The sequence below is a fragment of the Arthrobacter sp. GMC3 genome (assembly GCF_002929305.1).
In the GTDB taxonomy this organism is placed as follows: Bacteria; Actinomycetota; Actinomycetes; order Actinomycetales; family Micrococcaceae; genus Specibacter.
Map to the genome: position 1 here is coordinate 1 of NZ_PJIO01000007.1, position 115,343 is coordinate 115,343.

102 protein-coding genes and 3 tRNA genes (1 of these 105 running past the window's edge) are annotated in these 115,343 nt (G+C 59.8%); 55 read left to right on the plus strand and 50 right to left on the minus strand.

The genetic code is table 11. From position 1 onward, the window contains the following. Window positions 1-359: 359 nt before the first annotated feature. Together CXQ94_RS12410 and CXQ94_RS12415 are read right to left on the minus strand one after the other, a co-directional pair. Window positions 360-734, minus strand: coding sequence for a phage holin family protein (locus tag CXQ94_RS12410; protein WP_104090636.1), 375 nt, complete (start codon window positions 732-734; stop codon window positions 360-362). A gap of 540 nt (window positions 735-1,274) precedes the next feature. Next, a tRNA-Leu gene (locus CXQ94_RS12415) sits at window positions 1,275-1,357 on the minus strand. A 436-nt stretch (window positions 1,358-1,793) separates the two neighbouring features. On the opposite strand from CXQ94_RS12415, the gene CXQ94_RS12420 reads away from it, so the two are divergent. The 7 genes from CXQ94_RS12420 (at window position 1,794) to pknB (ending at window position 11,377) form a co-directional block, all read left to right on the plus strand. Beyond that, on the plus strand, window positions 1,794-2,612 hold the full coding sequence (locus CXQ94_RS12420) for a DUF3662 and FHA domain-containing protein (protein WP_104090638.1): 819 nt from the start codon (window positions 1,794-1,796) through the stop codon (window positions 2,610-2,612). Then, a complete protein-coding gene (locus tag CXQ94_RS12425; RefSeq protein WP_104090641.1) occupies window positions 2,609-3,094 on the plus strand; it encodes an FHA domain-containing protein in 486 nt (161 codons plus the stop codon). Before CXQ94_RS12420 ends, CXQ94_RS12425 begins: the two co-directional genes overlap by 4 nt. Before the next feature lie 2 nt (window positions 3,095-3,096). Continuing rightward, entirely contained in the window at window positions 3,097-4,815 is a 1,719-nt protein-coding gene (locus CXQ94_RS12430; protein WP_104090643.1) for a PP2C family serine/threonine-protein phosphatase, read from the plus strand. After that, window positions 4,812-6,176: an FtsW/RodA/SpoVE family cell cycle protein gene (locus tag CXQ94_RS12435; protein ID WP_104090647.1), complete on the plus strand. Its 1,365-nt coding sequence runs from the start codon at window positions 4,812-4,814 to the stop codon at window positions 6,174-6,176. Before CXQ94_RS12430 ends, CXQ94_RS12435 begins: the two co-directional genes overlap by 4 nt. Further along, the gene (locus tag CXQ94_RS12440) at window positions 6,173-7,627 is read left to right on the plus strand and encodes a penicillin-binding protein 2 (protein WP_104090650.1); all 1,455 of its coding nucleotides are present in this window, start codon (window positions 6,173-6,175) and stop codon (window positions 7,625-7,627) included. The genes CXQ94_RS12435 and CXQ94_RS12440 overlap by 4 nt, the downstream gene beginning before the upstream one ends. Further along, complete coding sequence (locus CXQ94_RS12445; protein ID WP_104090653.1) at window positions 7,624-9,402, plus strand: protein kinase; 1,779 nt, start codon at window positions 7,624-7,626, stop codon at window positions 9,400-9,402. Before CXQ94_RS12440 ends, CXQ94_RS12445 begins: the two co-directional genes overlap by 4 nt. Before the next feature lie 70 nt (window positions 9,403-9,472). Continuing rightward, window positions 9,473-11,377: a Stk1 family PASTA domain-containing Ser/Thr kinase gene (gene pknB / locus CXQ94_RS12450; RefSeq protein ID WP_104090655.1), complete on the plus strand. Its 1,905-nt coding sequence runs from the start codon at window positions 9,473-9,475 to the stop codon at window positions 11,375-11,377. A gap of 55 nt (window positions 11,378-11,432) precedes the next feature. Here the strand turns inward: pknB and CXQ94_RS12455 are convergent, their stop codons facing one another. Together CXQ94_RS12455 and CXQ94_RS12460 are read right to left on the minus strand one after the other, a co-directional pair. Beyond that, window positions 11,433-12,071: an aminodeoxychorismate/anthranilate synthase component II gene (locus CXQ94_RS12455; RefSeq protein WP_104090658.1), complete on the minus strand. Its 639-nt coding sequence runs from the start codon at window positions 12,069-12,071 to the stop codon at window positions 11,433-11,435. Between the two features lie 169 nt (window positions 12,072-12,240). Beyond that, entirely contained in the window at window positions 12,241-13,089 is an 849-nt protein-coding gene (locus CXQ94_RS12460; RefSeq protein WP_258067057.1) for a class E sortase, read from the minus strand. Window positions 13,090-13,284: 195 nt separating this feature from the next. Between CXQ94_RS12460 and CXQ94_RS12465 the strand changes: the two genes are divergently transcribed. Further along, window positions 13,285-13,539: a cell division protein CrgA gene (locus tag CXQ94_RS12465; protein ID WP_104090661.1), complete on the plus strand. Its 255-nt coding sequence runs from the start codon at window positions 13,285-13,287 to the stop codon at window positions 13,537-13,539. A gap of 7 nt (window positions 13,540-13,546) precedes the next feature. On the opposite strand, the gene CXQ94_RS12470 is transcribed toward CXQ94_RS12465, so the two are convergent. The 3 genes from CXQ94_RS12470 to CXQ94_RS12480 form a co-directional block, all read right to left on the minus strand. Further along, window positions 13,547-13,894 carry a hypothetical protein gene (locus tag CXQ94_RS12470; RefSeq protein ID WP_104090664.1) on the minus strand — a complete coding sequence of 116 codons (348 nt, stop codon included), beginning with the start codon at window positions 13,892-13,894 and terminating at the stop codon, window positions 13,547-13,549. Window positions 13,895-14,045: 151 nt separating this feature from the next. Further along, window positions 14,046-14,618: a GrpB family protein gene (locus CXQ94_RS12475; protein ID WP_104090666.1), complete on the minus strand. Its 573-nt coding sequence runs from the start codon at window positions 14,616-14,618 to the stop codon at window positions 14,046-14,048. Window positions 14,619-14,766: 148 nt separating this feature from the next. Then, complete coding sequence (locus CXQ94_RS12480; RefSeq protein ID WP_104090669.1) at window positions 14,767-15,465, minus strand: GNAT family N-acetyltransferase; 699 nt, start codon at window positions 15,463-15,465, stop codon at window positions 14,767-14,769. 336 nt (window positions 15,466-15,801) lie between these two features. On the opposite strand from CXQ94_RS12480, the gene CXQ94_RS12485 reads away from it, so the two are divergent. The 3 genes from CXQ94_RS12485 (at window position 15,802) to CXQ94_RS12495 (ending at window position 18,630) form a co-directional block, all read left to right on the plus strand. After that, the gene (locus CXQ94_RS12485; RefSeq protein ID WP_104090672.1) at window positions 15,802-16,758 is read left to right on the plus strand and encodes an abortive infection family protein; all 957 of its coding nucleotides are present in this window, start codon (window positions 15,802-15,804) and stop codon (window positions 16,756-16,758) included. Window positions 16,759-17,057: 299 nt separating this feature from the next. Beyond that, a complete protein-coding gene (locus tag CXQ94_RS23340; RefSeq protein WP_104090675.1) occupies window positions 17,058-17,399 on the plus strand; it encodes a helix-turn-helix transcriptional regulator in 342 nt (113 codons plus the stop codon). Next, the gene (locus CXQ94_RS12495; protein WP_104090678.1) at window positions 17,386-18,630 is read left to right on the plus strand and encodes a type II toxin-antitoxin system HipA family toxin; all 1,245 of its coding nucleotides are present in this window, start codon (window positions 17,386-17,388) and stop codon (window positions 18,628-18,630) included. The genes CXQ94_RS23340 and CXQ94_RS12495 overlap by 14 nt, the downstream gene beginning before the upstream one ends. A 348-nt stretch (window positions 18,631-18,978) precedes the next feature. Here the strand turns inward: CXQ94_RS12495 and CXQ94_RS12500 are convergent, their stop codons facing one another. The 8 genes from CXQ94_RS12500 to CXQ94_RS12535 form a co-directional block, all read right to left on the minus strand. Further along, window positions 18,979-19,818, minus strand: coding sequence for a hypothetical protein (locus CXQ94_RS12500; protein ID WP_104090680.1), 840 nt, complete (start codon window positions 19,816-19,818; stop codon window positions 18,979-18,981). A 174-nt stretch (window positions 19,819-19,992) separates the two neighbouring features. Further along, on the minus strand, window positions 19,993-20,715 hold the full coding sequence (locus CXQ94_RS12505) for a hypothetical protein (RefSeq protein ID WP_181034217.1): 723 nt from the start codon (window positions 20,713-20,715) through the stop codon (window positions 19,993-19,995). 555 nt (window positions 20,716-21,270) lie between these two features. After that, the gene (locus CXQ94_RS12510) at window positions 21,271-22,419 is read right to left on the minus strand and encodes an XRE family transcriptional regulator (RefSeq protein ID WP_104090686.1); all 1,149 of its coding nucleotides are present in this window, start codon (window positions 22,417-22,419) and stop codon (window positions 21,271-21,273) included. 125 nt (window positions 22,420-22,544) lie between these two features. Further along, window positions 22,545-23,291 (minus strand): hypothetical protein, encoded by a 747-nt coding sequence (locus tag CXQ94_RS12515; protein ID WP_146070307.1) that lies wholly within the window; start codon window positions 23,289-23,291, stop codon window positions 22,545-22,547. Window positions 23,292-23,732: 441 nt separating this feature from the next. After that, window positions 23,733-25,454, minus strand: coding sequence for a TniQ family protein (locus CXQ94_RS12520; RefSeq protein ID WP_104090692.1), 1,722 nt, complete (start codon window positions 25,452-25,454; stop codon window positions 23,733-23,735). Next, window positions 25,435-26,505, minus strand: coding sequence for a TniB family NTP-binding protein (locus tag CXQ94_RS12525; RefSeq protein WP_104090694.1), 1,071 nt, complete (start codon window positions 26,503-26,505; stop codon window positions 25,435-25,437). The genes CXQ94_RS12520 and CXQ94_RS12525 overlap by 20 nt, the downstream gene beginning before the upstream one ends. After that, on the minus strand, window positions 26,502-28,526 hold the full coding sequence (locus CXQ94_RS12530; protein ID WP_104090698.1) for a DDE-type integrase/transposase/recombinase: 2,025 nt from the start codon (window positions 28,524-28,526) through the stop codon (window positions 26,502-26,504). Before CXQ94_RS12530 ends, CXQ94_RS12525 begins: the two co-directional genes overlap by 4 nt. Beyond that, window positions 28,510-29,268: a TnsA-like heteromeric transposase endonuclease subunit gene (locus CXQ94_RS12535; RefSeq protein ID WP_104090703.1), complete on the minus strand. Its 759-nt coding sequence runs from the start codon at window positions 29,266-29,268 to the stop codon at window positions 28,510-28,512. Before CXQ94_RS12535 ends, CXQ94_RS12530 begins: the two co-directional genes overlap by 17 nt. Before the next feature lie 496 nt (window positions 29,269-29,764). Here CXQ94_RS12535 and CXQ94_RS12540 point away from each other — a divergent pair, with 496 nt between their 5' ends. Further along, window positions 29,765-30,316 (plus strand): flavin reductase family protein, encoded by a 552-nt coding sequence (locus tag CXQ94_RS12540; protein ID WP_104091082.1) that lies wholly within the window; start codon window positions 29,765-29,767, stop codon window positions 30,314-30,316. Window positions 30,317-30,344: 28 nt separating this feature from the next. On the opposite strand, the gene CXQ94_RS12545 is transcribed toward CXQ94_RS12540, so the two are convergent. Together CXQ94_RS12545 and CXQ94_RS12550 are read right to left on the minus strand one after the other, a co-directional pair. Then, window positions 30,345-31,034 (minus strand): rhomboid family intramembrane serine protease, encoded by a 690-nt coding sequence (locus tag CXQ94_RS12545; protein ID WP_306418900.1) that lies wholly within the window; start codon window positions 31,032-31,034, stop codon window positions 30,345-30,347. Window positions 31,035-31,312: 278 nt separating this feature from the next. Further along, window positions 31,313-31,855 (minus strand): peptidylprolyl isomerase, encoded by a 543-nt coding sequence (locus CXQ94_RS12550; protein ID WP_104090709.1) that lies wholly within the window; start codon window positions 31,853-31,855, stop codon window positions 31,313-31,315. A 140-nt stretch (window positions 31,856-31,995) separates the two neighbouring features. Here CXQ94_RS12550 and CXQ94_RS12555 point away from each other — a divergent pair, with 140 nt between their 5' ends. After that, window positions 31,996-32,958 carry a hypothetical protein gene (locus CXQ94_RS12555; RefSeq protein WP_181034201.1) on the plus strand — a complete coding sequence of 321 codons (963 nt, stop codon included), beginning with the start codon at window positions 31,996-31,998 and terminating at the stop codon, window positions 32,956-32,958. Window positions 32,959-33,135: 177 nt separating this feature from the next. Here the strand turns inward: CXQ94_RS12555 and CXQ94_RS12560 are convergent, their stop codons facing one another. The 12 genes from CXQ94_RS12560 to dnaA all read right to left on the minus strand — a co-directional run bounded on the left by CXQ94_RS12560 (window position 33,136) and on the right by dnaA (window position 46,169). Beyond that, window positions 33,136-34,035 carry a DMT family transporter gene (locus CXQ94_RS12560; protein ID WP_104090711.1) on the minus strand — a complete coding sequence of 300 codons (900 nt, stop codon included), beginning with the start codon at window positions 34,033-34,035 and terminating at the stop codon, window positions 33,136-33,138. Window positions 34,036-34,133: 98 nt separating this feature from the next. Next, window positions 34,134-34,209: transfer RNA gene (locus CXQ94_RS12565), tRNA-Ala, on the minus strand. Window positions 34,210-34,234: 25 nt separating this feature from the next. Then, on the minus strand, window positions 34,235-34,354 hold the full coding sequence (locus tag CXQ94_RS22900) for a DLW-39 family protein (RefSeq protein ID WP_219817045.1): 120 nt from the start codon (window positions 34,352-34,354) through the stop codon (window positions 34,235-34,237). Window positions 34,355-34,391: 37 nt separating this feature from the next. Beyond that, window positions 34,392-34,465: transfer RNA gene (locus CXQ94_RS12570), tRNA-Ile, on the minus strand. A 112-nt stretch (window positions 34,466-34,577) separates the two neighbouring features. Beyond that, entirely contained in the window at window positions 34,578-35,144 is a 567-nt protein-coding gene (locus tag CXQ94_RS12575) for a DUF3566 domain-containing protein (protein ID WP_104090714.1), read from the minus strand. Next, window positions 35,141-37,807, minus strand: coding sequence for a DNA gyrase subunit A (gyrA, locus tag CXQ94_RS12580; RefSeq protein WP_104090717.1), 2,667 nt, complete (start codon window positions 37,805-37,807; stop codon window positions 35,141-35,143). Before gyrA ends, CXQ94_RS12575 begins: the two co-directional genes overlap by 4 nt. A 70-nt stretch (window positions 37,808-37,877) precedes the next feature. Beyond that, window positions 37,878-39,977 carry a DNA topoisomerase (ATP-hydrolyzing) subunit B gene (gyrB, locus tag CXQ94_RS12585; protein WP_306418901.1) on the minus strand — a complete coding sequence of 700 codons (2,100 nt, stop codon included), beginning with the start codon at window positions 39,975-39,977 and terminating at the stop codon, window positions 37,878-37,880. A gap of 329 nt (window positions 39,978-40,306) precedes the next feature. Beyond that, window positions 40,307-40,822 (minus strand): DUF721 domain-containing protein, encoded by a 516-nt coding sequence (locus tag CXQ94_RS12590; protein ID WP_258067072.1) that lies wholly within the window; start codon window positions 40,820-40,822, stop codon window positions 40,307-40,309. 67 nt (window positions 40,823-40,889) lie between these two features. Continuing rightward, a complete protein-coding gene (gene recF, locus CXQ94_RS12595; RefSeq protein WP_104090723.1) occupies window positions 40,890-42,128 on the minus strand; it encodes a DNA replication/repair protein RecF in 1,239 nt (412 codons plus the stop codon). A 39-nt stretch (window positions 42,129-42,167) separates the two neighbouring features. Beyond that, window positions 42,168-43,055, minus strand: a complete 888-nt coding sequence (gnd, locus tag CXQ94_RS12600) for a phosphogluconate dehydrogenase (NAD(+)-dependent, decarboxylating) (protein WP_104090726.1) — start codon at window positions 43,053-43,055, stop codon at window positions 42,168-42,170. Between the two features lie 51 nt (window positions 43,056-43,106). Beyond that, window positions 43,107-44,231, minus strand: coding sequence for a DNA polymerase III subunit beta (dnaN, locus tag CXQ94_RS12605; protein ID WP_104090728.1), 1,125 nt, complete (start codon window positions 44,229-44,231; stop codon window positions 43,107-43,109). 468 nt (window positions 44,232-44,699) lie between these two features. Further along, on the minus strand, window positions 44,700-46,169 hold the full coding sequence (gene dnaA, locus CXQ94_RS12610; protein ID WP_104090730.1) for a chromosomal replication initiator protein DnaA: 1,470 nt from the start codon (window positions 46,167-46,169) through the stop codon (window positions 44,700-44,702). 555 nt (window positions 46,170-46,724) lie between these two features. Here dnaA and rpmH point away from each other — a divergent pair. From rpmH to CXQ94_RS12670, 11 genes are all read left to right on the plus strand, one after another. Beyond that, window positions 46,725-46,862, plus strand: a complete 138-nt coding sequence (gene rpmH, locus CXQ94_RS12615) for a 50S ribosomal protein L34 (RefSeq protein WP_011776797.1) — start codon at window positions 46,725-46,727, stop codon at window positions 46,860-46,862. Window positions 46,863-46,918: 56 nt separating this feature from the next. After that, window positions 46,919-47,374 carry a ribonuclease P protein component gene (rnpA, locus tag CXQ94_RS12620; protein WP_104090732.1) on the plus strand — a complete coding sequence of 152 codons (456 nt, stop codon included), beginning with the start codon at window positions 46,919-46,921 and terminating at the stop codon, window positions 47,372-47,374. Further along, a complete protein-coding gene (gene yidD, locus CXQ94_RS12625; protein ID WP_104090734.1) occupies window positions 47,349-47,750 on the plus strand; it encodes a membrane protein insertion efficiency factor YidD in 402 nt (133 codons plus the stop codon). Before rnpA ends, yidD begins: the two co-directional genes overlap by 26 nt. Before the next feature lie 18 nt (window positions 47,751-47,768). Then, complete coding sequence (gene yidC, locus CXQ94_RS12630) at window positions 47,769-48,731, plus strand: membrane protein insertase YidC (protein ID WP_104090736.1); 963 nt, start codon at window positions 47,769-47,771, stop codon at window positions 48,729-48,731. Continuing rightward, a complete protein-coding gene (locus tag CXQ94_RS12635) occupies window positions 48,731-49,303 on the plus strand; it encodes a R3H domain-containing nucleic acid-binding protein (protein ID WP_104090738.1) in 573 nt (190 codons plus the stop codon). The genes yidC and CXQ94_RS12635 overlap by 1 nt, the downstream gene beginning before the upstream one ends. Window positions 49,304-49,388: 85 nt before the next feature. Continuing rightward, entirely contained in the window at window positions 49,389-50,027 is a 639-nt protein-coding gene (rsmG, locus tag CXQ94_RS12640; protein WP_104090740.1) for a 16S rRNA (guanine(527)-N(7))-methyltransferase RsmG, read from the plus strand. Between the two features lie 74 nt (window positions 50,028-50,101). Next, complete coding sequence (locus CXQ94_RS12645; protein ID WP_258067058.1) at window positions 50,102-51,178, plus strand: ParA family protein; 1,077 nt, start codon at window positions 50,102-50,104, stop codon at window positions 51,176-51,178. A gap of 97 nt (window positions 51,179-51,275) precedes the next feature. Continuing rightward, window positions 51,276-52,289 carry a ParB/RepB/Spo0J family partition protein gene (locus CXQ94_RS12650; protein ID WP_104090743.1) on the plus strand — a complete coding sequence of 338 codons (1,014 nt, stop codon included), beginning with the start codon at window positions 51,276-51,278 and terminating at the stop codon, window positions 52,287-52,289. 3,000 nt (window positions 52,290-55,289) lie between these two features. Then, window positions 55,290-56,675: a 3' terminal RNA ribose 2'-O-methyltransferase Hen1 gene (locus tag CXQ94_RS12660; RefSeq protein ID WP_104090747.1), complete on the plus strand. Its 1,386-nt coding sequence runs from the start codon at window positions 55,290-55,292 to the stop codon at window positions 56,673-56,675. Window positions 56,676-56,677: 2 nt separating this feature from the next. Further along, window positions 56,678-59,215, plus strand: coding sequence for a polynucleotide kinase-phosphatase (locus tag CXQ94_RS12665; protein ID WP_104090750.1), 2,538 nt, complete (start codon window positions 56,678-56,680; stop codon window positions 59,213-59,215). Window positions 59,216-59,251: 36 nt separating this feature from the next. Continuing rightward, window positions 59,252-59,719: a GNAT family N-acetyltransferase gene (locus CXQ94_RS12670; protein ID WP_104091085.1), complete on the plus strand. Its 468-nt coding sequence runs from the start codon at window positions 59,252-59,254 to the stop codon at window positions 59,717-59,719. 190 nt (window positions 59,720-59,909) lie between these two features. Here the strand turns inward: CXQ94_RS12670 and trxA are convergent, their stop codons facing one another. The 5 genes from trxA to CXQ94_RS12695 all read right to left on the minus strand — a co-directional run bounded on the left by trxA (window position 59,910) and on the right by CXQ94_RS12695 (window position 65,259). Next, window positions 59,910-60,236, minus strand: coding sequence for a thioredoxin (trxA, locus tag CXQ94_RS12675; protein ID WP_104090754.1), 327 nt, complete (start codon window positions 60,234-60,236; stop codon window positions 59,910-59,912). A 16-nt stretch (window positions 60,237-60,252) separates the two neighbouring features. Beyond that, window positions 60,253-61,209 carry a thioredoxin-disulfide reductase gene (gene trxB, locus CXQ94_RS12680; RefSeq protein ID WP_258067059.1) on the minus strand — a complete coding sequence of 319 codons (957 nt, stop codon included), beginning with the start codon at window positions 61,207-61,209 and terminating at the stop codon, window positions 60,253-60,255. A 148-nt stretch (window positions 61,210-61,357) separates the two neighbouring features. Further along, window positions 61,358-62,731 carry a hypothetical protein gene (locus CXQ94_RS12685; RefSeq protein WP_104090757.1) on the minus strand — a complete coding sequence of 458 codons (1,374 nt, stop codon included), beginning with the start codon at window positions 62,729-62,731 and terminating at the stop codon, window positions 61,358-61,360. A gap of 129 nt (window positions 62,732-62,860) precedes the next feature. After that, a complete protein-coding gene (gene murJ / locus CXQ94_RS12690; RefSeq protein WP_258067060.1) occupies window positions 62,861-64,663 on the minus strand; it encodes a murein biosynthesis integral membrane protein MurJ in 1,803 nt (600 codons plus the stop codon). A gap of 56 nt (window positions 64,664-64,719) precedes the next feature. Then, entirely contained in the window at window positions 64,720-65,259 is a 540-nt protein-coding gene (locus tag CXQ94_RS12695) for an NUDIX hydrolase (RefSeq protein WP_181034202.1), read from the minus strand. Between the two features lie 128 nt (window positions 65,260-65,387). On the opposite strand from CXQ94_RS12695, the gene CXQ94_RS12700 reads away from it, so the two are divergent. The 5 genes from CXQ94_RS12700 (at window position 65,388) to CXQ94_RS12715 (ending at window position 71,351) form a co-directional block, all read left to right on the plus strand. Further along, window positions 65,388-66,896: a CCA tRNA nucleotidyltransferase gene (locus CXQ94_RS12700; RefSeq protein WP_104090760.1), complete on the plus strand. Its 1,509-nt coding sequence runs from the start codon at window positions 65,388-65,390 to the stop codon at window positions 66,894-66,896. 10 nt (window positions 66,897-66,906) lie between these two features. Further along, the gene (locus CXQ94_RS12705; protein ID WP_104090763.1) at window positions 66,907-67,536 is read left to right on the plus strand and encodes a histidine phosphatase family protein; all 630 of its coding nucleotides are present in this window, start codon (window positions 66,907-66,909) and stop codon (window positions 67,534-67,536) included. Window positions 67,537-68,064: 528 nt separating this feature from the next. After that, window positions 68,065-68,208: a hypothetical protein gene (locus CXQ94_RS22630; RefSeq protein WP_181034203.1), complete on the plus strand. Its 144-nt coding sequence runs from the start codon at window positions 68,065-68,067 to the stop codon at window positions 68,206-68,208. Between the two features lie 34 nt (window positions 68,209-68,242). Continuing rightward, window positions 68,243-69,895, plus strand: coding sequence for a glycosyltransferase 87 family protein (locus CXQ94_RS12710; RefSeq protein ID WP_104090766.1), 1,653 nt, complete (start codon window positions 68,243-68,245; stop codon window positions 69,893-69,895). Next, window positions 69,888-71,351 (plus strand): NAD(P)/FAD-dependent oxidoreductase, encoded by a 1,464-nt coding sequence (locus tag CXQ94_RS12715; RefSeq protein WP_104090768.1) that lies wholly within the window; start codon window positions 69,888-69,890, stop codon window positions 71,349-71,351. The genes CXQ94_RS12710 and CXQ94_RS12715 overlap by 8 nt, the downstream gene beginning before the upstream one ends. Here the strand turns inward: CXQ94_RS12715 and CXQ94_RS12720 are convergent. Further along, complete coding sequence (locus CXQ94_RS12720; protein WP_104090770.1) at window positions 71,348-71,953, minus strand: NAD(P)-dependent oxidoreductase; 606 nt, start codon at window positions 71,951-71,953, stop codon at window positions 71,348-71,350. The genes CXQ94_RS12715 and CXQ94_RS12720 overlap by 4 nt on opposite strands. A gap of 88 nt (window positions 71,954-72,041) precedes the next feature. Between CXQ94_RS12720 and CXQ94_RS12725 the strand changes: the two genes are divergently transcribed. Continuing rightward, entirely contained in the window at window positions 72,042-72,434 is a 393-nt protein-coding gene (locus CXQ94_RS12725) for a helix-turn-helix domain-containing protein (RefSeq protein WP_104090772.1), read from the plus strand. Window positions 72,435-72,490: 56 nt separating this feature from the next. Here CXQ94_RS12725 and CXQ94_RS12730 read toward each other — a convergent pair whose 3' ends face one another. The 3 genes from CXQ94_RS12730 to CXQ94_RS12740 are packed head-to-tail and all read right to left on the minus strand — an operon-like array spanning window position 72,491 to window position 74,803. Beyond that, window positions 72,491-72,874, minus strand: coding sequence for an META domain-containing protein (locus CXQ94_RS12730; RefSeq protein ID WP_104090776.1), 384 nt, complete (start codon window positions 72,872-72,874; stop codon window positions 72,491-72,493). A gap of 49 nt (window positions 72,875-72,923) precedes the next feature. Beyond that, the gene (locus tag CXQ94_RS12735; protein WP_104090778.1) at window positions 72,924-73,631 is read right to left on the minus strand and encodes an ABC transporter ATP-binding protein; all 708 of its coding nucleotides are present in this window, start codon (window positions 73,629-73,631) and stop codon (window positions 72,924-72,926) included. 56 nt (window positions 73,632-73,687) lie between these two features. Next, on the minus strand, window positions 73,688-74,803 hold the full coding sequence (locus tag CXQ94_RS12740) for an ABC transporter permease (protein ID WP_104090780.1): 1,116 nt from the start codon (window positions 74,801-74,803) through the stop codon (window positions 73,688-73,690). A gap of 178 nt (window positions 74,804-74,981) precedes the next feature. Here CXQ94_RS12740 and CXQ94_RS12745 point away from each other — a divergent pair, with 178 nt between their 5' ends. From CXQ94_RS12745 to CXQ94_RS22635, 3 genes are all read left to right on the plus strand, one after another. Further along, window positions 74,982-76,271, plus strand: coding sequence for a sensor histidine kinase (locus CXQ94_RS12745; protein ID WP_104090782.1), 1,290 nt, complete (start codon window positions 74,982-74,984; stop codon window positions 76,269-76,271). Further along, window positions 76,268-76,918, plus strand: a complete 651-nt coding sequence (locus CXQ94_RS12750; RefSeq protein WP_104090784.1) for a response regulator transcription factor — start codon at window positions 76,268-76,270, stop codon at window positions 76,916-76,918. The genes CXQ94_RS12745 and CXQ94_RS12750 overlap by 4 nt, the downstream gene beginning before the upstream one ends. 89 nt (window positions 76,919-77,007) lie before the next feature. Next, window positions 77,008-78,093 carry a C40 family peptidase gene (locus CXQ94_RS22635; protein WP_181034204.1) on the plus strand — a complete coding sequence of 362 codons (1,086 nt, stop codon included), beginning with the start codon at window positions 77,008-77,010 and terminating at the stop codon, window positions 78,091-78,093. A gap of 65 nt (window positions 78,094-78,158) precedes the next feature. Here CXQ94_RS22635 and CXQ94_RS12760 read toward each other — a convergent pair whose 3' ends face one another. Then, a complete protein-coding gene (locus CXQ94_RS12760; protein WP_104090787.1) occupies window positions 78,159-78,818 on the minus strand; it encodes a response regulator transcription factor in 660 nt (219 codons plus the stop codon). Between the two features lie 38 nt (window positions 78,819-78,856). After that, complete coding sequence (locus tag CXQ94_RS12765) at window positions 78,857-80,203, minus strand: sensor histidine kinase (protein WP_181034205.1); 1,347 nt, start codon at window positions 80,201-80,203, stop codon at window positions 78,857-78,859. A 212-nt stretch (window positions 80,204-80,415) separates the two neighbouring features. Between CXQ94_RS12765 and CXQ94_RS12770 the strand changes: the two genes are divergently transcribed. Beyond that, window positions 80,416-82,098 (plus strand): ABC-F family ATP-binding cassette domain-containing protein, encoded by a 1,683-nt coding sequence (locus CXQ94_RS12770; protein WP_104090792.1) that lies wholly within the window; start codon window positions 80,416-80,418, stop codon window positions 82,096-82,098. A 128-nt stretch (window positions 82,099-82,226) separates the two neighbouring features. On the opposite strand, the gene CXQ94_RS12775 is transcribed toward CXQ94_RS12770, so the two are convergent. The 5 genes from CXQ94_RS12775 to CXQ94_RS12795 are packed head-to-tail and all read right to left on the minus strand — an operon-like array spanning window position 82,227 to window position 87,352. Further along, complete coding sequence (locus CXQ94_RS12775; protein ID WP_104090795.1) at window positions 82,227-83,030, minus strand: iron ABC transporter permease; 804 nt, start codon at window positions 83,028-83,030, stop codon at window positions 82,227-82,229. Continuing rightward, complete coding sequence (locus tag CXQ94_RS12780; protein WP_219817046.1) at window positions 83,014-83,916, minus strand: 2-aminoethylphosphonate ABC transporter permease subunit; 903 nt, start codon at window positions 83,914-83,916, stop codon at window positions 83,014-83,016. The genes CXQ94_RS12775 and CXQ94_RS12780 overlap by 17 nt, the downstream gene beginning before the upstream one ends. After that, complete coding sequence (locus CXQ94_RS12785) at window positions 83,913-85,064, minus strand: ABC transporter ATP-binding protein (protein ID WP_104091090.1); 1,152 nt, start codon at window positions 85,062-85,064, stop codon at window positions 83,913-83,915. The genes CXQ94_RS12780 and CXQ94_RS12785 overlap by 4 nt, the downstream gene beginning before the upstream one ends. 43 nt (window positions 85,065-85,107) lie before the next feature. Next, window positions 85,108-86,163, minus strand: coding sequence for a 2-aminoethylphosphonate ABC transporter substrate-binding protein (locus CXQ94_RS12790; protein ID WP_104090797.1), 1,056 nt, complete (start codon window positions 86,161-86,163; stop codon window positions 85,108-85,110). A gap of 10 nt (window positions 86,164-86,173) precedes the next feature. After that, complete coding sequence (locus CXQ94_RS12795; protein ID WP_104090801.1) at window positions 86,174-87,352, minus strand: TIGR03364 family FAD-dependent oxidoreductase; 1,179 nt, start codon at window positions 87,350-87,352, stop codon at window positions 86,174-86,176. A gap of 164 nt (window positions 87,353-87,516) precedes the next feature. On the opposite strand from CXQ94_RS12795, the gene CXQ94_RS12800 reads away from it, so the two are divergent. The 3 genes from CXQ94_RS12800 to CXQ94_RS12810 all read left to right on the plus strand — a co-directional run bounded on the left by CXQ94_RS12800 (window position 87,517) and on the right by CXQ94_RS12810 (window position 90,262). Then, window positions 87,517-88,269 (plus strand): GntR family transcriptional regulator, encoded by a 753-nt coding sequence (locus tag CXQ94_RS12800; protein WP_104090804.1) that lies wholly within the window; start codon window positions 87,517-87,519, stop codon window positions 88,267-88,269. A 14-nt stretch (window positions 88,270-88,283) separates the two neighbouring features. Beyond that, entirely contained in the window at window positions 88,284-88,982 is a 699-nt protein-coding gene (locus tag CXQ94_RS12805; protein WP_104090807.1) for a phosphonatase-like hydrolase, read from the plus strand. A 77-nt stretch (window positions 88,983-89,059) separates the two neighbouring features. Further along, window positions 89,060-90,262 carry an MFS transporter gene (locus CXQ94_RS12810; protein WP_104090810.1) on the plus strand — a complete coding sequence of 401 codons (1,203 nt, stop codon included), beginning with the start codon at window positions 89,060-89,062 and terminating at the stop codon, window positions 90,260-90,262. On the opposite strand, the gene CXQ94_RS12815 is transcribed toward CXQ94_RS12810, so the two are convergent. Then, entirely contained in the window at window positions 90,259-90,900 is a 642-nt protein-coding gene (locus tag CXQ94_RS12815; RefSeq protein WP_104090812.1) for a phosphatase PAP2 family protein, read from the minus strand. The genes CXQ94_RS12810 and CXQ94_RS12815 overlap by 4 nt on opposite strands. Window positions 90,901-91,091: 191 nt before the next feature. Between CXQ94_RS12815 and CXQ94_RS12820 the strand changes: the two genes are divergently transcribed. From CXQ94_RS12820 to CXQ94_RS12840, 5 genes are read left to right on the plus strand one after another with little or no spacing between them, the layout of a single operon-like run. Continuing rightward, window positions 91,092-92,048 (plus strand): ABC transporter ATP-binding protein, encoded by a 957-nt coding sequence (locus CXQ94_RS12820; protein ID WP_104090815.1) that lies wholly within the window; start codon window positions 91,092-91,094, stop codon window positions 92,046-92,048. Window positions 92,049-92,050: 2 nt separating this feature from the next. Next, entirely contained in the window at window positions 92,051-92,965 is a 915-nt protein-coding gene (locus CXQ94_RS12825; protein ID WP_104090818.1) for an ABC transporter permease, read from the plus strand. A gap of 47 nt (window positions 92,966-93,012) precedes the next feature. Continuing rightward, window positions 93,013-94,296, plus strand: a complete 1,284-nt coding sequence (locus tag CXQ94_RS12830) for a sensor histidine kinase (protein WP_258067061.1) — start codon at window positions 93,013-93,015, stop codon at window positions 94,294-94,296. After that, window positions 94,293-95,009 (plus strand): response regulator transcription factor, encoded by a 717-nt coding sequence (locus tag CXQ94_RS12835; RefSeq protein WP_104090821.1) that lies wholly within the window; start codon window positions 94,293-94,295, stop codon window positions 95,007-95,009. Before CXQ94_RS12830 ends, CXQ94_RS12835 begins: the two co-directional genes overlap by 4 nt. A 45-nt stretch (window positions 95,010-95,054) precedes the next feature. Then, window positions 95,055-96,332 (plus strand): M18 family aminopeptidase, encoded by a 1,278-nt coding sequence (locus CXQ94_RS12840; RefSeq protein ID WP_104090824.1) that lies wholly within the window; start codon window positions 95,055-95,057, stop codon window positions 96,330-96,332. 7 nt (window positions 96,333-96,339) lie between these two features. Here the strand turns inward: CXQ94_RS12840 and CXQ94_RS12845 are convergent, their stop codons facing one another. Next, window positions 96,340-96,990 carry a DUF1345 domain-containing protein gene (locus CXQ94_RS12845; RefSeq protein WP_258067062.1) on the minus strand — a complete coding sequence of 217 codons (651 nt, stop codon included), beginning with the start codon at window positions 96,988-96,990 and terminating at the stop codon, window positions 96,340-96,342. Window positions 96,991-97,117: 127 nt separating this feature from the next. On the opposite strand from CXQ94_RS12845, the gene CXQ94_RS12850 reads away from it, so the two are divergent. The 6 genes from CXQ94_RS12850 (at window position 97,118) to rplI (ending at window position 101,197) form a co-directional block, all read left to right on the plus strand. Continuing rightward, on the plus strand, window positions 97,118-98,092 hold the full coding sequence (locus tag CXQ94_RS12850) for a proline dehydrogenase family protein (RefSeq protein ID WP_104090827.1): 975 nt from the start codon (window positions 97,118-97,120) through the stop codon (window positions 98,090-98,092). A gap of 117 nt (window positions 98,093-98,209) precedes the next feature. Continuing rightward, window positions 98,210-99,109, plus strand: coding sequence for a 3,4-dioxygenase subunit beta (locus CXQ94_RS12855; RefSeq protein WP_104090830.1), 900 nt, complete (start codon window positions 98,210-98,212; stop codon window positions 99,107-99,109). A gap of 260 nt (window positions 99,110-99,369) precedes the next feature. Continuing rightward, window positions 99,370-99,675: a 30S ribosomal protein S6 gene (gene rpsF, locus CXQ94_RS12860; RefSeq protein WP_104090833.1), complete on the plus strand. Its 306-nt coding sequence runs from the start codon at window positions 99,370-99,372 to the stop codon at window positions 99,673-99,675. Window positions 99,676-99,739: 64 nt separating this feature from the next. Continuing rightward, window positions 99,740-100,342 carry a single-stranded DNA-binding protein gene (locus CXQ94_RS12865; RefSeq protein ID WP_104090836.1) on the plus strand — a complete coding sequence of 201 codons (603 nt, stop codon included), beginning with the start codon at window positions 99,740-99,742 and terminating at the stop codon, window positions 100,340-100,342. A 147-nt stretch (window positions 100,343-100,489) separates the two neighbouring features. Next, window positions 100,490-100,729 carry a 30S ribosomal protein S18 gene (gene rpsR, locus CXQ94_RS12870; RefSeq protein WP_003800144.1) on the plus strand — a complete coding sequence of 80 codons (240 nt, stop codon included), beginning with the start codon at window positions 100,490-100,492 and terminating at the stop codon, window positions 100,727-100,729. A 15-nt stretch (window positions 100,730-100,744) separates the two neighbouring features. Then, window positions 100,745-101,197, plus strand: a complete 453-nt coding sequence (gene rplI / locus CXQ94_RS12875) for a 50S ribosomal protein L9 (protein WP_104090839.1) — start codon at window positions 100,745-100,747, stop codon at window positions 101,195-101,197. Between the two features lie 66 nt (window positions 101,198-101,263). Here rplI and CXQ94_RS12880 read toward each other — a convergent pair whose 3' ends face one another. Further along, the gene (locus CXQ94_RS12880; RefSeq protein WP_104090842.1) at window positions 101,264-101,719 is read right to left on the minus strand and encodes a DUF1801 domain-containing protein; all 456 of its coding nucleotides are present in this window, start codon (window positions 101,717-101,719) and stop codon (window positions 101,264-101,266) included. Between the two features lie 514 nt (window positions 101,720-102,233). On the opposite strand from CXQ94_RS12880, the gene dnaB reads away from it, so the two are divergent. Further along, window positions 102,234-104,840, plus strand: a complete 2,607-nt coding sequence (gene dnaB, locus CXQ94_RS12885) for a replicative DNA helicase (RefSeq protein ID WP_104090845.1) — start codon at window positions 102,234-102,236, stop codon at window positions 104,838-104,840. An 11-nt stretch (window positions 104,841-104,851) separates the two neighbouring features. Here dnaB and CXQ94_RS12890 read toward each other — a convergent pair whose 3' ends face one another. Beyond that, entirely contained in the window at window positions 104,852-105,811 is a 960-nt protein-coding gene (locus CXQ94_RS12890) for a DMT family transporter (RefSeq protein ID WP_219817047.1), read from the minus strand. 72 nt (window positions 105,812-105,883) lie between these two features. On the opposite strand from CXQ94_RS12890, the gene CXQ94_RS12895 reads away from it, so the two are divergent. The 6 genes from CXQ94_RS12895 to CXQ94_RS12920 all read left to right on the plus strand — a co-directional run bounded on the left by CXQ94_RS12895 (window position 105,884) and on the right by CXQ94_RS12920 (window position 114,213). After that, entirely contained in the window at window positions 105,884-106,825 is a 942-nt protein-coding gene (locus CXQ94_RS12895) for a LysR family transcriptional regulator (RefSeq protein WP_104090848.1), read from the plus strand. Continuing rightward, the gene (locus tag CXQ94_RS12900; RefSeq protein ID WP_104090853.1) at window positions 106,818-108,194 is read left to right on the plus strand and encodes an MATE family efflux transporter; all 1,377 of its coding nucleotides are present in this window, start codon (window positions 106,818-106,820) and stop codon (window positions 108,192-108,194) included. Before CXQ94_RS12895 ends, CXQ94_RS12900 begins: the two co-directional genes overlap by 8 nt. Window positions 108,195-108,222: 28 nt before the next feature. Beyond that, window positions 108,223-108,831 carry a hypothetical protein gene (locus tag CXQ94_RS12905; protein ID WP_104090857.1) on the plus strand — a complete coding sequence of 203 codons (609 nt, stop codon included), beginning with the start codon at window positions 108,223-108,225 and terminating at the stop codon, window positions 108,829-108,831. Between the two features lie 73 nt (window positions 108,832-108,904). Continuing rightward, the gene (locus tag CXQ94_RS22640) at window positions 108,905-109,261 is read left to right on the plus strand and encodes a hypothetical protein (protein ID WP_181034206.1); all 357 of its coding nucleotides are present in this window, start codon (window positions 108,905-108,907) and stop codon (window positions 109,259-109,261) included. 355 nt (window positions 109,262-109,616) lie between these two features. Continuing rightward, window positions 109,617-112,982: a serine hydrolase gene (locus tag CXQ94_RS12915; RefSeq protein ID WP_104090864.1), complete on the plus strand. Its 3,366-nt coding sequence runs from the start codon at window positions 109,617-109,619 to the stop codon at window positions 112,980-112,982. 79 nt (window positions 112,983-113,061) lie between these two features. Beyond that, complete coding sequence (locus CXQ94_RS12920) at window positions 113,062-114,213, plus strand: M20 family metallopeptidase (protein WP_104090867.1); 1,152 nt, start codon at window positions 113,062-113,064, stop codon at window positions 114,211-114,213. Between the two features lie 215 nt (window positions 114,214-114,428). On the opposite strand, the gene CXQ94_RS12925 is transcribed toward CXQ94_RS12920, so the two are convergent. Then, window positions 114,429-115,343 carry the 3' portion of an amidohydrolase family protein gene (locus tag CXQ94_RS12925; RefSeq protein WP_219817048.1) on the minus strand. It continues 624 nt past the right edge of the window, so only the last 915 of its 1,539 coding nucleotides appear in the window; the start codon falls outside the window, past its right edge; the stop codon is at window positions 114,429-114,431.

Genomic DNA, 115,343 nt, shown 5'->3' on the forward strand with positions numbered 1-115,343 from the left:
CAATCAAATAACCAATTCAATATAAATAAATTGGTATCAATAAAACTTGGCACACTATTGAGTTCTCAAACAACAACCACACCCGACCAACACACCAAAAACCCCGCAAACAAACGGAACAATCCTTGACGATCAGTGCCGGAGCAACTTTTCAAGCTTACCCACAATGCCTCACAAAAGCAAATCCACTAACCAGTGAATCAACCCCACAAAACACCACAAAAATACCGGCAAAACCGGCACCAATAAACGGGGTATTCGTCACCCACAACAAGCGGGGCAACTCGAAAAACAATACACACCTTTCAACCAACAAGCAAACCGAGGGCCCTCACCCATGCTGCACCCTGCCTCGGGCTCTACTTCGCTGCACCCTTAAGAAGGAGTCGGGGGAGGAACACGGCTCCCGCTGCGGTTACCGCCCAGACAATGAGGGTCGCTAGTACCCACGACGTGAACGTCCGAATGGACGTCCCCCCACCGAAACCATTGGCAATCAACAGTGCAAGGAAGGTGGAGATCAAGGACGCCGCTCCACTGAGGACAGGCGCATGTTTGTTCGCAATCTTCTCCACGATGCCCGTTGCCAAAGATTGGACGATGGTAAAGATGATCACCGCCGTCAGGAAACCCGAGAACCGCAAGTGGAAGCCTGGCAAGATGAGCGCTGCGAGGATGATCGCCACCGCTGAGGTACCAAGCTGCAGCCCGACGCGTATCAAAAGTGTCTTCATGATTTCAGCCTAAGCCGCTCCCTGGCGGAATGGGCCAAATCTTTGCCAATCTCTTTGATAAAAGAAGACCGCCTTAGTTGTTCGCACTAGCAGCCTGCTCCGATTGAATGCCACACCGTTAGGGCCAAGCATTGCAACTCACCAAACGACGATGCCGCCAGGAATCAATCATCATCGGCCCGTTGCCGGGAGTTGTAACCAGCGCAGTAGTAATAGGGAGTAGATAATGCCAGGAAGTTCCCTCGTGGACCAGGACGTCTTTACAACTCACTCGTCAGACGCAGGCCAGGTAATACGTCTACTGGTCAGTCAGATGGGGCTTTGCGTCCACGCCCACGAACCGAACCGCCCGCTCCAGCACTTGGACAAATGACGTCGGGACTCCCGACGTCATGGTTGCGTCGGATAGCGGCACCTTAGTCAACGGCGGCGCCAAAGCAGCAACATGTCTGCCCAGACCATCGCCACGGGCAGTAAGGGTGGATGGGAACAAAAAATCCCCGGCAGAACCATTGGTTCCACCGGGGATTTTCAAAAACGTGCGCGAGGGGGGATTTGAACCCCCACGCCCTTTCGGACACTGGCACCTGAAGCCAGCGCGTCTGCCGTTCCGCCACTCGCGCGTTTTCGAATTCCACCTTGTCTCTTTCAAGATTCAGTGGAACAGCGAGATCAAGCATATAGGACACTTTGCCAAAATACCTAAACGGCACCTCATAGCCACGGCAGGAACACGCGTAAACGGTGGCTCAAACAGCCCGATAGGCCCGTAGATACGCGGATTTGAAACAATTTGTGACCTTCGAACCGGCCCCCTCCTACGGTATGAAATCACCCCCAATTTCCTGCGGCAGTAAGGTTATTCCAAGCCTTGCCCAGTAGTATCGAGTCTGTGGTTCGTTGCCCGGGATACGGGCGGCTATCCAATAGCGCTTGTTTTTAGGGGTCCGGTGGGGCATACGGCGACACAGGAAAATCTGCTGGTTCAAAGGGCAGGAGTGCAAACTCCAACAGTGCAAGACCAGCAGAAGAGACATTAACTAAGGGAGAGGAGAACTTATGGGATTGTTTGACAACGTCGAAAAAGGCATTGAAAAGGCAGTTCGTGGCGCCTTCTCCCGTGGGTCAAAGACTTTGCAGCCGGTGGAAATGGCCAGCGCACTGCGTCGCGAGCTGGACGACAAAGCCATGACCTTGGACGCGGGACGAACCCTGGCTCCGAACGTTTTCAATATCCAGCTGGGCGACTCCGACTTTGAACGCGCCCGTTCCTGGGGCGTAACTCTCGCCGAAGAACTCTGCGACGTGGTCATTAACCACGCACGCAGCCAAGGCTATGTATTGCAGGGCCCCGTCCGAGTGGCGTTCAACCATCAGCCCGAGCTCCGCGCCGGGCACTTTGAAGTTTCCTCGGTCACCGAGAAGGAAAACTCTTCCTCCCGGGCCGAAGCACAGCAGGCCTTCCAGAGTCCGGCCCGGCCCCCCGCAGCACCCACCCACGCACCCGGACAGTACGCCAGCCAGCCGCCAGCACCTGTTTACAAGCGCCAACCGCCCGCGGCGGCTCCCCTGGACGGCCAGCCGGTGCTAGATATTGATGGCCAGCGGTATTCGCTGAATGCCAGTTCCATCATCTTGGGCCGTTCCTCCGAGGCGGACATTCTCATCGATGACACGGGAGTCTCCCGCAAACATCTTGAGATCCGCACAGGTGAGGGCGTCTGCACCGCCGTCGATCTGGGCTCCACCAATGGCAGCTATGTCAACGGTCGCCGCCTCAACGGCAGTACCCCGCTCACGGATGGTTCAACCATCACCATGGGGCGCACTGAAATCACTTTCCGCATCTTGCCGGCAAGGAATGGTTCCCGCCCATGAACGATCTCAGCCTGACAGTGACCATTTTGCGTTTCGGCTTCCTGATCCTGATGTGGGTCATGGTCTTCAGCGTGGTGGCCGCCATGCGCCGCGACCTGGTCATTGGCCGCAAAGCCAAGGTAGGCGCCCCCACGGCGCGGCAGGCCCGCAAACATCCTGAACTAATCCAGGATGCTCCCGCCGCCAAAGCCCAGGCCCGCCTGTTGGTTGTTACGGAGGGGCCCCTTGCCGGCACCACCTTGGAACTGTCGAACACGCCCATTTTGCTGGGGCGGGCCCAAGAAGCAACTTTGGTGTTGGAGGACGATTACGCTTCAGGGCGTCATGCACGCTTGTTCCCGCAAGGCACCCGCTGGTTCATTGAGGACCTTGGCTCCACCAACGGCACCTACCTTGGCGGAACACAATTGACGCGTGCACTCCCCGTGGAACTTGGCGTTCCGGTTCGGATCGGTAAAACGGTTATCGAATTGAGGGCTTGAGCATGCCCGATCACCCCTTGATCCTGCGGTATGCCGCCCGATCAGATGTGGGCCTTGTCCGGGCAAAGAATGACGATTCCGCCTATGTCGGCAACTACCTCGCGGTGGTCGCCGACGGTATGGGCGGACACGCCGGCGGCGATGTGGCCAGCGCGTCAACAGTCCTTGACCTAATTCACCTTGACCATGGCAACTACACGGACGACGCCGGCATACATCTCGCCGATGAAATCCAAACCGCCAACTCGCTCCTTTCAGAGCTGGTCCATGTTGACCCCAAATTGGCCGGCATGGGCACCACAGTTACGGCTTTGCTGCTCTCCGGAAATCGGCTGGCCTACGCCCACATTGGCGACTCGCGCGCCTATCGGCTCAAGGACGGCGTATTCGAGCAGATGAGCATCGACCACACGTTCGTGCAGCGCATGATCGACGAAGGTCGCATGACCGAGGCGGAGGCAGAGGTACACCCTCACAAGAACGTACTGATGCGCGTTCTCGGCGATGTCGACGCCTCTCCTGAACTGGACTTGAAGTATTTTGATGCCGAGGCCGGCGAACGTTGGCTGCTCTGCTCAGACGGACTGAACTTTGTTCGCCACGAAATGATCGAAGAAGTCATTCGGAACACCAAGAACTTGGCCACGGCTGCGGATACGCTCATTGAGCTTACGCTGGCCGCCGGCTCACCTGACAATGTCACGGTGGTCGTCTTCGACGTCGTCGAGTCCACCCCGGATGACACACCCACCGCGGCACTGAAAACCATTTCAGCATCCGTACATACCGGTGATGGCATGGTTCCTGACGATCGTGATTTGCCCCTACTCTCTGCCCGCGATCAAGACCAACAGACGGGGACTGATGAGGCCGCATCTCCGGTAACCCTCCGGCCGGCCGGTCTCGATACCCCCGCGGAAACTTCAGCTGCAGAGCCGGCCAACGCCGATGGAGTTGGCGAAGAAGAGCCAGAGGCAGCAGCCAAACTTCCTAGCGAAGACGCTCCCGATGAGCTCGATGCCCATATTCGAGCCGCCGTCGTCCGTCACGAATTGTCATTGCGCCCCCACGAACTTGTTGGCGCAGCACTGACGGCCAATGCTGAAGGAAAGATTCCGCAGCTTGCCGACCACCCCAGTGTCCAGCGCGCTGCCCAGGTACTCACCCACAAACCGGTTGACGCTGCACCGGCGGTCGACGATACCGAAACGTCCCTTCCCCGGGCCCGCTTCCGCCCGCTGGTGCTGACAATTGTGGGAACAATTGTCCTGCTCGCCATCATCGCGGCAGGCTGGATCGCCTACGCCTGGACACAAACGCAGTATTTTGTTGGCGTTTCAAATGGCAACGTGGCCATCTACCAAGGAGTTTCTCAAAACCTTGGCCCCATCTCACTTTCGTCATTGGCGCGGGAAACCACCATTGCCGTTTCATCGCTGCCAAAGTATTCGCAGCAGTTGGTTGCACAGACCTTGCCGACGTCTTCCTTGAGTGGCGCCGAACAAATCATCAGCGATCTGCAGCTTGGCACTGGTTCCAGCACCCCTCCCTGCGAGGTCACTAGCAACACTTTGCCCCCAACTGGCACCGCGACAGCTTCGCCGGCTGCATCAACGGTTCCTGCAAGTGCGGCACCGTCGGCGAGCCCTTCCGGTGGAGCCTCAGCAACGGCACCAACGTCCACTGCCACACCGACATGCAATCCCGGAGGCGGACAATGAGCCAGCTTGCTACAGTCGCTAAACCGCGCCGGAACACAGAACTACTCTTGTTGTTGCTGGCCCTCTCCGTGGGGATCATGGCCAATGCGTTGGTCAATTTGAACCTCGGCCGGACTTTTGACAACGATTTTTATACACAAGCGGCGATACTGACCGGATTGTCACTGGCCGTTCACTTCACGCTTCGATTCCGCGCAAAATATGCCGATCCTGTTATATTGCCTACGGTGGTAGCACTGAACGGGATCGGGCTGGCCATGATCCACCGGCTGGACATCACCACTGGCGACTCGGCCGGCCCTCGTCAATGGCTATGGACATCGCTCGCCGTGGCTGCGGCCATCACCGTGATCTGGTTCCTCAAAGACCACCGGATCCTGCGCCGCTATACCTATATATCCCTCGTGGTGTCGGTTGTATTGCTGCTCATGCCGCTTGTTCCTGGAATCTCCGCAGGTGACGTCAATGGTGCCATGGTCTGGATCAAGCTGGGCCCCTTCACCTTCCAGCCCGGTGAGATCGCCAAGATTACTTTGGCCATATTCTTCGCCGGGTATCTTTCCTCCAACCGAGACCTGATTCTGCTCGCTGGCAAGAAGATCGGGCCATTGCAGCTTCCCCGTGCCCGCGACCTGGGTCCGATGATCGTCGCCTGGCTGGCAAGCGTGGGCGTTCTGGTCTTCCAGCACGACCTCGGCTCGTCCATTCTGTTCTTTGGCCTGTTTATGGTCATGATTTATGTGGCCACAAGTCGTATCAGCTGGATCCTTATCGGCCTGGCGCTGATGGCTGTTGGCGGCTTTGCCGCCTACCAGATCTTCCCGCATGTGAGTCGCCGCATCGATTCCTGGATCTACGCCTTTAACCCTGAATACATTGCCGACGCCAGTTTCCAAGTGGTTCAGGGACTCTTTGGCATGGCCAACGGGGGGCTGCTGGGCACCGGGTTTGGGCAAGGTTCCCCGGAAACAGTGCCCCTGGCCAACAGTGACATGATCATTGCCGCCCTGGGTGAAGAGTTGGGCTTGGTGGGCTTGTTCGCCGTGATCTGCCTCTACGCGCTACTGGTGGCCCGCGGTTTCCGCGCAGCACTGGGTACACGCGACGCTTTCGGAAAGCTCTTGGCGGTCGGCTTGGCTTTCTCCTTTGCACTCCAGTGCTTCGTGATCATCGGAGGCGTCACCCGCCTCATTCCACTAACGGGCCTCACCACACCATTTTTGGCCGCCGGCGGCTCGTCCTTGTTGGCCAACTGGATCATTGTGGCCCTGATTTTAAGGATCTCGGACGCGGCACGCAGGCCCCTGGATCTTTCGCCTAGTCCGAGCAACGAACAGCAAAAGGAGGTTCCGACACTATGAATCAGGCCATCCGTAATTCCTGGATTGTTGCCATAACGCTCTTTGCGCTCCTCTTCGGCTCAATTTCCTACGTGCAGTTCTTCGGCGCCGACGCACTTAACGCCAATCCCAGCAATACCCGGCAGTTGCTCAAGTCCTTTTGCAGCAACCGCGGTCCGATCCTCGTTGACGGGCAGCCTATTGCCGAATCCGTCGCCACGGACACGGATTGCAAGTACCAGCGCAAGTACAACGATCCATTGCTGTATGCCGGCCTGACTGGTTTCTTCAGCAAGTATGCGGGCCAGTACGGTCTTGAAGCCGCAATGAATCCCGATCTGGCCGGAACCTCGAATGACGCATTCTTTGAGCGGATTTCACAGGCGTTTACCGGATCCGTGCCCCAGGGTCTCTCTGTGGAACTGACCATTGATAAGAACATCCAGAAGATGGCCTATGACATGATCCCCGACGGCGTCGCCGGATCAATCGTTGTCATGAACCCAAAGACCGGCGCCATTATTGCCATGGTCTCCAAGCCCTCCTATGACACCAACTTGATGGCCAGTCACGACAAGGCAGCCGTAGGGTCGGCCGTGGCGGAGTTGACTAAGATCCCGGGCATCAACCTCTACGGCTCCTCTGCCTACAAGCAGGTGTATGCGCCGGGTTCGGTCTTCAAGCTCATAGACACTGCGGCGGCTCTGGAATCGGGCAAATACAACAAGGACAGCGTGCTTCCCAATCCGGCAAACATGTCTTTCCCGGGCATGACCTACACCCTGCCAAACTACGCCTACGGCAAGTGCTACACCCAGACCGAGGCCAGCTTCACGTTTGCACTGGAGAACTCCTGCAACACACCGTTTGCCAGTATTGCACTGGATCTGGGACAAGATGCCATTACTGCTCAAGCGAATAAGTTTGGCTTCAATGACAAATCCTTGGGCATCCCGGATCAGGTCGTAGCCAGCCGGTTCCCAGGCAGCCAGGGCGCCTTGGACGCCCCCGCCTTAGCCCAAAGCGCCATAGGCCAGCTGAACGTTCAGGCGACACCGTTGCAAATCGCCATGATGACTGCGGCCATTGCCAATGGCGGAAAGCAAATGAAACCCAATATGGTGCAGACCGTACGCACACCGGATCTCAAGACTGTTTCGAGCCTGGTCCCCGAAGAATTGCGGCAATCCACCACCCCGGAGATCGCCGCCCAAATCACTGATTGGATGGTCAGCGTGGTGGATAACGGCATTGCCTCACAGGCCGCCGTCCCCGGTGTAAAAGTGGCCGGTAAAACGGGAACCGCAGAACTTGGAGATGGTTTGAACAACGCATGGTTTACCGGGTTCGCCCCGGCCAATGACCCCCAGGTGGTGGTATCGATCGTTATGCCCAAGGTCGACGTAGCCACCGGAGCACAATTAACAAGTCCCAACGCAAGCAAACTCTTCAAGGCGGTGTTGAACAAGTGAGGCCTACTTCAGGAATCACCTTAGGCGGCAGATACCAACTCACCTCGCGCATCGCCATTGGCGGCATGGGTGAAGTATGGAAGGCACAGGACCTGGTCCTGGGCCGTATCGTGGCCATCAAGATTCTCAAGGACGAATACACGGGGGACCCCGGATTCCGGGCCCGCTTCCGTGCTGAGGCCAAGCACACGGCGCTGTTGAATCACGTGGGCATTGCCAACGTCTTTGACTACGGCGAGGAAGACGGCTCCGCCTATTTGGTCATGGAACTTGTCCCCGGCGAGCCGTTGTCCACCTTGATTGAGCGCGAGCATATCCTCTCCGCCGACTGGACCCTGTCCATGATTGCCCAGACGGCCCGTGCCCTCTCCGTGGCACATGCCCAGGGTTTGGTTCACCGCGACGTAAAACCCGGCAACCTGTTGATCACGCCCGAGGGCAGAGTCAAGATCACAGACTTTGGCATTGCACGCTTGGCTGACCAGGTGCCCCTGACCCAGACCGGTCAGGTAATGGGCACGGCCCAGTATCTGGCTCCGGAGCAGGCCACCGGTCAGCTCGCCACCGGCTCCTCGGATATATATGCCCTGGGTGTTATAGGTTACGAGTGCATCACCGGTCACCGGCCGTTCTCGGGTGAGTCACAGATCGCCATTGCCCTGGCACAGGTCAATGACGCCCCGCCACCGCTTCCGGACACCTTGCCCACACCCGTGAGGGCCTTGTTGATGTCGATGTTGGCCAAGGATCCGGCGAACCGCCCTGCGAATGCCATGAAGTTGGCCGAGGCTGCCGAAGCGATCCGTGCCGGTGATATCAAAGCCGCCCACGCCGCCGTTCCGGGCATGCTGCTCTTTGAGTCATCCACAGGACCCATTACGGCCCCCGTTGACATCAACGCCACGGCTCCGACGTCGGTAGTTGGGAACATTTCGGAGCCCAGCACTACGGCGCTGCCGACTGTCAGCGCCGCCACAATTGAGGATTACCCGGCCGAGTCACTCACACGGGCGGAGGCACTTAGCGCCGAGCGAGCCTGGGGCGAGGAGGACCCGCACTTTATGGACGGTGCCGACGATGGGGAGGAACCTCCTGCCGAGCCCGTCAAACGCGGCCGCAGTCCCTGGACATGGCCCCTGGTGGCCTTGATCGCCTTGCTCGTTTTCGCTTTGGGGGCATTGCTTCTGCAAAGCTTGGGCGTCTTCGAATCCAAACCGGCACCGTCGGTGACCAAGTCGACCTCGATTTCATCGAGTGCCACGCCACAGGAAACCACGCCGTCACAGACACCAACAAAGTCTGAGACTCCGACGACGTCCTCTGCCCCTTCCACCTTCACGATCAATCCCAATCAGGTCAATGGACAGACTTTTGACTTCGTCGACGGTTTGCTAACCGATGGTGGACTCTTGGTATCCCGGGTAGATGCTTACAGCGCCACAGTTGCTGAAGGGAGGGTCATTGAAGTAAGCCCCACTGGTGTGGTTGCCGTTAATACACCCGTAACGGTCACCGTTTCCAAGGGAGCGGAACCAACCACACCTCCGGCCACGGCACCAGTTCCTTCTTCCGTGGGACAGCAGGGCAATGCCTACGACGCTGCCCTGGTTTCTGCGGGTTTCATACCCGCTCGTGTGGAGGAATCCTCGTCGACGGTTCTGACCGGCATCGTGATCCGTACCAACCCAACGGCCGGAACGCAGGCTCCCAAGGGTTCCGTTGTTACCTACTACGTGTCCACCGGTCCAGCGACTCCTGCGCCCAAGGCACCGTAGTTTCACCCAAATCCCGGCCCGGCCCGGCAACGACTCAACTTCGCACTAATTTGAAAGGACACCGACTCACATGAGTGTTCCGCGCGTCCTGAATGGACGGTATGAGGTAGGTGGATTGTTGGGCCGTGGCGGCATGGCCGACGTCTACCAGGCGACTGACACGCTCTTGGGCCGCATAGTCGCCATCAAGGTTCTGCGCGGCGATGTGGCCCGTGATTCCCAGCTGCAAGCCCGTTTCAAACGCGAAGCCCAGGCCGTGGCCGGGTTGAACCATCCCTCGATCGTTGCCGTGTACGACACCGGTGAGCACGCAACGGGGGACCCTCTGCGCGACGGCACCACTTTGCCGTACATCGTGATGGAACTTGTGCAGGGCAAGACGCTGCGTGATCTCATCCGGGCCAATGCCATCAGCATTGACCAGGCGATCGATTTCACCTTGGGTGTCTTGTCCGCGCTTGAATACAGTCACCGCTCGGGCATTGTTCACCGTGATATCAAGCCCGCCAACGTCATGGTCACAGAAGACTCAGACGGCCATTTGGGTGCCGTGAAGGTCATGGACTTTGGCATTGCCCGCACCATTTCAGATTCCGCGGCAACCATGACCCAGACGCAAACGGTGATGGGCACCGCCCAGTATCTATCTCCGGAGCAGGCGCGCGGGGAGACCGTTGACGCCCGCAGTGACCTGTATTCGGCTGCCTGCTTGTTCTATGAAATGTTGGCTGGCCGGCCGCCCTTTACGGGGGATTCTCCCGTTTCGGTGGCTTACCAGCACGTGCGCGAGGTGCCTCCTGCCCCCAGTACGTTCAATCCGAAGATTTCACCCGCTTTGGACAGCGTCTTGCTGCGTGCCTTGCAGAAGACCCGTCAGGACCGGTTCCAGGACGCGGCGTCCTTCCGGCGTGCCTTGCGTGCGGCCCGGACTGGTGTGACTCTGGCTCCCACACCGGTTTCGGTGCCGACAGACGTTTTCGCGACGGTACCCGCCGCGGCACTGGCCGCTCCGGCTGTCCAGGTTCCTCCTGAGGATTCGCACGACGACGGCCCATCCACCCGTGCCATGGCGAAAGTTCTTGCTGGGGGAGCGCTGACTACCGACCACGACGATACAACCGGTCCGGAAGTTCCCAACGAATCCGAGCTTAAAGCCAAGCGCCGTCGACGGGCGTGGATCACTACCCTGTTTGTCTTTTTGGCGATCATCCTCGCTGGTGGTGGGGTCATCGCCTACAACTTGGCCAATGCCAAGCCGGCCGCTCCAATTCAGCTTGGTGTGCCGTCGTTGGCTGGATTGAGTGAGGCCGATGCCGTGGCGAGACTTTCTGCCTTGGGCCTTGAATCCCGCGTCAGCACAGAATTCTCAAACACAGTAGCCTCGGGCGATGTCATCCGCACAGACCCGTCCGCGTCGGTCCTTGTCAACGAACATTCCACCGTTGCGGTGATTGTCTCCAAAGGTTCCTCGGAAGTGAGGATTCCGCCGGATCTTTCAGGCCGTACCGAAGCGGAGGTCAGGTCCATGTTGGGCGCATTGAACTTGAAATTCAAACCGAATGTACGCGTTGACGATCCGGTGATTCAGGCCGGTCTTGTTGTCAGCACTGACCCTCTGCCGGGCAAGACTGTGGCTGTGGGGACCGAGGTCACCTTGAAGATCTCGACAGGGCAAGTCCTGATGCCCTCACTGTTTGACCTCACTAAGGATCCCGCACAGGTTAGGCAGGCGGTGGGTGATGCCCTCAAACAGCTCTCTTTGCAGGTTGTCTTTGTGGAGGCCGAGAACTCGGCCGTGACTCCCGGTCTGGTGACGGGGCAGTCCGAGCCCGCCGGGTCTTCAGTGGACCAGAGAAGCACCATCACGGTGACGTTGGCAAAGGCTCCTGAACCCGCGCCAACCACTGAGCCAACGTCCACGGCCACTCCCAAAGCACAGCCAAGCAAAACCTCTACGGCTGCTCCAAAGAACTGAGTAGGAACAAAAAAGAACCGCCCCTAGGGGCGGTTCTTTTTTCCGGTTCTAGGAATCAGCTGTTGATGAGTGGACTGAGCATTGCGCCTTGAGCCGACGCACCAGCCAACCCCACGGACTCTAGCCAATTGCCCACCATCTGGTAGCCGCCCTGGGTTAGTACCGATTCCGGGTGAAACTGGACCCCGGACAAGGGCGCCGTTTTGTGCGCCAAACCCATGATGACGCCGTCGGCCGTTTCTGCTGTGATTTCCAAAATTTCCGGAATGGTTTCCCGCACCGCTGCCAGGGAGTGGTATCGCGTAGCGGTAACTGGGCTGGCCAGACCGGCGAACACACTGGTTCCGTGGTGGAAGACCTCGCTGGTTTTGCCGTGCATCAGCTGTTCGGCGTGGGTCACCACGCCACCGTAGGCTTCGGCAAGGGCCTGGTGCCCAAGGCAGACACCAAACATTGCTTTGGCGTTCTCACCGCACCATTTGATCAGCTCAATGCAGACACCGGCTTCAGTCGGGGTCCCGGGACCTGGGGATACTAGAACCCCGTCCCGTGCGGCGGCGAGCTCTACAGCTTCAGCCAAGGTGACGTCGTCGTTCCTGACCACCGTGGTTTCTGCGCCTAGTTGCTGCAGATAGCCCACCAAGGTGTAGACAAAACTGTCATAGTTGTCGATAACCAAAATACGTGCGGTCATGGTTGGGAACTACCACCAATCGTGGAATCAGTGAGCGGATTGAACTGGGAGAGCCAGGGGAACACGAATTGCATGAGGAGCAGAACCGCCGCGGCGAGGAAAAGTAAGCTCGTGATAATGCGGAACCATAGTGGGCCCGGCAGGTGGCGGAAAATCCATCCGTACATGGTCAGCCTTTCGCGTTTGCGGCAACTTGGGCGGCAATGGCCGCTGGGGGACCGGCACTGGCAGGTTGCCAGGACTCCATCACCGAGTAGGCGATGATGCGTTCCTCGGCCCCAAACCTTGGGTTGCAGCTGGTCATGGTCATGAACCGGTCCACGGGTGTGGCATCTTTCTGGGTTGGCACCGGCAAGAGGACGTTGCCCTGGCTGGGCAGAACGATCTCATTGTTGCGGAAAACGTACGTGTAGTAGCCGTCCTTGGTTTGGACATAGATTTTGTCGCCCGGAACCAAGGTGTGAATGGCATCCAGGACGGCCCCGTGGGTTTGCCTGTGGCCAGCCACCGCAAAGTTGCCCACGGCCCCTGGCATGGAGGTGGTGCCGTAACGGCCAAGGCCAAGGGTATCCAGCTGCGCTTGCGTGGTGCCCTCAACGAGGGGGCGGCTATAGCTTGGCCCAAAGCGGGGAATGTACACAACGCCGAAAACCGTTCCGTCAACGGTTGGCGCGTCCATGACTACCGGGGGGCCGAAATCGGTCGGAGTGTCCGGGGATTGGGGCGTCAGCGGGCCTTGGAATTCCTGTGCAAATTGTGAGACTGCGTGCTGCTGGGCGTTGTTCGCGTCAATGTTGGTCCACCATAGTTCCCAGACAACAAACAGCAGCAAAATAACGCCACAGGTAATAAGCAATTCGCCAATAACCTGTATTAGTGTGCGCCAAAAACCCTGTTTGGGGCGTTGGGCCTTTTCACGACGCCGGTTTCCGGCCTTTCGCGTCCGGATGGCGCTGTTGCCGGAGATGAGAGTGTCCACACCCACTACGGAATCATTGTGCTCGTGCGATCGAACCACGCGAGGGATTCTCCTTCAATGCTCGGGTGAGGTCATGCAATCCGCGGCTGCACTATTTACAGCTAGAATTGCTCACAACAATACCGGCAGTTCAGCACCTAGGAACAATTTAGCCAGCAAGACTTACGGTAATGAACCACCGTCACCTGCAACGTTTGAAACCGTTGTCCCGTTCGAGAAGCCAAGGAGCTCTACGTGCCCGAGTCAAAATCGCGCCGCCGTCCCACCAAGGGTCCGGCCGTGACACCCTCTTCGAAGGCACAGAAGCCTAATGCCCCGTGGTTCCTGCCCGTCATGGTGACTTTGATGCTGGTGGGCCTGTTTTGGATCATCACGTACTACATTTCAGATGGCCGTTTCCCTATTCCTGACATCAACAACTGGAACATTGGCATTGGCTTCGGTATTGCCTTGGCTGGTTTCATGATGACCACACGGTGGCGCAGCTAAGGGTTCGTTACCCTTTTTTCTCTGGCTCCACCTTCTCTGCATCTCCGTAGTCCCCGGTGATGTAGTCGCCTTTCGGGTCCGTGCTGGCATGCCCAGGGACCTCACCTGCGGAACCATAGTCAGCCTCAACCATGCGCCCTGCGGCACTATCTGACTTCGCATCCTCAGTTCCGGCGTCTCCGTAGTCGCCTTCAACGTAGCTGCCCTCGTCGGTGCCTGTTAGGTGGCCATGTTCGACGCCGGCCTTTCCGTAGGCGCCTTCAACATAACGCCCGTGATCCTCGGCTGGTTCGGTGCCACCACTGGTGTTGCCTTCTTGGTCGGCGGGTTGGTCACTTGCATGTTGTCCGGACATCGCTGAGCCCTACTTTCCAAGGTGTGATTCCAGCTGCCAGCGTGGCGGCTGATTTGTCTGACGCGTGTCTTTCAGTCTAGCCCGGCTTGTCTGGCTAAGAACAGGGCACACTTCGTCTTTCACGCGGCTCACTCAACTTGCGAGGCACTTCTCAGTTTCGCGCCACTTTCGTACCCTGACGCCATTGCCGGGCGCGGGCGAGGATCTCTGTGATGACTTCCGTTTTGGCGTCCGCATAGTAGTTCATGTCAGTCCACCGTTGTTGGGCAAGACTCTTTTTCGTCGTGGCATAGAGCGCGCGATCCTCCTGGTCCAAGCGAAGCCAGTCGCGAAGGTCCAGATAGTTTGCAATGGCAGGATCACCGTCAGAAAAGACGTGTAAGTGAACGTCCTTGGCCGGAGTCCTCAACATGCGATGGCCGCTTTCCCGGACGCGAAGCACCAACCCGGCCTTTTCAAGCATGCCCAGGTAGGTATATTCACCTTCAATGTCCTTGACCGTCAGGAGGATGTCGATAATGGGTTTCGCTGCCAAGCCCGGGACCGCGGTAGAGCCAATGTGCTCGAGCAGGACCACTCCGTTGCCAACTGCTTCGACGATCACCTCAGCCAGGGCTTCATAGCGCGAGGGCCAGTCGTCGTCGTAGTCCACAATGACGATGGCTCGTTCCTCGCGACCGCCGATCAAAACGGCGTCAAGGAGTTCATCTGATTCAGCGCTCATGGGACCATCCTTTCATTGCCTAGGATTCTGCGGTGCTATCCGGAAGCCATTTCACGCCCGGAATCACCTTGGCGTTCGGCCCCCGCCAGCGGTAGGTCCGGACGTCCGGATAGATTTTCACATTGACTTCGCAGAATCCCGCTCCCTCCTAGAAGTGGTGTGTGTCTTGCCTGAGGGATCGTGGGCGGGGGGCACACTCCGGCTGTTGCAGTCCGAAAAGGGGAAGACTTGCGTCTAATCCATTGACCACCGTCTCAGGACGATTGATTCGCGCCCACTCTGTCCTGTCAAGGCGGAGACGGTCCGAAATGACGACGCTGCCGGCGAGGACATCACGTGAAATGCCATCATGACGATAGCCGAGCTTGCGAGAGACCCCTTGTGACCCCGGGTTGTCTTGGAACACCTCGGTGAGTGCACTGACGCCTCCCAACCCCTCAAACGCAAGGGACAGCACCGCGGCCCGGGCCTCCGTGCCCAGGCCCCGCCGATGATGTCCGCGCCCCAGCCACGATTCGGTCTTTACTTCACGTAAAACGGAAAAGTTGAGGGCCTTCAGTGTGACCATGCCGATGGGGTGGTCTCCCAGGAATACACCCAGCTCCAGAGCCCAGTTCTCAACAGTCCAGGATCCACGACGGCTCCAATGCTGCTGCATAACGTAGCGGGCCCGTTCCTCTGGTGGAAGAGAAGTCCACGGCGTCAAGAAAGGTTGTTCCCCGGGCTCATGTACGCCGTCAGCCGCAACTGCGGCCACCTCCAATAATTCATTATCACAGGGAACACGGAGTTCCAGTCGCTCTGTGGCAAGGCTCAAGTTCGCGAGAGGCCAATAGTCTTCAAACATCCGGTCAGTATGGCACAGAGGCTCGCCAATTCGTTGCTGGCCACGTGACTCGCCGGAGCTCATCTCCGCGGAGCGAAAACGACCATCCCCGTGCCCAGAAGTCTCATGAAATCGGAGCAGCCGGTAGCCAGCGTGAGAACCAAAAGGCTGTAGGATCCCAAGCTGTCTGTCATCAATGAATCGCTCTGATCTGCGACGATACTCGGCCGTTTAATGCTGAAATTCTCAGTTTCGTGTCACTTTCCTACGAACCAACCCAAGATTCGGAAGCGAAGACAATGGGGCTGACCACCTCGGGGGGGTCGGTGCACCTATCACCGCCGGTAGGCTTGGCTCGTGAACATTGACGAGGACTGGCTACGTGAAGAGCGAATCCAAAGACTGCGCGCGCTCGTTCGGTCGGGAGTAAAACACCTAGTCTTCCTCCATGAGGCCATACCGTTCTACCTCCGACAAGGACAGGCCGCCGAGGAGCGAGTCGGCGAGTTAGTCGCTGGAACCCAAGGCCAATCATTTCGTTCACGCTTGAGTCCAGAGTCGCTGCGTGACCATGAGATCGCCATTGGGATGTTCATCGACAATCGACAACACCGAGCCTTTGACAAAATCTACAAGTGGGTTTCTGACGTCAACGACGTGGCTCTGCGAACCTTTTTGGATGAGCGCTTCAAGAACTATCAAGTACTCGGCGACCCTCCACAACTACCAACAAACCACGACGAAACCGGCGCAGCTGAGCGCGGGCTAGCTGAACTCACTGCTGACATCCGATCGCGGGTGCTGGTGATTACAGAGGCGCTCAGTGATCTTGGAGAACATGAAGATGTCGCGCCGGCCATACGCGACGCGCCAGGCGGCTGGCCCCACCTACGCGGGCTAGTTGCGGACTCGGTCATCGACGGCCACCTACGACAAATGCGTGTTCGCCGGACCCGCGCTGAGATTTCGAGCGCAATCGGCGCATCCAAGGAAATCGTGGAGGCGACCTTCAAAGCTCTCTCGCTAAAATATAACGTGACACCATCGAAAATCGCCCCCGATCTAAGCGACTGGTGGAAAGTTCTACGCCCCCTCCTCGCTGACCAAAATATCGACAAAGCACTTGGATCGAAAGACGGAGCGCTCATCAAACTCGTGAGTAGCCAGGTGTCCCTGGTGCACAATTTGGGCGAACTTCGGAACAAAATCGGGTCTGGCCACGGCAAAGCCGAGCATCCCGCAGGTTTGGGGCCATCGCATGCGCTTCTCGCGGTAGATACTGCCCACACGTTGACACGTTTCCTCGCTCATTGACCAATAGGGCACCGCCTTTTGCTCAGTTGTGACCTGCATGAGGGTCAGAAAATCCAGCCACGGCCCCGTAGGGCGCAAATAGTCCCTCTTGACGTTGGTGGAGGAAACACGGATCGCAGCGAGTCGACCCACGAGTAAGTGTGCAATTTGCACTGGGGGTTCTACGAGGATGGTCATCGCACACACAGCCGCAAGGTATGCAGATCGGGCGTAGATCCAGGTGACTGAGGCAGAAAGCATCATTTGCTATGATAAAACATATCTAAATGTCGTTTAGACGTGTTTTAAGGGGATTGACGATGGCCAAACGAAATGTTCCTCTGCGCCCTCACGTTCAGGATGCGCTCACAGTATGGGGGCAACTCATCAGGCAGGGCCGAAGCGATCGAAAATGGACGGCCAAGGAGCTCGCTGCACGCGCGAACGTCTCGGAGCAGACAGTGCTCTCAGCTGAGGCTGGTAGCCGTGGCGCGGCTGTCGGCACGATGATGGAGCTCTCAGATCTCGTTGGGGTTCCCATATTCGGAGTGGAAGACCGCTCCGAAATCGCTATTCGACGTCAGCGCGGCGAAGAGATGCTTGCTCTTCTGCCAAGGCGTGTGCGTCGCCCAAAGAGCGGAAGTGTCGATGACGATTTCTGATGAGCTCTACGTCTGGACATGGCTACCAGGCCAGACAGACCCGGTGGTGGCTGGACGAGTGGAACAAATCGGGCCAATCGTTACCTTCATCTACGGGCTGAGATATCGAGCCCGGCCTGACGCCATCAGCCTGTTCACCCCGGAGCTACCGTTGCGGCCGGGCACTCAGGAGCCTGTAGACGGGCTAAGCATCGCTGGCGTCCTCAGGGACGGGAGCCCCGACAGGTGGGGTCGCGGTGTCGTCGAAAGGCGACGGGGTGCTGCACCCAACTCCCTCAAAGAAATCGACTACATGCTGAGCTCCAGCTCGAATCGATTCGGGGCGTTGGACTTCCAAGTTGATCGTGAAGAATACGTTCCACGGGATGAATCAGCGACGCTCGACGAGTTGCACAGGGCGGCCATAATCCTCGACGAAGGCGGGGAACTATCGGCAAGTCTGGACGCTGCCATGATGCATGGCACGAGCCTCGGAGGCGCACGACCGAAGGCAACACTTACTGATGAAGATGGGAGCGAGTGGCTTGCAAAGTTCTCATCTTCAGACGATCGTGTCTTCTCAGTAGTGAACGCCGAAGGCGCGATGCTTGAACTCGCACGCAGGGCAGGCATGAACGTGCCCGAGAGCAAGGTTATTTCATCTCTCGGCAAGGAAGTCCTCCTTGTCAGACGATTCGACCGAGATGGAGCCGGCGGACGGCTCCACGTAGTTTCTGGCCTGACGATGGCTCAGACCGACGAGATGTACGCACGATATGTGTCGTACCCGCAGATTCTTGATGTGCTTCGCGTGTACGCGGACGACCCGACTCGGCCGGGCCCTGAGCTGTTCCAGCGCATCGCAATGAACATCGCCATCAGCAACAATGACGACCACGCCCGGAACCACGCCGCGTTTTGGGATGGGAAGCATTTGGAGTTGACCCCTGCCTACGATCTTGCTCCGGGGCAAAGGTCTGGCGATACATTCGATCAGGCGATGTCATACGGGCGAGGTGACCGCGGCACTAAGGTCTCCAACTTCGCGGCATTGGTGAGTGAGTCCGAGACCTACGGACTCAACGCGGCAGAAGGCCGGGACATCATCGACCATCTAGTGTCGAGCATTCGCGACAACTGGGATGACGCTGCCGAAGTCGCGCGTCTGAGCGCCGCGGACAAGCAGAAACTTCAAGGAAAGCAGTTGCTGCCGAGAGCGGCGTTCTTCGATTACAAACCAGAACTGCTGTAGAGGGGTTCGGATTCAGAGGACCTCCCAACCATGTGGGCTTGCCAACAAACGCCTCAGCAGTTGCACTCAAACCACGATCCTATCCCTCGCCTCAAAAAGTCGAAGTGGTGCGAGGACTCCCTCAGCCGCACTCAGGAGCTTGACCCACATCAAGTGAATGAGCGCCGTCCGAGCAAGATTTCGATCAGACTGGGCTCTGGCCCGGGATCTAGTAGATCAGCGACAGTTTGGCCGTCTCTGGCGGCACCCAAGCTCAAAGTTGCCATGGCCAAATCGACTAGGTCCAGTAATGCAGGCTGAAGCCGAGACATGGTTGACCCAGGACTTTCCTGTGACTTCCTTCCAAATTCAGTTTGGAGACGGGATCACCAAGTACCTTGAGTCTCCGGGCTTCTTACTACTCAACCGGGGATTCACGGCGATTCCATGCATCAATGACCACAGTGCTTGCGTGGTCTGTTCATCAGGGCCGGGCCAGCAGAAAGTATGGAACGTTTTGGCCAGCTGGTTCGTATGACTTCTGAGAATTTGCAGGACTCTCCAAGTCTGAACTGGCGTGAAGTTCAACCGCGTGCCCATGTACGGCGTCCAATCGTCGTGGTAAAGGCCCAATTCGATTTCTTCCTCCGATGGCGAGATATCGAGTCCGAGATCTGACATGTGGGACTCAAGCTGTGCAATGCCAGCAGGCGTACGCATGTCTTCAAGGTGTGAGAGCTTGTCGCGGATCCACTTGATGTTGGAAATATTTCTAGGAAGTACTTCGATGCTCAAGTAGTCCTTGTAGAAGCGAGCGCAGTCATTGAAGTTCCATGAGTTGTCAGTATTGAAGTCAACAAGTCCAGAATGGTATCGCCGGAGGATGTGCTGCGCCGAAGCTTCAAGAAAGACTTCGAAGAGTTTGAAGGCTTCCTTGATCGTGACGGCCGCCATCTGTTGCCAATATTGATCCCAGAAGATTCCGACATCGTCCATAAAAGCCGAATATCCTTCATCACCATAGGCCTCTTCTGGGTTGATGCGATCAAGGACCTTTTCAGCCTCAATTTTTCGCTCCTCGAACCATGGAGCCATTCCCCTAGCCGTGGCCAGAAGAAATGCTCTTAGTTCCTGTTCAGCCATGTTCCAGTTGACGTATTCAACTTCGGCTGAATGGTGATGGACTTCGACTGTCTGTGGGATGGGCATTTCTATCCATTCGTCGCCATTGAGGCCAAATTGGGAGGGCTATCGTTACTGAGTCAGTTTTATACGCACCATGAAGGCGGGCCCCGTAGGTCGGGGGACTGTACTGGTAATGCTCGATAGTTTCAGTAAATTGCAATGGCGTCGAAGATGATTGCGGGTCCTTTGATCCATGATCTAGTCCTTATTGCCTTCGGAAACACGGCGCCGGAGAGTGGCGATGTAATCTGACTGGATCAAACTACGGCTTCGAGGTCGCTTGCCGGCGTTGATGTCGTTGACGTACTGGGCCAAGCGTTTGGGGTTTTCTCTCGACCAGCCATGAGCGATCGCCCATCCTTGCATTGCCTGCCCATTCATAGGGACGCCTGCATCGTGTAGCGCGAGCAGAACTCCTACCACTTGGTCCTTTTCAAAACCGCCAGCGATGGTGTTGTTGTGGTTGATCGTCAGGGTAAGACTTTGCAGTGCTTCGACCAGGACAGGGTCAAGGGTTACGGTATGACGCTCCCAAGTAGATCCGTCTCCGAGGATGTCTGGATTCATGGCCGTGACCCAGGGCCTGATTTGGTTTTCATTCCAAGTGATTACGCACATTGCACGAAGGTGCCGGTTTGAAGCCATCTTTGCGATATCGTCCATATCGGGCCACGCCATGAGAACAGGGCCCGGGTTGCTCACAAAACCACCTTGTCTGGAGGTCACGTGCTCGACATTGCTGTAGCGGTTAACTAGGCGTTCCAGTTTCTCGCAATTGCCAAGGTTCGATTTGAGACTTGTCCACACGGTCAACGTGTCACTATCCTGCATGTGCTCAAGGCACCATTCGATAGCCGCTTCAACTCCCGCGTCATCATAACTTGCGACCGCCGTCGGATAATCTACCTCACGATTGAACATGCTTCCCCACTCTCTAGCATCCACTTTTCAACTCTTACAGTTTCTTCAAAGAAGCTTCCTGCACCTGGGCCAATGGCGAGGGGACTCGTACCAGGTACTGAAGTCCAATCTCAGCCGGCAACTGCGGTGATAGAGCCGCTCTCAATCCAACGCTGCTAACGCATCCCCATTCATCCATCCGAATCATTAGTATTGCGAAATTTCATACGTCCTTTGGGTGTTGCGAGTTCGTATTCGTGGATCATCTGCCAGGCGCGGACAAGAACCTTAGCCCTGTCTACCTCCGTGATGGCAAACAAGATAAACGTTTGCCGTCGTCCCGTTCTCGGGATCGTCCAAATCATTTCTGCGTAGCTAGTTTTAGCCCGTGGTCTGGGGAGATGTACGCGCACCCTCGCCTTGCACCGAGTTCCATCTGATAGTTCGATATAACGCTGACGTTCGGAACCTGCCGCCCGATTCTGGGCTTCCTGGTGAATTCTCCGCTCGTTGGGATAAACCGCGCGCAAATTTTCAGGAGGGGTAGGCGTGGCACTCACTTCTTCAGGCAAGCTTCTAAACGACGGAGAGTCGTTGAGGCATCTTTAGTTCAGCAACCGGGTGGGTCGAGAACGGCCAGCGAGCCGCCTGTGTGAATTCGATCAACTCCGAGGTGTGAACATTTACAAACTGGGAAATCGCTTCTGGGTACCACTGATTGTCTCTCAACAAAGCGATAAGATCTCCTAGCGCACGGGGCTGGACCGGGAATGATGACGGCGCAGAAGAAACTAGTGACTTGAAGGATCCGTTGAGTGCTCGGAACCAGATAGTTGAAGTTTCGGCGGACAGATCGCCGTGAATTCTCGCGCTTGTAATAAATGCTTTGGGGTGCAGGCCCCAGCGTCGTTGCAGCGGTAGCAGTCCGCGTACGTCCCCTGCTCTAAGTGCGAGCACGTCATCGCGGATCAATCCGTAGGGCGCCAGCAGCTCACTAGCGAATTGGTCTGCTCTGGTTTCAAGTTCCTTGGGCGACAACTGGGGCGACTTTGCATCCATCACTAGATGTCCTAATTCATGGGCCAATGTAAAGCGTTGGGTGTCCGCGTGAAGCCTTGTATTCAGCAGTATGACAGGCGCTGTGTCCGGGCCTGAAGAAGCAGTGAGGCCTGATACCTTGTCCACGTCAATTGGACTGGGGGTAATGAAGATCCCAAGCGCTTCCATCCGTCCCGCCAGGTCAGTGACAGCCCCCTCGATAGACCAGAATTCCCGCAGCTTCCATGCTGCACCAGGTGCGCCGGAGTCAAGAACGCCAACATTGAATTCAGGAACGGAAGGAGCCTTTTCCTGCTGCGTCAAGGTGAGGAGCCTATCGATGACGTGTGCGCGAACGGTGGCTTCAGATTGAAGCCGTTCTTCAACCTTTCGAGGAATGTTATATTTGCGAAAGACCAGCCCCTCGGTAGAAACAGGAGCAAGAACCTCAGTTAAAAGGACCGCCGGAACGTTGAGCACCGCGGCACACTGCGACAGAAGCTCCCCACTGAGCGACAGCCGCCCAGACTCAATCTTGGAAGCCCACGGAGTTTGCTTTCCGACCTGCTCAGCCAAGTACCCAAGAGTGAATCCCCGCCTGGTGCGGAGCGTTCGGATGGTGTCGGGAACAGCACGAAGATACGGATCTCCGACGGTCGGGTACAGGGAATGAACAGTCGCAGGCATGTTCCAACTTTACATCGTTTGGGTGGTTCAGGAATCACCCATTGGAAACTTTTTGGTCCACTGACGAGGCCTTTATGCCGGCAAACTACAGGTCAGGGCGAGACACTTGGGCAGTTGCAGGGCAATCAGTCGTCGGTGCCTGTTTCTTCGATTTGAGTCGAGCGCTGGTCACCGAACTGACCCGATGCCGAGATTGGCGGTTGGCCGATACTGACTTCAGAGTTGAACCGTCGCCCAATCCCAACATCTGCCGGGAGTGACTTAACTGCGTTGGCTCCCAAGTCTTGAACAGTAGCGATGATTTCAACCCAAGCTTCCCTAGCTTCCAACCACTCATCGGCCCGCTTCTGGGCTTGGTCAGCATCAACGGTGAAACTGAAATGAGGGGTCTCTTTGCCATTGGGGGCAAAAACTTCAAGGCCCGAAATTTCGGCCTCATCGTTCATCACCGCTGTCATGCACACGTTTACTGATTCACTTTCAGGGGAAACCTCTGAACGAGGGAAGAGTTCGAGCTGCATGCAGGCCTGCATTTCAAAGCTCGCCCGTCTCGGTGAACGATTCGGTTCATGATGCCGCTCGATCTTTACATGAACATTGCCCTGTTTCAGTTCAGGCCAACCACCTTCGTAGTGTTCGCCGACAATCACGTCCAGATCGTCGCGAGTTTCAACCCAGTCACGCACGGCTTCCTGCCACAAAGCAGCGACAAAAGTTCCGCTGATCTTCATTGAGTGACGACGATATTGTTCGGCCGAAAGGGCTGGGAGTATGCCGCTACGGACGGCCTGATCCGCTGCTATGCCCAGGGCTGCTACACCCAGAGCGAGCTCTCTGAAAGCTGGATCATTTGAGACAGATATCAAGTTCATCGAGGTACTTTCTTGGTCGACATATGTTTCCCTAAATCTTTCCAAAGGGGGCATACAACTGTCTTTGCGTAGTCTGAAAATTCTTGTCTCTTTTCATAGCCCATCGCGATAGCTAAAAGTTCGTAGGTCAGTGCTGCCCTACGACAGCAAGAGAGCCGCGTTGCAAGCAGCAGCTGAAGCCGCGCTGAGCCTGTGCCGTAGTTGCCACAGTGGGCAGCCACAGCGCTAGTCTCACAACCTTCCATCTTGTGAAATTTGTGCGCCGGGAAACTGGCCCCACCCTCCCCGGTATTGGAGCCAATTTGACCATGGGAGAACCCGTCAAGTTACAAACAAGCCCAACCCGTCGCTTTATCTCGAATTCTTGATAATCATGGATAGAAAGTGATACATGGTGGCTGGTGGTCCACGGCCGAAGCTTCACACGTGGCCATCACGACCTTATTGATCGACGGTGGGAATGTGTGGGTGCCAGGTGACGGGTTCGGCGATGCCATGGGCCCGGAGTATGTCTTTGGCGAGGATATTGAAGTGGTGGTGGACGGTTCGTCGGTAGTCCTGGTCGGTCCGCCACATCTGGGTTTCTATGGTGCTTACGGTCAGTCGGCTGTAAAGTGCCGGGACGAACCTTATGTCGCCGCCGGTATACATAGCCCAGAAACGGTATGTCAGGGCGGGCAGGTCAGCGCTGGTGCCCAGGGCGTCGAGCCAGTACTGGGTGATGGTTTCCAACAGTTGTTCAGGGTTGGCTAGTTCTTTGCGGCGGCGGCCGTAGTCAATGACCTCGGGGTCGGTGGTGTCGAGGGATTCCAGGAAGGGTTTGAGTCGGTGGATCTGGCGGCTGATTTCACCGACGAGGTTGTTCTTCCTGGTGTGTCCACTGAGTAGGTGGTGGTCCTTGTACTGGATCCCGAGCCGGGCGGCTGCTTTGGCCCAATCGCAGCGGTGGATGGCCCTGACCAGGGCGACGGAGATGGCTATTTTGGCCGGGCTATCGTGCTTGCTGGCCGGGCCGGCCAACGCGCTGGTCCAGATCACGGCAGGGAGGTAGCGTTCGTGGAAGTCGATGCGCGGGAGCATTGCTTCCCGGTTCCACACCTCCCACGGACCACCCTGTGTGTCCTGGCCGCCGCCCTTGAAGATGGTGTGGCCGGAGACTGGGGCCCGGTCGTTATCGAGTTGGAGCCAACCTCCCAGAAGCGTGGGTACGGTCAGGCTGATGCGTGTCTTCCTGTTGGTGGCAGCCAGTTCTATTTGTGCCTCTCGTTGGGTGGCCGCCAGAAGAATCCTTGATGCCTCCATCACCGCTCGAGGTGTTTGTGGGGTCGCACGATAACCTGATTTGTGTGCGGTGAGGCCGTTTCCGTGGGTGATCAGCCCCAGGAAGAGGGCGCAGGCGTCGCGTGGTGTGACGACGGTGCCGCACACCGGGATCCCCTGGGCCCCGACCAGGGCAGCATCAAGAACCTCTTTCAGGTGAGCCTGAGCGAAGAGCCTCTCCTGGGTTGCGTCGGCAGTGGGTTCTGCCCGTCGTAGGTCGAAGCCGCAAAGCCTGGTCTTGGCAGCGTCGTCCTCGGGGGTGGGTGCGTTGGTTTTGCTGCATTGCCATCCTGGTCCGTTGGCCCAAAGCCAGTCTGTGCCGTGGAACGGGCGGCATTGGCAGCGCGGGCACAGCTTTTCCAGGCGAACGCCGTGCTCGGGGCAGTAGGTGTAGAGCGGGTTGAGCCAGTCGGTAAGCCACCGGCCATCGTACTTGCGCAAGCACAGTGGGCAGTAGGAACTGCCGGCAAGGCCGGTGATGATCGTTTTGGTCGTTTCCGCGCTGAATCGTTGCAGGGCCGGTAGTTGCCATGTAGCGGCCATCCGTTCCAAGTCCCCCACCCGGCACCCACTCAACAACGACACCTTGGCGGCGAAGTGATGGGCAGCATTGTGAATGGTCCGGTAGTTCTGGCGTCGGATCGGCAGCCCCAACAGGTGAACCATGGTCTTGGTATCGACCCGGTAGATTCGTCCCATCGCCCGCAACCAGCTCGGCAACGTTTCCCCTGGCACCGGCCTGGGTCGCATCGGCCACACGGATTCACCTGCCGAATCCGCCAGGGTCGCAGACTGATCCAGCAAGGTCAGTGATGGTCCGTCGTTAGAGGAGGGCGTAAGCATTGCTGGCGGCACTATCTGTCACGGCCATAGACAGGATCTTCGCCGAAATGGTTTCCTCACCCGTGGCGATGGCCAGATGCGCACACCGCTCCACCAGCGAGGCGAGGGAGGCGATATGGCCCTGGGTGCGTTCAAAGATCAGAGAAGCATGATCAACAAGCATCCCATCCCTGGGCGAGGCCAAAACCAGGCTTCCCTCCAATAACTGCAGCAGGGCCGTCCACGCCTGGGCACCCGCACTGGTCTTCAACGTGAAGGGTTGGATCGGGCACACCGTGGTGCGCCGTGCCGTCTGGGTCAAGGCAGCGGACTCGCCATAGAGTCCCTCGCTGAAGAAGCTCTTCTCCGCCAACCCCACCCCGGTGTAGATGAAAGTGACCGGCAGTTCGTTGGCCAACCACTTCAGGTGGTTGCTGATCTCCGTCCCGGAACGGTGATTGAAATCCACAAAATGCAGATCATCAACAATGATCACGGCCGTTTCACAACTCACCACCATCTCCACCGCCAACGACGCCAACTTCGAAGCCGTCACCCTGTTCAAGGCCGGATGGCCGTAAAACTCAACGATGCGAGAATTCAGCGCCTTCAACGTGGTGTTGGCCGTCAAGGACACAAAGACCACCGGGATCCGCTGATTCCCACCAGCCGTTCTCGCCCCGTACCGGCGGATCTGGGCCCGATGGAAGTCCTTCCCGTAGCTGGCAGCGATCGTTGTCTTGCCCAGCCCGGGCGGTGAATCAATCGCAACCCCACCCTTGAGCCGGTCCCCATCACGCCGGTTCGACGCCATCACCTGATCTATCAAGGAAAACGCGTGTTCGAGCTGCTGGGTCCTCACCGTGGGGATATTGGAATTCCACACCATCCGGCACTCGTTGTAGTCCTCCAACGCCTCAGCATCCAAAGCCTTCAGCGCCGGCATAGCCAACCTGGCAAGCGGGTCACGTTTCTGGGCCTCAACAAAAGCAAACCAACCAGCCTTGCTGCCCAACCGATACGGGTGGGACCCATTGCGCTGCAACCACTGAATCCACTGGTTCTCGCTCATTCGAAGACCTCCAGCTCCGCATCCGGATTGTTCTCGTAATACTCGGCAAACACGTCAAAGACCCGGCTGTTACGTTCCTCCACCCGCCGCTCCTTCGGGGTTCGCTTTGGCTGACTGTCGGCCTCCGCGGGCCCTTCACCGGGCACCGGCGCTGCAGGATCCGGGGCAGCCGCAGGTTTTGACTTGCTCTCCAGACCAGGATGTTTCTTCGCAGTGAGCCGCTTGGAAAGGTTCCGCTCACTGCGTGAGAGGATCTCCTTCGATCGCCACTTCTCCAACAGCTCATAGACAGCCTGTTCCGGGTTCACATGCCGGTTCTCCCTGCGGGCCACCTCCCGGGCATAGTCGGCAGCTTTCTGGGAAAACGGGGCGTCCAGCATCGGCGCATGTTCCCAATCCAGGCGGTGCCAGAGGTGTTCATCGGGATCCTTGAAATACACGTACCTCACATCATGGGTGTCATAGAAGAACGGCCATTTCCCGGCATTGGCCCCGCGTTCCTTCGACCTCACATTCCTATACTTGTTCAACACCACCCCGTCATAGCGCTGGCCCTTGATCTCGACCCCGTAGTGCTGGATCGTGCGCCAATGAACAGCCAGGAAATCAAAGACAAGATCCTCCGAGGCCGGCAACCTCAAATGCCCCGTCTTGGCCAACCCGGCCTCAAACATTTCCACCGGCGACAGCTCAATGCCCGGCACCTCCGGGATGCACAGACCGGAATGGGCACTGCGGTGATAGACCGTCGTGACCCACTCGCGGATCATGTCCTCCAGCTCGGTCACATAGTAGACGGCCTTGTTCTCCACATTGTCGCCCCGTGAATACACATCCGGGCCCTTGTAGCCGGGCAGATGCTCCAGGAACGACTGCCGCAACGTCCTAAAAAACCGCTCGACCTCTGGTTTGTCCGTTGGCTTGTGCGGTGTTGCCGGCTGAATATTGATCCCGATCCGGGCGCAAGCACCACGAACATGGTCCGAGAGGTAGACCTTGCCATGATCAACCACGATCGTCCCCGGAACAGCCCCCAACGGGGCCCGGTCATCCCCGGTACCGATGACCAGGTTGTGCGGGACCCCGTGATACGGGAACCCATCGGCGTCGTCCTCCGGTGGGGCCACCGCCTGATACAGCACATCGGCAATATCCCGGGCATCCGTTGAAATCGGCGCCAACCGCAACCCCACAATGCACCGGCTATACAAATCAATGGCCACCGTCAGCTCAACTGAAACCCACCGGCCAGTACCCTCCTCCAACGCGAAAACATCCAACGGCGTTGAATCCATCAACACATACTCACCCGGATACTGCGCCCTCAACCGCCCATACATCCCCTGCGGCCGCTCAGCAATCGACCGGCGCGCCTTCCCCTGCCCAAAAGCCTGCCTGCCCTTCGCCAACTCATCCACACGCGCATAGGCCACTGTTTTACCGGGTATTGGCACCGCTCCGGGCCCGAACTCTTCGTCCAACAGGCGCTGAACGCGGCCAAGGACAGCCCTCTTCGTGGGTGTTGACTCGTAGACCAGTTCCGCCAGGACAGTCAAGCAGGCTTTATCCCATCGCGGATCAACCCGGGATTCGTACTTGCGGCTGGCCGCACTATCAATCAGGCCAGGCAAGCCGGCGCTGCGGTAGTCTGCAATCTTGCGGCGCATGGTCCGCACACTGACGCCCTGCCGCTCTGCAGCCTGGCGGACGAGCTCACTCTGTGTGGTGCCCTCAGCCGGATCGACGTCCAAAATTCCCAAGAGTTCCCGCTCCAGGGAGTGCAATTGTTTTAGTTTCGTAGGGCTCAGCCGGGAGAGGGCCACGGAAATTGGATCACTTTCAGGTGTGCGACCAGTCTTGGCTTCACCAATGTGGGCTCGCGCGACAATGGCCGCACCGACTCTTCGCAGTGACTTTCCATTGGAAATCAGGATCGATGAGCCCGTAATCTCCTGAACAGTCCACATCTCGGCATCGAGCCAAACCGCCGAACCGACAATGACTTCAAACGTTGTTGACATCGAGTTCTCCATACCCGAGAAAAAGGATGGTGCCGTCAGTCAGTGGCGATTCCATGTCGAAAGCCAGCACTCCGCGCCACAGAAGGTGCAGCAAGGCAGTGCGAACGCGGTACTCGTTTCCACAGCGACCCTTGAAGGCAACGACAGTTTCTCCCACTGAACGACCATCGACGAAGTCAACCAGGAGCGTTGTTAGCTCACCAGTGTTGACCAAAGGGTGACGGCGAGCTGCACCCAGGAACTTCGTATTGCGAAGAAGAGCAGGTGAAGCACCGAACCACACGTCGTAGTTCCAGCCACGGGCCGCGCAAACATCGCTTGTCCACTGGAAGACTGCAGCCGTGTCAGGGTCCTCCAGGCGACGCACCGGTTTCACGTCCACGACCCGAATCAAGCCGGAAGTCGAGCGGAGCATGATGTCAGGAACGTGCCGCCGGTCGCGCCCAGCACACCTACCAGTCATTTCAAATGGCTGCGTAGCAATCCACTCAACAGCGGGATCGAAGTCCTTTAGCCACAGGCAATCCAGTTCAAGAAGACTTTCATAGATCAAGAACGACTTGGTTGTCGCTGCCCAAAACAAGCCGGGGTAGTTCCTCTGACCCTTATAAGTTGGTGGCTTCCGCACGGGCAACCCGTGGAGCACAGCATCCGCATCAGCCTCACTGAAGCGCGTACTTACCTCGCCCCTGTCGATGCAGAGGTAACGCAAAGAAACGTTCTGACCCTGGATTCCGGCCATGCCACCAGTATGCGACTGGTGACACGAAACCCGAAATGGTGACACGCCGGTGACACGAAACCCGGAAAAGTGACACGTAGCTCCGGAACCTACAAAGGCGCCTCGTTCAAAATCTTTGTTCACACGTTATCCCCAAAGTTGTCCACATTGTGGGTATCTTTCCACATGCTGTGTCGAACTTATCCACCCCTCTTGACAACTTGTTCGAACTATCCACAGGCAGTCTTCGAAGGTGGGCCTTCATGCAGTTGTTCACAAAGTTATCCACAGAAGTGGATAACTTTTGCCGCGATCAGGCTTAAACGACACAAATCTGCCGTCCTAAAGTAATCCACAGCTGTGGAATTACATGTGTGTAACTTATGCCCAATGTGCATATCGTTGTGGACAAAGCTGTGTACGACGAATTTAAAACTACTAGAACTACAGCCCTGTAAGTTATGCCCACATGTGGATAGTCCTGTGGACAACGGTGGATACGTGCGACGATGAGGGCATGGAAACCAACGATTCCCTTGAATCACACGTTCTTTCCCCACAGGCCCCCACCGAGAATGACATTGATGAATACCGTAGATTAAGCGCCGAACAGGCGGCTGGTGTAGGGATCATTAGCACGGTGTGGCAGGGCCGGGACTATGCCGCCACTGTGAGCGCATTTCTTTCAGTCTCCTACGACCCTCCGACACTCTTGGTGAGCCTCTACGCAGAGTCCAGGATCGCTCAGGCGGTAGCGAATGCTGGCAGGTGGGCGCTGACCCTGCTCGCGGCGGATCAACAGCGGCAGGCCAACTGGCTGGCAAGTCCGGGCACACCACTGGAGGGGCTGCTGAGTCAGATTCCTTTTAGGCGCGGGCCAGCAACGGCTAGTGCCGTAGTAGATGGTGGCTTGGCCTATTTTGAGGTGGAAACCACCAATGTCCACGAGGAAGCCACACACTTGATCGTCGTGGGCAAGGTTCTGAGTATGGGCGACGGGGCTCGTTGTCACCCGGAGCTATCTCCCTTGGTGCACTATGCCGGGGACTACCGGAAAATTAGGCCGTAACGTTCACGGCCACGTCAGCACTCAGCGTTCAGCCGAGTACAAAGGTGGGAAAAGTGGAGACCTTGTAGAGGGTCAGGCCAACGAGAAGCAGTACGACGGCGCCCATTCCGCCCCATTGGAAGAGGTTCCGCTTGTTCTTGAAAGAGGCTGGAACATAGGCGATGGCCAGCGCACACAGGGCACCGCCAATCAGTCCGCCGAGGTGCGCCTGCCAGGCAATGTTGGGAATGATGAAGCCAAGGGCCGCATTGATCACCAACAGAACCACAATCTGGCGAACGTCGCCGCCACGTTTCTTCTGGACGACGAACAACGCCCCAAAGAGGCCAAAGACCGCGCCCGAGGCGCCCACCACCGCTGTGTCTATGGGGGAGATGAGCAGGACACCCACAGAGCCGGCAAAGGCGCTAATGAGGTAGATGGCGGTAAACCTGAGGCGGCCAAAGGCGGGTTCGAGAGCGCTGCCAAGTATCCACAGCGCATACATGTTGAAGGCGATGTGCAAGATATCCGTGGAGTGCAGAAATGCTGAGGTGATCATGCGCCAGGGTTCCGACACGGTCAGGAACGGGGCATACGCAAACGTCTGGAAGATAAAGCCGTTGGGGATCGCCCAGTCCAGGGCAAACATGACAACGCAAATGGCCATCATCGTGATGGTGACTACGGGGCGGCCAGTCCGGACGGCTCCACCAAAGATGGTCCGCCGTGACGGCATGGCCCGTGCCGTTTCTTTGACACAATCCACACATTGAATTCCGACTGCCGCGCTGCGCTGGCACTCAGGGCACGTGGGCCGGCCGCAACGCTGACAACTCACGTAGGAGACTCTGTCAGGGTGGCGCGGGCAGACGGGCGCGCTGACAGGGGCGTTGGCGCTGGGGAAGTCAGAACTCATGGATTAAATCCTAGTAGTAAGTGAAAAGTCTCGGCAGTCCCGACCAAGAGTGGTGGGGACTGCCGAGACCCTATGTCCAAGCCAGAATAAGGCAGGGTTTAGAGCTGCTCCACCGTGACGGAGTTGATGGTGACGTCTTCGCGGGGCTTGTCGCCCGGGCCCGTTGAAACGGCCTGGATGGCTTCAACAACTGCCTGAGAGGCGGGATCAGTCACATCACCGAAGATGGTGTGCTTGCCCTGGAGCCAGCTGGTGTTCACGGTGGTGATGAAGAACTGTGAACCGTTGGTTCCACGGCCGCCCTGGAGGCCTGCATTGGCCATGGCGAACTTGTAGGGATCGTTGAAGTTCAGTTCCGGGTGGATTTCATCGTCGAACTGGAAGCCGGGGCCACCCGTTCCGCGACCCAAGGGATCGCCACCTTGGATCATGAAGTCTTTGATGATGCGGTGGAAGATGGTGCCGTTGTACAACGGTGCCGTGGTCTTCTCGCCGGTGGCCGGGTGGGTCCATTCGATCTCACCGGTGGCCAAGCCAACGAAGTTGGCTACGGTCTTGGGCGCGTGGTTACCAAAGAGGTTAACCTCGATGTCGCCAAGGCTTGTGCTGATAGTTGCTTTTGCGGTTGGGATAGCAGTCATGGCGACATTCTGCCACGCCCAACTGACAAATTTCTCGCAGTCCGCACAGATTCCGCGCCGGGCGAACTGGCAAGGATGGCCGTCTCCCAGACTAAGGACGTAGGCTGAGCAAGGAAGACGCCAACATGTGGAGGATGAACGTGAAGAAAGTAGACCGCTTTACCCATGGCCTGGAAGAGTCCCTGAGCACAGGAGTAGACAACGCTCTTGAGTGGGCCACTCCCCGTGTAGAAAGCGCCGTGGAGTGGACAACCCCACGCGTGGAAGCAGCTTGGGGCTGGGCAGCACCACGGATTGAAAAGGGCTTTGAAAGTGCCTCTCCGGTAGTCCAGGACAGCATTCGCAAGGCGGCCCAGTTCACCGCCGACGGCGTCGCAGCCGTTACCCCGAAGATTCAGGAAGGATTGGAAAAGTTGGCTCCAAGAATTTCCGACGCCGTTGACGAGGCCACCCCGCGCGTTCAGGAGGCCCTAGACAAGGCAGCCCCCGCCATCACGAACGCCAAGGACAAGATGGTAGAGGAATACATCCCGCGGTTCTCGGCAAAACTGGGCGACGCTGCCCAGGCCGTTGGCACTGCGCTGGAAAATTCACGGGCTGCCGATCAAGTTGACGTTGTGGTTGCCAAAATTACCGGCAACAAAAAGGCCCTGGCCAAGGCCCAGAAGGCCGCGTCTGCTGCCGCCAAAAAGGCAGCGGCGGATCTCAAGCGCAGCCAGAAGAAAGGCGGCAAGGGCTGGATCGTGGTTGGCGTCGTCGTTGCGGCGTCAGCTGCGGGCGTGGCCGTGTGGAAAGCTTCAAAGCCGGTCGCTGATCCGTGGAAAACACCCTCGCCTGTGGCCCCGGCCCCGCAAGCCTCTACTCAGGCTCCCACGCCCGACGCCGTTGCGCAGGATGCCGGCGATCTTGCGGACACTGTGAAAAGCACTGTGGAGGACATTGCGGCCCCTGTGAAGGAAGCCGCCAAGCATGTGCAAGAAAAGGCCGCTGAGGCCGTCGCTGAGGCCGAGGATGCTGTGAAGGATGCCGCAACCGAGGTCAAGGACGCCGTGGTCGACGCCGCTCATGATGCCAAGCCGAAGCCGAAGGACCCCAACAAGTAGATTGTTGGGTCGCAAGGCCAAGGAGACGACTGTGGGGCCCGGATCAAACGATCCGGGCCCCACAGTCGTTGGTGGCCATCTGGAACCCTCAGTGGCTCACCACGCTAGCAGTTGGGAGTCTTCACTCCCGGTAGCGAACCGGTGGGCCCACGCTTGCCAGGTTCCCAGGAAATCGGCCTAGCCATTACCTGGGCCGGCAACCGGGGACTTCGTTGCCTTGAATCCGCCCCGTCCCTGATGCATGATCACCACGGCCAGACCAGCCATGATCATGGCCAAACCAACATAAGTCCCCGAGGGAAGTTGTTCGCCCAGGAAAATCGCTGCGAGCACGGCGGCACCAGGAATTTCGAGCAGGATCATCATCGAGACCACAAGGGGGGAGATGGTGGCAAGCAAGTAATTGAAGATGGTGTGCCCAAAGATCTGGGCGGCCACGGTGACACCCACAATTCCCCACCAAGCCTGCGGAGGCAGGTTCAATAGCTCCTGTCCAAAGATCAAGCACATGGCGAGCAAGATGATCGAGGCGAAGCTGTAGCAAAGACTGGAGTACAGGGTCGTGGACATGCTTTTGCGGGCCTTGGAACCTGCCAGGGTATATATGGCGGCAAGAGCGCCGCCGGCAAGGGCCAGTGCATCACCAAGCAACGCCTCGGGGGAGACCCCCATGTCAAAGCCCGTAATGACCACGACGCCGAGCAGGGCCACGCTGAGCCCCAACATGATGGTCCTGTGTGGACGACGCCCGCGGAACCATTGAAACAAGGCTATCCATGCGGCCTGGAGGCAGACCAGGGCGGTGGCCGCAGCTACGCTCGTCAGCTTCACGGAGGTGACGAAACATGCGAAGTGCAGGGCAAGCGCTGTGGCAGCAATGGCGGAGTACTTCAGTTCCGTCCGGGTGAGGTTTTTCAGAGCCGCCCGGTTGGAGATCAGCACGGGCGTGCCCATCACTAGGGCACCCAGTGCGTTGCGCCAAAACGCGATAGTGAGTGCGGAAGCGGCCGTCGCGGCCATGATGGGCCCGGACGCCGAGACACCGAGGATGCCTACTACGGCCAGGAGAATTATCACTGTTCAACATTAAGTGATGCGCTCATGGGCAAAAGAATTTTGCGGGCCATCTCACTTAAAGAACTTCACCCCAGTCCGATGGACTGGGGTGATTCCTATGGTGGAGGCACGGGGACTCGAACCCCGAACCCCCTGCTTGCAAAGCAGGTGCGCTACCAATTGCGCCATGCCCCCATAGGGTGGTTCAGTATTTCCAAAGCTAGTTGACGGTATCCGTCGCCTTGCTCCAGCTTGCCTTCGCAAGTTTGGATTCGCGGAGTTTCTTATTCAAGAATACTGCGGCACCGAGAGCTGCGATCAAGATCAACAACTTCTTCACTACACACCTTACCTTCGATAAGAACCCTGCGGTTCCGTGGGCGCACCAGGACTTGAACCTGGGACCTCTTCGTTATCAGCGAAGCGCTCTAACCGCCTGAGCTATGCGCCCTCATCAACCCTCATCGGGCCGAGACAAAACTTTACCCCACACCATCCCCAAGAAACAAATCGGCGGGTCCATTAGCTGATTGAACCCGCCAATTCGCGGAATTTTCCTGGTTTTAGTCGTCGGTAAGTGTCACACCGATGCCGCCAACCAGGGTGGCGGAGATGTTGTAAAGCACTGCAGAGAGCATTGACAGTGTGGTCAAAAGCACAACATTGACGACGGCGATGATGGTTGCGTAAGACGCAACCTGTCCCAGCGAAGCGAAGCTCATGATGTCGAAGGCAGCCCCGCCTTCGGTACCTTGAATGTCCGTCATGAGCGAGTTGATCTTGTCGAACAAACCGATGACATCCAGCACGGACCACAGCACGATCGAGGCGACCACGGTGATGATGCCCAGTGCGACGGAGAGCAGGAAAGCCATTTTCAGGACGGACCACGGTTCGACCTTGCTCACCAGCAGGCGGGCACGGCGAGCCTTGGCCTTCGGAGCCGGCTTAACCAGCGGCGGACGGGCCGGAGCCGGCCGCTTTGCTGCCGCTGACGTGCTCGGGGCGGGTCGCTTCGCCGTGGGGGGCACCGAAGAGCTTGGTGAGGCTCCTGGACGCTGGGGTGGACGAGCCGGGGCACTTACCCTAGGGGCGGTACCAGGCCGCGGATTTGGGTTGTTCGTGCTCAATCGGTACCTCCATTTGTTGCGTCAGGGTCGCTTAACGGTACTTCATCAAGCTGAACGTTAGCTTCAAGCTCATTGGCCGCAGGCATTTTTTCACCTGTGGAGGCCTCCGTAATCTCGTCACTTTCGTCAAGTTCGTCGTCTTGCTCCAGGCCGCGTTCGCTGTTCCGCGCCACCTCGATAATGCGGTCATTCTTGTCCGGCTTGGCAAAGATGACACCCATAGTATCCCGGCCCTTGGCGGGAACTTCGGAGACGTTGGAGCGCACAATCTTGCCGCCACTCATGACAACCAGAACCTCGTCGTCTTCTTGCACGATCAAGGCTCCCACCAGGTCACCGCGGTCCTCGACGAGCTTGGCCACCTTGATGCCCAAACCGCCTCGGCCCTGCAGGCGGTACTCATCAACCGCCGTGCGCTTGGCATAGCCGCCCTCGGTCACGATGAACACGTAGGAGTTCTCGGTGACCACCGCGGCGGCCAGCAACTCGTCATAGTCGCGGAACTTCATACCGGTTACACCCGAGGTGGCACGGCCCATGGGACGCAACGCGTCATTGGTTGCCGTGAATCGGATGGACTGTCCCTTGCGGGAGACAAGCAGCAGGTCGTCGGTTTCGGACACGAGCTGCGCGGAGACCAGTTCGTCACCGTCACGGAGGTTGATGGCGATAACGCCGGCGGAGCGGTTGGTGTCGTAGTCCTCCAGGCGGGTCTTCTTCACCAAACCATTTTTAGTCGCCAGGACCAGGAACGGAGACTGCTGGTAGTCCTTGAGTTCCATGACCTGGGCAATTTTCTCGTCCGGCTGGAACGCCAGCAGGTTTGCCACGTGCTGGCCCTTGGCGTCGCGGCCGGCCTCGGCCAGCTCGTACGCCTTGGCCCGGTAGACCCGGCCCAGGTTCGTAAAGAACAGCAACCAGTGGTGTGTTGTGGTCACAAAGAAGTGCTCGACGACGTCGTCGCCGCGCAGCTGGGCGCCCTTGATACCCTTGCCACCGCGGCGTTGTGTTCGGTAGTTGTCGCTGCGGGTGCGCTTGACGTAGCCGCCGCGGGTGATGGTGACAACCATTTCCTCTTCAGGAATGAGGTCTTCCATGCTCATGTTGGGGTCATAGCCCATCATGATTTCGGTGCGTCGGTCATCACCAAAACGAGTCGTGATTTCAGCTAGTTCATCGCTGACAATTCCTCGCTGAACTTCAGGATCGGCCAAGATTCGGTTGAACTCGGTGATCATGCCCTCGAGCACGTTGTGGCGGTCAGTGATCTTTTGGTGTTCCAAGGCAGCCAAACGGCGCAGCTGCATGTCCAAAATGGCCTTGGCCTGGATTTCATCGATGTCCAGCAACTGGATCAAACCATCGCGGGCTTCCTCGGTGGTGGAGGAGCGTCGGATCAAGGCGATGACTTCATCAAGGGCATCCAGTGCCTTCAACAGGGCACGCTGGATGTGAGCTTCTTCTTCTGCCTTGCGCAGACGGAACCTTGTGCGGCGGACAATAACGTCCATCTGGTGGGTTACCCAGTGGCGAATAAACGCATCCAGTGGCAGCGTACGCGGCACACCATCGACGATGGCCAGCATGTTGGCGCTGAAGTTTTCCTGCAACTGTGTGTGCTTGTACAGGTTGTTCAGAACAACCTTTGCAACGGCGTCGCGCTTGAGTACGACGACGAGGCGCTGGCCTGTGCGCCCCGAGGTCTCATCACGAAGGTCGGCAATCCCGGAAATCTTGCCGTCCTTGACGAGTTCGGCAATCTTGATGGCCAGGTTGTCAGGATTCGCTTGGAACGGCAGTTCGGTCACAACCAGGCAGGTGCGTCCCTGGATTTCCTCGACATTGACCACGGCGCGCATGGTGATGGAGCCGCGGCCCGTGCGGTACGCGTCCTCGATGCCCTTGCGTCCCAGGATCTGCGCACCGGTGGGGAAGTCCGGTCCCTTGATGCGTTCTATCAGAGCTTCAAGAAGTTCTTCGCGCCCCACCGTGGGGTTCGCCAAATACCACTGCACACCCTCGGCAACTTCGCGCAGATTGTGCGGGGGAATGTTGGTGGCCATGCCCACGGCAATTCCGGAGGAACCATTGACCAAAAGGTTCGGGAACCGTGAGGGCAAAATGGTGGGCTCTTGGTTCTTGCCGTCATAGTTGTCCTGGAAATCGACAGTCTCCTCGTCGATATCCCGGACCATCTCCATGGCAAGCGGTGACATTTTAGTTTCGGTATAACGCGGTGCTGCCGCGCCGTCGTTGCCCGGTGAACCAAAGTTGCCCTGCCCTAGGGCCAGCGGGTAGCGCATGGTCCAGTCCTGGATCAAACGCACCAAGGCATCGTAGATGGAACTGTCGCCGTGAGGGTGGTACTGGCCCATGACTTCACCGACAACACGGGCGCACTTATTGAATGAGCGCTCGGGGCGGTATCCGCCATCAAACATGGCGTACAGCACACGGCGGTGCACTGGCTTGAGTCCATCACGAACGTCAGGCAAAGCGCGGCCCACAATGACAGCCATGGCGTAGTCAAGGTAGGAGCGCTTCATCTCCTCTTGGAGATCGATTTGCTCTACTTTGTCGTGCAGGAGATTTCCTTCAAGAACTTCTTCTCCCGTGGCTTCCACGGTGGGTTCTGAGGGATTTTGAGGTGTTTCGTCGCTCATAATCTTGTATATTCCATTCGCAATATATGTCCGGTTGGCTCTATAACTAGTCGGCTATGTCTAGCCTTGTCTAGATGTCGAGGAACCTGACATCCTTGGCGTTTTGCTGAATAAAGTTACGTCGTGATTCAACGTCTTCACCCATGAGAGTGGAGAAAACCTGGTCTACTTCGGCTGCATCATCCATGGTTACCTGAAGCAGGGTGCGGTGGGCCGGATCCATGGTGGTATCCCACAGTTCCGAGTAGTCCATCTCACCCAGACCCTTGTAGCGCTGAATGCCGTTGTCCTTCGGGATGCGCCTGCCCGCAGCCGCCCCTGAGGCCAGTGCGGCGTCACGTTCCCTGTCGCTGAACACGTAGTCGTGCGGAGCATTGGACCATTTGATGCGGTACAGCGGGGGCTGTGCCAGGTAGACGTAGCCACTTTCGATCAGCGGTCGCATGTAGCGGAAAAGCAACGTCAACAACAAGGTGGTGATGTGCTGTCCGTCAACGTCAGCATCGGCCATCAGTACGATCTTGTGGTACCGGGCCTTCTCCACGTCAAAGTCTTCACCAATGCCGGCGCCAAAGGCGGTGATCATGGCCTGAACTTCTGCGTTCCCCAACGCCCTGTCAAGACGCGCACGCTCAACATTGAGGATCTTGCCTCGCAGCGGCAAGATGGCCTGCGTGGTTGGGTTCCTGCCGCGGACGGCGGAGCCGCCGGCCGAGTCACCCTCCACGATGTAAATTTCGGACAGCGCAGGATCCTTGGACTGGCAGTCCTTGAGTTTTCCGGGCATTCCACCGGATTCCAAGAGGCCCTTGCGTCGGGTATTTTCGCGTGCCTTGCGGGCTGCCAAGCGTGCTTGGGAAGCCTGGATGGACTTGCGGATGACGTCGCGGGCAGGTCCGGGATTGCGTTCTAGCCAGTCGCCCAAACCGTCGGTTACTACGCGCTGAACAAAACCCTTGACCTCGGAGTTGCCCAATTTTGTCTTGGTCTGCCCCTCAAATTGGGGTTCAGTCAACTTCACGGAGATGACGGCTGTGAGGCCTTCACGGATGTCATCGCCTGTGAGGTTGTCATCTTTTTCCTTGATGATGTTTTTCTCACGCGCGTAGCGGTTGATCAAGGAGGTCATGGCAGCACGGAAGCCCTCTTCGTGGGTTCCGCCCTCATGAGTGTTAATGGTGTTTGCGTAGGTGTGGACGCTTTCAGAGAAGGACGTGGTCCACTGCAGAGCCAATTCCACAGCCATATGGCGTGAGGAATCCTCGGTTTCGAAGGCAATGACGTCTTCGTGGACGGGCTCGTACTTTTTGGACGAATTCAGGTACTTGACGTAGTCAAGCAGACCGTCCTTGTACTGGTAAATCACTTCACGCCTGCCGGTGACGACGTCTTTTCCTTCAGGAATCGCGTCGAGGTCCGGGTCCTCATCAGAAGACGGCGCAACAACACGATCATCGGTAAGTGTGATCTTCAGGCCCTTGTTCAGGAAGGCCATCTGCTGGAACCTGGCGCGGAGAGTCTCGAAGTCAAACTCGACCGTTTCAAAGATTTCCGGGTCCGGGTAGAACGTTTGGGTGGTACCGGTTTCGGAGCTGTCCTCGCCCTTGACCAAGGTGCCTTGTGGCTTGCCACCGTCGGCAAAACTCATCCGCCATACTGAGCCTTGGCGTCGGATCTCGGTATCGACCCGGCGGGACAGGGCGTTCACCACGGAAATACCCACACCGTGCAAACCACCGGAGACGGCGTAGCCACTTCCACCAAACTTACCGCCGGCGTGCAGGATGGTCATGACAACCTCGACGGTGGGCTTGCCCTCCGTGGGGTGAATATCAACGGGAATTCCGCGACCGTTGTCAACTACGCGGACACCGCCGTCGGCCGTGAGCGTGACCTCGATGTGGTCGCAGTAGCCGGCCAGGGCCTCGTCAACGGAGTTATCCACCACTTCGTAAACCAGGTGATGCAAACCGCGGGGGCCCGTGGAGCCGATGTACATGCCAGGACGTTTCCGGACAGCCTCCAAGCCCTCCAACACCGTGATGTCACCGGCGTCGTAGTGGCTTTCATTGGCCGGGACAACGAGGTCCGCACTGACAGCGCTGGAATCCGAGCTGTCTTGGTCCGGAATTATCGCGTTCCCCGGATTCTCTGGATTGTTCGTAGTCACAGGCGCGTTCGACCCCTTTATAGTTCGCTCGATTGCCACCGACAGGTATTGGCACGGATACCGCAATCCCGTGCATCTTACTCAACCCTTGGAAGCTGTTGATTACCGCTGTCCGAAGTGACGACAAAACGTGTCGTGACGCCGCGGAGAGACAGTCCTGTTCCTGATTCTACCTTGTGGAGGCCCTAAACCGCGTCTGAACGTGCCCTAGGACGCGAGAAAAGCGGCTCAGGATGCAGTGATTACTCGTCCGACGATGGGACATACGCCAAGAGGGGTTTCAATCGCCCTGTAGCGCCGGTGCCACTCGTGTGCAGCGAAGAACTTTCCTATCCGTAAGTGTCTCTGGGGCCCCGCCCCTTGACATTCCGGAAGCCCTTGCGCCAGCTTGGTGCGGTCGGTCCCAAAACCAGTATTTTAGTGACGACGCCGGCGCCTAGTTCCGCGTCAAACTTGGCCAGGAGCGAGGAGGAGAGCAATCTCAGCTGCGTGGCCCAACTCGTGGAATCGCAGCGAACATGCAAAGTGGTGACTTCAAAACTTTCCGGTTGGCAATGCGCCGATATGTCAGCGCCAACCAGAGTGTCCCACTGGGCCATGACCGAACCCACCGCCAGTGGCGAACTCCAGCCCCGATCTGAAACCAGGCGGCTGACCACATTGCCCAGGCCCAGTGGGTCTCTCCCACCGTCCTTGACATCCAAAAACGGAACGCGCTTGTTCTTCGGCGTGGATTTTTCCCCCAGCCTGCTGCGTGGAATCCGCAATTCTCCACGACTCTTGGCAATGGTTCGCATCCTGTTCAAGGCCGCCTGGGGTGCATCAACCTCGGTAACATGGTCCACTTCCTGGGCGGCACGGCGGCTTTTGCTTCCAGTGGCGTCGTGCCTTCCATCGGCCCCAGCTGATGGGTCATCCACCATTGGAAACCACACCGCCCGGAATGACCTGCACCTGTGCACCGGAAAGTTCCGGGGGAATGTCCTCACCCACCGCAGCCGTGACCAACACTTGTTCGGCATCGGCGACCATGAGTGCCAGTTTTCGCCGCCGTTGCGCGTCAAGCTCGGCAAACACGTCATCGAGAATAAGAATCGGCTGGTTGTTGGCAACGTGTTTGTCCTCGCTCAGGACATAGAACGATGCCAGCCGAAGGGCCAGCGCAACCGACCAGGATTCTCCATGTGAGGCGTAGCCGCGGGCCGGGGCCACCCCCAACAACAGTTCCAGCTCGTCCCTATGTGGACCAACCAATGACATACCGCGTTCCAGTTCACGGGTTCGAGACACCGCCAACGCCGCAACGAATTTCTCGGTCAGCTCCTCGATACTGCACAGCGAAAGGTCCGCCGGCTCTTGGCCCTGGGCTGCAAAAGGTGAGTCTTGGGTATCGGAAGGGCCGGCGTCGTGCGATTCCGGCGAAAACGCCAAATCAGCATCAATGCTGCTGCGGTAAATGGCTCGCAAAAGTTTGGATCCATCGGTCAACTGCGCATATGCCTCAGCCATGTGCGGGCGCAAAAGGTTCAGCAATTCCAAGCGTGCGGACAACAAGTGTGCTGCCGCGACGGCAAGGTGCGCATCCCAGACATCCAAGGTGGCAAGGTGCCCTTCGCTGACCCCGTTGCGGGAAAAATGCTGGGCGCGGGCGGACTTCAGCAACGCGTTGCGCTGTTTGAGTACCTTGTCGTAGTCCGAACGGGTAAGCGCGTGTTTGGGCAACATCACCACCAACAAGTCGTCCAAGAAGCGACGACGATTGGAGGGATCACCTTTGACTAGGGCTAAATCCTCGGGCGCAAAGAGGACACTGCGGCAAATGCCCAAGATATCCCTTGCCCGTACCGGATTCGCACGATTGATGCGGGCCCGGTTGGCGCGGGAGGCGTTGATTTCCACTTCCACCATGACTTTTTGGGCACCTCGCACCAACTGTGCACGCACCAAGGCGCGCTCCGCCCCAAAACGGAGCAGGGGTGCGTCCGAACTGACGCGATGCGAGGAAAGCGTAGACAGGTACCCGATGGCCTCCACCAGGTTGGTTTTCCCCAAGCCATTGGAACCAACCAAAACTGTTACCCCAGGTGAGAGAGCCAGATCCACCTGTTGGTAGCTGCGGAAGTCGGTGAGGGAAAGATGCTCAAGAAACACTTGTACTGCCGACTTTTCTTCTTCGTAGTGGGAACCCGATTAGGAACCGGAGGGTTTCGTAGCGTGTCCGCCGAATTGGTGGCGCAAGGCGGAAACCATTTTCATGGCCGGAGAGTTGTCTTCACGCGAGGAAAAACGCGCGAACAGCGCCGCCGTGATGGCTGGTGCCGGAACATCATTGGCGATGGCCTCCTCAACGGTCCAGCGTCCTTCACCGGAGTCTTCCACGTAGTCGTCAATGGATTCCAGACCGGGATCCTCATCCAACGCCTTGACCATCAGATCCAGCAGCCAGGAGCGCACCACTGTCCCCTTTTGCCAGGCGCGGAAAGTCCCCGGCAGATCCTCGATGATGTCCTTTTTGGCCAACAACTCATACCCTTCGGCATAAGCCTGCATCAGCCCGTATTCGATGCCGTTATGCACCATTTTTGCGTAGTGTCCGGCTCCAATGTCACCCACATGAACGAAACTGTCGGCACGCTCACCCTCCGGGCGCAGGACATCCAGGACAGGCATCGCCGTGGCAACATTTTTGGCTGATCCACCGGCCATCAAACCGTAGCCGTTCTTCAGCCCCCAGACCCCGCCTGAGACGCCCACATCCATGAACTCAATGTGCTTTTGGGCAAGCATGGCGCCGTGCTTTTGATCTTCGGTAAAACGTGAGTTGCCGCCGTCGATGAGTAGATCTCCGGCTTCCATATGCTCGGAAAGCTCGGTAATCACCGAGTCAGTGACCGCCCCTGAGGGAACCATGACCCAAATCAGTCGTGGGGCCTTCAGTGCGGACACTAAATCCTTCAGGGACGCAACGTCGGTTACCTCAGCGTTGCTGTCAAAACCCGTGACCTCAATGTTGGCAGCGCGTAGGCGTGCCCGCATGTTGAAGCCCATTTTTCCAAGTCCGACAAGTCCGATGTGCACGGCAATTCTCTTTTCTTGAGTTAAGTTTTGACGCTACTGGGGACGATAACGTTACTGGTTTGGCAGCCTTACCGGCATGACCAGGTAACGGTAGTCATCACGATTTTCGCCGTCAATGTCATCCTGAGCAGTGAGCATGGCCGGCTTCGGCGCGGATGTGAAAGAGAATCTCACATACTTGCTATCAAAAGCGCTGAGGCCCTCGCTGAGGTAGTGCGGGTTGAAGGCAACGGTAATTTCCTCGCCAACCAGGGTTGCTTCCAGGTTTTCTGAGGCCTGTGCGTCTTCACCCGTTCCTGCATCAAGGGTGAGCTGGCCATCGGTGAACATCAATCGAACCGGCGTGTTGCGCTCGGCGACCAAGGACACTCGTCGAACGGCTTCGGCGAGGGCGTGAGTTTCCACTGTCGCGTAAATCGGTGTGTTGTCCGGGAACAAGGAGCGGATCTTGGGGTAATCGCCATCGACCAACAACGAGGTGGTGCGGCGTCCGCCGCTCTCAAAACCGATGAGTTCGCTGTTCTCGGAAAGTGCAATGTTGATGTTGCCGGAACCGCCAAGAGTCTTAGCGACTTCGCTCAAGGTTTTGGCTTTCACCAGTGCACCGGTGGAGATGCCAGGGGAAGTGGGGTTCCAGCGAATTTCGCGAAGGGCCAGACGGTACCTGTCCGTGGCAAGAAGTGTGATCAAGTCACCTTCAATTTCCATTTTCACGCCGGTGAGAATGGGCAAGGTGTCGTCCTTGCTGGAGGCGATGATGACCTGGGCAACAGCCTGGGCGAAGGCTTCACCATCAACTGTGCCGCTCAGATCCGGCAGGGCCGGAAGTTCCGGGTAGTCATTTACCGGCATGGTTGCCAAATGGAAACGACTGCTGCGGCAGGTCAAAGTGACTTTGGAGCCGTCGGTCTCAATGTCCACGGGTGCAGATGGCAAGCTTCGGCAAATATCGGCGAGCAACCGGCCCGAAACCAAAATGGTGCCTTCTTCGGTGATGTCAGCGGGGATTTCCAAACGCGCTGAAATCTCGTAGTCGAAGCTTGCCAGGCTGAGTGTGCCGGCCTCGGCCTTGAGTAAAAGCCCTGAAAGAACAGGTACCGGTGGGCGGGGCGACAAGGAGCGTGCGGCCCAGCTGACTGCTTCGGTCAGAACATCCCGTTCGACTCGGAACTTCACGGAAGGGTGCCGCCTTTCATCTTGCGAAAAGTGTGTGGAGCGCTGGGATGAACTTTTAGGTTCAACCAGGCACTCCAGGATTCGTTGTGGAATTACATGCTTGGAGACAGCTTAGCCCTTTGCGAGCACGAGTCGAACATTGTCATTCCCCTGAACGGGTCTCGGAGTCGGTGGAGAAGAAAATGTTGTTTGAAATGCAGATTTCTTGGGATTCGTAGTGTTAATAAGTCCTGTGGATACTGTGGATAACTGTTCTCGTTGGCGTCATCACGGCGATCTGCCCTGTGCACAATTTGTGAGGCTGTCCCGCATTGTGCTGTGGGGAGCGGTGGAGAACTTTTCGCGCCATTTCGGGGATCCACAGCATGGTGTGTAGTTATCCGCAGGCAAAGGGGGTTTGTGCACTTAACTATCCACAGACTTATCCACACCTGTTAATTCACAAAAATTTTTCGCCCGCTGCGCGGCTTACCCTTCACGCTGCTGCTGTTTGATCTTGTTTGTCAGCTCCGTCACCTGGTTGTAGATGGCGCGCCTCTCAGCCATAAGTTCCCTGATTTTCCGGTCTGCATGGATGACAGTGGTGTGGTCTCGACCGCCAAATTCCTGCCCAATTTTCGGAAGCGACATGTCGGTCAATTCACGGCACAGGTACATGGCGATCTGGCGTGCGGTGACCAAAGTTCGGGTGCGTGACTTGCTGCACAGCTCCTCCAAGGAGATGTTGAAGTAGGCCGCTGTCTGCCCCAAGATTGCCGTGGAGGTAATTTCTTGAGCTCCGTCATCGGTGATGAGATCCTTCAGGACCATCTCCGCCAAACCCACGTCAACTGGCTGCCGGTTCAGGCTGGCAAACGCAGTCACTCGGATCAGAGCACCCTCAAGTTCACGAATATTGGTAGAAATCTTGGAGGCAATGTATTCCAGGGCGTCATCCGGGGCGGAAAGCCCCTCCCCGATGGCCTTCTTACGCAAAATGGCGATACGCGTTTCCAGTTCCGGAGGCTGAACATCGGTGAGCAAGCCCCACTCGAAGCGTGAACGCATCCGCTCTTCAAAGCCCTGCAGCCTCTTCGGCGGAAGGTCGGAGGTGATGACCACCTGCTTGTTGTGATTGTGGAGAGCATTGAACGTGTGGAAAAACTCTTCCTGGGTGGCGTCCTTGTTGGCCAGGAACTGGATGTCATCAATGAGCAAGATGTCCACGTTGCGGTAGAGCTGCTTGAAGCTGGCACCTTCGTCATCGCGAATGGAGTTGATGAAGTCGTTGGTGAACTCTTCGGAGTTGACGTAGCGAACACGGATGCCGGTGTAAAGGCGGCGGGCGTAGTGGCCGATCGCGTGCAAGAGGTGGGTTTTCCCCAAACCCGAATCACCGTAGATGAACAACGGGTTGTAAGCCTTGGCTGGAGCCTCGGCCACTGCGACGGCGGCGGCATGGGCAAAGCGGTTTGAAGAGCCGATCACAAAAGAGTCAAAAACATACTTCGGGTTGAGCCGGCCAAATTCTTGTGAGGTGCTGGGCAGCATCGGCGAGGGCTTCGAGGCGCTGTCGCTACGTTCTGAACGCTCAATTCGTTCAACACGATCATGGCGTTCCGCGCGCTGAGGGGCCTGCTCCGGAGCGGCTTCCTCTTCCTTGACGGGAGGGACAAGATCGGAGTTGACGCTGAATGCGCAGCTGATCTCTGCCGGAAATACCTGTCGTAGAGCATCAACCAGTGCCGTATTGAGCTGAGTTTGGAGAACCTCACGCGTCAATTCATTGGGTACGGCAACCAGGAGGGTGTTGCCGATGAGTCCCTGCGGCTGGGTGAGGACAACAAATCCCCGTTGACGCGGCGAGACCCGTTCGTCTTGTTCCAAAATCCGGATAACCCGACGCCAGGAACTACCAACGTCGTTGATCTCCTCGGTATTGATCCCCTCAGTGCCCATCGACTGTTCCCCTTTACTCCGTTCGATCGCTGCCGAATCGGAATCTCGTGTTTGCGCGCTCATTGCGCGTGACTTGCCTTACATTTTCAAGGCATTGCCCGAATGTGGGAAGGATGCATCAGCATCCGTCATCCACAGAGTTATTCACAACCCGTGGATAACTTGCTACCGGCCTAGCCTAAAGGATCAAAAGGCCAGAAGATAGCGAGGAAAATCGCTTGTGGATAAATGTCACACCTTGGGGTCATTTTGGGCCCTTCCCGCACAGTTTGTCCACGGTTTATCCACCGCTCTATGCACAGCCCTGACCTGGGACGAAGGTGGGAAATCGTTGACATTTGGCCTTGTGCAGCCATCGATCGGGACTGCCGCAGTTTGACTAGGGGGGTCCCGGTGACCTAACGTTGTGAAGTCCCATGTGTCTGCTTTGCGCTCTTGCGCATACTCCTTGTTACTGAGGAGGGAAATGCGGGCATCCATATACTTAGCGTCGACCCCTTTCTTCCCTGTTAGCTTCGGGCAAGGCGCATCTTTAATTGTCTTGGAGTAACTACCGTGAGCAAGCGGACTTTTCAGCCGAACAACCGCCGTCGTGCCAAGAAGCACGGCTTCCGTCTTCGCATGCGTACCCGCGCCGGCCGTGCCATTTTGGCCGCACGCCGTGGCAAGGGTCGCGTCGAGCTGTCGGCCTAAACCAATAACTGCTTGACGATCCGTCGAGCCTTACAGAAGTAGCGGTTGATCGCAGGGTGCTAGCCACCAGAAATAGAATGCGGACCTCCGCTGACTTCTCACATACTGTACGTTCCGGCGTCCGCAATGGACGCCGGAACGTAGTGTTATATGTGGTGTCAACTTCTCCCGACGCACCCAGCAAGGTTGGGTTCATCGTGGCGAAGACCGTTGGGAACGCTGTGACGCGCAATCTCGTTAAAAGGAGACTGCGCGAAATAGTTGTTGAGACGATTCGCAACCATCCGTATGGCGTCAATGTTGTTGTCAGGGCCCTGCCCGCTTCAGCAGATGCCACGTGGGGCGAACTTGTCAACGACTATCAGCGAGCGTTTTCCAAAGTTTCCCCCCGCTTGCGGGTGGAGGCAGCGGAACCGTTGGCGGAGAGCCTCCAACGGGACACCTCAACACTGGCAGTTGTAGAGGCCGCCGTGTCGAAAGGAGATGATGTCCGTGACCCAAGCAAAGCTTGAGAGTCGCGCAACGAGCCGCCCGACCGTCGTCGGACGGTTCTTGTGGCATCTCCCGCAAAACATTTTGATAGTTGTCTTGAAACTGTACCGGCGATTCATCTCACCCATTTATGGGCAGGTGTGCCGGTTTTTTCCGTCCTGTTCGGCATATGCCTTGGAGGCCGTCACCGTTCACGGTGCAGTTAAAGGCAGCTGGTACGCGGCACGTCGCATTGTGCGTTGCCATCCTTGGAATTCCGGTGGCATCGATCCGGTCCCCGCGCCGGCGCACGTCAACTGGGATGATCCCTCCAAGGTCCCCTTCATTGTCCAACTGAACCACCCAGACTTCTTTCTGGCAGCTCAGGCGGATACACAAAGTCGCCCTGCGGCTTGAGGAGATTAGAAAAGAAATATGGGCTTCTTCGATACAATTCTGTTCCCCTTCAAATGGCTCGTGTCATGGATCATGGTGCTCTTCCATGACGGGTTGACCTTCCTTGGAATGGATGCGGCTTCAGGTATTACCTGGACACTGTCCATCATCGGGCTGGTGTTGGTGATTCGTGCCGCCTTGATTCCGGTGTTCGTCAAGCAGATCAAGGCCCAGCGCGGAATGCAGGCGCTGCAGCCGGATATGAAGAAGCTGCAGGCCAAGTACAAGGGCAAGACAGACCAACTCTCCCGCCAGGCCATGGGCCAGGAACAGATGGCCTTGTACAAGGAACACGGCACCAACCCGTTCTCCGCATGCCTGCCCATGCTGATCCAGATGCCGTTCTTCTTCTCCCTGTTCCAGGTTCTCTCCGGTGTGGCGAAAGCCAACTCCACGAGCACTGGCATTGGTGCTATGAGCCACGACCAGGTTGCCCAGTTTGATCAGGCCACCATTTTTGGGGCCCCCCTCTCTGCTGCTTTCCTGCCGCAGCTCCAGGGTGGCGACCTCAACGTTTCGGTTGTGGTTCTCTCGATCATCATGATCCTGGCCATGATTGCCTCGCAGTTCATCACGCAGAAGCAGATCATGTCCAAGAACATGTCTGAAGAGGCCATGGCGGGCCCGTTCATGAAGCAGCAGAAGATGATGCTGTACGTACTGCCCCTGGTCTTCGGTATTGGTGGCGTGAACTTCCCCATCGGTGTCTTGATCTACTGGACCACCACCAACATTTGGACCATGGGACAGCAGTTCTTCGTGATCCGACGCATGCCTACTCCCGGCTCACCGGCCTACAAGGAATACCAGAAGCGTCGCGAGGCCAAGGGCCTGCCGCTGCTGGGTGCTTCGAAGAAGGCTACGGAAGCCGCGGTTGAAGTTGTTCCTGAGCCCAAGGCCCAGCGAGTCCAGCCACAACGTAAAAACAGGAAGAAGAAATAATGCCTGCTGAAACTGAGATTGTGCCCGAGGAATCCGTTGATCAGGACACTGGCGTCCAGGAAAACTCCGATCAGGACGCCCCTGAGCAGCACGGCGCAGCCGGCGCAAGCCGCCTCGAGGAAGAGGGCGACATTGCCGCCGACTACCTGGAGGAACTGCTGGATATTGCCGATATCGATGGCGACATCGACATTGAGGTGCGCAATGGCCGGACGTACATCTCGATCGTTACTGATGAGGAAACCGACTCGCTGAAGGCCCTGGTTGGCCAGGACGGTGAAGTCCTGGATGCACTCCAGGAGCTGACCCGCCTGAGCGTTCTCTCCGCAACAGAGAGCCGCTCCCGTCTGGTTCTGGACATCTCCGGCTATCGGGATCAACGCAACGTTGAACTGGCCCAGATCGCCAAGGACGCTGCCGAGGCCATCAAGGCTGGCAGTGCATCTGTGGCACTGACGCCAATGGGAGCCTACGAGCGCAAAATTGTGCATGACGCCATTGCCAATCTTGGCTTGGAATCAGAATCTGAGGGCGAGGGCGCCAGCCGCCACATCGTCGTCACCGCTTCATAGAGTAAAAAACAAGATTCAAAATTGACGGTCCCGCTCGCCTGCCAGGAGGCAAGCGGGCGGGACCGCTCGCGAGGGGACACCTGTTGTGGTAGAGCTAACTGCCGAAGAAACCATTGCCGCAGAGCGGATCTTTGGCGATCGTCTTGACCTGGCCAAGCGGTACGTGGAGCACTTGGCCACGTCCGGGATTGAACGCGGACTCATCGGTCCACGAGAGGTTCCGAGGTTGTGGAGCCGCCACGTACTCAACTGTGCCGTGGTCGCTGAGTTGATTGACGACGGCGCGAAGGTCGCCGACGTGGGCAGCGGTGCCGGCCTGCCAGGCCTGTGCCTGGCCATTGCTCGCCCCGATCTGTACCTGACACTCATCGAGCCCCTTGAACGCCGCGTTACCTGGCTTGAAGAGGTGGTCATGGACCTTGGCCTGAACAACGTGGAGATCGTACGCGCCCGCGCCGAAGCTGCCATTGGCAAGGTGGAATGTAGTGTCGTCACCGCTAGGGCCGTCTCCGCGTTGGATACCTTGGCTCAACTGACCATCCCCCTGCTTGGTGGCAAAGGTGAGCTCCTGGCGATCAAGGGTCGCAGTGCCGGGGAGGAAATCACCAAGGCGGCCAAGACCATTAAGAAGCTCGGCGGTGTGCAGACTGAAGTATTGATTGCCGGTGCTGACATCTTGGACGAGCCCACCACTGTAGTGCGCGTCAAGGTTGCGCGGCGCTGATTCCGCATGCCCCGCATGAGAACCGATAGGCTAGTGTCTGGCAAACACGGCCAAATGAAAGTGAGAGTGTCAGCGTGACCAACAGCGAAGCAGCTTCGCAACGGATCCCACCGTTTATGTCGTTGGGATCGGCACGATCTGATTCATCCTCAGTGGGTTCCGGGTCCCAAATTGGCGTCCGCCTCATGAATCAATCAAAATCGGTTGATTCATCGAATGACGTTCTTGTTTCACGTGAAACCAACAGTGACGGAGTGTCCGCGTTCGACAACGATTTCGATGACAGCAGTCCCATAGCGAGTCAGCTAGTCAGCGAAACTAAGCGCCGGGAGCGACTCCTGGGCAGAAAGTTGCCGCGACCTCAGCGAACCAGAATTCTGACGGTTGCCAACCAAAAAGGCGGCGTCGGAAAGACGACCACGACAGTCAACATTGCCGCAGCGCTAGCATCCGCAGGACTTCAGGTGCTGGTCATCGACATTGATCCTCAGGGCAATGCATCAACGGCCCTGGGTGTACCGCATCATGCCGAAATTGACAGTATTTATGATGTTTTGATCAATGACTTCGCCATGTCAGACGTTGTGGCCGCATGCCCAGATATTGATAACTTGTACTGCGCACCGGCAACCATTCACCTGGCTGGTGCCGAGATTGAACTGGTTTCACTAGTAGCGCGAGAGCAGCGCCTGCGCCGGGCTATCGACCAGTACGTGAAGTATCGCGAGGACAATGGGGAACAGCGCCTAGACTTCATCTTCATCGACTGCCCTCCCAGCCTCGGATTGCTGACGGTTAACGCCTTTGTTGCCGCCAATGAGGTCATGATTCCCATCCAGTGCGAGTACTACGCACTGGAGGGGCTTAGTCAGTTGTTGAAGAACATTGAAATGATCCAGAAGCACCTCAACTCGGATTTGGTTGTTTCGACCATTCTGCTAACGATGTATGACGGACGCACAAACTTGGCTGCTCACGTAGCGGCGGACGTGCGCGAGCACTTCCCTAAGCAGGTACTGAAGGCCCTGATTCCTCGTTCGGTACGCATTTCGGAAGCTCCCAGCTACCAGCAGACGGTCATGACTTACGATCCGTCGTCCACCGGCGCGTTGTCCTACCTGGAAGCAGCAGCGGAACTCGCTGAACGTTAGAATGCATGTAACGGAACGCGTTCATGGCTTTTTGTAATTCACTAAGATTTTAATCTGGCTCGCACCAAGAGGGGCTCATTCAATGGAGGACATATCAATGACCGAAAAGCGTAGGGGCCTTGGTCGCGGCTTGGGTGCTTTGATACCCAATTCATCCTCGGATGACTCAGGTGCTTCATCACAGCCGACCCGCCCGGTAGATCTCTTTTTCCCTGAACCCAAGGGTAGGAAGACGGCAAGCAGCACGCGTGAGCCCAAGAAAGTTGCCGCAGATGCTGTGACTGAGCTTGTGGAGGTTCCGGGTGCACGGTTCATGGAACTGCCTGTGGGGGAGATCCACCCCAATCGGAAGCAACCCAGGACTGTCTTTGACGAAGACGACATGGCTGAATTGGTCCATTCAGTCAAGGAAATCGGCATCCTCCAACCGATCGTTGTCCGCAAATCTACGGAGAAGGGTGACCAGCCCTACGAATTGGTCATGGGTGAACGCCGCTGGCGTGCCTCTCAGGCTGCTGGACTAGAGACTATTCCTGTCATCGTCCGCGAAACCACCGATGACAATCTTCTCCGCGACGCGTTACTTGAGAACCTCCATCGCAGCCAGCTAAATCCGTTGGAAGAAGCGGCTGCCTACCAGCAGCTCCTTGAAGATTTCGGAACAACGCACGAGCAGTTGGCCGACAAAATTGGCAGGTCTCGTCCGCAGGTATCCAACACCCTGCGACTACTCAAGCTACCGCCTGTGGTTCAGCGTAGGGTCGCGGCAGGGGTACTGTCAGCAGGACACGCGCGCGCATTGCTGGCTCTTCCAGGAGCGCAAGCCATGGAAGCCTTGGCCCAGAAGATTGTATCTGAAGGCATGTCGGTGCGTGCTACTGAAGAAGCGGTTCAGCTGTACCAGGCCCCGGTCGACGCAAACAAGGATCGGATTACCAAGCCGAGCCCGCGGCATGAACGCCTGGACTTCCTTGCCAGCTCCTTGTCAGACCGTCTCGACACGAATGTGAAGATCTCTTTGGGGGCACGCAAAGGTAAAGTCAGCATTGAGTTTGCCTCGGTTGAGGATTTGAACCGCATCATGGACGTCCTGGCTCCCGGGTCCAACTAGAAGTCTATTTCTAGATTAGGGCTGTGGTTGTTTCACATGAAACAACCGCAGCCCTTTTTGCTACCCAAAACGCTTCTGTGAGAGCAATCCTAAGCTCAAGAAACTGATCCCGCGGGGTCGATCTCAAGGGGCATTTTGGCGACCGTAGGCAATGCCGGACGGCTCTTGCTGAACGCACCGGCAAATGCGGCCGCCCCGTGAAATGGACGAAGTATCTCTTGTTTCACGTGAAACAGAACTTCGAAAGGAACTGGCGATGGAAAGCGGAATCTCAGCGCCCTATTCGATTCCCATAGAATTTGGACCAGGCAACGACCGTCGAGGGTGACATAGGATTCATTCAAGTACACACATAGGAGAGAGAGTACCGGCTTCATTGTCTCTATGTGACTCGAAAATCGCTGCAAATGCATTGAAATGGTCGGCGGTGGCCGACTGTTCTGTTTCACGTGAAACGTGGAGACGACATAAACAAGACTCCAGAAAGAGAATCGGAACGCTTCGAATGTCGGCGTTGCGCGGCAAGAAACTGCGCAGATTTGATTTCGTCACTGGCGTACTTGAGGAGGACAAACTGATTCATCTAACCAGAGCGAGGTGGTCATGAATCTACATTGGCGGTCAGCCAAGAGCTCAGTTCGACCCGCGCGCAGAGACCTTCTTGGTAGGCGTCTAGGTCGAAGTGACATCGGCGGCAGTATGGGACCTAGCAGTCTTGCAGGTGGCCGGCATGCCGGTAGTCGGGCGCAGATTTCATGCTTTGCGTATGCGCCATCGACACATCTCACGCACATAGTCTGTAGATCCGGGAGGTTCATGTCTGCAACTATGGGGGACAGTCGACTGCAGCTCAAGAGCGGTCGCTGCCGGTTTTAGCTGGACCAGAAGCCGGCGGTGGGGCCGATGAGAGAGGGCCCAGCCGTTGCCTAAAGTCATGCGCCCTTGTGGAGTTGGCCTGCTCTGTGCCTTGGGCGCGGGCGAATTTGGCCGAGGCGTTCCAGACACGCGCAGTTAGTTGTTTGATTTGGCCCGCCGGAAATGCCGCCGCTCAGACCAGAGGTTCAAACGTTAGACGCCAATTTGCCAGGGTTCCTTGGGAACGGATTGACGGCTCAAATGACACCGACTGCGGCCTCGGGACGGTTTAGGGCAGTTGTGTTTACCTTGGGAAACCATGCCCCGCGATGTCGATGCGTGGCCGAACAATAGGTTCTGAGGCGGCATATGTGCCGTAGTTCAATTGTTGGCGCCCGAAGATTCGGCCAAGCTTTGACGTGCGGGCGCAGCCAGCCGCACTGACTGGAAGGGTTACCAACGCCCTGAACTGGCGAGCCTTCGGTGAAAGGTTGGTGTACCAGTGGACACCAACGGGCGGCCTCGCCTCAAGTCAACGTGCGCTAGAAGGTGCATGCGTGCCTCAGGCCATTTGCTCGCCAAGTGGGGTGTCGCGGTACCTAGGTGTACATCTTGACCAGGTTGATGAGCCGTGTGTGGATGAACTCACCACCCATGCTGAAAGCGAGGGACAGCACGGGATAGGGCAGCGACCGGAGTGGCAGGTCGATCCCAGCCACCACATTTCGGTGTGGCGCGGATCTTCACGCACGTGTTCACCGCCCACCTGGTAATCGCGTCACTGAGGGTGATCGAATACTAGAACTCGCCCTTGTGGCTCAGTCCGCAGCGCGCACGACGGTGTCGATCTCGAATAACCCCGGTCACCGCTCCATAGGCGCGCTCAACCACCATACCGGCACCCAAGAGCGCGGCGTCGCCTTGGGGCCCTGGTGGTGGAGAATACCGAATGGCATCGGGTCTCCGGCAGTGGATTTGGGGTTTAGCTCAGTGCCCTCCACAGGTAGGGTCAGCATGTCTTGGTGGACCTCGCTGTAAGTATCGGGGACAGAGGGTGGGCTCGAATGTTCTCGGCCGATGCGTGTGTTCGAGGATTGGGAGGGCGCGCGTCCCGGCCTCCGGGTTTCTGAAACCAGGCGCCAGCGAACGTTGGCCCTCGTCCAGCCTGTTGTCGCGCACTGGTCGTAGGGCATCGTGCCCTTCTGTCCCCTGGTTCCCTTCGCGTACTCCGCAGTGAACCGCCAACGATCTGTTGCCCGGCTTCCATCGATGGCACGTGTTTCACCACCCCAGCACACCGTTCAACGCGCCCCCAGGGGCCAGAGCTTTCGAGAGTAGTAGGAGTGAATCCACGCTCGGTGCTAAGCGGGCAGTCGATGGGGACGTATTCATTTGGGCGAGGAAGACCAGTCGATTTCTCTTGGCCACGGCCCACCTTTAATCACTAGGTGGAATAGGAAAGAACGACCAACTTTAGAAGGCGACACCTGATACCAGCGGTGGCCACGACTTTGGATGATTGGATGACTACCCGCCAGCCAGATTGCAACGGGGAAGATCTCCAAGCGTGAGCTAGCGAAGTAGCTTGGCATGTGGTGGCCTTCGGATGACACGCCTGAAGCCGCAGAGATCTGGCCACCTTAGTCGCAGCCGGTGGTGGTGCGAGGCCCAGACAGGTGCCGGTCATGGGGCTGGTGCGTGCAAGCCCTCCACCGGCCAATTTGCAATGCCATACTCGTTCGACTGAATCGTTCAGGTGGGCTCGGATCTGGATACAGTGGACTTTGCCACGTCTCCAAGCGGCTGGTTGATGACGGAGTGGGTCATACCTTTTCCGATCAGGACTCCACTGGTCCATGGATTCGGGCTGCCTCTACTCACAAATAGGGTGTTTGCCCGTTTGGCCGCAAAGGGCAGGGACCAGCGTGCGCAGCTGCCTGACGCCGTGCATGGTCTCTTCTTTGGCGACTGAACTGCAGCGCCACTCCTACGGCAACACGGACGGGTGAACGCAACGGTCCTGCGGTCGGACGGCTGCACGCGGGGAAGAGTGAGTCGATTCGGTTTCACGTGAAACACCTCAGTCACGAGCTCCGGGGGTAGAGTTGCGGAAACGCCGATCAATATCATTTCCCGGGGGACTCATTGCTCGTCACCATCAGTTACGCTGGCCCAGAAGCCACCGACCTTGGCTATCTCCTGCATAAGCACCCGGGTAAAGTTCAGACCTTTGAAACAACCGTTGGCCAAGCCCACGTCTTCTACCCCGAGGCGAAGCCGGACCGTTGCACGGCGGCCATGCTGATGGAGGTAGACGCAATTGCTCTGGCAAGGAACCGACATCTACGTGGCGGAGGTGACGCGAGTTCCCTGGATGACTATGTGAACGATCGACCCTATGCGGCGTCGTCGCTGACAGCGGTAGCCCTTGGACAGCTTTTCCGTACCGCCATGACGGGGCGTTGCGATGCTCGGCCGGAGCTTGCAGCGTCTGCCATCAACCTGGAGATTTCCCTATCTGCTGTTCCAATCAAAGGTGGGGCCGGACTGGCAACCCGGCTCTTTGAACCGCTCGGCTTCAAAGTGGTGGAGCACGCAATCCCGCTGGATCCGCACTTTCCTCAGTGGGGCAATTCGAACTATGTCAACCTTCACCTGACTGGGACACTGCGACTCTCGGCCGCGCTGCGGCAGATCTATGTGTTGCTGCCAGTCTTGGACGATTCCAAACACTACTGGGTGGGCAGCGATGAGATTGGCAAACTCCTGCGCGCCGGAAACGGATGGTTGCCAGACCACCCGGAACGTGAGCTCATCACGAAGCGGTACCTCGCCCACCAGCGGGGGATGGTCGATGACGCCACGTCGCTCATGGCTCCGGAAGCCGAGCGGACCCCGTCGGAGAACTCAGACACGCAGGGCGGGCCGCTGCCGCTCTATCGTCTCCGCGCCGGAGCTGTCATGCAGGCACTCAGGGAAGTGGGTGCCCGCAGGGTTGCCGACGTCGGCTGTGGTGAGGGAGCTCTGCTCAAGTGCCTAATGGTGGATTCCTCATTCACTCAAATCATCGGCACCGATGTTTCGGCCAAGGCTTTGGCACGTGCACAAGAGCGGTTGAACCTGAACGAATCGACTACGGAACAACGTGATCGAGTCCGACTGCTTCATTCGTCTGTGACTTACATCGACGACAGGATACGGGGGCTGGACGCCGTGGTACTCATGGAAGTCATCGAGCATGTTGAGCCCGACCGGTTGCCGGCTGTGGTTGAGAGCATCTTTGGACATGCCACGCCGGGCACAGTCGTGGTGACTACACCCAACAAGGAATACAACCCGCTTTACCCGGGCCTCACCGGAGGCGGCAGCAGGCACCCCGACCATAGATTCGAATGGACCCGCATGGAGTTCCAGTCCTGGGCCGCTTCTGTTTGTGAGACTCACGGTTACGGCGTGGAGTTCCGGGGCGTGGGGGACACAGATCCTCTGGCGGGATCACCCACCCAACTGGCGCTCTTCAGGAAAGGCTGACCATGGCGGAGCTCGACATTCCCCAACTGTGCCTGGTGGTGTTGGTTGGCGCCAGCGGCTCGGGCAAGTCAACCTTCGCGCGCAGCCACTTTGAGCCCTTCGAGATCCTGTCCAGCGACTTCTTCCGCGGGCTGGTGTCCAACGATGAGAACGACCAGGGTGCCACCAAGGCCGCCTTTGAGTCGCTGCAGTTTGTGGCGGGGAAGAGACTCGACGCCGGGCTACTCACCGTGGTCGATGCAACCAGTGTGCAACCGGAGGCGCGGCACCAGCTGGTCCAATTGGCAAGGGACCATGACGTGCTTCCGGTTGCCGTGGTTTTCGATATGCCCGAGGCTCTGTGCCTGGCCCGTAATACCCAACGTACTGACCGCACCTTGGCTGCCAGAGTCATCAAGCGGCAACAGGACCAGTTGCGCAGGTCCCTGAAATCCTTGGGAAGGGAGGGGTTTCGAAACGTCCACATTCTACGCACCGAGGAGGAGGTCGCTACGGCTACGTTCAGGCGCCAGCGGCTGCTCAATGACTTCCGGGACGACACCGGGCCCTTTGACGTCATCGGTGATGTCCATGGCTGCCGGGCAGAGCTGGAGACCCTTCTGGCGAAGCTCGGCTATGTAGTAGAGCAGGACGGGCAAGGTCGAGCCGTTGATGCCATCCATCCGCACGGACGGAAGGCAGTATTTGTTGGTGACCTTGTGGACCGGGGGCCCGACAGCCCGGGAGTGCTTCGGCTGGTCATGGGCATGGTGCGCAATGGGCACGCCCTTGCCGTGCCCGGTAACCACGAGGACAAACTGGTCAGGGCCCTGCGTGGAAAGAATGTCCAGACAGGGCACGGACTCGCCGAAACACTGGCACAGCTGGCAGCCGAGCCGCCGGTATTCCGGGCGGAAGTTGAGAGCTTTTGTGACGGACTCGTTTCGCACTTGGTTCTGGACAAGGGCCGGCTGGTGGTGGCGCACGCGGGTCTGGTCGAGGCCTACCACGGCAGGGCATCGGCCCGCGTGCGCTCATTCGCCCTGTACGGCGATACGACGGGCGAGACCGATGATTATGGCCTTCCCGTCCGCCTGCCCTGGGCAGAGGGCTACAGGGGTGCTGCAACGGTCCTGTACGGCCATACGCCCACCGTCGACGCGGAATGGGTTAACGGAACCATGTGCCTGGATACCGGATGCGTCTTTGGCGGCAAGCTCACGGCACTTCGCTACCCCGAAAAAGAAGTGGTCCAGGTGGCAGCCCACAGGGTTTGGTCCGAACCAATAAGGCCCCTCGAAGCAGAGGCGCCTGCTATCCAAAAGCGCACGGCAGACATGCTGAAGATCGACGACGTGCTAGGGAAGCACGTGGTTCAAACACGGACCCACGGGCGGATCGGCGTTCGCGAGCAATACGCCGCCGGAGCACTGGAAGTCATGAGCCGGTGGGCCACAGACCCGCGCTGGATGCCCTACCTGCCGCCCACCATGAGTCCGACAAACGCATCCGCAATCGACGGCTATCTGGAACACCCTGTGGAGGCGTTCTCCGGATACCGCAAAGATGGGGTTTCCAGAGTCATCTGCGAGGAGAAACATATGGGGTCCCGGGCAGTGGTACTGCTCAGCAGAAGGCCAGAAAGGTTCAACGCGCCGCCTCATTGGCGCGGCACCGTCTACACGCGGACCGGGAGACCCTTCTTTGATGGCGCCCAATCCAACGAGTTCCTGACCATACTCGACGCGGCGTTTGAACGGACAGGAGTCTGGGCGGAGTTGGAAACAGACTGGGTACTCCTCGATGCAGAATTGCTCCCGTGGTCTCTCAAGGCCGGCGACATGATTCGCAACCAGTATGCGGCTGTGGGGGCCGCAGCCACCGCGTCCCTGGCCACTTCCGTCGCCGCACTTAAGCAGGCCGCGGGCAACGGCAGTGATGTGGCGAAATTGCTGCAGCGCACACAAACCCGGGAGAAGAACGCTCACGCCTATGTTGCGGCCTACAGAAACTACAGCGCACCAGCGGATGGCCTGGACGGTGTACAACTGGCGCCGTTCCAGATCCTTGCCAGTGAAGGAAAAACCTATCACCACCGGGATCATGGCTGGCACCTGAGCATCATGGACCGGCTGGCGGAGGCCAATCCGACGCTTATTCGGCCAACGCGTTCCATCGTAGTTGATGTCCACGACGAAGCCTCAGTGCTCGCTGGTACCCAGTGGTGGGAATCATTGACAGCGGACGGGGGAGAAGGCATGGTGGTGAAACCTCTCGACAACCTTACTCTCGGGTCCAAAGGCATGGTCCAGGCCGGCATCAAGGTTAGGGGAAAAGAGTACCTGCGAATTATCTATGGGCCTGACTATGCCGAGCCGGCAAATCTGTCCCGACTCCGGGACCGTAACTCTGCGCACAAGAAGTCGATGGCTCTGCGAGAGTATGCGCTCGGGATCGAGGCCCTCGAACGACTGGTGGCAGGTGAGCCGCTGTGGCGGGTGCATCAAGCAGTGTTCGCTGTCCTGGCGATGGAATCCGAAGCCGTGGACCCGAGACTGTGACCGCCAGCTGAGCCGGGCAATGAAAAGATGGGTGCCATGAAGATTGAACTGCGCACCATGAACCAAGAAGATCTATACCGCTGGATCCGCTGGTCCCGGGACGACTATGCCAAAGACAGGGTACTCTCCGGGGAGTCCGAAGAGCTCGCTAAGGCCAAGGCAGAATTGTCGTTCGCCACTTACTTTCCCGACGGCGCGCCTTTGGAAAGTCACTTTGTCTACGACGTCTTCGCTGGTGAAGAAGTGGTCGGCTACTTGTGGATCGGACCGGAGTCGCCCGCCCGCGGCGGCGCCTGGTGGGTGTGGGACGTCGGAGTCTATACGGGGCATCGAGGTAACGGGTATGGTCGGGCGGCGATGCTCTTGGCAGAGGATGAGGTGACACGGCAGGGTGGACTCGAGTTGGGATTGCACGTGTTTGGATTCAACACGGCCGCCCGAGCCCTTTATGATTCGCTGGGGTACACGCCCACGTCGATAAGAATGAGCAAGAAGCTAGGCTAGCCGGCAACTTGCACGTTTCACGTGAAACACTCGGTCGGACCTCAACAGAAGAGGGAATGGGCCCCGACGGGCCACGTTCAAGGAAAATGAGGTGCGAGCTTTTGACGCTTAGGATCAATCTGGGAGAAGCCACTTAAAGAGGTATGGACCGGACAAGGTCCGGTCCATACCTGACTATATTAGCGGCCGCTTACTTCAAGTACTCGGCAAACTCTTTTTCAATGTACTGCTTGGGGCGGGCTCCAATGACGGTGCTCTTGACTTCGCCACCCTCGAACAGGTAAACGGCCGGAATGGAAGTGATTCCATACTTGGCCGAGATGGCCGGGTTGGCGTCAACGTCCACCTTGATGACCTGAACCTTGTCGGCGTACTCGACAGAAATTTCATCGAGGATGGGGCCGAGCTTGCGGCACGGACCGCACCATTCTGCCCAGAAGTCGACGATGACCGGCTTATCGGCATTGAGTACGTCTTCGGCGAAGCTTGCGTCGGTGGCGTTTTTTGCATTGCTCATGTCAGGTTTCTTTCTCTTAGGAATCCAGCTCGGCCAGGTAGTGCTCCACATCCAGGGCGGCAACACAGCCCGACCCTGAAGCGGTGATGGCCTGGCGGTACGTGGGGTCAATGACGTCGCCAGCGGCGAATACGCCCGGGATTGAAGTCTTGGAAGAACGGCCGGCCACGGCGATAGTTCCAGCTTCGGTCAGATCCAAAACGTCCTTGACCAGGTCAACGCGAGGATCGTTGCCTATGGCAACAAATACACCCGTGACGGCAAGCTCGCTCTTTTCGCCCGTGACCAAGTTGTTCAAACGGAGGCCGGTAACCTTGGCATCGCCGTCGATTCCCACAACCTCGGAGTTCCAAACAAATTTGATCTTCGGGTGGTTCAGTGCACGTGCTGCCATGATCTTGGAGGCGCGCAGGGTGTCGCGGCGGTGCACTACCGTCACGGACTCGGCGAACTTTGTCAGGAAGATGGCCTCTTCCATGGCAGAGTCGCCACCACCGATGACCGCAATGTTCTGGCCCTTGAAGAAGAAGCCGTCGCAGGTTGCACACCAGCTGACGCCATGGCCGGAGAGACGCTTCTCGTCGGGCAGGCCTAGCTCGCGGTATGCCGAGCCAGTGGAGATGATGACAGTGCGCGCCTTGAATTCCTGGCCGTCGGCCAAGGTCACAGTCTTGACCGCGCCCTCAAGTGAAACTGAGGCAACGTCGTCGTACATGACCTCAGTGCCAAAGCGCTCGGCCTGTTTGCCGAAGTTCTCCATCAAGTCAGGACCCATAATGCCGTCCGGGAAGCCGGGGAAGTTCTCCACATCCGTGGTGTTCATCAGCTCGCCGCCGGCGGTGACGGAACCGGCGATCATCAGCGGTTTCAGATCGGCGCGTGCCGTGTAAATGGCGGCCGTGTAGCCTGCGGGTCCGGAGCCAACGATGATGACGTCGCGGACATCGCTGACGGGGGTAGCTTGCGTGGTCACGGGTAAGTGTTCCTCTTCCTTCATCGTTTCAACCAGGGCGGCCATGGCTGCGGGTCATACGTCAGTTCATAACCGGACTTGGCGTCAAGTTATTCCGTGCAGGAGCCCCAGAGGGCCTGCCTACATGGTGAATTCTGGGCCTCTATGGCTATTTGATGCTGATTTCAGCGATCTTCAAACCATAGGGGTACGTCACGAACGGTTGTAGCTTGGGCAGCTGGGTGAAGCTGATAATCACATACTTGGCCTTCACCCCGGGGGCTGCTTTCAAGGTGAAATCCGGGGCGCTGAAGGAGCCGCTACCGATCTTGGTTGCACCCTCAAGAGACGGCTTGCTGTTGGTGAGGATATTGAACTGCCCACCTGAACCGGCGATCTGGTTGATGGTCACCGAATCGATGGTGGATTCTTGTTGCAGCTCAATGGCCAGGTCGATGCTGTCCGTGGCACCGGCAAAGGAGTCATTGGAGAACTCAACCGTGGGCCAGTACGTGCCCTTATTGCCGTCGATGGCATCTTTGAGGCGCGGGATGAACTGGTCGCCGTAGTGCACTGCACCGGCCACGTACTGGGTGATGTCGGTGATTCCTGCGGCAACGGGGGCTACCACGGGGGCCACCGGCGCCGTGCTCGACGCTTGCGGGCCGGCGGAGGTCTCCGACTGCGACTGCGAGGTTGTCGGGTCTTGACCGCCCGCCACATTGCCACCGTTAAACAGCGATCCAATGTGTGAGAAAGCAAAGATCAACGCGCCCACCACCAACACGCCAACGATGACGCCGGTGAGCCAGCGGCCTCCTGTGCGGGGAGCGTTCTCGGTGTCCTCGTCCAGATCCTCCTCGACGTCATGACCGGCGCCTTCACTTGCCGCCAGAGCGCCAGAGGGGAACACCCCAGCAGCGCGTCCCGTACCGGCGTCGTGGTCGTCATTGATGAATCCGTAGTCATCATCGCTCCACAAAGTCACCTTGGGCGCGGCTGACGGTTCGACGGCGGCAGGCGGGGTAGCAGGGGCCGCAGCGGTAGGCGGGGCTACTTGTGGGGCTGCGGGGGTGGGGCGGACCACCGGCGACGGGTGGGCCGGTGTCAAGGGCGTGTTGTCCTCATAGACATAGGCGCTGCCGGAGGGCGCAACGTCACGGGCCGAGCCGAAGATTTCTGTTCCCAAAGTGTCAGTGAAAAACGGCTCATGGTAGACGTCGTCGTCCGAGTGTTCTGTGGGAACCACCAGGTCCAGAAGGTCTACGGGCGACGTCCTGGAAGCGATCAGGTACGTGGCGCCGTCTTGGGTCCCCAGATCCAGAATGGATACGGCGGAAACACGCTCACCCGTAGCAACTTCACGGGCGCTCTGCGCCAGGTTTCCTGAATTCGAGACGGCTGAGACGAGAATGCTGACGGGACGGTTCAAGACCTGGTCCAGTCCGTCCAAAATGACGTCGTCCTCGGCGGAGGCCAAGATTCGGCCGGTCACTTTATAGCGGCCGCCAAGAATGGAGCCCACGTCGATTGGTTGTGGCACCAAGTCCTCCTTGTAGCGTTTGGGATGGCGGGCTTCGAAACTTCTGCACAGCCTAATCTCAATGATTCTATAGGACTTAGCTGAAAATTCAGCGGTTTGCAAGGAACCTCACGGAACGAGGGACGCGAACTACTTCTTTGGCGAAAGTCGTGATCTCACTTTTGAAAGCAGTGGGCCGGCGATGTCGTCGAGCTCGTGAACGCGCAAAACCTTCAACATGATGACATAAACCACCGCCATGGTGGGGCCCACGATGGCGAGCGTTAGGAAGGCCGCCAGAATGGAATGCCACATGAATCCCTCCGGATTCGAGCCGCCAAAGAGGGCCAGGACCAATTCACCCACCAACCCGGATACTAGGGCGGCCGCAAGGAAGCGCATGTGCGCGCGCAAGATCTGGCCTCCGCCATAGTCTCCCAGCTTGGCCCGCAAGAACAAATGGCTAACCACCGGGCCCAACAAATTGCTGATGGTGTAGCTGGCGGCAATCCCGTAAATGATCAACGACGGCGGCAACAGTGCGGCCGACAGGGCGGTCCCCAGGCCGATAACCACCATGATGCACTGAATGACAAAGGGGGTCTTGGCGTTTTCTTGCGCATAAAAAACCCGGTTAAGTATGAAGTTGATGCTGTAAAAAGGGGCCCCGATGGCCAAAATGGCCAACACGATGGCGATTTGGCGGCCGGCGAATTCCTTGTTCCCGCCGAAGAGCATGCCGAATGGTCCGGAAAGGACGATCAAGGCGACACCGGCAAAGACTGTTGCCACACCCGTGGTGCGCAACGCACCTGAGAGTGAGCTGCGAAGCTTGGAAAAGTCATGCGAGGCAGCCGCCCGGGCCATGGCAGTGAACATCACTGTGGCAATGGAAAGCGCAATGATGGAGTGCGGCATGATGTACAGCTCAACGGCACGGTTGAGTGCGTAAACGCTGGGGATGATTGAATCGGCCGGGTCGACTCCTTCCGGCATGTCAGCTCCGGGGATCGTGGCGATGCGCAAGATGACCAGGAAGCTCAGATTGCCAACGACCATGGTGCCGATGGTCCAACTGGCGATCTTGGCCGTGGCACCCAGACCCGTGCCGCGCCAACCAAACTTGGGGCGCAGACCCAAACCGAGGCGGTGCACCGGAATCAGCAACACCACCGACTGGACCACGATGCCCAGCGTTGCTGTCCCCGCCAGCATCCAGCTTTGCCCGGCAGTCCAGTTGTCTACCGTGTGCTCGGTGGAGGCGGAACTTCCGGCCACCACAATGAACACGAGGAGCCCGGCAATGGCCACCACGTTGTTGAGCACCGGCGCCCAGGCGTAAGCCTTAAAGGAGTTATGGGCGTTGAGTACCTGGCCAAGCAGCGAGTACAGGCCATAAAAGAAAATCTGCGGGAGCAGAAACAGCCCAAACGTGATGGCAAGTTCCAGGCTCTTACCCGAGTAGGCGGTGGTCAGCGAGGTGATGGGAACCACCAGTACCACCACCAAGGCTGTCAGAACCAGCAAACCCGAAATGCCCAGCGTCAACAGCCTGGAGATGAAATCGGCGCCCTTGTCAGGCTGTTTGCTGGCCTTGACTATCTGCGGAATCAGCACGGCGTTGAAGACACCACCGGCAACCAGCATGAAGATCAGGTTGGGCAGGTAATTGGAGCTCTCAAAGATGCCACCAACAGTGGTCCCGGCTATCGCAATGCCGAGCACGATCGCTTTGACGAACCCCAGAATGCGCGACGCAAGTGTGCCTACAGCCATGGAGGCGCTGGAGCGCACCGCTTGGGCCTGGGTCTGAGTCTCGGTGGCGACCAGGACCGGCAGCGCGCCTGTGGGCGGCGAGGCGGTCAGTGGTTCGCCGGAGGATACAAGCGAAGACGCGTACGACGGCGGGAAGTCGGGTTTGGCGGGGATTCGCACCCTTGGTTCATTAGACATATCGTTCCCCATCATCTCACTGCAATCCTGATCGGAGGCTGAAGGCCCGGACCGTACTAGAAGTACTCCGGCAACAGATCCTTGGCCAGATCGGTGATGCGGCGCTCGTTCGGGAAGGACAACTTGCGTCCCAGCTCGGCGACGGGAACCCAGGCGACGTCGACGGCCTCGTGGTCTGGATCGTTTTCAATGGTCAGGAATCCGCCGGTGGCCCGGAGTAGGAAGTGGTGCACAGTTTTGTGGACTCGATGGCCGCTGACAGTGAACCAGTAGTCAATGCTGCCCAGCGGTGCCAAGATGTCTCCGGCAATTCCGGTTTCTTCCTCAATTTCACGCACAGCCGCCTCGGCGTACGTTTCCTGACCCTCGGGGTGGCCCTTGGGCAGGCACCACTCAAGGCGACCGCCGCGATTGATGCGGGCAATGATGGCAACTTTTAGTTCGTCGTCGCGCATTTCAACCACAACGCCGCCAGCGGAGATTTCCTCCACCGTGGGGAGCTGGCTGGGGGTCGACTGCCCTGCGGGCGCGGCGTGGCTACCCACTGACGGTGGCAGTGGGCTCCTCTTCGGCGCGCGCGGTACAGGGTGGACCATGGAGTCCACTCTAGCTATCTTTGGGCGCGGATGATGACAGGGCGTATGGGGTGTTTGTTGGCGGCGTCACACAGTTGCGCGACGGCGGAGGCAGGGTGCGCAAAAAAGTCTGGCATCCTTAAGGGACTATGGAAATGGTGCCAGATACCTCGAATTTAGACCCGGTAGTCCTTGAATTGGGGCAACTCTTTGCCGATGCCGGTTTTGAGCTGTCCCTGGTGGGCGGCCCGGTACGTGATCTTTACCTGGGGAGAGTTTCTCCGGACCTTGACTTCACCACCAACGCCACACCGGATGAGATTCTCAGTGTGGGCAAAAAATGGGCGGACTCGCATTGGGAGATGGGCCGCGCCTTCGGCACCATCGGCTTCCGCAAGCGCAACCACAACTTGGACGTGCTGCTCATTGAGGTGACCACGTACAGGGCCGAGGCTTACGACCCCGAGTCACGCAAGCCCGAAGTCGCTTTTGGCACCTCCCTGGAAGAGGACCTGCAGCGGCGCGATTTCAGTGTCAACGCCATGGCCCTGCGGCTGCCCGGCCTGGAGTTGGTTGACCCCTACGGTGGCGCCACCGACCTCGCAGCAGGCCTGCTGCGCACCCCTGGCACCCCGCAGCAGTCTTTTTCCGATGACCCGCTGCGCATGATGCGGGCGGCACGCTTTGCCTCGCAGCTCGGCTTTGACGTCCACCCTGACGTCCGTTCGGCCATGACCGAGATGGCCGAACGAATCAGCATCATCTCCGCCGAACGGGTGCGCGATGAGTTGGTCAAGCTCATTTGCGGGGCCCACCCCCGCGCCGGTGTCGACATTTTGGTGGAGACCGGGCTAGCTGCGCTGGTGCTGCCGGAGGTGCCGGCCCTGAAACTGGAAACCGACGAGCACCACCGCCACAAGGACGTCTACCAGCACTCCCTGCAGGTCCTTGAGCAGGCTGCTGCACTGGAGAGCGGCCCCGACGGGCCGGTTCCCGGGCCTGACTTTGTGCTGCGGTTTGCCGCGTTGATGCACGACGTCGGAAAGCCCAAGACCCGCCGATTTGAACCCGCCGGTGGCGTGAGCTTCCGCCATCACGACCTTGCCGGGGCAAAGCTGACAGCTAAGCGGATGAAGGCGCTGCGGTTCGACAACGAGTCCATCAAGGCCGTCTCACGCCTGGTGGAACTGCACATGCGCTTCTACGGCTACGGGGAGTCCGGGTGGACCGACTCCGCAGTGCGCCGTTACGTGACAGACGCTGGACCTCTCCTTGAGCGCCTACACCTACTGACCCGATCCGACGTCACCACTCGCAACCAGCGCAAGGCGGACAGGCTGTCCTTCGCCTACGACGACCTCGAGGCGCGCATCGCGGAATTGGCGCAACGTGAAGAGCTTGAATCAATCCGACCCGATCTTGACGGTCAAGCGATCATGGTCATGCTCGGGCTAAAGCCTGGCCCGGTGGTGGGGCGGGCCTATAAATACATGCTTGAACAACGCATGGAGCAAGGTCCGCTAGACGCGGAGGCGGCCGAGGCTGCCCTTCGTCTGTGGTGGTCACAGCAGCCCGAGTCGGCGCCTGTGCCGGTGGCCGGCGAGGACGTGGCCCGGGAAGAGAAGTCACTGAGCAAGCCAGAGAACGTCGACGAATAGGACTCAACTCATGAGCAACGCACCTGCAGGCTCGACCCCCCTGACCCATATTCCCGTTCCGGGGGGTCCTCAGCTGTGGCTGCTGCGTCACGGCGAAACTGAATGGTCCCGGAGTGGCCAATACACGGGGCTGACGGATCTGCCGCTGACACCATTGGGTGAGGAGCAGGCTCGATCTGCGCGCGCCGCCCTGTTTGGCACAGTCTTTGACCTAGTACTTACCTCCCCCCTGCAGCGCGCTCGACGCACAGCCGAGTTGGCCGGGTATCCCGATGCTCAGGTGGAGCCCAACGCGGTGGAATGGGACTACGGCGACTACGAAGGCATCAACAGCGCCGTGGTGCGTGCCGAAAACCCCGGCTACTTGATCTGGGATGACGGCGTTCCCCACGGGGAAACGCTGGAGCAAGTGGTTGCACGTGCCGACGCCATCGTACAGCGGGTTCGCGCACCCCAGCCTGACGGCAGCGTTGCCGCCAATGTGCTCTTGGTGGCGCACGGGCACTTCCTGCGCATCCTGACCGCCCGGTGGCTGGGCTTGGACGGCAGCCAGGGACGCCACTTCCTGCTGGGCACCGCCAAGGTTTGCATGTTGGGCTGGGACAAGAAAACGCCCGCCGTGGAGCAATGGGGCCTGTAGGCAACAATTGGCGAGTCGGGTTCCACGAGCCGCCCGTAAGGATCAAAGAAGGCCGCTTCCACGCCGTGGAAGCGGCCTTCTTTGATCCAGATCAAATTAATGTTGATTAATATTTGAGTTCAACTGGCCAACAGGGCAATTTATGCTGTACGTTATTAATTAGTCCCGATGAATTCCCTCGGGATGTTCGCGTGCAAGTCGAAGGGAGGCCATGATGTTTACAGCAATCAAGTCCGGAGCTAATCATTATCGTATGGCCTCTACTTGGCACGCCGGCAAGGCGTCATAACCGCTCAAGGTTTTCGCCCGCTGCCACACTCGTCAGCAAAGGTCATCTCGAAGTAAATACCAGCCCGGTGCGGATTATGCACCAGCTCTTCGGTAACCACTGGCATCAACGCACAAAATCACTCGCGCCTTTTTGTGCTCTTATAATGCTCTAAATCCGCAAGGGAATAATGGCTTTATTTGTCGCGCCAAAAATAGAAATTGTTTACTCGATATTAATGATTGAAAGGAGGTGAAAAGGTGAAACCAGAATCATCAAGGCCCGTCCGGTTGTCTTCGCTGCGAAGAGTGTTCTTCGCTCCCGTGGACCAGCAAAAGTTCGATGAGATGAGGGACCGGACGCAGGAACAAATCTTGCGGGTCGACCTGTTCAACATTCGCTAGATCCTTGCGCCTACTTTGAGAGGAGGCGGTGAGGATGACCATTACTCATTCGAACATCACAGCCCCCCAACATGGTGGCACCACTGCCGGTGCCGCCGCCAACGGTGAACAGCCCGCGCTGCACAGCGCGGGCTGTTTCATTTTCAAGAGCACCCCCAGCCGAGCGGGGCCACATCAATACTTCACGCCAATCCATGGTGTGCCAGGTTCAGCCGGTAGGCTCGTAGCCATGCAGGAGTCAGCTGCCTCGGGGCACCACCACAGGCACCAAATTGTTGTACCATCACGCAGCGATCCGTTGCTGCGGACCATGACCGAACCAATTGGTGGCCCCCTGGGTCGGCGAAGTGCCCCTGGCAGTACTGATCCCGGGTTCTTCTCCGTAGAGCGGGTGCTGATTTTGATGGCGGCCGTATCGGCAATCATCGCCGTGGTTGGCAAGTTCCATTGCCGGCAAACCGGTTGGACCACGCCTGACCAATACTCGACCGTTTGCTGGTCCGTGTTTCCCAATTCCTTTGTGGAGAATAAGCTCGGCTCACTTTTCCCCTACTTTAGCCCCGGCGCCACCTTCGACTACCCGCCCCTGGCGGGGATGATTGCCGGTTTCACAGCGTGGCTGACACGCTGGGCTGGCAACGGTGCCACGGGGCAGCTGGCCTTCTTTGACATCAACGCGGCTTTGATTGCCGTGGTGTGGATCTTCACCGTAGTAGTGCTGGCGAGAACGTCGGGCCGGCGTCCGTGGGATGCGGCGATCGTCGCAGCCAGTCCACTGCTCCTGCTGGCCGCATTTGTCAGCTGGGACTTCTGGGCCGTTGGATTGGTGAGTCTGGGACTTTACTTCTTCGCCCGCGGCAGCACCATACTGGCCGGAGCGGCCTTGGGGCTGGCAACCATGGTGGCCCCCTATGCGCTGCTGGTTCTGCTGGTCCTGCTAGTTCTTGGCATCCGGACCGGCAAGGTCCTGCCGGCCGTTGAAGCACTCGTCGCGGCGGGCATTGCCGCCCTGGTGGTTCTGGTCCCGGTCTTGATTAGCAACCCCTCGGCATGGGGCGTGTACCTGACACAGCTCATCGCCGATCCACCCTCTGACTCGTCCATCTATGGCGGCTACAACTTGGTGGCCGGTCGAATAGGCGCATCCCTGATGAGCGTGGAGACAGCAAATGTTGTGGCTGTGATCCTCCTAGCCCTGTTGGTATTGGCAGTGGTTTTGCTGGGGTTGTTCACAGCTCGCCGACCGCGGCTTGCGTCACTTGCCGTAGTGGCGGTGGCGGGCCTAATAGTGGTTGGGAAATTCTCGCAGCCGTGGCACGCAATCTGGCTGCTGCCACTACTCGCGTTGGCGCTGCCGCGCTGGCGGCCACTGCTGCTGTGGCAGGCAGCGGTCATCACACACTTCATCGCGTGGATGCTTTTTCAAAGTAAGCAGCTGGGCAACATCGCCGATACCCACGCCATCGACATGCCGTACTTCATCCTGGCCGCGCTATTGGGCGCGGTGGCCACGTGCGCCATTGTTGCCTTGACCATCAGGGACATGCTGCATCCGCAAAACGATGTGATCCGCCGGGCCGGGGTGGACGATCCACAGCTGGGGGCCCTCGGTGCAGACCACACGGACGTGGGCGCTGGTTCGTCCAAGGAGGGCGTCACCGCGCACGGCTTGCCCTCTCATGACTGATGTGGCGGTGGTCGGGGCAGGCCCGAACGGCTTAGCCGCGGCCCTCACCATGGCGCGGGCCGGATTGTCGGTGGTGGTTCACGAAGCCGCCGACGCGGTAGGTGGCGGAACTCGCACCAGCGAACTGACACTGCCCGGATTTCACCACGACGTATGTTCGGCGGTGCATCCCATGGCCCTAGCGTCGCCGTTCTTCCGGGCCTTCGGGCTCGCCGAACGTATTGAGCTGCTGGTGCCGGAAATTTCCTACGGCCACCCGCTTGACGGCGGCCGGGCCGGGATTGCCTACCGCGACCTCGATCAGACGGTTCAGTCACTGGGCGTGGACGGAAAAGCCTGGCGATCTCTCATGGAGCCGCTGCTGCGCAGGATGGACGGGGTCATCGACTTCACCCAAAACAACCTTGCCAGGTTCCCTGCGGACCCCCTGGCCGCCGTCAACTTTGGCCTGCGCACCCTGGAGCAGGGAACCCCGGCATGGGCGTTCCGCTTCCACGAGCAGGTGGCGCCAGCCATGCTGACCGGTGTGGCCGCCCATGCAATTGGGAGGCTGCCGAGCCTGGCCGCCGCGGGGGCTGGGCTTCTCCTGGGAGCCCTTGCCCATGCTGGTGGCTGGCCCGTTCCCCGCGGGGGTTCACAGGCCATCGCGGAGGCCATGGCAGCGGACCTGCTGGCACACGGGGGCACCATTTCGCTGGATTCACCCGTCACCAGCATTTCCGCGCTGCGCGCCGAGACCGGGGCACGCGCCGTCATTTGCGACCTCACCCCGCGGGCCCTGGCGCGGCTTGGTGCGGACGAATTGCCGGATCGCTACATCCGCAAGCTGGAGTCTTTCAAGTACGGGGCAGGCGTGTGCAAGGTGGACTTTGCCCTGTCCGGCCCGGTGCCGTGGGCCAACCCGGAGCTACACCGCGCACCTACCCTGCACCTGGGCGGTTCCCGAACGGCCATCGCCTTGGCCGAACGCCAGGTGCTCGCCGGAGGGCATCCCGAGGCACCCTACGTCCTTGCGGCACAACCGGGCGTTCTTGATCCCGGCCGGGCACCTGCTGGTCAGCACACGTTCTGGGCTTACACCCATGTACCGGCGGGCTCCACCCGGGACAGGACCGAAGCCGTGGTCGCCCAGGTGGAGCGCTATGCGCCTGGATTTAGGGACCTGATCCTGGCAACGCATACTGCCACCGCCGAGGACGTGGGCGTGTACAACCCCAACTACATTGGCGGAGACATCAGTTCCGGTGCTGTCACCCTGACGCAATTGCTCAAGCGTCCGGTGGTGGCCCGGGATCCATGGCGGACGCCGGCTCCGGGTCTCTATCTTGGCTCCGCGGCGACACCCCCAGGTCCCGCCGTACATGGCATGGGAGGCTGGTTCGCAGCGCAGTCGGCCCTGCGCCACACCTTTGGCCTGCCTACCCCAGACCTCGGGCCCGGGCCGGCAAAGCCTTAGTTGGCGACGGAGTAGCGTGCCCGGATGTGCCGCGGCGTTTCCAGCTCGTCGATGATGGCCACGGCAAAGTCCTGCGTGGAGATAGTATCGCCGGCAGGTGAGTTTGCGCCTACCTTGTAGGTGCCGGTGCGCGTGCCTGGGGCGATCTGGGGCGCCGGAGCCTGCACGGTCCAGTTGACGGACTCCGGGAGGGCCGTAATGGCGTCGTAGGCGGCGGCCAGGGTCAGGGCCTCGGGCTTGTACGCCTCAGGGAACCCTGGCAGGTCAACCAAACGCTGGCCATCAATCATCAAGGCACCGGCCCCGCCCACAACCAGCGTGCGGGTGGCGCCCACGTTTGCCAGGGCCGTGGCCATGGCGTCCAGCCACGGCTGGTGGTCCTCGCCGGTGCGGCTGGGACCCGTGGCGAGGACCACGGCGTCGTGCGAGTTTGCGGCGGAGGCTACGGCTGCGGCGTCGGCCAGTTCCGCGGCGAGGGCTGTGGCGCCGGGGACTGTCTTGCCCGAGCGGGAAATGGCTGTGACTTGGTGGCCGCGGCTCAGGGCCTCGGCAGCGATCTGTGAACCGATCATGCCTGTCGCTCCAAAAATTGCAATCTTCATGGGGAACTCCTCATTGGTATCGAAAGGAAACTAATGAGACGATAGTATCCATTAGATACTTGGGTGCACAAGGATACTGGGTTACCAAATGGATACTGAAGATTTTATTGGCAACGTGTTTGACGCGGATTGCCCATCGCGGGTGCTGTTTGCCCGCATTGGGGACAAATGGGCAACTCTTGTCATTGAGGTTCTTGCCGACGGGCCGCTGCGGTTCTCCGAGCTTCGGAAGCGCGTGAAGGTGGTGACGCCGAAGGTGCTGACCCATACGCTGCGGTCGCTGGAGCGCGACGGGCTGCTCAACCGCACCGTCTACCCGCAGGTGCCGTCCAGGGTGGATTATGAATTGACGCCGCTGGGCCAGACGCTGTTGCCGCCACTGACGGCACTTCGTCAATGGGCCGAGAACAACGTCTCAACCATGCTGCGTGCCCGTGACGAATACGACGAGGAACAAGACGCCGTGACGCTGGGCCTTTAACGCAAGAACGGGACCTGTACAGGTCCCGTTCTTGCGGAGAATTCTGGTGCCGGTGCTTAGCCGCGGCGCTCCAGTTTGCCGATGACTGCGCCGTTGGCGTCAGTGATGGTCATGGTGTCGCCACTCAAAGTGGCGCCCTTGGCCTTGGACAGCCAGGTGTCGACGCCTTCACAAGCCATCATGGTGGCACCAAACTGCGGGAACGTGAGCTCACCGGCGGCCATCATCCACTGCCCCTGGATCCGGTTGCAGCCATCGCTTCCGGTTACATAGCCGGCCTGGTCGTTGTTCTGCTCGGCCGCCAGGGCCAGCTCCAGGTACGGCTGCTTGTCAGTGTTGTAGCCGTCGCCCCAGGTGCCGACAGGACCTGATGCAGCACCACAGGAAGAGATGGTCAAAGCAAGGAGAAGGCTGCCGGCAAGGGCGAGGACGCGTTTCATGAGAGGGTGGCTCCGTTTCGAGTGACTCAAGTATGAGGTTTCCCCCATGTTATTGCATAGCGGGAACCGCTGCCGTCATGGCGCCGTCGCGCATGGTTGCCACGGCATCGGTGAGCGGGACGAATTCGGTGTCGTGAGTGACCATGACCGTGGCCACGGCGAACTCGTCGGTGACCTTGCGCAACAGCCGCACGATGGACTCGCTGCGCTCATGGTCCAGGGCCGCCGTCGGCTCATCTACCAGCAAAACCTTGGGGTCCCCCATCAGGGCCCGGGCAATGTTGACGCGCTGGCGCTGGCCACCGGAGAGCTGGTGCGGGCGCTTCTTGGCGCAGTCGGCGAGTCCGACGACGTCGAGCAGCTGCGCCGCCTTAGCCTCCGCCGCGCGCATGGACTTCCCGCGCAGGTGGTCGCTAATGATGAGCTGTTCGGCGGCCGTCAGGGACGCGAGCAGGTTTGGCTGCTGGAAAATGATGCCCACCTTATCGCGCCGAACGGCCGTCAGCGCCTTCTCACTCAGGACTTGAGTGTCGGTTCCATCGATAAGAACCAGTCCGCTGGTGGGCTTGATGAGTGTGGCGGCAACGGCCAGCAGGCTTGACTTGCCGGAACCCGAGGGCCCGATCAGGGAGAGAAATTCGCCGGCATGCACCTGCAGGTTCACGGAGTCCAGCGCCGTGATGGTTCCCTCTCCGTCGGGGTAGTCAAGGGTGACGTTGATCAGGCTGAGGGCTGGAGTTGAATTCTGTGCAGACATGGGGTTTTCCTTAGATTCAGAAGATTCAGAAGGGGGTGTTTGGCTCGCGCCCGGGTTCAGTTTCCGCCGAGGGCGATGAGGGCGTCGACGCGGGTGACCTTGCGGACGGCAAAGGCGGAACCGGCCAGGCCCAGGAGAACGATTCCCACGATCGGAACGATGGTGGTGGCCGGGGTAACCAGGAAGGGTGCGGCCTGTGCGGCGAAGAAGCCACCGATCACGCCCACCAGTCCACCCGCGGCGGCACCGGCCAGCAGCACGATCGCTGCCTGGGTCAACGCATCCTTGAGCAGGTAGGAGGAGGAAGCTCCCATTGCCTTCAGGACGGCAATATCGCGGGTGCGCTGTACTGTCCACACCGTCAAGAATGCGACGATCACCAGGGCCGAGATCCCATACAAGAAGGCCTGCATCATCATCAGCGAGCCATTCTCGCTCTTGTAAGAGCCAAGGCCGGCAAACGCTCCGGTACGGGTGGTGCTGACGGTTCCGGCGCTAGCGTTGGCGGCGTCCGTGTCAACGGTTGCACCGGCGTCGTAGGTTACGGCGATGACGGTGGCGATCTGCGTCGGGTCACTGAGGTGGGACATGGCGGTCCAGGTGGGCAGCGTGGTCCAGACGACCGAGGTGTGCGAGTACCACTGGTCGGGCACAACGGCGCCGATTTTGAGGGTGGTGCCGCTCATGGTCACGGAATCGCCCACCGCCAGCTTGAGGTCCTTTGCCACGGATTCGCCAATGACAACCGTTCCATCTGTGACCGGCGCCGGCGTGATTCCGGCTTTCTCGGCGCCGGTGCCAACACCGAACACGGCAACGTTGGTGGTGCCCTTGGTATCCCCAGCGCCCTGGAAACGGGTCTGGCTGATACCCAACGGCACGCTCGAGGCAACACCGGGCGTCTTAGCCCAGGCATCGGCCTGCTTCTGCGTTACCTGGCTCTCGGTGAAGGAAACTTTAGGATCATTGGACCCGGGTGCGCCGAACGCCAGCTGGCTGACCGGGGCCGATGCACTCTTGCCAAGGTCTGCGATGGAGGAAGTCGACTGGTTGCCCAACCCGGCAGTCAGCCCAGAGAGCATGACAAGCAACAAGCTGATCAGGGCCACAACGGCGCCCATCAGGGCAAAACGGCCCTTGGCAAAGCGGATGTCGCGGATTGCGAGAAACATGTGCGAACTTCTTTCATTTGGCCCTGGCGGGCACCTCTACTTCTCTTACTTCCACAATCCCTCTATTCGGGGCCGCATCCATCGCGGGGATGGATGATCCGGCCATGCTCTCTGGTTGATTGCCCTGTCAACCATTTGGTTGATACGCGCTTGCTGGCGGAGCGTCTAGGCTGGTGACATGTCTGCCGTGGATACCCCGCCAGTGACGAGTGACGCCATCTTGCGATTTTTGCGGGTGACGCTCCACGTTGGCTTTGCCATTTTGCTGGCCGTGGCCATCGTGCGACTGCTGACCAGCAACCAAGACAGGGGCGGGCGGTATCTGTTCTTGGCCCTTGCCCTGGTGCTAGCGGTGGTGTATTTGCTGGGAACCGTGGCGGAGAAACGATTCGCGAGCGGCGCCCTGGCCAGGGACCCGCTCCGCTTTGCGTACCTGTGGCTGGCCCTGGTCACGGTGCTGTGGGCGGTGCTCATGGTGGGGTCTGTCGAATTTTCCTGGCTGGTGTTCCCGCTGTTCTTTCTGCACCTGCACCTGCTCCCGCGTTGGGCAGGCGTCACAGCCGTTGTGGTCATGACGGCGGGGGTAATTTTGGCCCAGTGGCAAGCTACTGGAGCCGCGACGCCGCCCTTACCGGTGATCATTGGACCGGTCTTTGGGGCGGCCTTCTCCATCGTCACTTCCAAGGCATACAGGTTGCTGTACCAAGAAGGCGAAAACCAGCGCAGGGCCGCGGACGAACTTCGCCGCACCCGCACCGAACTGGCCGCCACCCAACACGAGGCCGGTGTTCTAGCCGAACGGGCCCGCCTGGCCCGCGAAATCCACGACACCCTGGCCCAGGGTTTTTCTTCCATCATTTTGGTGTCGCGGGCTGCCCGGCGGTCCCTGGAATCGGCGGACGTGGAGTCCACCCTGGAATCAATTGACATGGTTGAGGCCACGGCGTCGGAGAATCTGGCGGAGGCCCGCACCTTTGTGCGCGGCCTATCCTCCCCTGCCCTGGAGGGGACCTCTTTGGTGGAAAGCCTGCGGCGCTTGTGTGAGAAAACCCAGCTGGAGGCGGCGGCCCGCGGTGTGAACCTCTCCTGCACATTCCGCGTGGACGGTGAGCCGGTGGAATTGCCACAGCCCTACCGGGTTACCTTGCTGCGCGCCGCCCAGGCGAGTCTTGCAAACGTCTGGCTGCACGCCAAGGCCGGCACTGCCGTCGTTAGCCTGGCCTATTTGGGCACGGAGGTGACGCTTGACGTTTTTGACAACGGTCGCGGTTTCAGGCCCGAAGAAATGGCCGAAGCGGTGGCAAACAGGAGTGACGGAAGTGGTTTCGGGCTGAAATCCCTGGCCGAACGCGTCGCCGTCCAGAACGGCACCCTAGAGATTGAATCGGCCCCCGGGGAAGGCACCGTGGTGGCGGTTCGCCTTCCGCTGGGACTTCAAATGAGCGATGAAAATGAGGGCATGGCATGAAAGAAACACGGATCCTCCTTGTGGACGACCACCCCGTAGTGCGGGCTGGTCTGCGCGCCATGCTCAGCGAGTTTGAAGGATTCACCGTGGTAGCCGAGGCGCCCGAAGGTGGTGCCGCCATCAAGGAAATTGAACGATTGCAGGCGTTAGGGGAGCCGCTGGATGTGGTGCTGATGGACCTGCAAATGGGCGCTGGGATGGACGGGGTCACCGCCACGAAGGCCATCAAGGCGATGCCATCACCGCCTCCAGTGCTGATTCTGACCACCTACGACACCGACGCTGACATTTTGGCGGCGGTCGAAGCAGGCGCCAGCGGGTACATGCTCAAGGACGCCCCGCCGGAACAGATCCGTGCCGCTGTGCAGTCGGCCGCGGCCGGCCAAACCGCCTTGGCGCCCGAAGTTGCGGCCCGACTTCTGGGACGAATCCGCAACCCAGCACCCGTACTTTCCGCCCGGGAGGTGGAACTTTTGGAGTTGCTGGCCACCGGCATGAGCAACAAGGCCATATCCAAGCAGCTGTTCATTTCTGAGGCCACCGTCAAAACCCATCTGGTGCACATCTACGACAAATTGGGTGTCGACAACAGGACCGCCGCGATTTCCGTGGCCACACAGCGCAGGATCATACGCACCGCAGGTTAGAAATTGCCGTTGGTAGAAACCCTGTTCGATTTTCAGATCGCGGCGTAGGCTCGTCCATACCGAGTGCGAGGAAGCCGGAGGGTCTCTCAATGTCGAATGGGCAAGGCATGCCGCGAACGTACCAATTGGGCCTTGCCGTTGCCTGCACCTTGCTAGCCTCCGCGGGCTTTGTTGGCGCTGGCTATGCCGGAACTTCTGCTGCTGACACGGCCACCGCCGCGCAGAACACGGTGCCAGTATCCACTAGTTCACAGGCCCTTCCGGCAGGCTTTGATTCCCCGGCGTCTGCGGAGCAAGGCTTGCAGGTTTCCTTCGCCCAAATGCTGATCACGGCGTCGAAGCCCACACCCCCGCAAATCATCGACCTGACCGGTCCCAATGACAACGCCCCACCACTAGCGCGTGCAGTTCTTGCCATGCGGGGAGACGTTCCGGAATACTCTGCAGACACGATTTCCAAGGTGCGCAAAGCCATCATTGCAGCCGCCTACGAGGGTCTGGGACACAAGTACGTTTGGGGTGGGACGAGTTTTAGCACCGGGTGGGACTGCTCCGGTTTTGTCCAATGGGCCTACGCTCAGGCCGGTGTTGGACTGCCGAGAACCGAACAATGGCGTCCCATGGTTGAAACCAAGAACCCGCAGCCGGGGGATCTGGTGGCGCAAAACCCTGATGGGCCCAACCATTGGGCGCACGTTGGCATCTACATTGGCAACGGCCTGATGATCAGCGCGCTCAACCCATCCGTTGGCACCATCTTGCATGCCCCGTCCGACACCAGCAATTCGACAACCTACTTCACGATGCCAGGCTTTGCCGCTCTTGATCAGCAGGCCGCCAAGGACAAGGCAGCGGCCGACAAAGCGGCTGCAGACAAGGCCGCCGCCACCAAGGCCGCCAGCCCAACGCCGACTGCAACGCCGTCGCCTACCGCTACGCCCACTCCGAAGCCGACTTCGACACCCACTCCAACGCCTACAGCAACGCCTACACCGACGCCGACCGCGACGCCGTCGCCCACACCGACAGCAACGGAAACGGCGACAAGACCACCCAGTGACCCGACGCCGTCGCCCACTGCTGAGCCATCGACGTCAACTGCTACGCCGGATCCAGGCAAGGCGGAAACGGCGACCGCACCTCCCACAGCCAGCGACTCGCCCACCCGCCGCTGAGGTCCCGGAGCGCCAACGAAAAAGACACTATGAGGTACCCGCTGAGAAGGCGGTATTCCGTCTACTCAACGGGCGGGACGCTGCAAGTAGCTGAGCACGGCAAGGACACGGCGGTGGTCGGTGGGGGATTGCTGCAGACCCAGCTTGGAAAAAATGGCGCTGATGTGCTTTTCCACGGCGCCGCCGCTGACAACGAGTGCCTTGGCGATGCCGGTATTGGTCAGGCCCTGGGCCATCAATTCAAGCACCTGCGACTCGCGAGGGCTGAGGGTGTGGAGGGGGTCGGCTGCGCCGCGGTTGGCCAGCAAGGCGGTGATGACCTCTGGATCGATCACGGTGGCGCCGGCCGCCACGCGTTCGATCGCATCGGCAAAGTCTTCAAATCTGGCCACCCTGTCCTTGAGTAGGTACCCCACGCCGCCCCCGGAGGAAGCACCCGCGAGTAACTCGGTGGCATAGGTCAGTTCCACATATTGGGACAACACCAGCACGGCCATCGACGGGTAGTTTGCCCGAACTTCCAGGGCAGCCTTGAGCCCCTCATCCCGATGCGACGGCGGCATGCGCACATCGGTGATCAGCAGATCGGGGAGATGCTCGGCCACGGCGGCCAAAAGTTCGGCCCCATCACCCACCGCAGCGCAAACCTCCGCACCGGTCTCTTCAAGCAAACGGACCAGGCCCTCACGGAGCAGGACGGAATCTTCAGCCAAAACAACACGCATGGCCCCAGCGTATCCCGGGAGGGGCCCTAGTGCCCGGCTCAGAGGTCGGTAGCCGTGGTGGTCCGGCCGTGGCCTGCCGCGTTCAGAGGGATCGACGCGCGGACAGTAGTGGGGCCGCCTTCCGGGCTGACGATCTCCAGTGACCCGTCAACCCCGGCCAGCCTGTCCATCAATCCGGCCAAGCCGTGGCCCTTCCCCACATGGGCGCCGCCGCGGCCGTCGTCCACCACGTCCAGAAGCAACTCGGTGGGCGAGACCACCATGGTGACCTGCGCCTTGGCGGCCCCGGAATGCTTGGCAACGTTGGCCAGGGCCTCGGAGACAACAAAGTATGCGGCATTCTCGGCACTTTCTGCCAACCGCTCGCCACCGGTCAAGTTGCCGGCCAACTCGACGGGGACGGTTGAGCGGCTGCCCAACGACTGGACGGCTGCGTGCAGGCCGCGGTCGGTCAACAAGGGAGGGGCAATGCCGCGGGAGAGCGAGCGCAGTTCCGCCAGGGCCTCCCTGCTTTGTTCAAGGGCCCCGTCCATGAGTTTGCGGGCCGCCACCGGGTCGGATTCCATCCGCCGCTGCGCCGCCTCGACATCCATTTGCAGGCGGATGAGACGTTGTTGCGGGCCGTCATGGAGGTCCCGCTCAATTTTGCGCAGGGTCTGGGCCTCCTCGGACACCACCTGGGCTCGGCTGCTGGCCAATTCGGCACTGCGGGCGCGCAAGCTGGCCGTTTCGTTGGTGAGCAGGCCCCGCGAAATGGCGGCATCAGTGGTTGCCAGCAGATGGGTGACAAACGGCAAGGTCAAAAGAAAGCCGACGCCGTATGCCAGTCCCAGCCAGCCCTCGGCCGCCGCCGGGCTCAGGCCAAGAAGGCGGTCCAGGCCGATCAATTCCGCCAGCGGCATATTGTCTGCCGGCAGGAACCGCCCCCAAAACCATTGAGTCAAACCGCCAAGTGCCACGGCCAGCCAAGTGACGGCAACACTGAAGGAGGCTGTGCGAAAGGCGAACGACACCACCGTCCCATGAACCATGTCCTTCCACAGCTGCGGATCGGCCAGGTTCCTAAACATGCCGCCAATGGAATTCGTGTGCCGGGGCTTGTAGTGCACGGGCGGAATCTCCCCACCCCAGCGCGCCATCATGGACCGATTGAGGGAGGCAAAACCGCGCGCAAGGGTCAGGCACAGCATCAGTATCGGCAGACCAACCCAAATGATGAGCGTGGAGACACCCACGGAAAACAACGTCACCAGCACAATGAATGACGCCAGCGAAACAAAGAAACCGGGCAGGATGTAAGCCAGGTCGGAGCCGATCTGACGCCACGTGGCAGGCCGGACGATGAGCCACGATTTGCGGGCAAGGGGACTAGCGGAGTTGTTCATGGTTCCATCCTTCCCGGGGCGTTGTCCGTAAACCATCATGCCAGCAGGCCAATGCAGGGTGGGGATATCCCCACCTGCTCCCCAGGTTCGTTCCTCACCCGGGGCCCCTCGCAGGCGTGGACCCAACCACCCAGCTGCGGCGCTCACGGGGCAGGGAGGGCGCCGCCGTCGACCGTTCGGTGGAGAGCACCAGAAGATGGGAGAATTACTGTGTGGGACATATAGACGTTGCAAACATTGACTACTTTCTCTCCGACGGCCGGCAGTTGCTGAACGGGGTGAACTTCCGCGTCGCCGACGGCACCAAGACGGCCTTGATCGGGCCCAACGGCACGGGTAAAACCACGCTGCTGCGCATCATCTGCCAGGACATCAAGGCCGATGAGGGTGCCGTCTCGCGTTCGGGCAGCATGGGTGTCATGCGCCAGTTCGTAGGCCAGGTGCGCGACGACAGCACTGTGCGTGATTTGCTGCTGTCGGTGTCCTCCGCGACCATTGCGGCGGCCGGAAAAGCCGTCGACACCGCCGAACTTGCCATGCTTGAGCTCGATGACGAGCCCAGTCAGATGGCCTACGCCCAGGCAATTGCCGACTGGGGCGACGTGGGCGGCTACGAGATGGAAACCACCTGGGACGAGGTCACCATGGCCGCGATGGGCATGGACTTCTACACGGCTCAATACCGCAAAGCCGCCACATTGAGCGGTGGAGAGCAAAAACGGCTGGTGCTTGAGGCCCTGTTCTCCGGACCGGACGAGGTCCTGTTGCTCGATGAGCCGGATAACTACCTGGACGTCCCCGGCAAGCGCTGGCTTGAGGCCAAGATGGCGGCGTCCCCGAAGTCGGTGCTGTTTGTCAGCCACGACCGTGAACTCCTTGCCAACGCCGCGGACAGGATTGTCACCTTGGAGCCTGGCATCAACGGGGCCTCCAGCTGGACCCACGGCGGCGGTTTTGAATCGTACGTGCAGGCCCGCGAGGATCGCAACGCCCGTTTCGAGGAATTGCGCAAGCGCTGGGACGAGGAGCACATCAAGCTCAAGGAACTCGTCAACATGTACAAGACCAAGGCGGCGTTCCGCTCGGATATGGCGAACCGCTACCAGGCCGCACAGTCGCGGCTGGCCCAGTTCCTGGAAAAAGGTCCGCCGGAGGCCCTGCCCATTGAGCAGAACGTGAAGATGCGGCTCAAGGGCGGACGCACCGCCAAGCGCGCCATTGTGGCCACCAAACTTGAACTCACCGGGCTGATGAAGCCGTTCAGCACCGAGATCTGGTTTGGCGACCGCGTGGGCGTGCTGGGATCCAACGGCTCAGGAAAGTCGCACTTCCTGAGGCTCTTAGCGGCCGGCGGCTCCGACCCCGACAAGGAACATGAACCCGTGTCCGACGTCGAGATTGCCCCCGTTCCACATGAGGGATCGGTGAAGCTTGGTGCTCGCATCAGGCCCGGATTCTTTGCTCAGACCCATGCCCGCCCGGATCTGCTCAAGCGGACGTTGCTGGATATCTTGCACCGCGGTGACGAGCACCGCTCAGGATTGGGTCGCGAAGCCGCCGCCAGCGTACTTGACCGCTATGGCCTGGCCTCCAGCTCGGAGCAAAAGTACGATTCCCTCTCAGGTGGACAGCAGGCACGGTTCCAGATTCTGCTGCTGGAACTCTCCGGCGCCACGTTGTTGCTGCTGGACGAGCCCACGGACAACCTTGACCTGCACTCCGCCGAGGCGCTGGAAAAAGCCATCGATTCCTTCGAGGGTACGGTCCTGGCCGTCACTCACGACCGTTGGTTTGCCCGTTCCTTCGACCGTTTCCTGGTGTTTGGCTCCGACGGCAAGGTCTACGAGTCCGAAGAACCCGTCTGGGATGAAAAGCGGGTTGAGCGCGCCCGGTAGAGCTCGTGCCGGGGAAGCCACAGTCCCGGAGTCTCGCCGAGGTAGACGGAACGGTACTGAAGTCGACGTAGCGAACCTGTCGATTCGCTACGTTCCGTCTACCTCGGCGGCGGGCCCGAAAGGGCGGACTACCGGACAGCAGTCTTGCCCCGGAACTTTGCAATGACGGCCAGAACGGTCACGGTGACGGCTATCAAAACAAGCGTGTTTGCCGCGGCGTCGAACAAGGCGCCGCGATCGGTCAGTGTGAAGATCGTAACTGGCAACGTGCGCCAACTTGCCGGGTAGACCATGACTGTTGCACCCAACTCGCCCATGCACAGTGCCACTGCCAAGCCCGCAGCCGCGACGATGGACGGCAGCAGCAGGGGCAAGCGGATGGTGACCAACACCCGAAGCCGCGACGCCCCCAAACTCGCAGCGGCCAGAGGAATAAGCGGATCCGCATCCCGAGTTGCCGCCGACACCGTACTGTAGGCAAACGCCAGCACCAGCAATGTCTGAGCCAAAATCACGATTGCCACAGTCCCATTGAGCAAAAGGGGAGGTTTGCTGAACGCTGTCAGCAGGCCCAAGCCAACGACCACGGACGGCACCGCCGCTGGCAGGTGAAACACGGCGTCGCTCACCCTGGAAACAGCGGAATTGGCTGGCGAGGAACACGCGCAAAGGGCCGCCCAGGTGCCCAACAAAACGGCCAAAAGACTCGCGAAAAGCGCCGTTTGTAGACTGACCATCAGTGAGGAGAGGTTGTCCGTGGCCAATGCCCCACCCACGTGATCCAGCGTGGGGTTGGACGGCAGGACCCCGTTCCAACTCCCGGCAAAAGCCGCCATGAAGGTGACAAGCAATGGTGCACCAACCAGGAGCAGCAACGCCGCCGCTAGGAAAGCCCAGATCGTGAATCTAGCAGATTTAGCGTGCAGCAGCATGGTGGGCTCCGGAAAGTTTCTTGGTAATCCAGCGGTAAAGGCAATAGACGCTCAGTGACAGACCCACCTGAAGACAGGCGATGACCGCCGCTGAGGGGAAATCGAATGTAACGATGCTGCGTGTGTAGATCAGCATGGGAAGCGTCATGACGTTCTTGGCTCCGGTAAAGAGGATGATGCCGAACTCATTCATGGTCAACAGGAATGTGAGTCCGGCGGCGGCAGCCAGGGCGGGCACGGCGGCGGGCAGAATCACAGTGCGGACAATCGCCAACGGACTGCTGCCTAGGCTCGCGGCGACATCGATGAGCTCGCGAGGAATCAGGGAAAATACTGCCAAAAGTGGGCGGACCACAAATGGGGTGTAAAAGGCGACCTCCGCCAACACGACGCCGGGAACGTCGTTGACAAAATTCAGCGGCGGCACACCAGGGGCCAACGACTCCACGACAGAGTTGACCACGCCCGTGCGGCCGTAAAGGATGCTGAAGGCCAAGGGAATGAGGAACGACGGGAACGACACCACAGTCTCAATGAGCCGGGTGATGAACCCCGCGCCACGAAACGGCACAAAAGAGAGAGCCAAGGCCACGAAGGTGCCCAAGATCAGGGCTCCTAGAGTCGACATACCGGCAATTTTCACCGTGGTTCCCACGGCCGTCTGCACGGCCGGCGAGGCGATCTCGTAACGCCAATTTTCCAGCCCCACAGGCGCCCCTGACTTGTCCAGAAACGACTGCGCACCGATCTGCAGAAGTGGGTAAATGAAGAACGCCGCGACAAAAAGGAGTGGAACGGCAAGCCACAACCACGCCCGCCAAGGACTGGAATTCCGCACGGGGAGCTCATACTCCGGGGCTGGCTTGTGCAACACTTCGGCGCTCACGCCACGGCTCCTGCCGGCACCAACACGACATGGGTCGGATCAACGGTGAGCACTACCAGGTCCCCGGGTGCCGGTACAGCCGAAAGGGCTGGTAAGTCTACGGTGACCCGTTCTGCAATACCGATCAGGTCCACCTGAAGGCGATGCCCTGCACCGCGCCATTGCACCGATTCCACCCTGCCGGGCAAGCTGTTGACGGCCGAGACGGAAGTCTCCTGCGACCGTGTGCTGACCTGCCAGGCATGCGGGCGAACGGCCACCTGTGCCCTGTCGCCGGGAACCAGGGCAAACGGAGCAAGTGCCTTCATCCGATGTGCACCCACCATGACAGAAGCCAGCGAACCAGGCTCGGCGACAACAGTTGTGGACACTGCCGGCAGCAGGGAGGCCCCGCCTAGGAATTTTGCCGTAAAAGCGCTTGCCGGCCGGTTGTACAGTTGATCCGCAGTGCCAATTTCCTCAAGCCGTGAATTGCGCATCACGGCAATTCTGTCCGCCAATGTCAGGGCCTCCGACTGGTCATGCGTCACGTACACCATGGCAATTTCGGGAAGCTCAGAGCGCAAGGCCTGCAGTTCAATGAGCATCTCGGCACGCAACGAAGCATCCAGTGCAGACAATGGCTCATCAAGCAACAAAACCTGCGGCTTGATGGCCAGGGCCCGAGCTATGGCCACGCGCTGCTGCTGCCCGCCGGAAAGTTGGCGTGGCAGCTTGTGCGCATGATCCTCCATGCCCACCATCGCAAGCATCGACTTCACTCGGGCAGCGATCTGTGCCTTTGGCATCTTGCGAGCCTTGAGCCCATAGGCCACATTGGCGTCAATGCGCATGTGCGGGAACAAGGCGTATGACTGCACCACCACCCCAATTCCGCGCTGTGCGGGCGAGGTTCCGGTGACGTCCACGCCGTCCAGAAGAATCCGACCCCCCGAGGGTTGTTCAAAGCCGGCAATGGCTTTGAGTGCCGTTGACTTGCCAGACCCGGAGGGGCCCAGAAGCGCCACAGTTTCCCCGCGCGCTACCGTCAGCTCAAGCCCGGCCAGCGCCACGGTGGTGCCATAAGTCACGGAGACGTTGCGGAGCTCCACCGCGTTCGCTTTGTCTTCGGGCACGACGCCGGACTCTTGTGGTGGGCGGATAGTCATGGTTTGGGTTCGACCGGACTTCTTCTTGGTAGATAGCATGCGATTACTGGCCGGTGGCTGCGTTGTATGCCTTGATGTCGGCGTCGAGGCCGCTCAAGACGTCATTCCAAACGGGCTGCCACACTGTAACGCCATCCATGGTTTTCTCCAGCGCCGTGTAGTTGCCGTCGGTAGGTGCGACATCGGAACGGACGGGCAGCCCGAGTGCTGAACTGGAAATGGTTTCCTGGACCGGCTTTGAGAGCAGGTAGTCCATCAATTTGGCGGCATTGTCCTGATGAGGCGCCTTGGCGGCCAGACCCATGACATAGGGAAGCGCCAGGGTGACTCGGGTGCCGTCGTCGTTCTTGGGGAAGAACACCTCGAAGGCTGACTGGTCAGACTTGATTGACTGCAACGCCATCTGGACGTCGCTGTTGGCGACACTTAGCTCGCCCTTGGAAACCTTCGGTCCAAGCTTTCCGGTGGATGCGCTGGGGCCGACGTTGTTCTTCTGCAAGTCTTTCAAATAGCTAAGTGCACCGTCCTTGCCTTTGAGCTTCTGGAGCAAGAGCAGCACGGCCGTTCCGTCGCCAGCCTGTCCCGGGGTGGAGTACTGGATTTTTCCTTGGTACTTCGAATCCAGAAGGTCTTGCCACGAATCAGGCTTGTCCGTGGCTGCGGTATTGCGGATCATCGCAGCGTAGTTGTTGACTACGGACACATACATGCCATTGGCGGACTTGGACTCGGGCGGGATCGCCGCAACGTCCGCCGAATTCTTTTGCAGGAGGCCGTTCGCTTCAGCCTGCTGGATGAAAGGGGGAAGGGTAATAATAAGGTCGGCCTGCGGGTTCGACTTTTCCTTCTCGGCGCGGGAAACCACCTCCCCGGAGCCGGCTTCAATGACGTTGACCTTGATACCGGTATCTTTTGTGAAGCCAGCAAAAGTGGTGCCGTACCAGTCGGCCAAACCGTCGGCGCTGTAGACGGTAACCTGCTTTTCGGCGCCGTTGTTGCCGGCCGGGCTTCCTGTGGCAGTGCCGCCACAACCGGACATGAGGATGGCGCCAGCAGTGGTGATGGTGAGCAGGGAGATGATGCGGAAAGGCTTTTTCATGTAAGGTTCCTTAGTGGGTTCTCGAGAGCACGAGGGCATTTTCAAGCTGGTCAAAGGTTTTGCGGGCAAGGCCGAAGGAGATAGTCATCCCGATCCCGGAGGTGACTGAGACGGCCGTGACATTGGACTGGATGTCTTTGATGAGGAAGTTTTGTTGCGGGCTTGAGGCGTAAACGCCTTGCCAGCGTTGTATGACCTGAAAGTTTCCTGTCCCCAGCAAATGTGCGGCGGCACCCAGCAGGGTGTCCTGAGTTTGTTCGGACAGGAAAGGGTCCACAGTTGTCTCGGTGTAGTGGCTGTCGCCAATGATCAAAGTGCCGTCGGGGCGCTGGGTCAGCATGAGGTTCGCGTCGATGGCCAGCAGTTCCGGGTTCCGGGCTGCCAGTTCCTTCTTTAACTCGTCAGCGGCGGCCGTTTCGGCGAAGGCGGGGTAGCGTAGCATCGAGGTCCCGGTGAGAATGGCTGGGCCAATTCTCAGCGACGCTGGCGGACGCACCAAGGCCATCTGCAAGGCGCAACGGTTGACCTCGAAGGCCTCGGAAAGTTCCGGGTAGACGTAGTCAAGATCGTGCCCTACACAAACGATCACCCGGGAGGCCCGGAAGGACCCGCGAGAGGTGCGAATAGTGCTCAGCTGCGCACCATCGTCGTCGGTGCCCAAGTAGGAGGTGCGCCATTGGAACCAGACGCGCGGCTGCTTGGCCAGCCAGGCTGCCAACTTGGCGACAGCCTCGCGAGGGTCAACCCGGATGTCATCGCGGAGTAAGGCACCGGCCATGATGGCGCCGTCTCCTTTTCCGGAGAGCTGCTGGCGCACTGCATCCGCATTGACCAGTTTCACCTGATCTGCTCCGCGGCGCGCTGCAAGTTCCTCCAACACAGCGACTTCTTGCAGGTTGCGCGCCACGGCCAAACCGCCGGACTCCACGGAGAAGAAGCCGGCCAGTTTGCTGTGGCGAAGCCAGCCCTCCCGGGCCGCCGTGGCCAAATCCAGCAGTTCGCCGGACTGGGCGGTGACACAGCAGTGGCCGAAGTTGCGAATTGAGGCGCCAACAGCCCGGGAGTCACGATCGATGATGCGGACGCTTAAGCCGCGTGAAACTGCCTCGGCGGCATGCGCCAGGCCGATGATTCCGGCACCCACAATCAGCACGTCCGTGCTGTGGTTTGATGAAATTGATTCGCTCATGGCAACGACTTTGCCTCGATGCCCGAACCCAAATCAAGCCAAAACGGTAGATGTATAGACAAGTTCTCAAACGGTTCATTTAGTGCGTCGATTGTTTGCCTACTGTTCAATTTTGCCCCTGAAATTCAGGGTTCCTGGCTACTTCGCGCTTGTATACTCAACTCATGAAATTGGCCCTACATGTTCAACTTCGCGACGAATTGCGGCACCGGATTGAGTCCGGGTTGTGGCCCGAAGGGGCGCCGGTCCCCTCAGAAGCGGAACTATGCAAGGAATTTGGGGCATCCCGCGGCCCTGTTCGGCAGGCGTTGGCCGCCCTGCGTTCCGAGGGCCTCATTGCCGGTGGGCGGGGCAAGTCTCCGGTGGTTCGTCCCGCGGTGGTGTCCCAATCGGTGGAGACGTTCTTGTCCTTTACCGACTGGGCCGAAACCATGGGCAAGGTGCCAGGACAAAAGACCGTGGAGATCGCCAAACGGGCTGCGGGGCTAGTGGTAGGAGAACAGCTAGGCATCGGCGCCGATGACCCGGTGGTGGCCCTTCTGCGGCTACGATCCCTGGACGGCGAACCTGCCATGGTGGAGCGCTCCCACTTTGTGCCGACGGCAGGGCAACCACTCTTTGACTTTGACACCGACTCCGGATCAACGTTCCGCTACCTTTTGGGTGCCGGCGTCGACCTGCACAGCGCCCGGCACATTATTGATGCCGTCGCCGCGGACGACACAGATGCGGTCCTTTTGGGGATAGCAGCAGGGGCACCCCTATTGCGTGAACGCCGTGTGACGTTCTCCTCCAACGGAGAACCGCTGGAATATGCCGATGACAGGTACCGGCCAGAACTTGCCAACTTCATGATCAGCAACACCTTGCATGGCAGGGCTCCCGTGGCCCGCGTCCAAAGCACCACTACTTCTTAAGGAAATCGAACACCATGATTGAACTTGCCGTCTTTGATATGGCCGGAACCACCGTTGATGATCATGGGATCGTCTATGTCGCCCTGCAGGATGCGGTAGAGGAAACAGGTGCCACGGTTTCGCCAGGGGATCTACAGGAGTGGATGGGGGCCGACAAAGTTTCGGCCATCAAAGCGTTGATGGAACGGGGCGGGCAGAAGCCGACTGAAGAGCGGGTTTCCGCGGCCTTTGCGCGGTTTCGTGAAATCCTCGCGGACCGGTACGCGAGGACACCGCCGGTGGCCCTGCCTGGCGTCGAGCAAGCCATCGCTGTGCTGCGGGGCCGAGGCATCAGAGTCGCCTTGACCACGGGCTTCGACGACGACGTTGCCTACCCCCTGCTCGAATCATTGGGTTGGGGTGTTGGCGAGGGCGTTGCCTCAATGATTGACGCGGTCGTGACCACCACCGATGTTGCCGCAGGGCGCCCCGCACCATTTATGATTCACCACGCCATGGAAAAGACAGGCATTCACGACGTCAGGAATGTGCTGGCCGCCGGAGACACCGCCGTCGATCTTCAGGCAGGGCGCAATGCCGGCGCCATCTCGGTGGGTGTCCTGACCGGAAAACTCAGCCACGCCCAACTCGCCGCCCACCCGCACGACTACATCCTGGCCAGCGTCGCAGATGTGCCCTCACTTGCGGAGACGCAGCCTCCGGCTTCGAAGTAGCGGCAGAATGCCGGGGAATTACGGCACTAGAGTAAAAGTAACGATTTCGCCCCTCCATCAGTGAAGAGCTCTCCACCATGAATCAGCAAGCGGTCCGCCGTGCGGCCATTGCCACCTTTACCGTTTTCGCCATCAACGGATTTGTGTTCGCCAGCTGGGCAGCACGCATCCCGGCAGTGACCCGAATCCTGGATCTGACTGCCGGCGAGATGGGCATGCTATTGCTGACCATTGCGGCCGGCTCTGTGGTTGCGCTGCCGCTGGCCGGCTCCGTTGTGGCCCGCATCGGCACGGCGAACACAGTGCGCGCCGGCGGATTCACCGCAGCCACGGGCGGGCTGATCGTCTCGATCGCCCTAGCCCAGGCGTCGGTTCCGCTGACTGCTCTTGGACTGATCTTCTTCGGGGTAGGTGTGGGGCTGTGGGATGTCGCGCAGAACATTGAGGGTGCCGACGTCGAACGCCATCTGGGCAGGACCATCATGCCCCAGTTCCACGGCGGTTTCAGCGGCGGCGCCCTGATCGGTGCCCTCGTAGGTGCCGGCCTCTCCGCAGTCAACGTCAGCATGTCCTTGCACCTGGCTGCCATTGTGGTTCTTGTCTGCGCCGCCATGCACTTTGTCCCGCGCTTCTTCCTGCCCGAAACCAAGGCAGTTCCGTCCGCGGATCAGGACCCCAAAAGAACCGTCCCGAAGGGCCGCAGTGCCTGGACGGAAAAGCGCACCTTGCTGGTAGGGCTGGTGGTTTTGGGTGCCGCCCTGACCGAAGGTGCCGCCAACGACTGGATTGCCAAGGCCTCCGTGGACGGCCTTGGCGCCACGGAAGCCGCCGGCGCCATCATGTTTGCCGTGTTCGTAGCCTCCATGACATTGTTCAGGTTCTTCGGTGGACGCTTCATTGACACCTTCGGACGTGTGCCCGTGCTGTATTTCAGCCTGGGTGCCGCCCTTGTTGGCCTGCTCATCTTTGTCCTGGCCCCAAACATGCTGGTGGCCGGGATCGGTGCGGTGCTCTGGGGTGCGGGCGCCGCCATGGGCTTCCCCATGGGCATGTCGGCCGCCGCCGATGACCCGGCCCGGGCAGCGGCCAGGGTTTCGGTAGTCTCCACCATTGGCTACGTGGCGTTCCTTGCCGGTCCGCCCTTGCTGGGCTTTCTGGGCGACCATGTCACCATCCGATGGGCCTTGCTTGCCATCGCCGTCGCCATTGTTGCCTCAATCCTGACGGCCCCGGCAGCCAAGCCCTTGCCCGAGTCGGCCTTTGAGAAATCCGCCAGCTAAGAAACCGAAGCATACCGTCTAAGGCATTTGTCTTGCATCGCGGCCCACAGCAACAAGGTGACGCCGATTCCCAGCAGGGCCCCGGCTATGGTGTCAGAGATCCAATGGGCACCAAGGTAGGTGCGGCTGTACATCATGGCAACACTGAGTATCGCGCCGCTGATCCACATCCACAGTTTGCCCAGCACGACGGCGGTAGTCACCATTGCTGCCACGGTGGCACTTACATGCCCGGAAGGGTATGAGCCGGAGTCGACATTGACGAGTCGATCCAGGGGCCGGGGCCTGGCCACCAGAAACTTGATCAGTTGTGTCACTAGCAGGGCGCCAAGGTTGGCCCCGGCGGTAAAGAACGCCAGGCGCCGGTGCCTCAATAGCAGTACAAGGAACAAGAGGACGGCGTAGATGACCATTCCGTCGTTGCCAAGGAAGTCGAGCACCCGGTTCACGGAGGTGAGCCACGGGGTGCGCGATGAGAGCATGAGCTGGTACCAGGCGTTGTCCATGCCCTGAAAGAACGGGGCATTGTGTGTCAGCCGCACCACGAGGGCGCCCGCCAGCAGAAGTGCCAGGGCAGGCAGTGAGATGGCCCAGAGGGTTCGTGCAGGAAGCGGCTGGGGGTTGAGGAGGGTGCTCATCTGCCCATCCTACGGATTGGGCCAAACCTGCCCCGCATCCGGGCCCGGAAGCTGTGCTGATCCCTGGTCATCCAAAGGGACGACCCTGAAAGGACCCTGATTCATCCCTGAGATAGAGGAAAACGGCGTCCGGGTTGCGTACGGTAGGTACAAGTAGAAGCACACAGCAACGGCGACAAGAGGATGTTCCCATGATCGAGGCAGTAAACCTGGCCAAGCACTACGGTGCCAAGACGGCTGTTGGAGGTGTCACGTTCACCGTCCGCCCGGGCATTGTCACAGGTTTTCTTGGCCCGAACGGTGCCGGAAAATCAACCACCATGCGCATGATTGTTGGTTTGGACAAGCCGAGTGCCGGGTCTGTCACGGTCAACGGCAAGCACTACGCCGATCACCACGACCCCCTGCATCAGGTGGGTGCCTTGCTTGATGCGAAGGCCGTCCATACCTCCCGCAGCGCCTACAACCACCTGCTGGCCATGGCGGCAACCCACAACATTCCCACCTCGCGCGTCAATGAGGTCATCGACATGACCGGCCTGGCCGCCGTTGCCAAGAAGAAGGCTGGCGGCTTCTCTCTGGGCATGGGGCAGCGTCTTGGTATCGCCTCGGCGCTGTTGGGTGACCCCCAAACTCTGATCCTGGACGAGCCCGTCAACGGGCTGGATCCGGAAGGTGTGCTCTGGGTACGTAACCTGGCCAAGCACCTGGCCGGACAGGGCAAAACCGTGTTCTTGTCATCGCACCTCATGAGCGAGATGGCACAAACTGCCGACCACTTGATTGTCATTGGCCGTGGCAAGATCATTGCCGACGCGCCCATCGCCACCATTCTGGCCGGCGGTCAGCAAGTGAAGACCCGCATCCGTACAAGCGAGGTGACTCGTTTGAGCGCCCTGCTGGCAGGTTCCGGAGTCACTATCGAGTGCCCGGAAAATGAAACCTTGGAAGTGACCGGCCTTGATTCGCGCCAGATCGCCGCACGCGCCCTGGAAAACCAGGTACTGGTCTATGAGCTGACGCCGCTGTCCAACTCCCTGGAAGAGGCGTATTTCGATCTGACCAAGGACGCCGTGGAGTACCACTCCCAAGAATTCACCGAAGACTCTGCAGACGCGTCAGTGCCGGCTGCCACGAAGGGACAGTAAAGATGAGTACGACGACGATTCCCGCATCTCGCGCCGCGGGCAAGCGGACCGGGCTATCCTTCGCCGGTGTTTTGCGCAGCGAATGGATCAAGTTCCGTTCCCTGCGTTCCACGCAGATGCTACTGGGCTTTTCCTTCTTGGCAGTGGTGGGCGTCGGGGCCATGGCAGCCTGGCTTCGCGGCACCATCGTTGACGCCATCATGCAGTCCGGTTCAACGGTGGCAACCCGTCCTGGTGCCATTCCCAGCGGTGCTCCGAAACTGACCATCGAGCAGGCCATTGCGTCCGCCAACGCTCAGGGACTGAACATTTACGGGACCCCCATTGCCGGGATTCAGCTGGGCGTCCTGATCCTTGGTGCCCTGGCAGTTTTGCTGATCTCCTCAGAATTTGGCACGGGCATGATCCGCTCCACCATGACAGCGGTGCCCAAGCGACTACCCGCATTCTTCGCCAAAGCCATTGTGCTGGTGGTTGTCTCCTACATACTGACCCTCGTGGCAGCTTTCATCACGTTCCTGATCTCCATCCCGATCATGAGCCACTACGGGATCACCATGTCACTGGGCATGGATGGGGTGCTCTACAGCATCTTCATGGGTGGCGTGTACGTGGCTGGCGTGGCTCTGGCAGGTCTTTCCCTGGGCACACTCATCCGCAGCTCAGCCGGCGGCATCATCGTCCTGGTGGCGCTGTTCTTCCTGCTGGAGATCGGAACCCAGCTCCTGGGCCTGGTTCCCGGAGACTTCTGGAAGTACGTGGGCCAGTACACCCCCAGCGTGGCAGGTGGGCGCATGCTGGAGATTGGTGACAAGGCAGCTTTCATCACCCCCTTCGCCGGAGGCATGATCTTCCTCGGCTGGATCTTACTGCTCACCATTCCCGCCGCCATCTCCCTCAAGACTCGCGACGTCTAAGAGGGTCCGCGGGGTCGTCGAGAACGGCGCCTCCAAGACTCGCTTTTATGCGCACCCCAGACCAGGCGGGAGCCGCGGAAAGAACGGCCGCTGCTCCCGCCGAATCACCATCCGCCGGGCGGCGGGCCGATGAATTCTCGGCCCGCCGCCGCGGTGCTGTAAGAACCTACTTTTACACCCACCCCCGCGTCATGGACGTGGTGGTGGTGCTGGTCTACCTCATCGCCGGCTCGGGCGCACTCCTCGGTAGTTCAACCGAACGATTGTGGATCCACCTGATCCTGCTGGCAGCTACGGCCGTGGTGCTCATGTTCCGCCGCGACAGGCCGCTGACAGTTGTGGTGATCATTGCCATTTTCGAAATCATGGCCCTGGCTCTGATTCCCAATTCAAGCAACGTGGGAGTGGGCCTCTGGTTTGCCCTGTACGCCGTGGCTGCGCGGTACCAGGCCGTTCTGAGTTTCACGGTGGCCGCCGTCGCCACGGCTCCGCTGGTGCTGTATACGCTGCTTTACTATCAGTACCCCAGTGACCTTATTGTGGCCAACGGCCCCAGCCTGGTGGAAAGCCTGATCATCACGGTGATCGCACTGGTGCTAGCCAATGTTATCGCCACAGGCCTCGGTGCCTCCGTGCGGCGCGGACGCGAACATGAAGCCGAGCTGCGTCGGTGGGCCATTCGAAACGCCCAGCTGGCGTCCGTTGCCGAGCGCAACAGGATCGCCCGGGAGATGCACGACGTTGTGGCTCATTCGCTGACGGTGATGGTGGCTTTGTCCGATGGTGCCGCCGTCGTGGTCAAGCGGGATCCGAGCAAGGCTCAGGAGGTCCTGGGACAGCTCTCGCAAACAGGACGGACAGCGCTCACCGACATGCGCAGGGTCCTTGGCGTCCTGCGCGATGACGACGCGGCGCGACGCTCTCCACAGCCCGACCACACCGATCTGGGAGCGCTCATGGAAGGATTCAGGCAGGCCGGTCTGCCACTTAGCTTTACCCAAGCGGGGCCAATACTGCCCCGAGACCCAGCCCTTTCCCTAACCGTGTACCGGATTGTGCAGGAGTCGCTGACCAACGTGCTGCGCTATGGCACCGCAGTCTCCCGGGTACAGGTGCTGATCGAGAATAATCCAGAGGCCGGGCTGCTGAAGGTGCGCGTGTACGACGACGGTCACGGCTCAATTAACGCTTCCCTGGGTTCCGGGCAAGGCATTGTGGGCATGCGTGAGCGTGCCGGAATCTATGCTGGAACTGTCGACGCCGGCCCGGTCCCGCGGGGTGGGTGGCAGGTAGACGCGGTGATGCACCTAGGCACGGAGAGTCAACAATGAGTGGGGACGATGAGGAAACTGTGAGTGAAGAGCAAACCAGGCCGATATCTGTCCTGCTCGTGGATGACCAGCCACTTCTGCGCATGGGCTTCAGGCTCATCCTGGAAGGCGAAGACGACCTGACCGTGGTGGGGGAGTCGGCCAACGGGATCGAAGCCCTTGCCGCCGTCGAACGCCTGCGCCCGGACGTGGTGCTCATGGACGTCCGCATGCCCCTGATGGACGGGATCGAGGCCACCAGGAAGATCAGTGCCTCGGCATCCGAGTCCAGGGTCATCATCTTGACCACTTTCGATTTAGATGAATACGCCCTGGCAGGGCTGCAAGCGGGGGCCAGCGCGTTCATGCTCAAGGACGTGGCGCCAGCTGACCTTGTCAACGCCGTGCGCGTTGTGGCCAGCGGCGACGCCGTGGTGGCGCCGCGCATCACCCAACTGCTGTTGGAGAACTTTGTCCGGTCCCAGCCTGTGCGGGTGCCTGCGCCGCGCGACCCCTTGCTGGATGCATTGACGCCGCGCGAACTTGAGGTGGCGCAGACAATCTCACAGGGGCTTTCCAACGCCGAAATCGCCCACCAGCTGTTTCTTTCAGAGGCGACGGTGAAAACGCATGTGAGGCGAATCCTGACGAAACTGCAGCTGCGCGACCGCGTCCAGGTGGTTGTTTACGCCTACGAAACCGGCCTGGTCACACCAAGCAACCCCGACTACTGACCCCTCCGCCAGCGCGAACCCGCCCGATGGTGGTTGAATCGAGGTATGACTTCTGTTGAGCACATCCTGGACCTCCGCGACTTCATTGACGCCTCCCCGTCAAGCTTCCACGCAGCCCACGAGGCCGGCCGGCGGCTAAGCGCTGCCGGCTTCACCCAGCTCTTGGAAGCGCAGGAGTGGCCCGCCCACGGGAAGCACTTTGTGATCCGCGACGGCGCCATCATCGCCTGGATCACCCCGGAGACGGCAACGGCAACCACCGGTTTCAACATCCTGGGAGCCCACACGGATTCGCCCTCCTTCAAGCTCAAGCCCAAACCCACCACCGGCCGGTTCGGCTGGCTGCAGGCAGGCGTGGAAGTGTACGGCGGGCCGCTGCTGACCTCCTGGCTTGATCGGGAACTGCAATTTGCCGGGCGCCTGGTGGATCTGGATGGCACCGAATCGCTGGTCGCCACCGGCCCCTTGCTGCGTTTTCCGCAGCTGGCCATCCACCTGGACAGATCTGCCAACGACGGCCTGAAATTGGCCAAGCAGGCGCAGATGAACCCCGTTTGGGGCCAGGGCCACCCGGGGACCGAGGATTTGCTGGGGCTGTTGGCGCAGCGGGCCGGCGTGGATGCGGCCACCATTGGGGGCTATGACATTGTGGTGGCTGACACCCAGCCCGGCCAGGTTTTTGGCGCCAAGAATGAGTTCTTTGCCGCCGGGCGGATGGACAATCTGACCTCTGTGCACGCAGGATTGGTGGCCCTGATCAATGCCGCCGACCGCTCCGCGGCGAGCCCGGTCATTGCCGTGCTGGCGGCCTTTGACCATGAAGAGATCGGCTCGGGCTCGCGATCCGGCGCCTGCGGACCAATCCTTGAGGACATCTTGACCCGGGTATCTGACGGGCTGGGGGCAACGGTGAGTGAACGGCGTCGTGCCTTCGCCAAGTCTTTCTGCGTGTCGGCCGACGCCGGCCATGCGGTGCACCCGAACTATTCCGAGCGTCACGACCCGGCAAACCTGCCGGTACTCAACGGTGGCCCGCTGCTGAAAATCAACGCCAACCAGCGCTACGCCACGGACGGGACGGGGGCGGCGATCTGGGCCAATCTATGCCGCGAGACCGGCGCTCCGTACCAGGAATTTGTCTCAAACAACGACGTCCCCTGCGGCTCCACCATTGGCCCGCTCACGGCCACGCGGCTCGGAATCCGGACCGTCGACGTCGGAACGCCGCTGTTGTCGATGCACTCGGCAAGGGAACTGTGCGGTGTGAATGACCCCTTCCACCTCAGTCGCATTGCGCAGACCTTCTTCGGCACCGCCGTCTAGAAAAGAGCTAGGAGACCAGGCTGACCACCAGGTTGATGGTGGTGGCCAGGATCCCCGTGCCGAACACGAACGCGAGCAGGCTGTGGCGAAGGGCTGCCGAGCGCATCTCCCGCGTGGTGATGTTGGTGTCGGAGACCTGGTAGGTCATGCCGACGCTGAAGGCCATGTAGGCGATGTCGGTGTACTGGGGGAGGGCGTCCTGGTTGAAGTTGATGCCACCGGCCTCGTCGGTGTAGTAAATCTCGGCGTAGCGCAGGGTGAAAAGGGTATGGACCAGCAACCACGACATGGCTGTGACGAGGAGGGCTAGCAGGGCCAGCAGAAACTTCCCTGAACCGTTCTCGTGCTGGCTCCCAACCATGACAAGCACGACGGCGGCCAGTGAGCCCAGGGCCGCCAGCAGGATGAGCCAGTCGGAGGTCTTCCGGCCTGGATCCTCTTCCTGGGCGTGCACTGCAGTGCGGATGTTGTCCATGGGGGCGATGGCACGCCACACCGAGACGTTATATACAAGCGCGGCCACGCCCCACCCCACGGCGGGGGCGTAGAACCAGTCGCCAAAGATCCCGGTCAGGACCACCCCCAACACGCCGCCAACAACCATCAAGATCATGCGTAGCCGGCGGTGGCGGGCCCTCCGCGAACGTGTGCTTTCCATGCAAGTGATCATGCCACGCTTGCGATCCGATGGGTGCCCTCGACGCCGTCATAGATGCGCGCCGGTCACCGTCTCGCCTAGTGAAAGCAAATCGCTGTGGCAGCGTGCGCGCAGTTAGGGTGGGCGGATGAGAACCGTGAATGACATTGAGAACGCCGCTGACACGCTCCGGGCATGGGCGCTGGATGAAGACCTGAAGAGGCACGTCATGGGCACGCCGACCCTGGCTGCGGCGGCCTCGAAAGTAGCCCGCCGCTACACGGCTGGTGAGAGCGTGGGTGAGGCGGTCGCCGTGGCCGGTGCGGCAATCGCCCGCGGTCACCGGGCAAGCATCGAATATGCGGGCGAGAGCGTCCGCACCGCCGATCTGGCCCACTCCGAGGCCGGCGTTTTCCTTGACCTGGCCGCAGCCATTAGCCGGGAGGAACTGCCCAGCACCATCTCCTTTGACCTTTCCCACCTGGGACTCCTGGTAGATCCGGACATGGCAGTGGGCTACGTGCGCCAGCTTGCCGCAGCTACGGAGCACCTGGGCACCGTGCTGATGATTTCCGCCGAGGGATCGGACCGGACCGATCTGGTCCTTGACGTCTATGAGCGGTTGTCCGCCGAGATTCCGCGCGTTGGCATCACCTTGCAGGCGCGCCTGCACCGCACACCCGTCGATCTTGAGCGGGTGCTTGCCCTGCCTGGGACCATCCGCCTCGTCAAGGGCGCATTCCTCGAGCCGGAATCTGTGGCGTACCCGCGCGGCAGTGCCGAGCTCACCGCCGCCTATCTCCAGCTGGCGGGCAGGATCATTGACACCGGGCATGCGTTGAACCTCGCCACGCACGACGACGAGCTGGTGGATACCCTCATAGCCAGCTTTGGTGGCGCGTTGAAGTCCGCCACGGTGGAGTTTGAGATGCTCCTCGGGCTCGGCACGGACCTTTTGGACCGACTGCACCGCGAGGGATACGCCACCCGCGAGTACGTGGTCTTTGGTGGGGAATGGTGGTTGTACGTACTTAACCGGATTGCCGAACACCCGCAACGAGTAGTGACAGCGTTGGCCGACCTCAACCGCGACGACGGCGCCAACTCGCGAAACGCCGAATAAGATACGCCGTCCCCGCGAGTTGGCGCCGTCGTCGGCGAAGGCGGTACCAGCCAATCCCTAAAATGCGTACAGCCGGTGCACAGCCCACGCTTATGGGGCATTGGTGAAATTGTCAGTATGACTAAGACACCACACCCCGACCATGACCGCGGACTCGAATTCGACCTCGGGACCATAATCACCCGGCGCCGCACCCTAGGACTGGCCCTGGGCATCGGAGCCACCGCCGGGCTGGTGGCGTGCACGCCAGGCAGTAGTGACAGCGCCATCATCATTACACCCAGCCCCTCGGCGTCGACGGCCACGCCCAGCGCCACTTCCAGTGCCACGGCCACCACAACGGCGGAGACCGCCGAACTCACCCGGGCCATTGCCGAATGCACGGCCAATGGTGTTGACACCCCGGAAGAGACCGCCGGACCTTACCCGGCCGACGGCTCCAACGGCCCCGATGTGCTGACGGCCTCAGGGGTGGTGCGGCAGAACATAGTCGCCAGTTTTGGTTCCTCCACCACCGCAGCCGTGGGTGTGCCGTTGACGGTGACCTTGACACTGCTTGATAACAACAACGGCTGCACCCCGCTCGCCGGAGCTGCCGTCTACCTTTGGCACGCCACCAAGGATGGCGAGTACTCCCTCTATGACAAGGGGTTGGAAAATGAGAACTTCTTACGCGGCGTCCAGGAGGCCGACGCCAACGGCCAGCTGAGCTTCACCACCATCTTCCCGGGTGCCTACAACGGGCGCTGGCCGCACATTCACTTCGAAGTCTTTGAAAGCATGTCCAACGCCACCGCGGCCGGACAGATCCTGCGTACCTCCCAAATTGCCATGACGGAGACCTCCTGCAATGAGGTGTACGCCTCCAGCGGCTATGAGTCCAGCCTGACCAACTTCCCGAACACGCCGCTGGCCAAGGACATGGTCTTTGGGGACGACGGCGGGATCCACCAACTGGCCTCAACCTCCGGTTCCGTGGCCGCCGGGTACCAGGCGGCGCTGAACGTGATCATCTAGCCGTCACGGCAAGCCGGTGGTTTCCCCGCTTACCCGTTGTTGCCCAACAGCAGGTATGAGGGGAAACCGCAAGCATGCGCCTGTGGGGAGAATTACGCGCAAGGGGAGCGCCCGGCGTCGTACGTCCTGTAAGATAGATAAGTCTGTGCTGGCACTGTGACCACTCCCTGAGTGTGTTGCGTCAGTCCACGGACACCGCAAATGAACCTCCTGTTACGGAAAGACCGTAACCGCCTAGCCCAGAGGAGGTGGGTTCACATATGCGTCCTTACGAATTGATGGTAATCATCGACCCCGATGTCGATGAGCGTACCGTAGAGTCGTCGCTTCAGAAGTTCCTTAATGTCATCACCAACGATGGTGGAACCATCGAAAAGGTTGACATCTGGGGCCGTCGCCGTTTGGCGTACGAGATCCAGAAGAAGGCTGAAGGTATCTACGCTGTAGTGAACTTCACTTCTACTCCTGCTACCGCTCAGGAACTTGATCGCCAGTTGAGCCTCAATGAGACCATCTTGCGCACCAAGATCACCCGTCCGGAAGAGCAGAAAGTAGTAGCCGAGTAATTTCGGTTCACTTCTTTTATCTTTTTCTCCCGTAGGAAAACACCCAAGCAGGAAGCAGGAGCAGATGGCAGGCGAAACCACTATCACGGTCATTGGTAATCTCACCGGTGACCCCGAACTCCGGTTTACACCGAGCGGTTCAGCAGTAGCGAACTTCACCATTGCGTCGACTCCGCGGACCTTTGACCGCCAGTCCAACGAGTGGAAGGACGGCGAAACGCTGTTCCTCCGCGCGTCGATCTGGCGTGAAGCGGCCGAAAACGTTGCCGAGTCCCTGACAAAGGGAACTCGTGTGATCGTTTCGGGCCGGCTGAAGTCGCGGACCTACGACACCAAAGAAGGCGAAAAGCGCACCGTCATGGAGCTTGAGGTCGACGAGATCGGCCCCTCGCTGCGCTACGCCAACGCCAAGGTTAACCGCACCCAACGCTCCGGCGGTCAGGGTGGGGGCAACTTCGGTGGCGGCAACGGTGGCCAAGGCGGCAACTTCGGCGGCGGCAACGCTGGCGGAGGCCAGGGCGGCTTTGGCGGCAATTCCGGCGGAGGAAACTTCGGCGGCAATGGCGGCCAGCAGCAGTCCGCACCGGCATCCGATCCCTGGGCTACGCCCGGTGGCGGATCTTCCGGTTGGGGCGCCGGCCCGGATAACTCCGAGCCTCCCTTCTAACGTGCGGTGCACACCCTTTCGTGTCGGCTCCGCCGCCACGCAGGGACCCTGCGCACCACTCTTTTTATAAATGTGCGGCAACCGCCGCACGCACACCATCCCGCGGATTAATATCCACGGGCTCCACGAATACTAAGGAGCTCCACGATGGCTAAGGCTGAACTCCGTAAGCCCAAACCAAAGTCCAATCCCTTGAAGGCCGCTGACATCACTGTCATCGACTACAAGGACGTAGCATTGCTGCGCAAATTCATCTCTGACCGTGGAAAGATCCGTGCACGTCGTGTCACGGGTGTCACGGTTCAGGAGCAGCGCAAAATCGCCCAGGCAATCAAGAACGCCCGCGAAGTTGCATTGCTGCCCTACTCCGGCGCTGGCCGCGGTTAAGGGAGATAAATACACATGGCAAAGCTCATTTTGACCCACGAAGTTACCGGTCTCGGTACCTCAGGTGACATCGTCGAGGTAAAGAACGGTTACGCACGTAACTACCTTCTGCCCCGCGGTTTCGCCCTCACCTGGTCCAAGGGTGGTGAGAAGCAGGTTGAGTTGATCAAGGCTGCTCGCGCCGCTCACGAGCACGCTTCCATCGAAGCTGCTCAGACCCAGGCTGCTGCACTCTCCGCCAAGCCGGTCAAGCTGACCGTCAAGGCTGGCGAGTCAGGCCGCCTGTTCGGCACCGTCAAGACTGACGATGTTGCAAAGGCTGTTGCTGCTGCCGGTCTCGGCAACATCGACAAGCGCAAGATCGAACTGCCCACCCACATCAAGTCGGTTGGTACGTTCAAGGCAAACGTTCGTCTCTACGAAGACGTCGCAGCCGTTATCACCTTGAACGTTGTTGCAGCTAAGTAGTCTGTAACTTCTTTCTACATTTAGGCCCGGTCCCCGTCTGCGGGGGCCGGGCCTTTTTGGTGCTAGCTAGCGCTTCTGCGACTGCAGGGACTGCATTTCGGTGTTGGTTATGTGCTGGTAGCCGGTGCGAATCAGTTCTCGCAGTACGTCTACGTCAATGTCGGCCAACTTGTTGACATAGACGCACGCGGCGCCGGCCTTAAATTTGCCCAAGCGCGCCAAAAGATGTTCGACGTCGGGCGCATAGCTGAGTCCGTAAATAACCAGGTTCGCTTTCCTCGGGGAGAATCCGGCCGCTGCAGCGTCGCCTTCGCGCCCCGAGGCATATTTGTAGTGGTACTGGCCGAAGCCAATGATGCTCGGCCCCCACATGCGCGGCTCCTGTCCCGTCTCCTCCCGCATGATCGCCAAGAGCGTGTGGGCATCCGCCCGGCGGACCTCGCTGGTGTCCACGGTAGCCAGAAACTCTTCCACGTCTACGTTTGTCACATGCGTCTTATTGGCACTCTTTGAGTTCGTCATGTCAAGCCTCGATCCTTTTGCCACCAGCATAGGCGACCGCTTTTGCGTTGCCGTACATGCTTGTGGGCGCATGTGCCCAGTTCAGGACCTTCCGCTGTGCGCCCGTCATTCACAGGCGGGCATAAGTCTGTGGATATCGACACGCCTATAGTCGATTTGGTGCGGAGTCAAGGGTCGACTGACGGACAGCGACGCGCCCTTAATTTCTTTTTCTCCACAGGCCGTTGACAACGTTTGCGCAGGTCAGGGGCCTGATGGTGACGAAGATCAACGCTTATCCACACACTTGTCCCCATCCTGTGCACAAGCCATGGCCCTTTATGCACAAGTTATCCACAGCCTAGGTGGATAGTGGGGTTGGCAGTTGTCCACAGAGCGTCTAACGTTGCAAAGGATCCCCTCCTCGAACGGCAATCTTGTCAGTGCCTCCTGGTAGGAAGGGAGAAAGCATTCTGGCGAAATCGACGTGGTTTCCCGAGTGCCACAGCAGCAGGGCGAAAGAAGGCACCACACCATGAGCGCTCCAGCATCGGACACCGCCGGATCGTCCAGAGAGCCGGACTTTGCCCGGACACCTCCGCAGGACCTTGTCGCAGAGCAAAGCGTCCTGGGTGGCATGATGCTCTCCAAGGATGCCATCGCCGACGTCGTGGAAGTTCTACGCGGGAACGACTTCTACCGGCCCTCCCACGAGAGCATTTACGAGGCCATCTTGGACCTCTATGGCCGTGGCGAACCGGCCGACGCCGTCACGGTGGCTGATGAGCTGACGAAGCGCACCGAAATCGCCAAAGTTGGCGGGGCGGCGTACCTCCACCAGCTTATTCAGTCCGTCCCCACGGCAGCCAACGCTGGCTTCTACGCCGAGATCGTGGCCGAACGTGCAGTTTTACGCCGCCTGGTCACCGCCGGCACCAAGATTGTCCAAATGGGCTACGCCCAGGACGGCGAAGTTGAGGACGTCGTGAACGCGGCCCAGGCGGAGATCTTCGCCGTCGCCGAACGCCGCACCACGGAGGACTACGTGATCCTCAAGGACGTCATGGAATCCACCGTGGACGAGATCGAGGCCTCCGGACACAAGGGCGAAGGCATGACCGGCGTGCCTACCGGTTTCTACGAATTTGATGAGCTGACCAATGGTTTGCACCCGGGACAGATGATTGTCATCGCCGCCAGGCCGGCCGTTGGTAAGGCTCTCGCACTGGACACCGCGCTGCCCACACCTACGGGCTGGACCACGATGGGCGAGGTGCGAGTTGGTGACGCTGTGCTTGCGGCGGACGGGACGCCCACTGTGGTTGTTGCGGCCACCGAGGTCATGCTTGATCGCCCTTGTTTTGAAGTGACCTTCGACGACGGCAGCGTGCTGATTGCGGATGCCGAGCACCAGTGGCTGACCGACACCCGCTCCTCCAGGAAATCGACTCAATCATCCGCCAACCCCCGGGTATCCGCTGAAGTGCGCACTACCGCCCAGATCGCCGACACTTTACGGTGTGCCACGGCTGATGAGCGCTTGAACCACTCCATTCGCAACGCAGCAGCTTTGGACCTTCCTGCGGCGGACCTGCCCATTGGCCCCTACACGTTGGGCGCCTGGCTTGGCGATGGCGCATCGGCTGCGGCGAGGGTGACCAACGCAGATGCTGAAGTCTTCATGCGCATCTCCGCCGAGGGGTACGAGCTCAAACCCGTCACCGATCTGACCCATAGTATCCACCTGCCTGCAGAATCCTTCGTTTTTGAAGGCCTCTGTGTCGTGTGCGGGGCACCGTTTACCAACAAGCTGCGGCAAGTGCGCACTTGTTCTCAAAACTGCGGGCGCAAGGCACGCTACACAACTGAAGCAGTGCCGGCGCCAACCTGCATCGATTGCAAGATTCCCTGCAGTGGCGGCCTTCGTTGCGAACCGTGCCGACTGGACCATGGTTCGCTCCAGGCAATTCTGCGCTCCAACTCTCTCCTGGGCAATAAGCACATTCCTGACACTTACCTCCGGGCGAGCATCGCCCAGCGGCGCGATTTGCTGGCGGGTTTGCTGGATACCGACGGCACAGTCACCTCCAGCGGCTGTGTGCAATTTGCCGTCACGAGCCTCGCATTGGCACAGGGTGCACGGGAACTCATCCACAGTCTCGGCTACCGGACCGGGTGGTCGGAAAAAGCGGTCGACGGCCGCACCGAGAAGTCATCGACCTGCTACACGATCACCTTCGCCACCGAAGATGTGGTCTTTGGGCTGACCCGTAAGCAACTCCTCCACAAGGAGAGGGATGCGCGGAGCACACCCAAACGCACCCAACGCTTCATCACCTCCGTGCGCCCCGTTCAATCCGTGCCTGTGAAGTGCATTCAGATCGCCCACAACAGCCACCTGTACCTGGCGGGTCCGTCATTCATCCCCACCCACAATTCGACGTTCGCACTTGACTGGGCGCGATCTGCGGCCATCACCCACAATATGGCCACCGTGGTCTTCTCCCTGGAAATGGGCCGGAACGAGCTGGCCATGCGCCTGCTCTCCGCCGAGGCAACCATCAGCCTGCAGGACCTCCGTAAGGGAACCGTCAAAGACGACCAGTGGTCAAAGATTGCCACCACCATGGGCAAGATGAATGACGCGCCGTTGTTTATTGACGATTCCCCCAACATGTCCTTGATGGAGATCAGGGCCAAGTGCAGGCGCCTGAAGCAGCAGCACAACCTTAAACTGGTCATCCTTGACTACTTGCAGCTGATGTCCTCGGGCAAAAAAGTGGAGTCGCGCCAGCAGGAAGTCTCCGAATTCTCCCGTGCCCTGAAGCTATTGGCCAAGGAGTTGCAGGTGCCGGTGGTGGCGCTCTCGCAGCTGAACCGTGGTTCCGAGCAACGTACCGACAAAAAGCCGATGGTCTCGGATCTTCGTGAATCGGGCTCGATCGAGCAGGACGCCGACATGGTCATCCTGTTGCACCGTGAAGACATTTACGACAAGGAGTCGGCTCGTGCCGGTGAAGCCGACGTGATTGTGGCTAAGCACCGTAACGGTCCCACTAAAACCATTGTGGTGGGCTTCCAGGGCCACTACTCGCGGTTTGCCAACATGGCCAACGACGGCGGCGGAGGCGGCGGCTACTAGCGGCCCGGGCCTCACGGGCTGGAATTTCCGTGGAGAGCCAGATCGTCTCCGGAACGTGCAGCCGGGTCCGGGTGAGGTGCCGGGAGTGCCCGAAACTTTGCCTCGATCCGCTGCCCGGCGTAGCAGCCGGCAACTATCAGCAGCCCTCCCAGGGCGCCAAGCCAGCCGAGCGTCTCGCCAGCGAGCAACACCCCGGCCAGCACCGCCCACACCGGTTCGGTGCCCATGAGTAGGCTGGCTCGGGAGGGCGAAGTGCGCCGCACCGCCCACAGCTGCACCAGGAACGCGAATACCCCTGCTGCCAGCCCCAGGTAGAACACGCCCAGCCACTGGGACGGGCCGAACACCCCCGCGGCCCGCACCATCCCCGCGGGGTCCGCCACAATGGCCAACACGGCGCAGACAAGTGACTGGAGCCAGGTCACGGTGATGGAACTGTAAGGCTTGTTGGTGGTCATTGCCCCCAGCAATGTCACATGCCCGGCGCGCACCGCCGCGGCTGCCAGCATGAGCAGGTCACCGGGATTGGGTGCCCGGAATCCGTCACCGGACACCAGCAGTGCAACGCCCACAACACATACCGCTGCTGCCATAAAAAAACTGCGCGGCAGCCAGCGCCGTGCCGCCACAGCGTCCAGCAATGGCGTGAAGATCACGGTCAAGGCGATGATCAGCCCGGCATTGCCGGCGCTGGTGCGGGCCACGCCAAAGGTCTCAAGGAAAAGCACAGCAGCCTGTGTCAGGCCCAGCACTACGCCCGTAACAAGTTCGGCGCGCCCCGGGAAACGCCGAACACGCCACGCCCACAGCACCGTCAGCGCCAACGACGCCACCAGGAACCGCCACCCAAGCACTGCCGGCACTGAGGCGGTGGCCGTGAGCCCCTTGGCCACCAAATAGCTGCCGCCCCACACCACGGCAACAGCCAGCAGCGCCAGGTCCACTCCAAAACCGTTTCGAAAGTTCTTCACCGCTCAATACTGCGGGCAAGAAAACGTTAGGACTAGACGTCAATTTACTAGGGGATGCGTTAGTTTGAACTTATGGAATTGGGACAGCTGAGGGCCCTGCGTGAAGTCCAAGCCAGGGGGAGCATTGCCGCGGCCGCGCTGGCACTGCACGTCACGGCGTCGTCCGTGTCCCAACAGCTCAGCGTCCTGCAGCGTACGGCAGGCACTGCATTGACTTATAAACAAGGCAGGCGCACCGCGCTGACACCGGCGGGTCTGGCCCTGTGCCACGCTGCCGCGGAGGTGGAAGTGGCACTAGCCCGTGCCGATGCAGCCGTTGGTGCGTTCCGGTCTGACCCGGCCGAGCCGGTTAGCGTGGCCGCGTTCCACAGTGCCGGGCTGGCACTCTTTGGGCCTCTGGAGCAACGCTTGATGGACAGCGCCGGTCCTTCCCTGAACCTTGCCGACCAGGACGTGGCGCAACAGGATTTTCCGGCACTGACGGCCGACTACGATGTGGTGATTGCCCACCGGCTGCCCAACAGTGCCGGCTGGCCGGGCACGGTGGCGGTGACTCCGCTGGCTTTTGAGCCCCTCGATGTGGCGGTGGGCGCCAAGCACAGGCTTGCCGGGCACGCGACCCTGGTGCCCGCGGATTTACGCGGGGAACGGTGGGTCTCGGTGCGCCAGGGCTTTCCCTTGGAAGGGGCCATCGAAATGATAGGAACCCTGGCCGGGGAAGAGGCCGTGGTGGCCCATCGGATCAACGAGTTCTTCGTGGCCGCCGCCGTGGTGGAGCGCGGGGCAGCTGTGGCCCTCATGCCCCGCTACCTGGTCAACCGTGAGCATTTTCCACAACTGGTTCTTGTCCCGCTGCAGGAACCACGCCTGGGCCGGAGGGTCGACATCCTGACCCGGCCGGAGGCGCTTGAAAGGGCTGCCGTGCAGCAGGTCATCACGGCCCTAAAGTCGCTGATGGCCGGGCTGGTGGCGACGGGCGGCGACCCCCGGCCGATACTGTTGGAGCATGCCTAAACCTGTTTCTCCGCAAGCCGCCCCCACCACCAGCGGCAGGGCAGGCGGTTCGTCACGGCAGATTCTGCACCTTGCAGTGCCCGCCTTTGGTGCGCTCATTGCCGAACCACTGTTCCTCCTTGCGGACTCGGCGATCGTCGGTCACTTGGGCGTTGCCGAACTGGCGGGTGTGGGGTTGGCGGCAACGGTGCTGCAAACCGCCGTGGGGCTGATGGTGTTTCTTGCCTATTCCACCACTCCTGCGGTGGCCAGACTCCTCGGCGCGGGCCGACGGGCTGACGCCTTGGCCGTGGGCCGCGATGGACTGTGGTTGGCCTTGCTACTGGGTGCGGTGCTCGCTGCTGCGGGCTGGCTCAGTGGCGGCGCGTTGCTCTCCGCCATGGGGGCCGGGGGTGAGGTTCTAGGCTTCGCCCACGAATACCTGATGGTCAGCATGGCTGGCATTCCTGCCATGCTGCTGGTCCTCGCCGCGATGGGAGTGTTGCGCGGACTGCAAGACACCCGCACACCGTTAGTAGTGGCCGGCGTCGGATTTGCCGTGAACATTGTGCTGAACTTTGCCTTGGTCTATGGCCTGAACCTGTCCGTGGGTGGTTCCGCACTGGGCACCGTACTGGCTCAGTGGGGCATGGCTGCCATCTACCTCGTGATCGTGCTCCGGGCGGCCAGAGCGGAAAAAGTGAGTCTGCGTCCCGACTGGGCCGGCATCCGCACGGTCTCCCGTGTGGGTAGCTGGCTCATGATCCGTACCCTCTCCCTCCGTGTTGCCATCCTGGCCACGGTGATGGTGGTGACGGCCCAAGGTCCCCTTAACCTGGCCGCACACCAGCTAGCCATGACGCTTTTTACGTTCCTGGCCTTTGCACTTGATGCGCTAGCTATCGCCGCCCAGGCGCTCATCGGTAAGGAACTCGGTGCCGGGAATTCTTCCTTGGTGCGGGCCTTGACCCGGACCATGACGCGGTGGGGCGTGGGCTTCGGGGTGGTGACGGGCCTGCTCTTGTGGGCGGCGTCCGGGGGTGTGGGCTGGATCTTCACCAACGACACTGGCGTGCACCAGGCGCTGGGTGCCGCCCTTCTTGTCATGGCGCTGGGACAGCCACTGGCCGGCTACGTCTTTGTGCTCGACGGCGTTCTCATCGGGGCGGGCGACGCACGGTATCTGGCCTTGGCCGGGCTGGCGAACCTGGTGGTGTACCTGCCGCTGCTCTTCTGGATCCAGGGCGCAGCGCTGGGCGATAATCCGGCTGCACTCGCGTGGCTGTGGGCGGCCTTCAGTCTGGGTTACATGGGCGCGCGCGGGGTGACGCTGGGATTGCGTGCCCGCACTGGGCGTTGGATACGGCTGGGCGTCCCCGGGGGCAGTTGAGGCGGCCGGGCGCGGCTAGACTTGATGGGTGAGTGAAACAGCCGCGTCCCAAGACGCCAACGCACCCGTCATCAACAATCCCGGCGCCCCTTTGTGGCAACCCGTCCTTTTTCGCTCGATGGTCACACTGTTCTTTGGCATCATCACCGTTTTTTGGGGCACCCCGGACACCTTGGGACTGTGCCTGAACTTCGCCTGGTATTTCCTCATCCTGGCGGCGTCGCACTACTGGTTTGTTCGCAGGCTGGCATTGCCACGAAAAGAATTAAAACGACTGGTGCTCCTGGGAGCCGCCGCCCTTCTGGCAGTCAGCGGTGTGATTGTTTTCATTGCCGTGAACACCGTTGTGGCCGGTTGGCTCGGTGGAGCAGCCCTGGCGCTCGTTGGTGCCGCCGAAGTCTTTGCGGCATTGCACAACCGCACCAACGATTCCGCTACCAAATCCTCCCTGCGCAGCGACTGGTTGATCTCCGGCGTCCTGGGCATAGGCACCGGCTTGCTGCTGCCGTTCTTCATCGCCGCCGGCCCGCACGCACTCCTGGGTGTCAGCGGTGGCGGGGCCCTGATGAGCGGTGCGCTATGGCTGTTGTCGGCGCTCACACTGCGCCATGACGCCCGGAAGCCAAAAGAAAAGTAAACTGGGATCGAAGAATTCTACTGTGCGTAGAAATTTGGGGCGCGCCAGCGACAATCAAGCAAAGGACCAAACCGTGGGCAATGAAGAGCCACAGAACCCGAAGTCGGGCAACTCCATCAAGTTGCCCCTGAGTTTTTCCTTCGCCCTGGGCGCCGTGGCCGGTCTGGTCACCTTGGTAGTCTCGGCTGGCGGCACCATCCACGGTCTGCGCTGGGACCTGGGCGGCATCGCCTTTGGCATCGCCTTCATCGCCGCCTTGCTTATTTCCTCCCTGCTGGTCATGGGACACAAGGACAACCCCGCCTACCTGAGCGAAGGATCGGGCGTGAACCGCAAGTCCTCGGACCGTTTGGCCGCTGCCAAGAAAGCCGCTGAAGACGCGGACCGTGCCGCCAAGGACACCCACGGCGACGAATCAACCGCCCCCTGATCCACGCCCTGCACCGCTAAGGGTCGTTGCGCATATGTGCCGCCTGAAGTACCCCAAGTGCCCGCCTCCGCCGGCAAACCAGTCCATTCCTGGACTCATTTGCCGGCGGTAGCGGGCATTTTTGTGTTCCGGTGCCCGTTGCGTGGATCTGTTCAGTGGCCCCGAATCGGGCAACCTTGGAGTTTCCTACATAGAAGGGTAGTTTTTCTGTCGAATAAACCAGTGAATGTGGAACGGATGCAGGCAAGGATGGAATGAGAGCTGGCTCACTCACGCAGTGGCCGGGCTCGGCAGCCCATCCCGCCACGGCCAGTGTCCTGGCGGACCGTAAGTAGCCCGCGACGTGAGGATCCCTATGAAACGCCCCCTAAAAATCACCGACTTGGCCCAGCTTCGCACTCCGGGAGCCCCCGCGGTCAGCCCCGATGGCCAACACGTTGTCTATGCTGTGGGCGGTGTCGATGGTGACACCAAGACCTCATCGCTGTGGCTGGTGGCCACCAGCGGAGGGGAACCGCGGCAGTTGACTCAAAGTGGAGTGGACTCCGCCCCCGTCTGGAATGCCGCCGGGAACGAACTGGCCTTCCTGCGCTCAAGCGCTGGCGCGGCCCCCCAGCTGTGGACTATTTCCCCCGACGGCGGTGAGCCCGTTGCGCTGACAAACTCCGAGAACTTCCCCCTGGGCGCCGGTGCCGCCGTGTGGAGCCCGGGTGGTGGCACCGTGGTGCTCAGCGCCCCGACCCGCATTGTTGCCGGCCCGCCCAACGCCAACGAGCCGATCGTCATCAACCGCCTGGACTACAAGTCCGACGGCGTCGGCTACCTCGGTAATATGCGCCTGCACCTGCACGAGATCACCCTTGCCAACGGCGCCGTTCGCCAGCTGACCGACGGCGATTGGAATGCTTCCGCCCCAGCAATTTCCCCCGACGGCACGAAACTGGCTTTTGCGGCCGCACTGGATGAAGACAGGGACACCGAACTCAGCTCCCACGTTTGGTACCTGGAACTAGCCGATCCACTCCTGACCCGCCACCGTGTGGGCCAGGCCGGCGCCATGGGCGGACCCCTGCTGTGGAGCCAGGACGGGGAATCCGTCATTGGAATTGGCCTGCAGGCAACGCAGACCCGCAATGCCGGGCTATGGCGTCTTCACCTCGACGCGGCACAGCCTGATGAAAACCTCACAGCGTCCCTGGACCGCAACATCATGCCCGGCGGTGTTGGCTATCCGGGCGGCACTCCCCAGCTCCTAGCCAACGGTGACATTCTCTTCGCCGTCCGGATGGGCGGTAACACCCACCTCTACCGCCACAGCCACGAGGGCCGGCTCGAGGGAATCCTCACCGCAGAACACACCGTGATCTCCGGGCTGTCCCACGGAGGCGGAACAACTGCCGTCGTGGTCACCACTCACGACACCTTCGCGGAGCTTGCCGTGGTCGGTTCCGACGGTCAGCTTACGGTGCTGACCTCGATCATGGCCCAAACCCTGCCCGACGTTGAACTAATCACCTCCGAGCCCCGCACTTTCACAATCTCCGACGGCGAATCCGTGGCAGGCTGGCTCATCCGTGACGAGTCCAAGCAAAACGGACCTGCCCCCCTGCTCCTGGACATTCACGGTGGCCCGCACAACGCCTGGACTGGCGTCGCCGACGCAAGCCGCCCCTACCACCAGGAACTGGCCGCCAAAGGGTGGACCATTCTGATCCTGAATCCGCGCGGCAGCGACGGCTACGGTGAGGCATTCTTGCGAGGCACCCTGGACGGTTGGGGCACGGCCGATCACAACGACTGGATGGAACCCATCGATGTCCTGATTTCCGAAGGGGCCGTGGACCCGGATCGGCTTGCTGTGACGGGATACAGCTACGGAGGCTTCGGCACCTGTTCGCTGACCAGCACCAGCAACCGTTTTGCCGCGGCCGTTGCCGGCGGACTCGTGGCGGATCTTGGTGCATTGCCCGGCGCATCGGACGCCGGGGTCTACCTGTCCAAAACCGAATTCGACGGCGACGACACCGTCGCGGCGGCACTCTCACCCATGAACGCTCTCCACCAGGTCACCACCCCAACGCTGATCCTGCACGGCGCCCAAGACAACCGCTGCCCCGTCAACCAGGCCGAACAATGGTTCGCCGGTCTGCGCCGAAAAGGCGTGCCCGCCCAAATGGTGCTGTACCCGGGACAGTCGCATTCGTTCATCATGAATGGCCCGTTGAGCCATCGCCTGGACTACAGCGAACGACTCATCGCCTGGCTGGAGCTCCATGTCCCTGCCGCAGCCCAAACCGCCGGGGAAACCGCCGTCGTTCCGGCACTCTTGGACACCGCCTACTGGCAGCACCGGTTGGAAACTGCGATTGCCAAATACGATGTCCCGGGGGCGGTCTTTGGCATCCTGCGCACAGACGCGGCAGTTCCCGGCCGCGGCGCCGAGGAGCGGGTGGTCATTGCTGCCGGTGTCACGAACAAACGAACAGGAGAAAAGGTCACCCCGGCGAGCCTGTTCCAGCTTGGTTCGATCACCAAGACCTGGACAGCCACCCTCATCATGCAGCTCGTGGCCGAAGGCAAGCTGGACCTTGACGCCCCCATTCGGGACGTCCTGCCCGATTTCAAACTTGCAGACGAGAACGCGGCGGCAACCATCACCATGCGCCAGCTACTCACCCACACCAGCGGCATTGACGGGGACATCTTCACCGACACGGGCGCAGGAGATGACTGCGTGGAAAAGTATGTTGACGCCCTTTCCACAGCCGAACAAGTATTTGCTCCGGGCCAAACCTGGTCCTATTGCAACACCGGTTTCGGCATTGCCGGGCGCGTCATCGAGGTGCTGCGCGGGAAGATCTGGAACCAGGTGTTGGCCGATCACATTTACGCACCGCTGAAGCTGAGCTGCACCACCACCCTGGCCGAGGAAACAGCGTTGCACAGCTTCGCCGTCGGGCACCTTGGGCTGGGCAGCGAGCAGAAGGTCACCACGGACCTTATGATTACACGCAGCGCCGGGCCCGCCGGGCTGATCAGCTCCTCGGTGGATGAAACGCTCACGTATGCCCGCACCTTCATGCCGGGAGGGACGCCGCTGATGCCGGCGGAGCAGCTCGCCGAGATGGTGAGGGGCCAGGTCAACATGTCCCACGCCACCAGCCTCGCCGATGAATGGGCGCTGGGATGGTGCCTGCAGAAGTGGGGCACCGTGCCAACCATCAACCACAACGGCGCCACCTTTGGGCAAAACTCCTACCTGCGCCTGTTCCCGGAACAGGGGATCGCGCTATTCCTTTCCGTCAACGGCGGGAGGGCAGAAAACATTCATCGGGAACTGTTCGGGGAAGCGGCACAGGCGCTGGCCGGGGCAACCATCCCGGCGGCATTCAACCCCGCGGCCCACGCGCCCGGGGAGGCCGGTCGGGATGCCGCACGCCTGCATGAGTACGCGGGCGTCTATGAGGCCGCCGGCCTGCGCATCGTCGTCGAACCCAAGGACGACGCCGGCAATTGGAAGGCCACCGCCATTGACACAAGCGGCCACCCGTCGGCGGGAGAACCACAGATCCTGAACCTTGTCACGGCAGGAGCGGAGTACGTGGGTGCCCGGGTAGAAGGCATGCCTGACTGGGTACGCATTAGTTTCGAGTCCCACGGCGGGACCAAGCTCATGCACTTCGGCACCAGGGTCTACCCGCAGGTAGCCAACCACAACTAAACCCTTGAGAGTTGGCCGGTCTCCGCGTGGGGATCGGCCAACTCCGCCAACACCAAACTTAACTATGCAATGGAGCACCATGACTATCACCAGCGGGCAAACCCTTTCCATCCTCGGCCAGAGCCAGGAACGCCTGCCCCTGTTCCTGGCCGATCTAGAACGGGTGGTCGGCCATGAGTCGCCCACCGGTGACTACCCGGCCATCGCCACGAGTGCCGTTCTCGTGGCGGACCTCATCGAGGAACGTTTGGGGGTTCGCCCGGAAACGGTGGACATTGACGGCTGCCATCACCTGCGACTGCGTTTTGGCACCCCCAAGGTGACCATCCTGACCCACCACGACACCGTGTGGCCGCATGGAACCCTGGCTGAAATCCCGTTCAGCAACACCGACGGCGTGATCCGAGGCCCGGGCTGCTTTGACATGAAGCTGGGACTGATCCAGGCCATCCACGCGTTGGCTCTACTGCGTGAGCGCGGGGGAGACGTCGCCTTGGACGGGATCAATCTGCTGGTCACGGGCGATGAAGAATCGGGTTCCATTACCTCCCGGGCACTCATTGAGGACGAGGCTCGCGGCAGTGTCGCCGCCCTGGTCCTGGAGGCCGCAGCCGACGACGGAGCGCTCAAGGTAGAACGCAAGGGCGTCTCCATCTACAAGGTGAGCATCCACGGGCGTGCCTCCCACGCCGGCCTGGAACCGGAAAAGGGCATCAACGCAGGAGTTGAACTGGCCCACCAGATCCTGGCCATTCAAACCCTTGCTGACCCCGCCCTTGGCACCTCGGTGACCCCCACTACCCTGTCCGCGGGCACCACTACCAATACGGTCCCCGCGCTGGCCACGCTCGATGTTGACGTGCGGGTGCGCTCGGGCGCCGAACAGGAACGGGTCGATCTGGCCATGCGCTCCCTGCTCGCCAACAACCCGGAGGCCATCATCACCGTCAATGGTGGCCCGAACCGTCCACCCATGGAACGCAGCGGCGCCATGGGGCTTTTTGCCCGGGCGGAGCGTATCGCCTCCCGCGATGGACTGGGCGAGCTAACCGCCGTCGCCGTGGGTGGCGCCTCCGATGGTAACTTCACCGCCGGCATTGGCGTGCCCACTCTGGACGGCCTTGGCGCCGTGGGCGCCGGCGCCCACGCCCGCCACGAGCACGCCCTGCTCGCTTTCATTCCGGGCCGGACGGCACTCGTGGCCGCCCTCATCGAGGAGCTGAGCGCTTAGCCTTGACCCACCGATGAGGAGGACCTTATGTCGCCGGCTGGTCTGGCCCGGGTCATGCGCCTGGTCCGGACGGCACCCCTGTTCGGGGAACCGTCCGGTGGGGGACATCGCGTTCGTGGATGTTGATGGCACTCTTCAATCGAAGTGCACGGCCACGCCAAGCAGGTCTCCGGCCGACTGGTCGTGCGCCGCATCCCGAGCAAAAAAGGTTTCGGTCATCGGGGGTCGCCTTTGAGTGCGCGACCGGGGAACGCGTCCGTCAGCATGAGACCGTCCCGCACGACGGCTGTACCGCCGACGAAGAGATGGCGCACCCCGACGGAGGGCCGGGTGGAATCGAGGTAACTTGCGGTGTCGGAGAACCGATCCGGCTCGATCACGACGATGTCGGCGTCCGCACCGATGCCGATGTGGCCCTTGGCCCGCGCGCCGGATGCTGCATCATCGAGAACGCGCGCCGGCAAGTAGGAACAGCGCCGGAATGCCTCGAGCCAGCTCCAGGCGCCGGTCTCACGCACCATCATGCGAATCGAACGGGCAAACGTTCCTGCCGTGCGAGGGTGGGTGGCGCCGCCGGCCGGTAGCGGCCATTGACGCGATTCGCGAACCTCGCCGGCCCACTCGACGGGCATGGCATCGCTCGCGACGATGGCGTCTGGGAAGGCGAGGGCGCTCTGAAGCAAAGCCAGGTGGCTCGGATCCTCTTCGTTGAGGAACATGACTATGCACTCGGCGGCCGGTGCGGTGCGGCGAATCTCCCTCAGGCGCGCGGCGTCCGCGACCCGTTCACCGGTGGCGACCATCGTGATGTCGCTTGGTTTGATGCCCCAGGCGCCGAGGCGTTCCGGAGCGAGGAAGAAGGCGCCGACCGCGGTGCTGCCCGCGCCATAGGGGTAGGTCTCCACGGTGACGCGGCTTCCCTCGGCCTGAGAGCGTTCGAGCATGCCGAGCACACGGTCAATGTGGCGGCGGGACGTGCTGTTGACGTGACAGTGGTGCATGGCCGCGCCGGTTTCGGCGGCGGCAATCATGATCTCCGCAGAGCCGTCGATCGGTGTCGTCGGGTCGGCCTCGATCAGTTCACGCACGTGGGTGAATGTGGGAGCGTTCGCTGCGGCGGCGAGTCGCGC

Excerpts from the sequence above, each read along its gene's own strand:
- CXQ94_RS12895 (WP_104090848.1), top strand. The coding sequence starts at position 105,884 with ATGGAATTGGGACAGCTGAGGGCCCTGCGTGAAGTCCAAGCCAGGGGG.
- CXQ94_RS12425 (WP_104090641.1), top strand. The coding sequence starts at position 2,609 with ATGAACGATCTCAGCCTGACAGTGACCATTTTGCGTTTCGGCTTCCTG.
- CXQ94_RS12830 (WP_258067061.1), top strand. The coding sequence starts at position 93,013 with ATGCGCACCCCAGACCAGGCGGGAGCCGCGGAAAGAACGGCCGCTGCT.
- CXQ94_RS12820 (WP_104090815.1), top strand. The coding sequence starts at position 91,092 with ATGATCGAGGCAGTAAACCTGGCCAAGCACTACGGTGCCAAGACGGCT.
- CXQ94_RS12715 (WP_104090768.1), top strand. The coding sequence starts at position 69,888 with ATGACTGATGTGGCGGTGGTCGGGGCAGGCCCGAACGGCTTAGCCGCG.
- CXQ94_RS12500 (WP_104090680.1), bottom strand. The coding sequence starts at position 19,818 with ATGCCCATCCCACAGACAGTCGAAGTCCATCACCATTCAGCCGAAGTT.
- CXQ94_RS12790 (WP_104090797.1), bottom strand. The coding sequence starts at position 86,163 with ATGAAAAAGCCTTTCCGCATCATCTCCCTGCTCACCATCACCACTGCT.
- CXQ94_RS12705 (WP_104090763.1), top strand. The coding sequence starts at position 66,907 with ATGAGCAACGCACCTGCAGGCTCGACCCCCCTGACCCATATTCCCGTT.
- CXQ94_RS12495 (WP_104090678.1), top strand. The coding sequence starts at position 17,386 with ATGACGATTTCTGATGAGCTCTACGTCTGGACATGGCTACCAGGCCAG.
- CXQ94_RS12530 (WP_104090698.1), bottom strand. The coding sequence starts at position 28,526 with ATGTCAACAACGTTTGAAGTCATTGTCGGTTCGGCGGTTTGGCTCGAT.
- CXQ94_RS12505 (WP_181034217.1), bottom strand. The coding sequence starts at position 20,715 with ATGTTCAATCGTGAGGTAGATTATCCGACGGCGGTCGCAAGTTATGAT.
- CXQ94_RS12740 (WP_104090780.1), bottom strand. The coding sequence starts at position 74,803 with ATGTTTCTCGCAATCCGCGACATCCGCTTTGCCAAGGGCCGTTTTGCC.
- CXQ94_RS12920 (WP_104090867.1), top strand. The coding sequence starts at position 113,062 with ATGACTATCACCAGCGGGCAAACCCTTTCCATCCTCGGCCAGAGCCAG.
- trxA (WP_104090754.1), bottom strand. The coding sequence starts at position 60,236 with ATGAGCAATGCAAAAAACGCCACCGACGCAAGCTTCGCCGAAGACGTA.
- CXQ94_RS12535 (WP_104090703.1), bottom strand. The coding sequence starts at position 29,268 with ATGGCCGGAATCCAGGGTCAGAACGTTTCTTTGCGTTACCTCTGCATC.
- CXQ94_RS12550 (WP_104090709.1), bottom strand. The coding sequence starts at position 31,855 with ATGACTGCTATCCCAACCGCAAAAGCAACTATCAGCACAAGCCTTGGC.
- CXQ94_RS12525 (WP_104090694.1), bottom strand. The coding sequence starts at position 26,505 with ATGAGCGAGAACCAGTGGATTCAGTGGTTGCAGCGCAATGGGTCCCAC.
- CXQ94_RS12915 (WP_104090864.1), top strand. The coding sequence starts at position 109,617 with ATGAAACGCCCCCTAAAAATCACCGACTTGGCCCAGCTTCGCACTCCG.
- CXQ94_RS12765 (WP_181034205.1), bottom strand. The coding sequence starts at position 80,203 with ATGAACAACTCCGCTAGTCCCCTTGCCCGCAAATCGTGGCTCATCGTC.
- CXQ94_RS12545 (WP_306418900.1), bottom strand. The coding sequence starts at position 31,034 with ATGCCGTCACGGCGGACCATCTTTGGTGGAGCCGTCCGGACTGGCCGC.
- CXQ94_RS12750 (WP_104090784.1), top strand. The coding sequence starts at position 76,268 with ATGAAAGAAACACGGATCCTCCTTGTGGACGACCACCCCGTAGTGCGG.
- CXQ94_RS12540 (WP_104091082.1), top strand. The coding sequence starts at position 29,765 with ATGGAAACCAACGATTCCCTTGAATCACACGTTCTTTCCCCACAGGCC.
- CXQ94_RS12725 (WP_104090772.1), top strand. The coding sequence starts at position 72,042 with ATGGATACTGAAGATTTTATTGGCAACGTGTTTGACGCGGATTGCCCA.
- CXQ94_RS12805 (WP_104090807.1), top strand. The coding sequence starts at position 88,284 with ATGATTGAACTTGCCGTCTTTGATATGGCCGGAACCACCGTTGATGAT.
- rpsR (WP_003800144.1), top strand. The coding sequence starts at position 100,490 with ATGGCTAAGGCTGAACTCCGTAAGCCCAAACCAAAGTCCAATCCCTTG.
- CXQ94_RS12700 (WP_104090760.1), top strand. The coding sequence starts at position 65,388 with ATGGAAATGGTGCCAGATACCTCGAATTTAGACCCGGTAGTCCTTGAA.
- yidD (WP_104090734.1), top strand. The coding sequence starts at position 47,349 with ATGTCCGTGACCCAAGCAAAGCTTGAGAGTCGCGCAACGAGCCGCCCG.
- CXQ94_RS12475 (WP_104090666.1), bottom strand. The coding sequence starts at position 14,618 with ATGAGCGCTGAATCAGATGAACTCCTTGACGCCGTTTTGATCGGCGGT.
- CXQ94_RS12650 (WP_104090743.1), top strand. The coding sequence starts at position 51,276 with ATGACCGAAAAGCGTAGGGGCCTTGGTCGCGGCTTGGGTGCTTTGATA.
- CXQ94_RS12760 (WP_104090787.1), bottom strand. The coding sequence starts at position 78,818 with ATGCGTGTTGTTTTGGCTGAAGATTCCGTCCTGCTCCGTGAGGGCCTG.
- CXQ94_RS12880 (WP_104090842.1), bottom strand. The coding sequence starts at position 101,719 with ATGACGAACTCAAAGAGTGCCAATAAGACGCATGTGACAAACGTAGAC.
- CXQ94_RS12695 (WP_181034202.1), bottom strand. The coding sequence starts at position 65,259 with ATGGTCCACCCTGTACCGCGCGCGCCGAAGAGGAGCCCACTGCCACCG.
- CXQ94_RS12840 (WP_104090824.1), top strand. The coding sequence starts at position 95,055 with ATGACTTCTGTTGAGCACATCCTGGACCTCCGCGACTTCATTGACGCC.
- dnaB (WP_104090845.1), top strand. The coding sequence starts at position 102,234 with ATGAGCGCTCCAGCATCGGACACCGCCGGATCGTCCAGAGAGCCGGAC.
- CXQ94_RS12510 (WP_104090686.1), bottom strand. The coding sequence starts at position 22,419 with ATGCCTGCGACTGTTCATTCCCTGTACCCGACCGTCGGAGATCCGTAT.
- CXQ94_RS12800 (WP_104090804.1), top strand. The coding sequence starts at position 87,517 with ATGAAATTGGCCCTACATGTTCAACTTCGCGACGAATTGCGGCACCGG.
- CXQ94_RS12710 (WP_104090766.1), top strand. The coding sequence starts at position 68,243 with ATGACCATTACTCATTCGAACATCACAGCCCCCCAACATGGTGGCACC.
- CXQ94_RS12845 (WP_258067062.1), bottom strand. The coding sequence starts at position 96,990 with ATGGAAAGCACACGTTCGCGGAGGGCCCGCCACCGCCGGCTACGCATG.
- CXQ94_RS12435 (WP_104090647.1), top strand. The coding sequence starts at position 4,812 with ATGAGCCAGCTTGCTACAGTCGCTAAACCGCGCCGGAACACAGAACTA.
- CXQ94_RS12440 (WP_104090650.1), top strand. The coding sequence starts at position 6,173 with ATGAATCAGGCCATCCGTAATTCCTGGATTGTTGCCATAACGCTCTTT.
- CXQ94_RS12795 (WP_104090801.1), bottom strand. The coding sequence starts at position 87,352 with ATGAGCGAATCAATTTCATCAAACCACAGCACGGACGTGCTGATTGTG.
- CXQ94_RS12825 (WP_104090818.1), top strand. The coding sequence starts at position 92,051 with ATGAGTACGACGACGATTCCCGCATCTCGCGCCGCGGGCAAGCGGACC.
- rplI (WP_104090839.1), top strand. The coding sequence starts at position 100,745 with ATGGCAAAGCTCATTTTGACCCACGAAGTTACCGGTCTCGGTACCTCA.
- CXQ94_RS12785 (WP_104091090.1), bottom strand. The coding sequence starts at position 85,064 with ATGACTATCCGCCCACCACAAGAGTCCGGCGTCGTGCCCGAAGACAAA.
- CXQ94_RS22635 (WP_181034204.1), top strand. The coding sequence starts at position 77,008 with ATGTCGAATGGGCAAGGCATGCCGCGAACGTACCAATTGGGCCTTGCC.
- CXQ94_RS12810 (WP_104090810.1), top strand. The coding sequence starts at position 89,060 with ATGAATCAGCAAGCGGTCCGCCGTGCGGCCATTGCCACCTTTACCGTT.
- CXQ94_RS12670 (WP_104091085.1), top strand. The coding sequence starts at position 59,252 with ATGAAGATTGAACTGCGCACCATGAACCAAGAAGATCTATACCGCTGG.
- CXQ94_RS12520 (WP_104090692.1), bottom strand. The coding sequence starts at position 25,454 with ATGCTTACGCCCTCCTCTAACGACGGACCATCACTGACCTTGCTGGAT.
- CXQ94_RS12430 (WP_104090643.1), top strand. The coding sequence starts at position 3,097 with ATGCCCGATCACCCCTTGATCCTGCGGTATGCCGCCCGATCAGATGTG.
- CXQ94_RS12470 (WP_104090664.1), bottom strand. The coding sequence starts at position 13,894 with ATGTCCGGACAACATGCAAGTGACCAACCCGCCGACCAAGAAGGCAAC.
- CXQ94_RS12635 (WP_104090738.1), top strand. The coding sequence starts at position 48,731 with ATGCCTGCTGAAACTGAGATTGTGCCCGAGGAATCCGTTGATCAGGAC.
- gyrA (WP_104090717.1), bottom strand. The coding sequence starts at position 37,807 with ATGAGCGACGAAACACCTCAAAATCCCTCAGAACCCACCGTGGAAGCC.
- CXQ94_RS12900 (WP_104090853.1), top strand. The coding sequence starts at position 106,818 with ATGCCTAAACCTGTTTCTCCGCAAGCCGCCCCCACCACCAGCGGCAGG.
- yidC (WP_104090736.1), top strand. The coding sequence starts at position 47,769 with ATGGGCTTCTTCGATACAATTCTGTTCCCCTTCAAATGGCTCGTGTCA.
- CXQ94_RS23340 (WP_104090675.1), top strand. The coding sequence starts at position 17,058 with ATGGCCAAACGAAATGTTCCTCTGCGCCCTCACGTTCAGGATGCGCTC.
- CXQ94_RS12455 (WP_104090658.1), bottom strand. The coding sequence starts at position 12,071 with ATGACCGCACGTATTTTGGTTATCGACAACTATGACAGTTTTGTCTAC.
- murJ (WP_258067060.1), bottom strand. The coding sequence starts at position 64,663 with ATGTCTAATGAACCAAGGGTGCGAATCCCCGCCAAACCCGACTTCCCG.
- dnaA (WP_104090730.1), bottom strand. The coding sequence starts at position 46,169 with ATGGGCACTGAGGGGATCAATACCGAGGAGATCAACGACGTTGGTAGT.
- pknB (WP_104090655.1), top strand. The coding sequence starts at position 9,473 with ATGAGTGTTCCGCGCGTCCTGAATGGACGGTATGAGGTAGGTGGATTG.
- CXQ94_RS12745 (WP_104090782.1), top strand. The coding sequence starts at position 74,982 with ATGTCTGCCGTGGATACCCCGCCAGTGACGAGTGACGCCATCTTGCGA.
- CXQ94_RS12515 (WP_146070307.1), bottom strand. The coding sequence starts at position 23,291 with ATGAACTTGATATCTGTCTCAAATGATCCAGCTTTCAGAGAGCTCGCT.
- CXQ94_RS12865 (WP_104090836.1), top strand. The coding sequence starts at position 99,740 with ATGGCAGGCGAAACCACTATCACGGTCATTGGTAATCTCACCGGTGAC.
- CXQ94_RS12665 (WP_104090750.1), top strand. The coding sequence starts at position 56,678 with ATGGCGGAGCTCGACATTCCCCAACTGTGCCTGGTGGTGTTGGTTGGC.
- CXQ94_RS12730 (WP_104090776.1), bottom strand. The coding sequence starts at position 72,874 with ATGAAACGCGTCCTCGCCCTTGCCGGCAGCCTTCTCCTTGCTTTGACC.
- CXQ94_RS12480 (WP_104090669.1), bottom strand. The coding sequence starts at position 15,465 with ATGTTTGAAGACTATTGGCCTCTCGCGAACTTGAGCCTTGCCACAGAG.
- CXQ94_RS12835 (WP_104090821.1), top strand. The coding sequence starts at position 94,293 with ATGAGTGGGGACGATGAGGAAACTGTGAGTGAAGAGCAAACCAGGCCG.
- CXQ94_RS12720 (WP_104090770.1), bottom strand. The coding sequence starts at position 71,953 with ATGAAGATTGCAATTTTTGGAGCGACAGGCATGATCGGTTCACAGATC.
- CXQ94_RS12420 (WP_104090638.1), top strand. The coding sequence starts at position 1,794 with ATGGGATTGTTTGACAACGTCGAAAAAGGCATTGAAAAGGCAGTTCGT.
- CXQ94_RS12815 (WP_104090812.1), bottom strand. The coding sequence starts at position 90,900 with ATGAGCACCCTCCTCAACCCCCAGCCGCTTCCTGCACGAACCCTCTGG.
- CXQ94_RS12735 (WP_104090778.1), bottom strand. The coding sequence starts at position 73,631 with ATGTCTGCACAGAATTCAACTCCAGCCCTCAGCCTGATCAACGTCACC.
- CXQ94_RS12410 (WP_104090636.1), bottom strand. The coding sequence starts at position 734 with ATGAAGACACTTTTGATACGCGTCGGGCTGCAGCTTGGTACCTCAGCG.
- CXQ94_RS12855 (WP_104090830.1), top strand. The coding sequence starts at position 98,210 with ATGACTAAGACACCACACCCCGACCATGACCGCGGACTCGAATTCGAC.
- CXQ94_RS12775 (WP_104090795.1), bottom strand. The coding sequence starts at position 83,030 with ATGCTGCTGCACGCTAAATCTGCTAGATTCACGATCTGGGCTTTCCTA.
- rpsF (WP_104090833.1), top strand. The coding sequence starts at position 99,370 with ATGCGTCCTTACGAATTGATGGTAATCATCGACCCCGATGTCGATGAG.
- CXQ94_RS12850 (WP_104090827.1), top strand. The coding sequence starts at position 97,118 with ATGAGAACCGTGAATGACATTGAGAACGCCGCTGACACGCTCCGGGCA.